The 93281-nt window shown below is 62.6% G+C and carries 55 protein-coding genes, 5 tRNA genes and 1 pseudogene (1 of these 61 only partly in view); 31 read left to right on the top strand and 30 right to left on the bottom strand.

From position 1 onward, the window contains the following. The 5 genes from KVQ74_RS08485 to ccoN all read right to left on the bottom strand — a co-directional run. Positions 1-423, bottom strand: a 423-nt coding sequence (locus KVQ74_RS08485) for a cbb3-type cytochrome c oxidase subunit I (RefSeq protein WP_217830630.1), incomplete at its 3' end; no start/stop codon positions are given. A 481-nt stretch (positions 424-904) separates the two neighbouring features. Further along, on the bottom strand, positions 905-1858 hold the full coding sequence (gene ccoP / locus KVQ74_RS08480; RefSeq protein WP_217830629.1) for a cytochrome-c oxidase, cbb3-type subunit III: 954 nt from the start codon (positions 1856-1858) through the stop codon (positions 905-907). After that, positions 1855-2052 (bottom strand): cbb3-type cytochrome oxidase subunit 3, encoded by a 198-nt coding sequence (locus tag KVQ74_RS08475; protein WP_217830628.1) that lies wholly within the window; start codon positions 2050-2052, stop codon positions 1855-1857. The genes ccoP and KVQ74_RS08475 overlap by 4 nt, the downstream gene beginning before the upstream one ends. Before the next feature lie 3 nt (positions 2053-2055). Then, the gene (gene ccoO, locus KVQ74_RS08470; RefSeq protein ID WP_008082031.1) at positions 2056-2664 is read right to left on the bottom strand and encodes a cytochrome-c oxidase, cbb3-type subunit II; all 609 of its coding nucleotides are present in this window, start codon (positions 2662-2664) and stop codon (positions 2056-2058) included. A gap of 10 nt (positions 2665-2674) precedes the next feature. After that, a complete protein-coding gene (ccoN, locus tag KVQ74_RS08465) occupies positions 2675-4105 on the bottom strand; it encodes a cytochrome-c oxidase, cbb3-type subunit I (protein ID WP_217830627.1) in 1431 nt (476 codons plus the stop codon). 95 nt (positions 4106-4200) lie between these two features. Between ccoN and KVQ74_RS08460 the strand changes: the two genes are divergently transcribed. Next, positions 4201-4878: an alpha/beta family hydrolase gene (locus KVQ74_RS08460; protein ID WP_217830626.1), complete on the top strand. Its 678-nt coding sequence runs from the start codon at positions 4201-4203 to the stop codon at positions 4876-4878. A 941-nt stretch (positions 4879-5819) separates the two neighbouring features. Then, a complete protein-coding gene (locus KVQ74_RS08455) occupies positions 5820-6179 on the top strand; it encodes a DUF6124 family protein (protein ID WP_217830625.1) in 360 nt (119 codons plus the stop codon). 574 nt (positions 6180-6753) lie between these two features. On the opposite strand, the gene KVQ74_RS08450 is transcribed toward KVQ74_RS08455, so the two are convergent. The 3 genes from KVQ74_RS08450 to inhA form a co-directional block, all read right to left on the bottom strand. Beyond that, complete coding sequence (locus tag KVQ74_RS08450) at positions 6754-8319, bottom strand: methyl-accepting chemotaxis protein (RefSeq protein ID WP_217830624.1); 1566 nt, start codon at positions 8317-8319, stop codon at positions 6754-6756. A gap of 102 nt (positions 8320-8421) precedes the next feature. Next, positions 8422-9213, bottom strand: a complete 792-nt coding sequence (locus KVQ74_RS08445; protein WP_217830623.1) for a CPBP family intramembrane glutamic endopeptidase — start codon at positions 9211-9213, stop codon at positions 8422-8424. Positions 9214-9334: 121 nt separating this feature from the next. Next, positions 9335-10021, bottom strand: a complete 687-nt coding sequence (inhA, locus tag KVQ74_RS08440) for an isonitrile hydratase (protein WP_217830622.1) — start codon at positions 10019-10021, stop codon at positions 9335-9337. 88 nt (positions 10022-10109) lie between these two features. Between inhA and KVQ74_RS08435 the strand changes: the two genes are divergently transcribed. Then, positions 10110-11093: a GlxA family transcriptional regulator gene (locus tag KVQ74_RS08435; protein ID WP_217830621.1), complete on the top strand. Its 984-nt coding sequence runs from the start codon at positions 10110-10112 to the stop codon at positions 11091-11093. A gap of 18 nt (positions 11094-11111) precedes the next feature. Here KVQ74_RS08435 and KVQ74_RS08430 read toward each other — a convergent pair whose 3' ends face one another. From KVQ74_RS08430 to KVQ74_RS08415, 4 genes are all read right to left on the bottom strand, one after another. After that, positions 11112-11738, bottom strand: coding sequence for a hypothetical protein (locus tag KVQ74_RS08430; protein WP_217830620.1), 627 nt, complete (start codon positions 11736-11738; stop codon positions 11112-11114). Positions 11739-11843: 105 nt separating this feature from the next. Next, positions 11844-12233, bottom strand: coding sequence for a hypothetical protein (locus KVQ74_RS08425; protein ID WP_217830619.1), 390 nt, complete (start codon positions 12231-12233; stop codon positions 11844-11846). Positions 12234-12541: 308 nt separating this feature from the next. Continuing rightward, positions 12542-14368, bottom strand: coding sequence for a glycoside hydrolase family 15 protein (locus KVQ74_RS08420; protein ID WP_217830618.1), 1827 nt, complete (start codon positions 14366-14368; stop codon positions 12542-12544). Then, positions 14361-15161 (bottom strand): glucose 1-dehydrogenase, encoded by an 801-nt coding sequence (locus tag KVQ74_RS08415; protein ID WP_217830617.1) that lies wholly within the window; start codon positions 15159-15161, stop codon positions 14361-14363. The genes KVQ74_RS08420 and KVQ74_RS08415 overlap by 8 nt, the downstream gene beginning before the upstream one ends. 171 nt (positions 15162-15332) lie before the next feature. On the opposite strand from KVQ74_RS08415, the gene KVQ74_RS08410 reads away from it, so the two are divergent. Then, complete coding sequence (locus KVQ74_RS08410; protein WP_217830616.1) at positions 15333-16505, top strand: MFS transporter; 1173 nt, start codon at positions 15333-15335, stop codon at positions 16503-16505. A gap of 27 nt (positions 16506-16532) precedes the next feature. On the opposite strand, the gene KVQ74_RS08405 is transcribed toward KVQ74_RS08410, so the two are convergent. Continuing rightward, on the bottom strand, positions 16533-17669 hold the full coding sequence (locus KVQ74_RS08405) for a cupin-like domain-containing protein (protein WP_217830615.1): 1137 nt from the start codon (positions 17667-17669) through the stop codon (positions 16533-16535). 130 nt (positions 17670-17799) lie between these two features. On the opposite strand from KVQ74_RS08405, the gene KVQ74_RS08400 reads away from it, so the two are divergent. The 4 genes from KVQ74_RS08400 to KVQ74_RS08385 all read left to right on the top strand — a co-directional run bounded on the left by KVQ74_RS08400 (position 17800) and on the right by KVQ74_RS08385 (position 47226). Next, a complete protein-coding gene (locus tag KVQ74_RS08400) occupies positions 17800-18537 on the top strand; it encodes a thioesterase II family protein (RefSeq protein WP_217830614.1) in 738 nt (245 codons plus the stop codon). A 187-nt stretch (positions 18538-18724) separates the two neighbouring features. Beyond that, the gene (locus KVQ74_RS08395; protein WP_217830613.1) at positions 18725-31141 is read left to right on the top strand and encodes a non-ribosomal peptide synthetase; all 12417 of its coding nucleotides are present in this window, start codon (positions 18725-18727) and stop codon (positions 31139-31141) included. Further along, entirely contained in the window at positions 31141-46200 is a 15060-nt protein-coding gene (locus tag KVQ74_RS29450; protein WP_217830612.1) for a non-ribosomal peptide synthase/polyketide synthase, read from the top strand. The genes KVQ74_RS08395 and KVQ74_RS29450 overlap by 1 nt, the downstream gene beginning before the upstream one ends. A 66-nt stretch (positions 46201-46266) precedes the next feature. Continuing rightward, complete coding sequence (locus KVQ74_RS08385; RefSeq protein ID WP_217830611.1) at positions 46267-47226, top strand: alpha/beta hydrolase; 960 nt, start codon at positions 46267-46269, stop codon at positions 47224-47226. A gap of 154 nt (positions 47227-47380) precedes the next feature. Here KVQ74_RS08385 and KVQ74_RS08380 read toward each other — a convergent pair whose 3' ends face one another. From KVQ74_RS08380 to pvdM, 5 genes are all read right to left on the bottom strand, one after another. Further along, positions 47381-49843 carry a TonB-dependent siderophore receptor gene (locus KVQ74_RS08380; RefSeq protein WP_217830610.1) on the bottom strand — a complete coding sequence of 821 codons (2463 nt, stop codon included), beginning with the start codon at positions 49841-49843 and terminating at the stop codon, positions 47381-47383. Between the two features lie 116 nt (positions 49844-49959). Next, on the bottom strand, positions 49960-51609 hold the full coding sequence (locus tag KVQ74_RS08375; protein WP_217830609.1) for a cyclic peptide export ABC transporter: 1650 nt from the start codon (positions 51607-51609) through the stop codon (positions 49960-49962). Positions 51610-51754: 145 nt separating this feature from the next. Then, positions 51755-52663 (bottom strand): dihydropyoverdine dehydrogenase, encoded by a 909-nt coding sequence (pvdO, locus tag KVQ74_RS08370; RefSeq protein WP_217830608.1) that lies wholly within the window; start codon positions 52661-52663, stop codon positions 51755-51757. A gap of 39 nt (positions 52664-52702) precedes the next feature. Then, complete coding sequence (pvdN, locus tag KVQ74_RS08365) at positions 52703-53983, bottom strand: pyoverdine-tailoring periplasmic protein PvdN (protein WP_217830607.1); 1281 nt, start codon at positions 53981-53983, stop codon at positions 52703-52705. Beyond that, positions 53980-55350 carry a pyoverdine-tailoring dipeptidase-like protein PvdM gene (gene pvdM / locus KVQ74_RS08360; protein WP_217830606.1) on the bottom strand — a complete coding sequence of 457 codons (1371 nt, stop codon included), beginning with the start codon at positions 55348-55350 and terminating at the stop codon, positions 53980-53982. Before pvdM ends, pvdN begins: the two co-directional genes overlap by 4 nt. Before the next feature lie 184 nt (positions 55351-55534). On the opposite strand from pvdM, the gene pvdP reads away from it, so the two are divergent. Then, positions 55535-57154 carry a pyoverdine maturation tyrosinase PvdP gene (gene pvdP / locus KVQ74_RS08355; RefSeq protein ID WP_217830605.1) on the top strand — a complete coding sequence of 540 codons (1620 nt, stop codon included), beginning with the start codon at positions 55535-55537 and terminating at the stop codon, positions 57152-57154. A 122-nt stretch (positions 57155-57276) separates the two neighbouring features. On the opposite strand, the gene KVQ74_RS08350 is transcribed toward pvdP, so the two are convergent. The 3 genes from KVQ74_RS08350 to KVQ74_RS08340 are packed head-to-tail and all read right to left on the bottom strand — an operon-like array spanning position 57277 to position 61825. Then, positions 57277-58671 (bottom strand): efflux transporter outer membrane subunit, encoded by a 1395-nt coding sequence (locus KVQ74_RS08350; RefSeq protein WP_217830604.1) that lies wholly within the window; start codon positions 58669-58671, stop codon positions 57277-57279. A 7-nt stretch (positions 58672-58678) separates the two neighbouring features. Continuing rightward, positions 58679-60652, bottom strand: a complete 1974-nt coding sequence (locus KVQ74_RS08345) for a MacB family efflux pump subunit (RefSeq protein WP_217830603.1) — start codon at positions 60650-60652, stop codon at positions 58679-58681. Beyond that, on the bottom strand, positions 60653-61825 hold the full coding sequence (locus tag KVQ74_RS08340; protein ID WP_217830602.1) for an efflux RND transporter periplasmic adaptor subunit: 1173 nt from the start codon (positions 61823-61825) through the stop codon (positions 60653-60655). Between the two features lie 321 nt (positions 61826-62146). On the opposite strand from KVQ74_RS08340, the gene KVQ74_RS08335 reads away from it, so the two are divergent. From KVQ74_RS08335 to KVQ74_RS08305, 7 genes and pseudogenes are all read left to right on the top strand, one after another. Further along, entirely contained in the window at positions 62147-62629 is a 483-nt protein-coding gene (locus KVQ74_RS08335) for a sigma-70 family RNA polymerase sigma factor (RefSeq protein ID WP_279309419.1), read from the top strand. 134 nt (positions 62630-62763) lie between these two features. Next, a complete protein-coding gene (locus KVQ74_RS08330; protein WP_217830601.1) occupies positions 62764-64101 on the top strand; it encodes a lysine N(6)-hydroxylase/L-ornithine N(5)-oxygenase family protein in 1338 nt (445 codons plus the stop codon). 588 nt (positions 64102-64689) lie between these two features. Further along, a complete protein-coding gene (mgtA, locus tag KVQ74_RS08325) occupies positions 64690-67389 on the top strand; it encodes a magnesium-translocating P-type ATPase (RefSeq protein ID WP_217830600.1) in 2700 nt (899 codons plus the stop codon). A gap of 82 nt (positions 67390-67471) precedes the next feature. Then, positions 67472-68188 carry an MgtC/SapB family protein gene (locus tag KVQ74_RS08320; RefSeq protein ID WP_217830599.1) on the top strand — a complete coding sequence of 239 codons (717 nt, stop codon included), beginning with the start codon at positions 67472-67474 and terminating at the stop codon, positions 68186-68188. A 124-nt stretch (positions 68189-68312) separates the two neighbouring features. Then, a complete protein-coding gene (locus KVQ74_RS08315) occupies positions 68313-68732 on the top strand; it encodes a chemotaxis protein CheY (protein ID WP_217830598.1) in 420 nt (139 codons plus the stop codon). Between the two features lie 130 nt (positions 68733-68862). Continuing rightward, positions 68863-69489, top strand: a complete 627-nt coding sequence (locus tag KVQ74_RS08310; RefSeq protein ID WP_217830597.1) for a response regulator transcription factor — start codon at positions 68863-68865, stop codon at positions 69487-69489. Between the two features lie 45 nt (positions 69490-69534). Next, positions 69535-72710, top strand: a pseudogene (locus KVQ74_RS08305) (ATP-binding protein). Positions 72711-72714: 4 nt separating this feature from the next. On the opposite strand, the gene dkgB reads toward KVQ74_RS08305, so the two are convergent. Continuing rightward, on the bottom strand, positions 72715-73518 hold the full coding sequence (gene dkgB / locus KVQ74_RS08300; RefSeq protein ID WP_217830596.1) for a 2,5-didehydrogluconate reductase DkgB: 804 nt from the start codon (positions 73516-73518) through the stop codon (positions 72715-72717). A 230-nt stretch (positions 73519-73748) separates the two neighbouring features. Between dkgB and KVQ74_RS08295 the strand changes: the two genes are divergently transcribed. Both KVQ74_RS08295 and KVQ74_RS08290 read left to right on the top strand, forming a co-directional pair. Beyond that, entirely contained in the window at positions 73749-74615 is an 867-nt protein-coding gene (locus KVQ74_RS08295) for a pirin family protein (protein WP_217830595.1), read from the top strand. Between the two features lie 138 nt (positions 74616-74753). Next, on the top strand, positions 74754-76196 hold the full coding sequence (locus KVQ74_RS08290; protein ID WP_217830594.1) for a mechanosensitive ion channel family protein: 1443 nt from the start codon (positions 74754-74756) through the stop codon (positions 76194-76196). A gap of 5 nt (positions 76197-76201) precedes the next feature. Here KVQ74_RS08290 and KVQ74_RS08285 read toward each other — a convergent pair whose 3' ends face one another. Beyond that, positions 76202-76789 (bottom strand): GNAT family N-acetyltransferase, encoded by a 588-nt coding sequence (locus tag KVQ74_RS08285; protein ID WP_217830593.1) that lies wholly within the window; start codon positions 76787-76789, stop codon positions 76202-76204. 122 nt (positions 76790-76911) lie between these two features. On the opposite strand from KVQ74_RS08285, the gene xth reads away from it, so the two are divergent. Together xth and KVQ74_RS08275 are read left to right on the top strand one after the other, a co-directional pair. Continuing rightward, the gene (gene xth / locus KVQ74_RS08280) at positions 76912-77706 is read left to right on the top strand and encodes an exodeoxyribonuclease III (protein ID WP_217830592.1); all 795 of its coding nucleotides are present in this window, start codon (positions 76912-76914) and stop codon (positions 77704-77706) included. Positions 77707-77805: 99 nt separating this feature from the next. Continuing rightward, the gene (locus tag KVQ74_RS08275) at positions 77806-78633 is read left to right on the top strand and encodes an arylamine N-acetyltransferase family protein (RefSeq protein ID WP_217830591.1); all 828 of its coding nucleotides are present in this window, start codon (positions 77806-77808) and stop codon (positions 78631-78633) included. A gap of 3 nt (positions 78634-78636) precedes the next feature. On the opposite strand, the gene KVQ74_RS08270 is transcribed toward KVQ74_RS08275, so the two are convergent. Further along, on the bottom strand, positions 78637-78972 hold the full coding sequence (locus KVQ74_RS08270) for a BrnA antitoxin family protein (RefSeq protein WP_217830590.1): 336 nt from the start codon (positions 78970-78972) through the stop codon (positions 78637-78639). Positions 78973-78975: 3 nt separating this feature from the next. Beyond that, a complete protein-coding gene (locus tag KVQ74_RS08265; RefSeq protein WP_217830589.1) occupies positions 78976-79260 on the bottom strand; it encodes a BrnT family toxin in 285 nt (94 codons plus the stop codon). A 256-nt stretch (positions 79261-79516) separates the two neighbouring features. Between KVQ74_RS08265 and KVQ74_RS08260 the strand changes: the two genes are divergently transcribed. Further along, on the top strand, positions 79517-81037 hold the full coding sequence (locus KVQ74_RS08260) for a nucleobase:cation symporter-2 family protein (protein ID WP_217830588.1): 1521 nt from the start codon (positions 79517-79519) through the stop codon (positions 81035-81037). A 120-nt stretch (positions 81038-81157) separates the two neighbouring features. Here KVQ74_RS08260 and KVQ74_RS08255 read toward each other — a convergent pair. From KVQ74_RS08255 to KVQ74_RS08245, 3 genes are all read right to left on the bottom strand, one after another. Further along, positions 81158-81233: transfer RNA gene (locus tag KVQ74_RS08255), tRNA-Asn, on the bottom strand. Between the two features lie 70 nt (positions 81234-81303). After that, positions 81304-81504, bottom strand: coding sequence for a hypothetical protein (locus KVQ74_RS08250; protein ID WP_217830587.1), 201 nt, complete (start codon positions 81502-81504; stop codon positions 81304-81306). A gap of 108 nt (positions 81505-81612) precedes the next feature. Further along, positions 81613-82809 carry an amino acid aminotransferase gene (locus tag KVQ74_RS08245; RefSeq protein ID WP_217830586.1) on the bottom strand — a complete coding sequence of 399 codons (1197 nt, stop codon included), beginning with the start codon at positions 82807-82809 and terminating at the stop codon, positions 81613-81615. A gap of 338 nt (positions 82810-83147) precedes the next feature. Here KVQ74_RS08245 and uvrB point away from each other — a divergent pair, with 338 nt between their 5' ends. After that, positions 83148-85163 (top strand): excinuclease ABC subunit UvrB, encoded by a 2016-nt coding sequence (gene uvrB, locus KVQ74_RS08240; protein WP_217830585.1) that lies wholly within the window; start codon positions 83148-83150, stop codon positions 85161-85163. A 59-nt stretch (positions 85164-85222) separates the two neighbouring features. Here the strand turns inward: uvrB and KVQ74_RS08235 are convergent, their stop codons facing one another. Both KVQ74_RS08235 and KVQ74_RS08230 read right to left on the bottom strand, forming a co-directional pair. After that, the gene (locus tag KVQ74_RS08235) at positions 85223-86713 is read right to left on the bottom strand and encodes an MDR family MFS transporter (protein ID WP_217830631.1); all 1491 of its coding nucleotides are present in this window, start codon (positions 86711-86713) and stop codon (positions 85223-85225) included. A gap of 49 nt (positions 86714-86762) precedes the next feature. Beyond that, positions 86763-87812, bottom strand: coding sequence for an HlyD family secretion protein (locus tag KVQ74_RS08230; RefSeq protein ID WP_217830584.1), 1050 nt, complete (start codon positions 87810-87812; stop codon positions 86763-86765). A gap of 230 nt (positions 87813-88042) precedes the next feature. Between KVQ74_RS08230 and gltX the strand changes: the two genes are divergently transcribed. From gltX to KVQ74_RS08185, 9 genes are all read left to right on the top strand, one after another. After that, positions 88043-89524, top strand: a complete 1482-nt coding sequence (gltX, locus tag KVQ74_RS08225; protein WP_217830583.1) for a glutamate--tRNA ligase — start codon at positions 88043-88045, stop codon at positions 89522-89524. Positions 89525-89727: 203 nt separating this feature from the next. Further along, a tRNA-Ala gene (locus KVQ74_RS08220) sits at positions 89728-89803 on the top strand. A 79-nt stretch (positions 89804-89882) separates the two neighbouring features. Then, positions 89883-89958: transfer RNA gene (locus KVQ74_RS08215), tRNA-Glu, on the top strand. A 53-nt stretch (positions 89959-90011) separates the two neighbouring features. Further along, a tRNA-Ala gene (locus KVQ74_RS08210) sits at positions 90012-90087 on the top strand. Positions 90088-90164: 77 nt separating this feature from the next. Beyond that, positions 90165-90240 (top strand) — tRNA-Glu (locus KVQ74_RS08205). 181 nt (positions 90241-90421) lie between these two features. After that, entirely contained in the window at positions 90422-90961 is a 540-nt protein-coding gene (locus KVQ74_RS08200) for a TetR/AcrR family transcriptional regulator (RefSeq protein ID WP_217830582.1), read from the top strand. A gap of 30 nt (positions 90962-90991) precedes the next feature. Then, on the top strand, positions 90992-91825 hold the full coding sequence (locus tag KVQ74_RS08195; RefSeq protein ID WP_217830581.1) for an alpha/beta fold hydrolase: 834 nt from the start codon (positions 90992-90994) through the stop codon (positions 91823-91825). 47 nt (positions 91826-91872) lie between these two features. Continuing rightward, positions 91873-92322: an acyl-CoA thioesterase gene (locus KVQ74_RS08190; protein ID WP_217830580.1), complete on the top strand. Its 450-nt coding sequence runs from the start codon at positions 91873-91875 to the stop codon at positions 92320-92322. Between the two features lie 84 nt (positions 92323-92406). Further along, positions 92407-93281 carry the 5' portion of a tRNA dihydrouridine synthase gene (locus tag KVQ74_RS08185; protein ID WP_217830579.1) on the top strand. 85 nt of this gene lie beyond the right edge of the window, so the window shows 875 of its 960 coding nt (coding positions 1-875); the start codon lies at positions 92407-92409; its stop codon lies beyond the right edge, outside the window.

Genomic DNA, 93281 nt, shown 5'->3' with positions numbered 1-93281 from the left:
GGTGACCCAGACAATGGCCAGCAGAATGGCGAGTGGCCATTCCAGTTCCGCGTATTCCTTGGTGGTGGTGTAACCCAGCGGCAAGGTAATGATCGCGCCGACGATCACCGCTTGCCATCCCCAGAAGGTGAAGGCCGCGAGGCTGTCGGAAATCAGTCGCGTCTGGCAGGTTCGCTGCACGACATAGTAGGAAGTGGCAAACAGTGCACATCCACCGAAGGCAAAAATCACCAGGTTTGTGTGCAACGGGCGCAGGCGTCCAAAGCTCGTCCACGGCAGGCCGAAATTCAACTCCGGCCAGACCAGTTGCGAGGCGATGAAGACACCGAGCCCCATGCCAAGGATCCCCCAGACCACCGTCATGATGGCGAACTGGCGGACTACCTTATAGTTATAAGCAGTCGGACTGATTGCTGTGCTCATTCTAAGGTTCCACGGTTTGGGTGTTTTATTAGGATTAAAATCGGCCGCAAGTATGGAGAAAGCAGGGGGTCATTGCAACGCGCCATGACCTGGGTCAATGCGTTCCAGCGCTGATTCTGCGGCCTTTCCATGCGCCGCGTAAGGACAAAATCGGCCTCGAAAAAAATCGTTCGGCGGATGAAAAAAATGCAGGGTCCGGATCGCATGCAACCGGGTGGGCGGGAAAGGCGAGATCGGAGACGGACGGTCATTTGCGCGACAGCCGGTATCTACCGGCGCTTGCAGCCTGATCGGTCAGCCGATTCGTCGATCACGGTGCCCGGGGTCGACCTGGAACCGGCACATGCCAGTCCGCATCGGGCAAGCGTAGACCCGAATCCGGGGATACGAAAGGCAGGTTGCAGAGGGGGTGCGACAATGCGTCGCAAAGGGGAAGGGGACTGCCGCATTCGATCGAATGCGGCAGGGAAACGCGGGAGGGTTACTCTTTCTGGCCTTCGGCTTGCAGATTTTCTGTATTCAATCCGTGCGACAGGCTGTATACATAAGCCGCCAGCAATTGCACTTTATCGTTGCCGAGCAGTTCGCTCTGTGCTGGCATGTGACCCTGACGACCATGGCGGATGGTCTGTTCGAGTTGGGTCAGGCTGGTGCCGTAGATGAAACCGGCCGGATGCGTCAGATTCGGCGCACCCATGGCTTCAGTGCCTTGGCCGTTTGCCCCATGACAGGCTACGCAGGTGGTGCTGAACGCTTGCTGTCCGGCCTGCACATCGGCCTTACTGTCAGCCGGCAACGGCAACCCGGCCAGTTCGTGACGCACATAGGCCGCCACGTTCTTCACCCCGGCTTCGCCCAACACTTCACCCCAGGCTGGCATGGCCGCCATCCGGCCACCCATGATGGTGGTCTTGATGGTCTCGGCACTGCCGCCCCAGCGCCAGTCCTTGTCGGCCAGGTTCGGGAAGCCGAAGGCACCCTTGGCGTCCGAGCCGTGGCACACCGAGCAGTTGGAGGCGAACAAGCGGCCACCCATTTTCAGCGCCTGCGGATCCTTCGCCACTTCTTCCACCGGCATGGCGGCGAATTTGGCGAAGATCGGCCCGAATTTGGCGTCGGCCTTGCTCATCTCCTTTTCCCACTCGTGGACGCCGGTCCAGCCGTCCTCGTAGCCGGGCAGGATGCCTTTCCAGTTTCCGAGGCCCGGATACAGGATCAGGTAGCCCACGGAAAACACCAGCGTGCCGGCGAACAGCATGAACCACCACTGCGGCAGCGGGTTGTCGTACTCCTCGATGCCGTCGAAGCTGTGGCCCATGGTCTGGTCGACGCTGCCCTTGGTTTCGCCCCGGCGGGTGCCGATCAGCAGCCAGGTCAGGCCGATCAGGCTGCCGATGGTCAGTACGCAGATCCACGTACTCCAGAAGGTGGTCATGGCCGGGTACTCCTTGGTTCAGGTGCTAGGGTTGTGTCGGGTTGTGGTTCGTCGGCGAACGGCAGCAGGCGCGCTTCGGCGAATTCCGGCGTGCGCTTGCGGTTGAACACCCAGAGGGTCAGGCCGACGAAGGCCACGAACACCACGACCGTGCCGAGGCCGCGAATCAGCCCCGCGCTCATTTCAAAGACCATGGCTCACCTCTTGCTCTTGATCGCAGTGCCGAGCACTTGCAGGTAGGAGACCAGGGCGTCCATCTCGGTCTTGCCCTTGAGGCTGGCCACGGCGCCGCTGATGTCGTCGTCGGTGTACGGCACGCCGAGGGTGCGCATGACCTTGAGCTTGGTTTCGGTGTGGCTGCTGTCGACCGCTTGCGTGACCAGCCACGGGTAGGCCGGCATCTTCGATTCCGGGACGACGTTGCGCGGGTTGTACAAGTGCGCGCGGTGCCAGTCATCGGAGTAACGCGCGCCAACCCGGGCCAGGTCCGGACCGGTACGCTTGGAGCCCCACAGGAACGGGTGGTCCCAGACGCTTTCACCGGCCACCGAGTAGTGCCCGTAGCGTTCGGTTTCGGCACGGAACGGCCGGATCATCTGCGAGTGGCAACCGACGCAGCCTTCGCGGATGTAGATGTCGCGGCCTTCGAGTTGCAGCGCGGTGTAGGGCTTCATGCCTTCCACCGGCTTGTTGGTCACGTCCTGGAAGAACAGCGGGACGATCTGGGTCAGGCCGCCGATGCTCACGGCGAACACCATCAGCAGCATCAGCAGGCCGACGTTCTTTTCAATCGTTTCGTGTTTCATGGCGAACTCCTCAGGCCATCTGCGCGGCAGCAACGACATCAGCAGGCTGCGAGGCCCGCACGGTGCGCCAGGTGTTGTAAGCCATCAGCAACATGCCGCTGAGGAAGATCGCCCCGCCAATCAACCGCACGATGAAGCCTGGGTGGCTGGCCACCAGGGTTTCGACGAAGGAGTAGGTCAGCGTGCCGTCTTCGTTCACCGCACGCCACATCAGACCCTGGGCGATGCCGTTGACCCACATCGAGGCGATGTAGAGCACGGTGCCGATGGTGGCGAGCCAGAAGTGCGCAGAAGTGTTGATCAGGCCGATGCTGTGCATCTGCTCGCGGCCGAAGACTTTCGGGATCATGTGGTACAGCGCGCCGATGGAAATCATCGCCACCCACCCGAGGGCGCCGGCGTGGACGTGGCCGATGGTCCAGTCGGTGTAGTGGGAGAGGGCGTTGACGGTCTTGATCGCCATCATCGGGCCTTCGAAGGTCGACATGCCGTAGAACGCCAGCGACACCACGAGGAAGCGCAGGATCGGGTCGCTGCGCAACTTATGCCAGGCGCCCGAGAGCGTCATCATGCCGTTGATCATCCCGCCCCAACTTGGCGCCAGCAGGATCAGCGACATCACCATGCCCAGCGACTGCGCCCAGTCCGGCAGCGCGGTGTAGTGCAGGTGGTGAGGGCCGGCCCAGATGTACAGGGTGATCAGTGCCCAGAAGTGGACGATCGACAGGCGATAGGAATACACCGGACGCTCGGCCTGTTTCGGCACGAAGTAGTACATCATCCCGAGGAAACCGGCAGTGAGGAAAAAGCCTACGGCGTTGTGGCCGTACCACCATTGCACCATTGCGTCGGTCGCGCCGGCGTACAGCGAGTAGGACTTGGTGAAACTCACCGGCAACTCAAGGTTGTTGACGATGTGCAGAATCGCCACGGTGATGATGAACCCGCCGAAGAACCAGTTGCCCACATAGATGTGCTTGGTCTTGCGCTGCATGATCGTGCCGAAGAACACGATGGCGTAGGCGACCCAGACGATGGTGATCAGGATGTCGATCGGCCATTCCAGCTCGGCGTATTCCTTGGAGCTGGTGTAACCCAGCGGCAGGCTGATGGCCGCCAGGAGGATCACCAGTTGCCAGCCCCAGAAGCAGAACGCGGCGATTTTTGGCGCGAACAATTGCGTCTGGCAGGTGCGCTGCACCGAGTAGAACGAACTGGCGAACAGCGCGCAGCCGCCGAACGCGAAGATCACCGCGTTGGTGTGCAGCGGGCGCAGGCGGCCGAAACTGGTCCAGGGCAAGTTGAAGTTGAGTTCGGGCCAGACCAATTGGGCCGCGAGAAAAACCCCGAGCCCCATGCCGACGATGCCCCACACCACCGTCATAATGGCGAATTGGCGGACCACCTTGTAGTTGTAGGCGGTACTGATAGAAGTGTTCATGGTTCCCCATCCACGGTTCAGCCGAAGCGAGCGCGCCCGCTAAAAGCAGCGCGCCCTTCGCCTGGAGTTATAGGCAGACTAAAAGCGAGGCAAGCATGGACAAACAGCACAAGGCCAGTATTGACGGGGATCAATGGGCGCAGTGCGTGCGGGATCATGGGTGGCTTTGGGATGCGGCTGTCGGGGAGGCTTCGGCGACCCTCATCCTCGCCCATGGTGCGGGTGCGCCGATGGACAGCGAGTGGATGACGGATGTGGCTGGGCGCCTTGCCGGGCTTGGCGTCAATGTGTTGCGGTTTGAGTTTCCGTACATGGCGCAGCGGCGGGTTGATGGCGGCAAGCGCCCGCCGAATCCTGCGCCGAAGTTGCTGGAATGCTGGCGTGAGGTGTATGGCTTGGTGCGACTTCATGTCGCTGGGCCACTGGCGATTGGCGGCAAGTCGATGGGTGGGCGGATGGCGAGTTTGCTGGCGGATGAGCTTGGTGCTGATGCGTTGGTTTGCCTGGGTTATCCGTTTTATGCGGTTGGGAAACCGGAGAAGCCTCGGGTCGAACATCTGGCTGCTTTGAGGACGCGGGCGCTGATTGTGCAGGGTGAGCGGGATGCGCTTGGCAATCGGGAGGCGGTTGAGGGGTATTCGTTATCGCCGGGGATTGAGGTGTTTTGGTTGGGGGCGGGGGATCATGATTTGAAGCCGCTCAAGGTTTCCGGGTTTACGCATGAGCAGCATTTGGCTTCGGCGGCGGAGAAGGTTGCCGGGTTTCTTCGGTGAGGCTTTTTTGGGGGGCATATCCGTTGCTGCGGTAACGGCTACTTAGGGTTTCGCCCTTACGGCGACTCACTTTTTTGACAAACGCCTCAAAAAAGTAAGCAAAAAAACGCTTACGGCTCCTGCGTTCGGCCCGCTCGCTGGGGCTCGGGGTTCCTTCGCTCCGGGATTCATCCGGGAGGCATCGCCTACGGTTTGCTTCGCTGCACCTCCTCTCGATGTGTTTGGCTTCGCCAAACGGTCGCTGCGCTCCCACCCCCGGACGAATCCCTCCACTCAGCCTTCCGACGTCGCCCGAAGATCAAAAGCGGTACTCGAGCTAACGCTCATCGTGTTGAGTGGTTTGGCGAACGGTTTGCTTTCAGTGTCGAGCTTACCCCTCTCCCCAAGGAGAGGGAGCCGAATGGGTAGCTTTCAAGCGTGAGTTCAACTCGGTATCCCACGTCGGCGTACTTCTCCCAAACACCTCGGTCAGTTCCCTCTCCCACGGGGAGAGGGCTAGGGTGAGGGGGAAGATTTCACTGACACGCCACAAAAACTGAAAGCTCTTCCAGCCCAGCATTTTCAGCGCATAAACACCAATGCGTGACGATGTTTAAAGCACACAAACCGTTACGCCATAAGGGCTACAACACCTTGCGTCGTTGCCTACGGCTACGCCAGAATCCGCCGGCTTACGCGGCTTGGAGAGGGCTATATCGTTTCCCTGTCACTGAAAAACAGTGATCGGGTTTGGTAGCCCGCTTTCTTGACAGCTGTGTGGCGTCACCTTATGCAGTCTCATTTTTTGGGCTGCGCTTTATATGGTGGCCATGCGTGGGGCTCCCTCGGGGGCGCCGGGGGTTTCTCTGTCTTGACCGGTCTACCAACCCACGTATGGCCGCCACCCTTCGTTTGGTAGCGAAAGTGTCGGCTCTTCAATTTTTTCAAGATGGAGAGTCCTTATGTTCAAAATCACGCCAAACCCACCAGAAACCGATCCAGTCCCCCACGACCCCGCGCTTGAGTCTCAAAAGACAAAAGACGCCGTTGACCGCGCACTCGACTTTTACTTGGGCCCGGAAGCTCCGAAGTGCTTCCCACCCAAGACCCGCCCCATTTACATGGTCGATCCCACGCTGGATGACGAAACGCTGCTGGTCGAAGCCTGTGAATCCCTGTCATCAGCCAACGCCATGGCCGGCAATATCGCCAACTCGGTGAACGGCCCGGAGCGCAAACCGCTGCTGGCGCTGCAACAGTTAATCATGCTGAACGAGCTGTTGGTGAATCGACTGCTGGACAGGCTGCGTTTGCCGCAGTAATCGCCAGCTCTGACGTTGTACGTTTCAGCGGGGTAATAAAAAGCCCGGACGCTTTCACGTTCCGGGCTTTCAAAATCACGAGATTGATGCTCCTCAATAATCGGGAAGCAGCCGGCCAGTGATCACAAATTTATCGAACGCTTTCTGTCCATCACGGGCCGCTCGCTGCACATCAAGGAATGTCAGTTCACCTCGGACCTCCTTTCTCACAGGTTTGTCGGTCCTGACCATCGGATCCTGCGTAGGTGATGTATTCATGTTGGCTAGCCCGTGTGAATAAGTTTGAACGACAAAGTAGAGACGGACTTCATCGCGTGCCAGTCAGTCGGGTCTGATTCAGTTGTAGGCACTATCCGCGCTTTTCGAATGAGATTTTCGCCGGCAGGCTGGGCCTCTTCGCGGGCAAGCCCGCTCCCACAATGATGGTGGTGTTGCGAGGTTTTGTGGTCAATGCGAAACGACTGTGGGAGTGGGCTTGCCCACGAAGAGGGCGGTTCTGGCCACATCAATTTCAGACAGGCAATAAAAAACCCGGAAGCTCTCGCAATCCGGGTTTTTTGTTTTGCCAATCCAATCAGCGGTTAAACCGCTCCACCAACGAATACTGCGTATTGGCCGTCTTGGTCAGCTCTTCACTCAGCAACGCCGAGTTATGCGCCTGTTCCGAGGTCTGGTCCGCCAGTTCCGAGATGTTGCTGATGTTGCGGCTGATTTCTTCAGCCACCGCACTTTGCTCTTCGGTCGCAGCGGCGATCTGGGTGGTCATGTCGGTGATGTTGGCCACCGCTTCGCTGATCCCCACCAGGGCCTGATCCGCTTCCAGAACTCGTGACACACCTTCTTCGGCCTGGCGATGCCCGGCTTCCATGGTCTGTACGGCGCTGGTGGCGGTTTGCTGCAGCTTGGCGATCAGGGCGTGGATTTGCCCGGTCGATTCGCTGGTGCGTTGTGCCAGTTGGCGGACTTCGTCGGCCACCACGGCAAAGCCGCGGCCCATCTCGCCGGCACGCGCTGCTTCAATCGCAGCGTTGAGGGCCAGCAGGTTGGTCTGGTCGGCGATGCCTTTGATCACGTCGACCACGCCGCCGATTTCGTCGCTGTCCCGGGCCAGTTGGGTGACGGTCAGGCCGGTTTCACCCACGACTACCGACAGGCGCTGGATGGCTTCGCGGGTTTCTCCGGCGATGTCGCGGCCGCGACCGGTCAGGCGATTGGCTTCCTGGGTGGCGTCGGCGGTGCGCTGCACGTGGCTGGCGACTTCCTGGGTGGTGGCGGCCATCTGGTTGACGGCGGTGGCGACCTGTTCGGTTTCCACGCGCTGGCGTTCCAGGCCGCTGGAGCTGTTGTGCGCCAGGGCATCGGACTGCTTGGCCTGATCGGTCAGGTGCTCGGCGGTGTCCTGCAGACGGGTCAGGCAGGTTTTCAGACGCGCTTCCTGGCTGAGAATCGACATCTCCAGTCGTGCCTGCGCGCCACGGCTGTCGGTGTACATCTGCGCGATCAGCGGGTCGGACGTGGTCTGCTCGGCCAGACGCAGCAGGCGCTTGAGCCCGCGTTGCTGCCATTGCAGGCCCATCAGGCCCAGCGGCACCGAAAGACCGGCGGCGAGGGCGAAGCCCCACTGCGAGTTCAGGGTCGCGCCGATCATGAAGCTCAGTTGACTGACCAGAATGAACGGCAGCCAGTCCTGCAGCACCGGCAGCCATTTGTCTGCTTTTGGAATCGCCGACTTGCCCTGGTTGATGCGTTGATAGAGCGCTTCGGCACGGCGGATCTGTTCGGCGGTGGGTTTGACCCGCACCGACTCGTAACCGACCACCTGACTGCCTTCGAACACCGGTGTCACATAGGCGTTGACCCAATAATGGTCACCGGTCTTGCAGCGGTTCTTGACAATGCCCATCCATGGCAAGCCTTGTTTCAGTGTGCCCCACATGTGCGAAAACACCGCCGCCGGGACGTCGGGATGACGGACCAGGTTGTGCGGCGCACGGATCAGTTCCTCACGCGAAAACCCGCTGATCTCGACGAAAGCGTCGTTGCAGTAGGTGATCACGCCTTTGGCGTCGGTTGTGGAAATCAACCGCTGTTGAGCCGGGAATGTCCGTTCGCGTTGTGTAATGGGCTGGTTATTACGCATGGTTTTTCAATCCGCAAGGCTTTGAAAGGTTGTCGGCGGTCGCAGGAAATTATTGAAGTTTTTTTTCAGTAATAAGTACGGCGTCGCAAAACGGGTCTTGCTTCAGCCAGCAAGCATCGGATAGGTGAACAGGCCGAAATGCAGCAGGTTCAGGCCAAAATGCGTGGCGATCGCCGCGCCGAGCCCGCCGAAACGATAGGCCAGACCATAGCCGACGCCTGCCAGGCTCGCCAGCAGTACCCATTGCCAGCCCGCGCCCAGATGCACCAGGCCGAACAGCAGGGAGGCCAGCAGCAGCGCCAGGTTGTCGCCGTAAGGCAAGTGTTTGAAGCTACGGCTCAAGCCGCCCTGTATATAGCCGCGAAACAGCGCCTCCTCGACCAGCGTCACCAGCAACAGATTGTTCAGCACCCATAGCCACGCCTGATCCGGCCATTTTGGTGCCCAGGCAATCATGCCCAGCAACACAGCGCCGCCCAGCGCCAGAATCACGCTCAACGTCAGTGCCAGCGCGGTGGCGTACACCGTCAGGCGCAACGAGCGGCGTGCGACGATCCACGGGCACACCAGCAGCAGCCAGAAGCCGATCAGCGGCTTGTCCAGGTTCAGGTACATCGAAAACGGCACGGCGTTGTCGGTGAAACGCTGCGGTTCGATGGCCCGCCCGTTATAGAAGCCGGGCAGCCAATGCATGGCCAGCGCGAGGGCCAGCACGACGAACAGGCCGTGACCGAGAAAACGCGCCACGGGCAACTTCTGCTGGCGCACGGCAAAACCCGCGAACAGCAGCAAGGCCACGGAAATCAGTGCCAGCCAACCGAGCTGACCGAAGCTCAGCGCCAGTCCGTAACCGAGGCTGAGAAGGGCGAGGTAGAGCCATGGCAAAGCCGTCATGGAAAGTCCTTGAGCACAATTTGTGGGAGGGCTTTCTACACGGCTGGACGCGTGGGGACAAGTGAAGGTGACGGGGAAAACCGGGACGGCTCACAAATCCCGGTTTCTGTTCGGCGAGGGTTCAGCGCAGATTGAGTTTCGCCGCCGCACGCTCAGTGATCTCGGTCCGCAACTTCAGCGAAGGCGCAGCCTTGAGTCGGGCTTGTTCGATGATCCGGCCCGGCGCGGTGTCTGGGCTGCCGGCATCGAACGGTGGCGCCGGGGCGTATTCCAGTTGCAGTTGCACCAGTTGTGCGGTGTCGGCGTCGAACAGTTCCGTCGCCAGGGTCAGGGCAAAATCGATCCCCGCCGTGATGCCGCCGCCGGTAAACAGATTGCCGTCACGCACGACCCGATCCTTGACCGGGATCGCGCCGAGGGTCGCCAGCAAATCGTGGTAGGCCCAGTGCGTGGTCGCGCGCTTGCCCTGCAACAGCCCAGCCGCGCCGAGCACCAGCGAACCGGTACACACCGACGTCACGTATTTTGCCTGCTCGGCCTGGGATTTGATGAACGCCAGGGTCTGCGCGTCTTCCATCAGCGCCCCGACACCCGCGCCGCCGGGAATGCAGATCACATCCAGGGCCGGACAATCCTCGAAGCTGGTGGTCGGTTTCAGCAGCAGACCGGTGCTGGCGGTGACCGGCACCAGGTCCTTCCAGATCAGATGCGTCTGCACACCCGGCAGCGAGGCCAACACCTCGTATGGGCCGGTGAGGTCGAGTTGCTGCACCTGAGGAAACAACAGAAAACCGATCTGCAACGTCATGGCTTTACTCCGTCAAAAGGGGTGGACGGCTTCACTGTAGGCGCGTAGGTTTTGGCGCATACGCCAATAAGCCCACGAATTACGCCAAATGCCGAAAATCATCCACGTACTCGCGTTCGCCAATGTGCAATTGCTCGACGTTACCGGGCCGTTGCAGGTATTCGCCTCGGCCAACGACATTGCCCGCCAGCAGGGTTTGCCTGCGCCTTACGCGCCAGCGGTGATCGCCAGCGGTGGCGGGGCGGTGAATTCGTCCGCCGGATTGGCGATGTTGGCCGGGCCGCTGCCGGAGCAGCCCAGCGATACCCTGATCATCGCCGGTGGCTGGGGCGTCTATGCCGCTGCTGAAGACGCCGAGTTGGTGAGTTGGGTGCGTGAACACGCGAACGGCTGCCGGCGTGTGGCCTCGGTCTGCACTGGCGCGTTTCTGCTGGCGGCCAGTGGTTGGCTCGACGGTCGCCGGGTCGTCACTCACTGGACTCGTTGCGAGCAACTGGCGCAGAAACACCCGCGCTTGCAGGTCGAGCCGAACCCGATCTTCATCAACGACGGCCCGGTGTGGACCTCGGCAGGCGTCACCGCCGGCATCGATCTGGCGCTGGCCATGGTCGAAGACGACCTCGGTCGCGACATGGCCCTGGACGTTGCCCGGCAACTGGTGGTGTTCCTCAAGCGCCCCGGCGGGCAATCGCAGTTCAGCGTGACCCTGTCCCTGCAAAAACAAGGTAACCGTTTCGACGACCTGCACGCCTGGATCGCGGAAAACCTGACCTGCGACCTGGGCATCCCGACCCTCGCCGAGCAGGCCGGTATGAGCGAGCGCAGCTTCGTGCGTCACTACCGCGCCGACACCGGCCAGACCCCGGCCCGGGCCATCGAACTGATCCGCGTCGAAACCGCCCGCCGTCTGCTCAGCGATACCGGTCTGCCGATCAAACGGGTCGCGGCCAATTGCGGATTTGGCAGCGAAGAGACGTTAAGACGCAGCTTCCTGCGGGCCATGGGGGTGACGCCGCAGGCTTATCGGGAGCGGTTTTCGGTTAGTGCAGCAACAGATCCAGCAATGCCTTGAGGGTTTGTTGCATGGTCATTAAATGGGTTTGAGAAGGGCGTGATGTTTCAGAATGGTTCCATACAACTTGATCGGGTCATTAAGGATTCCGTAGACGTATAGAGCGAGGCTGATCGCCATGCACAGCGCCAGTAAACAAGGAGCAAATTGGTTAATAAAAGAGGCAGGGGTGATGGTGGGCTTCATGACGTGCCGAAGGACGAACCCCATTATTATGAGGAGAATCGAAAGTACGATCAGGAGGATGGTGTACCCCGAGAACGCGACCCTTTGTAGGGCGGAGCTGAACGTACCGAGTAAAGTGAACCCCAGTACTATCGTAAAAAAAGCGGTCCCACCGGTAAGGAACGTCAAGTTTTTCGAAACCTGATTGATGGTGTCTACGGAACCTTTATCCCACACGTAGATGGTGAGCATGCAAGACCACACGATAAAGAACGGCAAGGTACTGGCAAGCAACTTGTCGCGTACCATGCCATTGATATCGATAAGGTCTGCTACAAGCTTATTGGTATTGACGAGCTCGGCAATCCATTGATAAGCGTCGGATACGATAAAGGGCCCAATCAAAAAGTAGCCGACGACACCGCCTGCGATAGAACACATCCATAAAACCCAAAGCCGGTACTTTTTGTAGATATCCATTACGACATGGACATTTGCCGATAAGTTGTTCAATTCGATTCTCGATTTTAGGAGGGTACGGGTAGGTGAGTTTGCTACTGAGGAAACCGTCTGGTTTATGAGGTTTTAAGCCTCGGCTTCCGCCACCTGATTGAAATACTTCGCCCGATCCGGCGTAAACGTCACCACCATCTTCGTCCGTGAGCAGGTCATGACCCGCTCGGAACCCAGATCAATATCCAGATCCTCCCCACGCAACCCCTGCCACTGCGCAAGGTATTTCAGCGAGCCGTATTTTTCATTCTTCTTCAGGCTGCGGCTCACGCCACCTTTCCAGCCGAGTACCGGCAGTTCATCGGCACTGCAGCGTTGGGCGAGGTCGGGGAAGCGGGCGGCGCGCTGGCGGCCGATCTCCCAGCATTTGATGAGGCCCTTGTCGGCGGCTTCCCACAGTTCGTCGCGGGTCAGGCCGGTGCGCAGTGGGGTGTCGATCTGACGGTGGATGCGTTGGCTCATTCTGGTTCCTTGAATCGGGTTTTATTGGACAGCTCCGCTGTGCCCGTTGCGGTGGATGGTAGGGGGGGATGTAACAGCTGGCAACAAGGTATTTCGGCGTGTAAGTGCGAGTTGTGAGCCAAGCGTTACACGGGGTCTGGCAGGTTGTTGTAGGCCTCGCCATCAACAAGTTGTATCGAAGGTAATCGATTGTGTGGGCCAGCCCTTTAATCGCAAGGGGCGAGAGTGTTTACCGTTCGTAGGTTGCCATCCTACAAACGGCGGTTGGGGTGGGGATCTTTCTTACAGGCTCTGGCGAAGAATGATGACTACGGCTGCCAGTAATTCTTCTCCCCACTCAACTTGCGATCCAGAAAACTCGCCGCACTGATCAGCGCCAGGTGCGTCAGCGCTTGCGGCGTGTTGCCCAGATGTCGGCCATGACTGTCGAACTCTTCGGCATACAGCCCCAGCGGGTTGGCATAGCGCAGCAGTTGTTCGAACTCCAGGTGGGCCTTGTCCAGTTGACCGGCGCGGGCCAGGCATTCGACGTACCAGAACGAACACGCGGCGAAGGCGCCTTCGGTGCCGCTCAGTCCGTCGATGCCGGTGTCGTCGTTGCGGTAGCGGTAGACCATGCCGTCGCGCACCAGGTGTTTTTCGATGGCTTGCAGGGTCGAGAGCCAGCGCGGGTCCTTGGCGCTGACGAAACGCACCAGCGGCATCAGCAGCATCGAACCGTCGAGAGCGGTGCCGCCCTGGTATTGCACGAAATGCCCGCGTTCCTCGTCCCAGAAGTTGTCCCAGATGTCGGCGTAGATCGCCTGGCGTGTCTGGTCCCAACGGGCGAACGGGGCGGGCAGCGAGCGCTTCGAGGCCAGGCGGATTGCCCGGTCCAGCGCCACCCAGCACATCAGCCGCGAGTGCAGGAAGTCATGTTGCTCACCGCGCATTTCCCAGATGCCGACATCCTGGGTCTGCCACGTCTCACAGACTTGATTGACGACTTCCCCGACATGGCGCCAGCCCTCGTGGGAAATCGCGTCGCCGTATTTGTTGACCAGATACACCGCGTCCATCAGTTCGCCGAAGATGTCGAGCTGGATCTGGTCATAGGCGCCATTGCCGATCCGTACCGGTTGTGCGCCGCCGTGGCCGGACAGGTGCGTCAGCTCGACCTCCGGCAGTTCCTGACGTCCGTCGACGGCATACAGGATGTTCAATTTCATCGGTTTGCCGGTGCAGTCGCTGACCCGCCCGCGCAACCAGCGCATGTAATCGTTGGCTTCGTTGACGAAACCCAGGCGCATGAAGGCGTAGACGGTGAACGAGGCATCGCGGATCCAGGTGTAGCGGTAGTCCCAGTTGCGCTCGCCGCCGACGGTTTCCGGCAGACCGAACGTGGCGGCGGCGAGGATCGCACCATGCTGACGCGAGGTCAGCAGCTTCAGGGCGAGGGCCGAACGATGAACCATTTCCCGCCAGCGTCCGCGATAGATCGATTGACCGATCCAGTCGCGCCAGAACTTCAGGGTGCGCTCCAGGCACAAGTCCCCGGCGCCTTCGGCAAAGCGCGGATCGTCGCTGGCGCCGAGCATGAATGCCGCCGTTTCATCCTGCTTGAGCGTAAAACTCGCGACCGCTGCGTGCGCGTCAATCCGCAACGGCTGATCCGACGCCAGCCGCAACGATGGCTGGCCGCTGGCGCTGAAGGTCACGTCCTGCTTGTCCATCTGCGCGTGGGTGGTGGCGCGGGCGTAGTCGTGGCGCACCGCGCAACGCATATTGAATGTCGCCTCACCGCTGACCACCCGCACCCGGCGCATCAACAGCGGCAAGGCATCGTCGTTGTCGCCGATCGGCAGCAGGTCGGTGATTTCCACCACCGCGCGTTCGCTGAGCCAGCGGGTTTGCAGGACGTTGGTGTCGGGCAGGTAGATCTGCTCGCGCCGGGCATCGGGCAGGTCCGGTGCGAGCTGGAAAATCCCGGCATCGGGCGTGTCCAGCAGCGAACAGAAGATCGACGGGCTGTCGAATTCCGGCCAGCAGAAAAAGTCCACGCTGCCCTTGTCGTTGACCAGCGCCGCACTGCGCAGGTCGCCGATGATGCCGTGGGCGTCGATCGGACTTTGTCGTTCGGAAGGATGCTCAGCCATTGCCACGAAACTCCGGATAAAGACTCATGCCGCCGTCGATGAACAGGGTGGTGCCGACGATGTAATCGGCCAGATCGGAGGCGAGAAACACCACCGCGTTGGCCACGTCCTCGACATCGCCGATGCGGCCGTAGGGAATCAGTTTGAGCAGCTCCTGCCCGGCCTGGCCCTCGGTGGCCTGGGTGTTGATTGCCGTGCGAATCGCCCCCGGCGCAATGCCGTTGATGCGAATCCGCTGCGGGCTGACTTCCTGGGCCAGGCTCTGCATCAACAGGTCGACGCCGCCCTTGGACGCCGCGTAGTTCACATGCCCGGCCCAGGGAATGCGCTGGTGCACCGAACTCATGTGAATGATCTTGCCGGCCGCCCGGGATACGCCTTCGCGGATGCCCTGGCGGTTGAAAATCCGCAACGCGGCACGGGCACAGAGGAACTGGCCGGTGAGGTTGACGCCGATCACCGTGTTCCATTCGTCCAGGGTCATGTCGACGGCGGGCGCATCTTTTTGCAGGCCGGAATTGGCGACGAGAATGTCCAGCGAACCGAAGGCATCGAGGGTCTGCCGGAACAGCCGTTCGACGTCATCCTCCTTTGACACATCGGCGCCAATCGCCAGTGCCTGGCCGCCGTCGGCAATGATCTGCCGGGCCAGCGCTTCGGCGGGTTCGGCCTGACGGTTGTAGTTGATGACCACGGTAGCGCCGGCAGCGGCCAGGGCTTTGGCGCTGGCGTGACCGATGCCGGAACTGGCGCCGGTGATCAGCGCGACCTGGCGGGCGAGGGAGATTTGCATGCGGTGCAGCACCTTGCGGTCGAGGGCTTACTTAGCTGACTGACGGTCGAAGCCGAGAGTTCATCCGCGATCATGAAAAGATCGCCGCCTTCACACTCCACCAACAATTGCACGCTTCCCGGCCCGTCGGGCTTTGTGGCAACTTGGCGGCCCCTGATGAGGCTGTATCCGATGGCAAACCCCTACCGCGAATTGTTCAACGCTCCCGGCGCCCGTGCCTTTGTGCTGGCCGGGATGATTGCGCGCATGCCGATTTCCATGACCGGCATCGGCGTGATCACCATGCTCTCGCAGTTGAAGGGCGGTTATGCGCTGGCGGGGGCGATTGCGGCGACGTTTGCGCTGGCCTCGGCGTTCTGTGCGCCGCAGGTGTCACGGCTGGTGGATCGGTATGGCCAAGGGCGGGTTTTACCGGTGGCGGCGTTGCTCGGCGGCGGGGCATTGTTGATGTTGCTGCTCTGCACCCGGTTGCAGGCGCCGAACTGGACGCTGTTTGTCTTCGCGGCCTTGGCCGGTTGCCTGCCGAGCATGTCGGCGATGGTGCGGGCGCGCTGGACCGAGATCTATCGTGGCCAGCCGCAATTGCAGACCGCCTATGCGCTGGAATCGGTGCTCGACGAAGTCTGTTTCATTGTCGGCCCGCCGTTGTCGGTCGGGTTGTCCGTGGCGGTGTTTCCCGAGGCCGGACCGCTGGCCGCGCTGGTGATGCTGGCGATTGGCGTGACCGCATTCGTTGCCCAGCGCAGCACCGAGCCGCCGGTGCATCCGCACGAATCCCATCATCAAGGTTCGATCATTCGCTCGACGGACGTGCAATGGCTGCTGGCGCTGATGCTCGCCATGGGCGTAATCGTTGGCGTGGTGGATGTGGTCAGCGTCGCGTTCGCCCAACAGCAAGGGCAACCGGCAGCGGCCAGTATCGTGTTGTCGGTGTACGCCATCGGCTCGTGTCTGGCGGGCATCGCGTTTGGCGCAATGCGCTCGAAACTGCCGCTGCCGCGACTGTTCATGTATGGCGGCATGGCGACGGCGGTGACCACGTTGCCGCTGCTGCTGGCGAGCAATATTTTCGGCTTGTCGGTGGCGGTGTTCGTGGCCGGGCTGTTCTTCTCGCCGACCCTGATTGTCGCCATGGCACTGGTCGAGCGCATCGTGCCGCCGGCCAAACTCACCGAAGGTCTGACCTGGTTGGTGACCGGTCTGAGTATCGGCGTGGCGATCGGTGCTGCCGGCTCAGGCGCGCTGGTGGATGCCTTTGGCGCGCGCAGCGGATTCTGGCTGGCGATAGCGGCGGGGGCTGTGGTACTCGGCTCCGCCGTGCAGAGCTATCGCCATTTGAAATGAAGCGCCCTCAGGTAAAGCAAACCGGGGTTACCAGCCCCGGCCCGAGTTGACCCAGAAATTCACTGACAGTGAGGTGGACACCGATTCCACCTGATGGAACCAGCCCTCCGGCAGAAACAGCAAATCCCCGGCCTCCAGGGTCACGCGCATGAACGTCACGTCGCGGGCCTTGGGGAAGCGCTGGTAGTCCGGCGCATCGGGGTTGAAGTCGCAGCCGTCCAGGCCTCCGTCGGGCGCGGTGGACCAGGTGCCCAGCGCTTCGCGGTGATGGGGGGCGGCGAGGGTGAATTTTTTCTGGCCCCAGACCTGGGCGAACAGGTTGTCGGTGTCGTCGCGGTGCAGCGGAGTGAGGGTGCCCTTTGGGCCGATCCAGATCCGTGGCGGGATGAACAGCGAGGTATCGAAGTAGGCCGGGTACTTGATTTGCTCCATCAATTGCGCCGGCAGAATGTTGTTGCCCATGTACGCCGGTGGCTCACCGTCGGCACCCTTGACCGCCGGGCTGTCCAGCGAAGCGATGAAATCGGCCATCGAGGTCGAGCGGAAATCCCGTTCGGTGGAGAAGGTCTTCTTCACGTAATCGCCGTGGCGGGTGATGCCTTGCAGTTCGGCGAAATGCACCAGCGATTCTTCGCGGCTGAGGTTGAACAGTGGCCAGTCGTGCAGGGCATTGCTGATCACCACGGGAACGCCGTGGGGCAGGTAGCGGCTCTTGAATTCAGTCACCGACAGCTCGCTGCGCGGACGGCGCTCGACGCTGACCTGGGTCGGCAGGCTGGCGGTGAGTTTTTCGCTGAAGCGCGCCGGGGTCGGGTAGCGCTTGTTCATGTCGACCTTTTCCACCGCTGCACCGCCACCATGCCGGGCGTGGTCGATGATCTGGGGCAGCAGCGTTGCCAGCCCCATGTTGCCGCCGATCTTCAGGCGACCGCTGGCGAACAGTTCCTCGACGTTGGCCATGCCGCCCATGATCCCGAGGAAGTCCTTCTCCGCGACTTCGATGGTCACGTCGGGACTGGCATGCCGCCCGGCTTCGGTGCGGCTGCTGGCCTTGACCTCGGACCAGTACGCCTGCTGCGGACCAAAGACGAATTGGAAAACGCCTTCGATGCCGACGGCACCGGCATTGGCGAACAGTTTGCCCAGGATGGTCTGCAGATCCACGGTGAGTCCTCGTTATTGATTTTTGGCCTGAACAGTTAACGAGGCTCTGACGCGGAAATTTACCGGCCGCCGACTAATTTGCCGGGGCGTTGATCCGTACCCTGTGCAGAGACATTTTTTCGAGGGAAGCGTGGTGACCAAGTTGACCCTGCTGTGCCTGCCGTATTCCGGCGCCAGTGCCATGGTCTACAGCCGCTGGCGGCCCAAGCTGCCGCAGTGGCTGCAACTGCAACCGGTGGAGTTGCCGGGACGCGGTGCGCGGTTCGACGAGCCGCTGCACACCGACATGCGCGTGCTGGCGATGCAACTGGCGAAAGAATTGCGCCCGACGCTCAAGACGCCTTACGCGCTGTTCGGTCATAGCCTGGGCGCGCTGATGGCCTGCGAAATCGCTCACGCGTTGCGCGCGCTGGGTTGTCCGGAGCCGGTGGCTCTGTTCGCCTCGGGCACCGCCGCGCCGACGATGCGCGCCGACTATGACCGGGGTTTTGCCGACCCGAAGACTGATGCCGAGCTGATCGAGCAACTGCGCACGCTCAACGGCACCAGTGAGGAAGTGCTCGCCAATGAAGAGTTGATGAGCCTGACCCTGCCGATCCTGCGCGCCGATTTTCTCCTGTGCGGCAAGTTCCAGCCGTTGCAGCGGCCGTTGCTCAATTGCCCGGTACACGTGCTCGGCGGCAAGGCCGACAAGGCCACCACCGAACAGTTGATTGGCTGGAGCAAGGAAACCACCGGCAGTTTCTCGGTGGACATGCTCGCGGGTGGGCACTTCTTCATCCATGAGCACGAGGCCAGGGTGCTGAAGGTGATCAAGGATCAACTGGAAACTCATCACCGGCGCCACGCCATGGCCGCGACAGCCTGACCCGCTGTAGAAAGTCCTGTGGGAGCGGCCTTGCCCGCTCCCGCAATCGGGTTTTCCAGTGCCTGAAAAATCGCTCTTCAGGTCCTTTCTGATAGTTCTTCTCAATCGCTAATTTTTCCGGTCTGCATTCGTTTTATAGGGATGACGCGCCTTTGTGCTGCCTGCCTACTGATCCGGATGCCTAGAAATGAATGCAGAAGACTCCTTGAAACTCGCTCGCCGGTTTATCGGACTGCCCCTGGAAAAACGCCAGATGTTCCTGGCCGCCCTGGCTAAAGAAGGCGTGGATTTTTCCCGGTTTCCGATTCCGGCCGGGGTCGAGGCCGAGGATCGGCAGGCGCTGTCCTACGCTCAGCAGCGCATGTGGTTTCTCTGGCATCTGGACCCGCAAAGCGGCGCCTACAACCTGCCGGCGGCCGTGCGCCTGACCGGTCGCCTGAATCAGCAGGCACTGGAGCAGGCGTTCGCCAGCCTGATCGAACGTCACGAAACCCTGCGCACTGTTTTCCAGCAGCAGGCCGACGACAGCCTGCTGCAAGTGCCGCTGCAACAACCACTGGACATCCAGCGCGTCGACCTCAGCGCATTGCCGGCCGCCGAACGCGAAAGCCGTGTCGCGGCGGCAGCCCAGGAGCAGTCCTTGCTGCCGTTCGATCTGGCCAACGGCCCGCTGCTGCGGGTGGTCCTGCTGCAACTGGCCGAGCAGGAACACGTGCTGCTGCTGACCCTGCACCACATCGTTTCCGATGGCTGGTCGATGAACGTACTGATCGACGAGTTCTGCCGCTTCTACGATGCCCACGATCAGGGGCTCGCCGCCGAACTGCCGCCATTGCCGGTGCAATACAGCGACTACGCGCTGTGGCAGCGGCGCTGGCTGGAAGCGGGTGAGCAGCAGCGGCAGCTCGATTACTGGCTGGCGCAAATGGGTGACGAGCATCCGGTGCTGGAGCTGCCGCTGGATCGTCCGCGCCCGGTGCTGCCGAGCAATCAGGGCCAGCGTCTGGAAAGCGTGGTGGACGCGGCGCTGGTCGAGCAGTTGCGGGGCATCGCCCGTCAGCACGGCGTGACCCTGTTCATGCTGTTGCTGGGCACCTTCAATATTCTGCTGCACCGCTACACCGGCCAGACCGACTTGCGTGTCGGCGTGCCGATCGCCAACCGCAACCGCCGGGAAATCGAAGGGCTGATCGGTTTCTTCGTCAACACCCAGGTGCTGCGTGTGCAACTGGACGGCCAGACGCCGATCGCCGATCTGCTGCGTGACCTCAAGGAAACCGCCCTCGGCGCCCAGGCTCATCAGGACCTGCCATTCGAGCGTCTGGTCGAAGCGCTGAAACTGGAGCGCAGCCTGAGTTACAACCCGCTGTTCCAGGTGATGTACAACCACCAGCCGGAAGTCGCCGACGTCACCACGCTCAAGGTTGGCAGCGGTCTGGAGCTGGGTGTCATCGAGTGGGAAAGCCGCAGCACCCAGTTCGATTTGAGCCTGGACACTTACGAGAAGGGCGGGCAACTGCACGCCGCGTTCACCTACGCCAGCGACCTGTTCGACGCCGCGACCATCGAGCGCATGGCGCGGCACTGGACGCAGTTGCTGCACAGCCTGGTCAATGACCCGCAGCAGCGCGTCGGCGAAATCGCCTTGCTGGATGCGCCACAGCTTGCGCAACTGACTCAGACCTGGGGACGACACGACGCCACCTGGCCGAGCGAGCGCCCGGTGCATGAGCTGTTCGAAGCTCAAACCGAGCAGACGCCGAACGCCGTCGCGCTGATTTTCGACGGCCAGCAACTGACCTACGCCCAGCTCAATGCGCGGGCCAATCGTCTGGCGCGCACCTTGCTGGCCGAGGGCGTCGGCCCGGAAGTGCTGGTGGGCGTTGCCGTCGACCGGGGGCTGGAGCTGATCGTCGCGATTCTCGCCGTGCTCAAGGCTGGCGGCGCCTATGTGCCGCTGGACCCGCAATACCCGCGTGATCGCCTGCTGTGCATGATTGAAGACAGCGGCAGTCGTCTGTTGCTGACCCAGAGTCATTTGCTCGAACGCCTGCCGGTGCCGCAGAACGTGCGCAGCCTGTGCCTGGATCAGGCCGAGGTCTGGGCGCACGCCGACGAAAGCAATCCGCAATGCCAGATGTGGGCCGATAACCTGGCTTACGTAATGTTCACCTCCGGTTCCACCGGGCGTCCGAAAGGCGTCGGCATCAGTCACGGCGCGCTGAGCAAGCACGCGTTCGCCTCGCAGCATTACTACGGGCTGACCGCCGCCGATTGTGCGTTGCAGTTCGCCACGTTCAACTTCGATGCCTTCGGCGAGCAACTGTTCGGCCCGCTGACTTGCGGCGCCTCGGTGGTGCTGCGTGGCAATGAGGTGTGGGACAGCGAAACCCTGTACCGCCATATCGTCGAGCAGGGCATTACGGTCATGGACTTGACCACCGCCTACTGGAACATGATCGCCAAGGAATTCGCCGCCGCGGGCCCGCGTGATTACGCCGCATTGCGTCAGGTACACAGCGGTGGTGAAGCGATGCCGCCGGAAGGCGTGCAGGCCTGGCGTCAGGCCGGGCTCGAACAGGTCAAACTGCTCAACACCTACGGCCCGACCGAAGCCACGGTCACCGCCACCACCCTCGATTGCAGTGACTACGTGTTCGGTCGCCAGCCGTTGCCGCTGACGCTGCCAATCGGCCAGCCGCTGCCGGGTCGTCACACCTATCTGCTGGACGCCGATGGTCAGCCAACGCCGATTGGCGTGGTCGGTGAATTGCTGATCGGCGGCGAGCTGCTGGCGCGGGGTTACTTCCAGCGCGCTGACCTGACCGCCGAACGCTTCATCCCCGATCCGTTTTCCACCACCGGCGCGCGCCTCTACCGCACCGGCGACCTGGCGCGCTACAACGCCCTCGGCCAGATCGAATACGTCGGCCGGGTCGACCATCAAGTGAAGATCCGTGGTTTCCGCATCGAGCTGGGCGAAGTCGAAGCGCGCCTGCTGGAACTGAACGACGTCCGCGAAGCCGTGGTGCTGGCAGTGCAGGGCGGCAGCAGCCTGCAACTGGTGGCTTACGTGGTGCCGAACAATGCCGCGCTGGTCGCAGCGTCGGCTGACGAACAAGGCGCGGCGCGTGAAGCAATCAAGGCGCAGCTCAAGGACAGCCTGCCGGATTACATGGTGCCGACGCAGTTGCTGTTCCTCGCCGAACTGCCGCTGAGCCCCAACGGCAAACTGGATCGCAAGGCCTTGCCGGCCCCGGACGCCAGCCAGATGCAGCAGGCGTTCGTTGCGCCACGCAGTGAGCTGGAGCAGAAAATCGCTGCGATCTGGCAGGACGTGCTCAAGCTCGAACAGGTCGGTCTGACCGACAACTTCTTCGAGTTGGGCGGCGACTCGATCATCTCGATCCAGGTGGTCAGCCGTTCGCGTCAGGCCGGGATTCATTTCAGCCCGCGTGACCTGTTCCAGCACCAGACCGTGCAAGGTCTGGCCGGCGTGGCGCAGCAGGGCACCGGCGGTGTGAGCATCGATCAGGGACCGGTCAGCGGTGAGTTGCCGTTGCTGCCGATCCAGCAAATCTTCTTCGAAGACGCCATTCCCCAGCGTCACCACTGGAACCAGGCGGTGCTGCTGCGCAGCCATCAAACCCTGAACGCCGAGGCGCTGTTGCAAGCGCTGAACGGCTTGATTGCGCATCACGACAGTCTGCGTTCACGCTTCGTTGAAGGCACCGAGGGCTGGCGTGCCGAAGTCGCGCCAATTGCGCACGATCCGGAACTGTTGTGGACCGCCGACAAGCTGGCCGACAGCGAACTGCAAGCGCTGTACGCCAAGGCCCAGCAAAGCCTGAACCTGCAAACCGGCCCGCTGTTGCGCGCGGTATTGGCGAGCGTTGCCGATGGCAGTCAGCGGCTGTTGCTGGCGGTGCATCACCTGGTGGTGGACGGTGTGTCCTGGCGGATTCTGCTGGAAGACCTGCAACTGGCTTATCAACAGGCGCTGCAAGGCGCGGGCATCAAATTGCCGGCGAAAACCAGTGCCTACAAGGCCTGGGGCGAGCATCTGCAAGCCTATGCCGCGACGGATGCGCTGCGCGCCGAGCTGACGTTCTGGCAGCAGCAACTCGATGGCGCGGCGCTGGAATTGCCGTGCGACAACCCGCAGGGCAGCCGGCAAAGTCGTCACGCCCAGGTGCTGCACAGCCGTCTCGACAAGACCTTCACTCAGCAACTGTTGCAACAGGCACCGGCGGCCTATCGCACCCAGGTCAACGACCTGCTGCTGACCGCACTGGCGCGGGTGATCTGCCGCTGGACCGGCCACGCCGACACCTTGATTCAACTGGAAGGTCACGGTCGCGAAGACCTGTTCGACGACATCGATCTGACCCGCACCGTTGGCTGGTTCACCAGCCTGTTCCCGGTGCGTCTGACCCCGGTGCAATCGGTGGCGGCGACCCTCAAACAGGTCAAGGAACAACTGCGGGCGATTCCGAACAAGGGCATCGGTTTCGGCGTGCTGCGCCATCTCGCTGACGCGGCGACCCGGGACAGCCTCAAGGCGCTGCCGATGCCGCGCATCACCTTCAACTACCTCGGCCAGTTCGACGGCAGTTTCGCTGCCGAGGACGGTGCGCTGTTCAGTCCGGCCGGCGAAAGCGCCGGCCTGGAACAGAGCCTGGATGCGCCGCTGGACAACTGGCTGGGTGTCGAAGGTCAGGTCTACGACGGTGAACTGGATCTGCGCTGGACCTTCAGCCGCGAGCAGTTCAACGAGGCGACCATCGCCCGTCTGGCCGAAGAGTACGAACGTGAGCTCCAGGGCCTGATCAACCACTGCTGCCTGGCGGAATCGATGGGCGTCACGCCGTCGGACTTCCCGTTGGCGCGCATCGCTCAGGCGCAACTGGACGCGATCCCGGTGCCGGCCGCCGGCATCGAAGACATCTATCCGCTGTCGCCGATGCAGCAGGGCATGTTGTTCCACACCCTGTACGAACAAGGCACCGGCACTTACATCAACCAGTTGTGCGTCGACGTCGACGGCCTCGATCCCGAGCGCTTCCGCGCGGCGTGGCAAGCGACCATGGACGCCCACGACATCCTGCGCAGCGGCTTCATCTGGCAGGGTGAATTGCAGGAACAACTGCAAATCATCCACCGTCGCCTGGAGCTGCCGTACACGCTGCTCGACTGGCGCGAGCGCAACGACATCGCTCAGGCCCTGAAGGCGTTCACCGCTGCCGATCTGGCTGAGGGCTTCGATCTGACCCAGGCCGGGCTGCTGCGGGTGACGCTGATCCGCCTCGCCGACAAGCGTCATCACCTGATCTTCACCAACCACCACATCCTGATGGACGGCTGGAGCAGTGCGCAGATGCTCGGCGAAGTCCTGCAGCGTTATGCCGGGCAACAGCCGCCGCGTCCGCTGAGTCGCTACGCCGATTACATTCAGTGGCTGCAACGTCAGGACGCCGCCGTCAGCGAAGCGTTCTGGCTGCAACAATTGGCGGACTTCCACGAGCCGACCGTGCTGGCGCAAGCCGCTGCCGGCGGTGGCGAGGTGCGCGTCGAAAGCGGGCACGCCCTCAAGCACTACGACCTCGATGCACCGCGTACCCGTCGTTTGAACGAGTTCGCCCGTGAGCAGAAAGTCACCGTCAACACCCTGGTGCAGGCCGCGTGGCTGCTGCTGTTGCAGCGTTACACCGGCAGCGCTTGCGTGGCGTTCGGCACCACCGTGGCCGGGCGTCCGGCGGAGCTGGTGGGCATCGAGCAGCAAGTCGGCCTGTTCATCAACACCTTGCCGGTGATCGCCGGCAGCCGTCCGGATCAGACCGTCGCCGCGTGGCTGGCCGCCGTGCAGGCGCAGAACCTCAGCCTGCGTGAGTTCGAGCACACGCCGCTGGCGAACATCCAGCGCTGGGCCGGGCAGGGCGGCGAGTCGCTGTTCGACACGTTGCTGGTGTTCGAGAACTTCCCGATTTCCGAAGCGCTGCAACACGGCACCGCCGAGGGCGTGGTGTTCGGTGAGGTCGCCAACCAGGATCAGACCCACTACCCGCTGACTCTCGGCGTGACGCTGGGTGACACCCTGGCGCTGCACATGAGTTTCGATCAGGCGCATTTCAGCCTTGCCACGGTCGAGCGCCTGAGCGCGCAGTTGCTGCACCTGCTGGAGCAGTTCGCCGCATCCGCCGAGCGTCGCCTGGGTGAAATCGCCCTGGCCAGCGCTGAGGAACATACGCGACAACAGGCGCAAAACCATCCACAGGCTTACGCCACCGACATCGCCGTGCATCAGCGCTACGCTCGCCTGGCGGCGCAGCAACCGGAGCGCACGGCGGTGATCTTCGATGGCAAGCATTACAGCTACGGTGAACTCGACGCCCGCGCCAACCGTCTGGCCCATGAACTGGTGGCCCGTGGTGTTGGCGCGGAAGTGCGGGTCGGCGTGGCGATGCCGCGCAGCGAAGGCCTGATCGTCGCGCTGCTGGCGGTGCTCAAGGCCGGCGGTGCTTATGTGCCGCTGGATACCAGCTACCCGCGCGAGCGTCTGGCGTACCTGATGCAGGACTCCGGTCTGGCGCTGTTGCTGACCGATTCGCGGGTCTGCGGGCAACTACCGATCGACGCTGGCCTGACCGTGCTGGAGCTCGATCACCTCGACCTCAGCGGCCATCCGTCGCAGGCACCGGTGGTGACGCTGGACCCGGACAATCTGGCGTACGTGATCTACACCTCCGGTTCCACCGGCAATCCGAAAGGCGTCAGCGTCACCCACGGGCCGCTGGCGATGCATTGCCAGGCCATCGGCGAGCGCTACGAAATGCGCGTCGACGATTGCGAATTCCACTTCATGTCGTTCGCCTTCGACGGCGCCCATGAGCGCTGGCTCACCAGCCTGACCCACGGCGGCTCGCTGCTGATCCGCGACGACAGCCTGTGGACCCCGGAGCAGACCTACAACGCCATGCTTGAACATGGCGTGACCGTGGTCGCGTTCCCGCCGGTGTACCTGCAACAACTGGCCGAACACGCTGAGCGCGTGGGCAATCCGCCAAAGGTGCGCATCTACTGCTTCGGCGGTGATGCGGTGCCGAACGCCAGTTTCGAGCGAGTGAAACGGGCGTTGAATCCCGAGTACATCATCAACGGCTACGGCCCGACCGAAACCGTGGTCACCCCGCTGATCTGGAAGGCCGGGCGTGACGTGCCGTGCGGCGCGGCCTATGCACCGATCGGCAGCCGCATCGGTGATCGCAGCGCTTTCGTTCTCGACACCGATCTGAACCTGTTGCCCCAAGGCATGGCCGGTGAGCTGTACCTCGGTGGCAGCGGCGTGGCCCGTGGTTACCTGAACCGCGCGGCGCTGACTGCCGAGCGTTTTATTGCCGATCCGTTCAGCCGCAGCGGTGGCGTGCTGTATCGCACCGGCGACCTGGTGCGCCAGCGTGCCGACGGCACTTTCGATTACCTGGAGCGCATCGACAACCAGGTGAAGATCCGTGGTTTCCGTATCGAGCTGGGCGAAATCGAAGCCAGCCTGCAAGCCCTCGACGGCGTGCGCGAAGCGGTGGTCGTCGCCCAGGAAAGCGCCGGCAGCAAACGCCTGGTGGCGTATGTGGTCGGCGACTCGCAACAGGCCGATTTCGCCGAACAACTGCGCGAGCAACTCAAGGCGACGCTGCCGGCGCACATGGTCCCGGCCTACGTGCTGACCCTGGAGCGCATGCCGCTGACGCCGAACGGCAAGCTGGATCGCAAGAACCTGCCCAAGCCTGATGTCAGTCAGTTGCAGCAAAGCTACGTGGCGCCACAAACCGCGCTGGAACAGCAACTGGCGACGATCTGGCAGGACGTGCTGAAGCTTGAGCGCGTGGGTCTGAGCGACAACTTCTTCGAGCTGGGCGGCGATTCGATCATCTCGATTCAAGTGGTCAGCCGCGCTCGTCAGCACGGTTTGCGCTTCACCCCCAAAGACCTGTTCCAGCACCAGACCATCCAGGCGCTGACCAAGGTGGTGCAGACCGGCGCGCCGCTGCAGTTGATCGATCAGCAGCCGGTGACGGGCGAAACCGCGCTGTTGCCGATCCATCAATGGTTCTTCGCCCAGTCGATTCCTGATCGTCATCACTGGAACCAGTCGGTGATGCTCAAGACCCATCAGCCGCTCGATCCACAAGTGCTGGAGCAGGCGCTGGATGCATTGATTGCTCATCACGACAGCCTGCGTCTGGCGTTCGTCGAGCAGGCGCAAGGCTGGTCGGCGCAGTACCGTGACGTCGCCGCGCAAGCGGGCGAGGTGGTGCTGTGGCAAGCCGAGGTCGCCGACCTCGCCGCGCTGGAGGCGTTGGGCAACAAGGCCCAGCGCAGCCTGCAACTGAGCGGCGGCTCGCTGATCCGTGCCGTGCTGGCGAACCTCGCCGATGGCAGTCAGCGGCTGTTGCTGGTGGTCCATCACCTGGTGGTCGATGGCGTGTCGTGGCGTATTCTGTTCGAAGACCTGCAAAGCGCTTACCGGCAGATTCAGGCCGGCGCGGCACTGCAATTGCCGGCCAAAACCAGTGCGGTCAAGGCCTGGACCGAAGCCCTGCAGAACTACGCCGCCAGTGCGCCTTTGCAAGCCGAGCTGGGTTTCTGGCAGCAACAATTGCACGGCGCGTCCAACGTGTTGCCGTGCGACAACCCGCAGGGCGGCCAGCAGCATTGCCAGGCCCAGGCGATCCGCACGCCGCTGGACAAGGCCCTGACCCGTCAACTGTTGCAGGAAGCACCGGCGGCCTATCGCACTCAGGTCAATGACCTGCTGCTGACCGCGCTGGCGCGGGTGATGGTGCGCTGGACCGGTGACGACAGCGTTCTGGTGCAACTCGAAGGCCATGGTCGCGAAGACCTCTTCGACAGCGTCGACCTGACCCGCACCGTGGGCTGGTTCACCAGCCTGTTCCCGGCAAAACTGACCCCGGCCGCCGACCTCGCTGACTCGCTGAAACAGATCAAGGAGCAACTGCGGGCGATTCCAGACAAAGGCATCGGCTTCGGTGCGCTCGCGCATCTGGGCGATGATTCGGCGCGGGCCGCGCTGCAAGCACTGCCGCAACCGCGCCTGACCTTCAACTACCTCGGTCAGTTCGACGGCAGTTTCGCTGGCGAGGCGGATGCCTTGTTTGCGCCGACCAGTGAATCCGGCGGCGAAGAGGTCAACCTGCAAGGCCCGTTGGGCAGCCCGCTGGCCCTCGACGGCAAGGTGTTCAACGGCGAACTCGATCTGAGCTGGACCTTCAGTCGCGAGATGTTCGACCCGGCGACCATTCAGCGTCTGGCCGACGATTACCTGCAAGAGCTGACCGCCCTGATCGTCCATTGCTGTGACAGTGCCCACCGTGGCGTGACCCCGTCGGACTTCCCGCTGGCGAAGCTGACCCAGGCCCAGCTCGATGTGCTGGCGCCGCAACCGCAACTCATCGACGACATCTACCCGCTGTCGCCGATGCAGCAAGGCATGCTGTTTCACACCCTGCTCGAACACGGCAACGGCGACTACATCAACCAGATGCGCCTCGACGTGGATGGCGTCGATCCGCAACGCTTCCGCGCGGCGTGGCAAGCGGTGGTGGATGCCCATGACATCCTGCGCAGCGGTTTCGTCTGGCAGGGCGATCTGGAGCAACCGGTGCAAGTGGTGCAGCGTCAGCTCGACGTGCCGTTCCGCGTGCTTGACTGGAGCGAGCGCAGCGACCTCGATGCCGCCCTGCAAACCCTCGCCGACGAAGAGCGCGCGCAGGGCCAGGACCTGACCCGTGCGCCGTTGCTGCGTCTGGTGCTGGTGCGCACGGGTGCCGAGCGGCATCACCTGATCTACACCAACCACCACATCCTGATGGACGGCTGGAGCAGCGCGCAGTTGCTCGGCGAAGTGTTGCAACACTACCGCGGCGAAGCGGTGCCGCGTCCGGCCGGCCGTTATCGCGATTACATCGCCTGGCTGCAAGGTCAGGACGCGGCGGTCGCCGAAGCATTCTGGCTGGCGGCGTTGAGTGACCTGCAAGAGCCGACCCGTCTGGCCGATGCCATCGCACGACCGGGCGTTGCGCTGCCGAGTGTCGGTTATGGCGATCACTTCCAGGTGCTGGACAGCGGTCTGACGCAACGTCTGGGCGAGTTCGCCCGCGCCTCGAAAGTCACGGTCAACACCTTGGTGCAAGCCGCGTGGCTGCTGCTGTTGCAGCGTTATACCGGCAAGGACTGCGTGGCGTTCGGCGCCACCGTCGCCGGGCGTCCGGCGGATCTGCCGGGGGCGGAGCAGCAGATCGGGTTGTTCATCAACACCTTGCCGGTGATCGCCGCGCCGCGTGCGCAGCAGAGTCTGGCCAGTTGGCTGCAAGGCGTGCAGGCGCAGAACCTGGCGCTGCGCGAGTTCGAACACACGCCGCTGGCGGACATCCAGCGCTGGGCCGGGCAGGGCGGTGACGCGCTGTTCGACAGCCTGATGGTGTTCGAGAACTACCCGATTGCCGAGGCGCTGGAACAAGGCGCGCCACAAGGCCTGCGATTCGGCCCGGTGGTCAATCACGAGCAGACCAACTATCCGTTGACCCTGCTGGTGCATCTGGGCGCCGAGCTGTCGGTGCATTTCAGCTACCAGCGCGACAGTTTCGCCGACGCCAGCGTCGCGCAACTGGGCGCGCACTTGCAGCGTCTGCTGGAGCAGATGTGCGACGCGGGTGAGCGCTCGCTCAGCGAATTGAGCCTGATCGAAACGGATCGCTCGTCGGTCGATAGCGCTTTCGTCACCGAGCTGTGCATCCATCAGAGCATCGCCCGTCAGGTCGCCGCGACCCCGGAGGCGCTGGCCGTGACCTTCGCGGACAAACAACTGAGCTATGCCGCTCTGGATGCCCGGGCCAATCGTCTGGCGCACCAGTTGATTGCTCTCGGTGTCGGCCCGGAAGTGCGGGTGGGCGTGGCGATGCCGCGTTCCGAGCAACTGCTCATCGCTTTGCTGGCGGTGCTCAAGGCCGGTGGTGCCTACGTGCCGCTGGACCCGGATTACCCGGCCGACCGCGTCGCCTACATGCTCGAAGACAGTCGCGCGCGGGTGTTGCTGACCGAGCAGGCCGTCGCCGCGACCCTGACGGTTCCGGCCGACACTCAAGTGTTGCTGATGGATCAGGTTGCGCTGGACGCTTATCCGCTGGACGCGCCACACACGGCGGTGACCCCGGACAACCTCGCCTACGTGATCTACACCTCCGGTTCCACCGGCAAACCGAAAGGCGTGGCGATTGCTCATCGCAACGTCATGGCGCTGATCGACTGGTCGGCGCGGGTCTACAGCCGTGCTGACATTCAAGGCGTGCTGGCATCGACTTCGGTGTGCTTCGACCTGTCGGTGTGGGAGCTGTTCGTCACCCTCGCCAACGGCGGCTCGCTGGTCATCGCCCGCAACGCCCTGGAACTGCCGCAATTGCCGGCGCGGGATCAGGTGCGCCTGATCAATACCGTGCCGTCGGCGATTGCCGCGCTGCAACGGGCCGGACAGATTCCGCCGAGCGTGCGGATCATCAACCTGGCGGGCGAACCGCTCAAGCAAGGCCTGGTGGAGGCGTTGTACCAACAGTCGAGCGTCGAGCACGTCTACGACCTGTACGGCCCGTCGGAAGACACCACGTACTCGACCTGGACTCGCCGCCGCGCCGGTGGCCAGGCACGCATCGGCCGGGCGCTCGAACACAGTGCCAGCCACTTGCTGGACGCCGATCTGCAAGCGGTGCCCCAGGGCGTTGCGGCCGAGCTATACCTGTCCGGCGCCGGGGTCACCCGTGGCTACCTCGGACGGGCGGCGATGACCGCCGAGAAGTTCGTGCCGAACCCGTTCGCCGGCAACGGCGAGCGGCTGTACCGCACCGGCGACCTGATCCGTCAGCGCGAGGACGGTGAGCTGGAGTACATGGGGCGGATCGACCATCAGGTGAAGATCCGGGGGTTCCGTATCGAACTGGGCGAAATCGAAGCGCGGCTGCTGGCGCAACCAGCGGTCAGCGAAGCGGCGGTGCTGGCGGTCGAGGCCGAGGGCGGAGCACAACTGGTGGCCTATGTGGTCGCCCCGCAACTGAACCTGTTTGACGGTGAGGCGCAGCGCCAACTGCGCGACGGACTAAAGACTGGCCTCAAGTCTTCGTTACCTGACTACATGATTCCCGCGCACCTGTTGTTCCTCGAGCAGTTGCCCCTGACTCCCAACGGCAAGCTCGACCGCAAGGCGCTGCCGGCGGTGGATGCCAGCCAGATGCAGGCCGCGTACGTCGCGCCGCAGAGTGAGCTTGAGCAGCAGGTCGCGGCGATCTGGCAACAGGTGCTTACCGTGGAACAGGTCGGTCTGAATGATCACTTCTTCGAATTGGGCGGGCACTCGTTGCTGGCGGTCAATGTCGTGTCGCGCATGGCGCTTGAGCTGGGCCTGACACTGACGCCGCAACTGTTATTCCAGCACCCCGTCCTGGGCGATTTCGTCGCTCATCTCGATACGCAGGGCGGGGCAATCAATGACCAGAAACTGAACAAGCTGGAAGCCCTGCTTGACGATATGGAGGAAGTCTGATGGACACGAGTGTTGCTTTGAGGATTGCCAAGCGCTTTATCACTCTGCCGCTGGACAAACGTAAGCTCTACCTGGAAAAGATGCTCGAAGAGGGCGTTTCGCCGGCCAACCTGCCGATTCCAGAGACTCGCTCCGGATTCGAGGCGATCCCGCTGTCCTACGCCCAGGAACGCCAGTTGTTCCTGTGGCAGATGGACCCGCACAGCACCGCGTACCACATCCCCAGCGCCCTGCGCCTGAAGGGCCGGCTGGATGTCGCGGCGCTGGAGCGCAGCTTCACCGCTCTGGTTGAGCGGCACGAAAGCCTGCGCACCACCTTCGTCGAGCAGGACGAGAAAACCTGCCAGCTGATTCATCCGCAGATGCCGTTGAGCATCGCGGTCGAGTCGCTGGCGCCGGGTCTGGATGACGCCGCCGTGGAGGCCGCGATCAAGGCTTTCGTGGAGGGCGAAACCGCGCGGCCGTTCAACCTGCAACAAGGCCCGCTGCTGCGCGTGTCGCTGCTCAAGGTGGCGGACGATGATCACGTCCTGGCGCTGATCCAGCACCACATCATTTCCGATGGCTGGTCGATGCAGGTGCTGGTGAGCGAGCTGATCAAGCACTACGCCGCTGACACCAGCGGTCAGACCCTGAGCCTGCCGCCGCTGGAGGTGCAATACGCCGACTACGCGATCTGGCAGCGGCACTGGCTGGAAGCCGGCGAGCGCGAGCGACAACTGGCTTACTGGACCAAGACCCTGGGCGGTGAGCAACCGGTGCTGGAGTTGCCGATCGACCACCCGCGTCCGGCGGTGCAGAGTTTCCGTGGCGCGCGTCTGGATCTGGAGCTGCCAGGCGCATTGGCCGAAGGCCTCAAGCAACTGGCCCAGCGTGAAGGCGCCAGTCTGTTCATGGTGCTGCTGGCCTCGTTCCAGGCGTTGTTGCATCGCTACAGCGGTCAGCCGCAGATCCGCGTCGGCGTGCCGACGGCCAACCGCAACCGGGTGGAAACCGAGGGCCTGATCGGCTTCTTCGTCAACACCCAGGTGCTCAGTGCCGAGGTTCACGGGCAACTGCCGTTCAACCAGTTGCTGGCCCAGGTCAAGCAGTCGGCGATGGCTGCCCAGGCGCATCAGGATCTGCCGTTCGAGCAACTGATCGAAGCCCTGCAACCGGAGCGCAGCCTGAGCCACAGTCCGGTGTTCCAGGTGATGTACAACCACCAGGCGGTCAACGACCAGACCCAGCGTCAGAGCCAGGTGCAATTGCCGCAACTGAGCGTCGAGGACATCGTCTGGGAAGGCCGTACCGCGCAATTCGATCTGACCCTCGGCACTTACGAATCCAGTGATGGCGTGGCGGCGGAACTGACCTACGCCACCGACCTGTTCAAGGCGGAAACCATCGAGCGTCTGGCGCGCCACTGGCTGAACCTGCTGCACGGTCTGGTGGCCGCGCCGACCCAGCGTATCGGCGAATTGCCGCTGCTGGAAAACACCGAACATCAAGTGTTGTTGCAGGACTGGCGCCGGGTGGTCGATCACGCCGCCCCAGCGCCGTGCGTGCAGCAACGCATTGCCCTGCAAGCCGCCCGGACCCCGGACGCCATCGCACTGATCGTCGCTGACGAGGTGCTGACTTACGCCGCCCTGGACACCCGCGCCAACCAGCTCGCGCACAAACTGATCGAGCAGGGCGTCGGCCCGGATCGGCTGGTCGGCATCGCCGTCGAGCGCAGCGTGGAAATGATCGTCGGCCTGCTGGCGATCCTCAAGGCCGGCGGCGCCTACGTGCCGCTGGACCCGGCCTATCCGGAAGATCGCCTGGCCTACATGATCGAGGACAGCGGCATCGAACTGCTGCTGACCCAGGCGCATTTGCAGGCACAACTGCCGATCCCGGCGCGCCTCGCCACGCTGTTGCTGGATCAGCCGCACGACTGGCTGGCGGCGTACCCGACCAGCGCCCCGGACGTGGCGCTGAGCGGCGAACACCTGGCCTATACGATTTACACCTCCGGCTCCACCGGCAAGCCGAAAGGTGTGATGGTGCGTCACGCGGCGCTGAGCAACTTTGTCGCGAGCATGGTCGAGCAACCGGGTATCGCCGCTGCCGATCGCATGCTGTCGCTGACGACGTTCTCGTTCGACATTTTCGGCCTGGAAATCTACGGCCCGCTGCTGGCCGGCGCTGCCGTGGTGCTGACCGGCAAGGACGTGCATCAGGACCCGCAAGCGGTGCTCGAACTGATCGCCCGCCATGCCGTGAGCATGTTGCAAGCCACACCGTCGACCTGGCGCATGCTGCTCGACAATGAGCACGCGGCGATCCTCGACGGTCGCACCTTCCTCTGCGGCGGTGAAGCGCTGCCCCAGGAGCTGGCGCAACGCATGCTGGCGCGTTCGCCAAAGGTCTGGAACCTCTATGGCCCGACCGAAACCACCATCTGGTCGGCGCTGCATCCGTTGAGCGTGGACAACAGCCGGCCGTTCCTCGGCAAACCGATCGACAACACTGCGCTGTACATCCTTGGCAGTGACCTGGAACTCAATCCGCTCGGTGCGCCGGGCGAATTGCTGATCGGTGGCGATGGCCTGGCCCGTGGTTACTTCCAGCGTCCGTCGCTGACCGCCGAGCGCTTCGTGCCGGACCCGTTCTCGACAACCGGCGAGCGCCTGTACCGCACCGGCGACCTGACTCGTTACCGCGCCGAAGGCGTAATCGAGTACATCGGGCGGATCGACCATCAGGTGAAAATTCGCGGTTTCCGCATCGAGTTGGGGGAAATCGAAGCACGCCTGTTGGCGCTCGACAGCGTGCGCGAAACCGTGGTCGTCGCCCAGGACGGCCCGACCGGTCCGCAACTGGTGGGCTATGTGGTGCCGACCAATGACGCAACGCTCGAAGCCGAATTGCGCGCCGCGCTCAAGGCCAGCCTCAAGGCCGAGCTGCCGGAATACATGGTGCCGGCGCACCTGCTGTTCCTCGCGCAACTGCCGCTGACGCCGAACGGCAAAGTCGATCGCAAGGCCTTGCCGGCACCCGACGCCAGCCAGTTGCAGTCCACTTACATCGCACCGCAGACCGCCACCCAGCACACCGTCGCCGAAATCTGGCAAGCGGTGCTGAAACTGGAACGGGTCGGCCTGAGCGACAACTTCTTTGAACTCGGCGGCCACTCGCTGCTGGTGACCCAAGTGGTCTCGCGAGTACGTCAGGCGCTGAACGTGCAGGTGCCGCTGCGCACCCTGTTCGAACACAGTACCTTGGCGGATTTCGTCGCTGCCCTCGGCGTCGAGCAGGCCCATCGCGAGCCGCCGATCGTTGCCTTGCCGCGTCTGCAACCGCTGGCGCTGTCCTACGCTCAGGAACGCCAGTGGTTCCTCTGGCAACTGGAGCCGACCAGCACCGCTTATCACGTACCGGCCGCTCTGCGTCTGCGCGGCGAGCTGGATCTGCCGGCCTTGCAGCGCAGCTTCAATGCGCTGATCGCCCGTCACGAATCCCTGCGTACCTGCTTCGTCGAAGACCAGGGCCAGACCCTGCAAGTGATCCAGGCCGAAATGACGCTGGAACTGGCGGTTGAAACGGTCGATGGCGCGCTGGACGAGTCCGCGCTGCAAGCACGGGTTGCCGCTGAAACCCTGCACCTGTTCGATCTGCAACATGGCCCGCTGCTGCGGGTGAAATTGCTGCGTCTGGCGACCGATGACCACGCGCTGGTCATCACCCTGCATCACATCGTTTCCGATGGCTGGTCGATGGGGATCATGGTCGATGAACTGGTGGCGCTGTATGCCGCGTTCAGTCAGGGCCAGCGCGTCGATTTGCCGGCGCTGCCGGTGCAATACGCCGACTACGCGGTGTGGCAACGCCAATGGATGGAGGCCGGTGAGCGCGAGCGTCAACTGAGCTACTGGACCGCGCAACTGGGCGATGGCGACCAGCCGTTGCTCGAGCTGCCGACCGACCGTCCGCGTCCGCCGGAGCAAAGCTACCGTGGCGCGCGTCAAGACATCCCGCTGAGCGCGGAACTCGCCGCTGACCTCAAGCAGGTTGCACAGCGCGAAGGCGTGACGCTGTTCGCGCTGTTGCTGGCCTCGTTCCAGACCCTGTTGCATCGCTACAGCGGCCAGACCGACATTCGCGTCGGCGTACCGGTCGCCAACCGCAACCGGGTCGAGACGGAAGGCCTGATCGGCTTCTTCGTCAACACCCAGGTGCTGAAAGCCGAGTTCGACAGCCAGCAGACGTTCCGCAGCCTGTTGCAGCAAGTGCAGAACAGCGTGCTCGGCGCCCAGGCCCATCAGGATCTGCCGTTCGAGCAACTGGTCGACGCCTTGCAGCCGGAGCGCAGCCTGAGCCACAGCCCGCTGTTCCAGGTGCTGCACAACCACCAGAGCCAGGCCCGTCAGAGCCGTGGCGCAACACGTCTGCCGCTGATCGAGATCGAAGGCCTGAGCTGGGTTTCGCACACCGCGCAGTTCGACCTGGCCCTCGATACCTTCGAGTCGGCGGACAACGTCTGGGCCGAGCTGACCTACGCCACCGATCTGTTCGACGCCGCCACCATGGAGCGTCTGGCGCAGCACTGGACGAACCTGCTGCACGGCATCGTCGCCGACAGCGGGCAGCGCATCGCCGAACTGCCGTTGCACGACGCTGCCGAGCGTCAGGCCACCTTGTTGCAGTGGAACCCGGCCGTGGCCGATTTCCCGAGCGACGCGTGCCTGCATCAATTGATCGAAGCGCAGGCCGCGCGTGCACCTCAGGCGGTGGCCGTGACCTATGGCGAACAGACCCTGAGCTACTTTGAGCTCAACAGCCGCGCCAACCAGTTGGCTCACCAACTGATCGCCAACGGTGTCGGCCCGGACGTGCGCGTCGGCCTCGCGGTTGAGCGCAGCCTGGAAATGCTCGTCGGCCTGCTCGCCATTCTCAAGGCTGGCGGCGCCTACGTGCCGCTCGATCCGACCTACCCGCAAGATCGCCTGGCCTACATGATCGGCGACAGCGGCATCAGCCTGCTGCTGACCCAGAGCCATTTGCTCGGGCGTCTGCCGGTGCCGGAGTCGGTGCGCAGCCTGATGCTCGATCAGGACGGCGACGGCCTCGAAGGCTACAGCGACAGCAACCCGCAGGTGAGCATGAGCCCGGACAACCTGGCTTACGTGATCTACACCTCGGGCTCCACCGGTCAGCCGAAAGGCACTTTGCTCGCCCATCACAACGTATTGCGGCTGTTCAAGGCCACCGACGCCTGGTTCGATTTCGGCCCGCAGGATGTCTGGAGCCTGTTCCATTCCTATGCGTTCGACTTCTCGGTCTGGGAGATTTTTGGCGCGCTGCTGTACGGCGGCAAACTGGTGGTGGTGCCCTACGAGGTCAGCCGCTCGCCGGAAGACTTCTACGCCTTGCTCTGCCGTGAAGGCATCACCGTGCTGAACCAGACGCCGTCGGCGTTCAAGCAACTGATGCAAGTGGCGTGCGCCGCGGAACACGCGGCGGCGCAACCGGCCCTGCGTTACGTGGTGTTCGGTGGTGAGGCACTGGAGGTCAAGAGCCTGCGTCCGTGGTTCGAGCGCTTCGGCGACCGCGCGCCACAGCTGATCAACATGTACGGCATTACCGAAACCACGGTCCACGTGACCTACCGGCCGCTGTCGATGGCCGATCTGCAACGTGAGGCAAGCAGCCCGATCGGCGAGCCGATTCCGGACCTGTCGTGGTATCTGCTCGACGGTGACCTGAACCCGGTCGCCAAGGGTTGCATCGGTGAGTTGTACGTCGGCCGCGCCGGTCTGGCCCGGGGTTATCTGAACCGTCCCGACCTGACCACGTTGCGCTTCATTCCCGACCCGTTCGCCGCCGATGGCGGTCGTCTGTACCGCACCGGTGACCTGGCGCGCTACCGCGCCGATGGCGTGATCGAGTACATCGGGCGGATCGACCATCAGGTGAAGATTCGCGGTTTCCGCATCGAGCTCGGCGAGATCGAAGCGCAACTGCTGGAGCTGCCGACCGTGCGTCAGGCTGTGGTGCTGGCACAGCCGGGCCTCAGCGGCCAGCAATTGGTGGCGTATCTGGTGCCGGCCGAGGCCGCGTTGCTCGACGCCCCTGCCGCGCAGCAAACCGAATGGCGTGACGGCGTGCGTGCCGCGCTCAAGGAAAACCTACCGGATCACATGATCCCGGCGCACCTGTTGCTGCTCACGCAACTGCCGCTGACCGCCAACGGCAAGCTCAACCGCAACGCCTTGCCGTCGCCGGACGCGAGTCAGGCACAACAGGCTTATCAGGCCCCGCAAAGCGATCTGGAACAGCGTCTGGCGGCGATCTGGCAAGACGTCCTGAAGCTGCCGCAAGTGGGCCTCAACGACAACTTCTTCGAGTTGGGCGGCGATTCGATCATCTCCATCCAGGTGGTCAGCCGCGCCCGTCAGGCCGGCATCCGCCTGAACCCCAAAGACCTGTTCCAGCACCAGACCGTGCAACGTCTGGCGCTGGTGGCGCAGATCGGCGAGGACGAGTCGGGCATCGACCAGCAAGCGGTGAGCGGCGCGGCGTTGCTGCTGCCGATCCAGCAGCAGTTCTTCGACGATGAAATCCCTGAGCGGCACCACTGGAACCAGTCGGTATTGCTCCAGCCACGCCAGCCGCTGGACGCTGAAAAAGTCGAGCAGGCGCTGCGGGCGCTGGTGGTTCATCACGACGCCCTGCGCCTGAGTTTCAGCCAGAACGGCAATGTCTGGCAGGCCGAGCACCGCACTGTCGAGGATCTGCCGCAAGCCTTGCTCTGGCAGGAAGACGTGGCCGATGCCGCCGCCCTCGAAGCCCTCGGCAATCGCGCCCAGCGCAGCCTCGACCTGCAAAACGGCCCGTTGCTGCGCGCGGTGCTGGCCAATATGGCCGACGGCAGCCAGCGTCTGTTGCTGGTGATCCATCACCTGGCGGTGGACGGCGTGTCGTGGCGGATTCTCCTGGAAGACCTGCAAACCGCTTATCAACAGGCGGTCAACGGTCAGCCGCTGAACCTGCCGGCCAAGACCAGCGCCTTCAAGGACTGGAGCGAGCACTTGCAGCGTTACGCCAACGGCCCGGCGTTGCAGGCTGAGCTGGCGTATTGGCAGGCCTGCCTGAGCGATGTCAGCACCGATCTGCCGTGCAAGCGTGTCGGCGCTGGCCAACAGAATCGTCTGGCGCAAACCGTTTCCACGCGTCTCGACGCAGAGCTGACCCGACAACTGCTGCAAGAAGCCCCGGCGGCGTATCGCACCCAGGTCAACGACCTGCTGCTGACCGCGCTGGCGCGGGTGATCGGGCGCTGGAGCGGCCAGTCGTCGACGCTGATTCAGCTCGAAGGCCACGGCCGCGAAGAGCTGTTCGACGGCGTCGACCTGACCCGCACCGTCGGTTGGTTCACCAGCCTGTTCCCGGTACGCCTGACCCCGGCCGCAGGGGCGGGCGATTCGATCAAGCAGATCAAGGAACAACTGCGCTCGATTCCGAACAAGGGCATTGGCTTCGGCGCGCTGCGTCACCTGGGCGATGCCCAGGCGCAAAGCAGCCTGCGTGCCTTGCCGAGCCCGCGCATCACCTTCAACTACCTCGGCCAGTTCGACGGCAGTTTCGAAGCCGACGACGGCGCGTTGTTTACGCCAGCACCGGACAATGCCGGTCTGGAACAAAGCCCGGATGCGCCGCTGGGCAACTGGCTGACCCTCAACGGTCAGGTCTACGGCGGCGAGTTGAGCGTCGGCTGGACTTTCAGCAGTGAGCGTTTCGACAGCGCCACGATTGAAGCGCTGGCCGAGGATTACGCCGAGGAACTCGCGGCGCTGATCGGCCACTGCCTGACGCCGGGCGTCGAAGGCCTGACCCCGTCGGACTTCCCGCTGGCCGGCCTGACTCAGGCGCAACTCGACAGCCTGCCGATGGCGGCGGCGCAGATTGCCGATGTCTATCCGCTGTCGGCGATGCAGCAGGGCATGCTGTTCCACAGCCTCTATGAGCAAGCGAGCGGCGATTACATCAACCAGGTTCGTCTCGACGTCGAAGGCCTCGATCCGCAGCGCTTCCAGCAGGCGTGGCAGGCAGCGGTGGATAACCACGATATCCTGCGCACCAGTTTCGTCTGGCAAGGCCAGGTGGCGCGGCCGGTGCAAGTGGTCCACAAGCAGTTGGAGATGCCGTTCAGCGTGCTCGACTGGCGTGAGCGCAGCAACGCGCAAGCGGCGCTCGACGCATTGGCCGCCGAGCAGCAGGCGCAAGGTTTCGATCTGAGCCACGGGCCACTGTTGCGCATGGTCGTGGTGCGTCTCGACGACCAGCGTTGCCACTTGATCTACACCAACCATCACATTCTGATGGATGGCTGGAGCAACTCGCAGTTGCTCGGCGAAGTCCTCCAGCGTTATGCCGGGGAAACCCTGCCGGCGCTGGCCGGGCGTTATCGCGATTACATCGAATGGCTGCAACGCCAGGACAGCAAGGTCAGCGAACACTACTGGACCGCGCAACTGGCCAACCTGCAAGAGCCAACGCGCCTGGCCCAGGCGATTCAGGCCCAACGCAGCGATGAGTCCCGCGACGGTCATGGCGAGCGCTATTGCTTCATCGACGCCGAGCAGACCCGACGCCTGGGCGAGTTCGCCCGTCAGCAGAAAGTCACCCTCAACACCTTGCTCCAGGCCGCCTGGCTGTTGCTGTTGCAGCGCCTGACCGGTCAAGAAAGCGTGGCATTCGGCGCCACGGTGGCAGGGCGTCCGACCGATCTCAAAGGCGTCGAGCAACAGATCGGCCTGTTCATCAACACCTTGCCGGTGATCGCCAGCCCGCGTTCGGAACACAGCGTCGGTCAGTGGTTGCAGAGCGTGCAGGCGCAGAACATTGCCCTGCGTGAACACGAACACACGCCGTTGTTCGACATCCAGCGCTGGGCCGGGCAGAGCGGCGAAGCGCTGTTCGACAACATCCTGGTATTCGAGAACTACCCGGTGTCCCAGGCCCTGGAAGAGGGCGCGCCGCAGGAATTGCGCTTCGGCGAGGTCAACAACCACGAGCAGACCAACTACCCGCTGACCCTGGCGGTGAACGTCAGCGACGAGTTGTCGCTGCACTTCAGCTATCAGCGTGGGCAGTTCACCGATTCGGTGATCGAGCAGTTGAACGCGCAACTGAACAACCTGTTGCAGCAAATCGTGCAGTCGGGCGAAGCCACCCTCGGTTCGCTGGACTTGCTGGACACCGCCGACCGCCAGTTGATGGTCGAGCAGTGGAACGCCACCGGTATCGATTACCCGCTGGAGCAGGGCGTCCACAGCCTGATCGAGGCCCAGGCCTTGCGCACCCCGGACGCTCCGGCGCTGGTGTTCGCCGGTCAGACCCTGAGCTACGCGCAACTCAATGCACGCGCCAACCAGTTGGCCCATGGCTTGATTGCCCGTCAGGTCGGCCCGGATGTGCTGGTGGGGATCGCGGTCGAACGCAGTCTGGAAATGGTCATCGGCCTGCTGGCGATCCTCAAGGCCGGCGGCGCCTACGTGCCACTGGACCCGGAATACCCGCGCGATCGTCTGAGCTACATGATCGCCGACAGCGGCATCGACCAGTTGCTGACCCAGCCGCACCTGCTGGACAGCCTGCCGATTCCCGAGGGCGTGCAGACCTTGTGCCTGGAGTCGTCCGGTGCTGATTTCGCTGGCTTGCCGACACACAATCCGTCAGTCGAGTACGACGCCGGCAACCTTGCCTATGTGATCTACACCTCCGGTTCCACCGGCATGCCGAAAGGCGCGGGCAACGCCCATCGTGCCCTGACCAACCGCCTGATGTGGATGCAGCAGGCCTACGGTCTGGATGCCGGCGACACGGTGTTGCAGAAGACGCCGTTCAGCTTCGACGTGTCGGTGTGGGAGTTCTTCTGGCCGCTGATGACCGGGGCGCGACTGGTGGTCGCGGCACCGGGCGATCATCGCGATCCGGCGAAACTGATTGCGCTGATCAACGCCGAGCGCGTCACCACGCTGCACTTCGTGCCGTCGATGTTGCAGGCCTTCCTGCAAGACGCCAACGTATCGAGCTGCACCGGCCTGACCCGCATCGTCTGCAGCGGTGAAGCACTGCCGGTGGATGCCCAGGTGCAAGTGTTCGCCAAACTGCCGCAGGCCGGTCTGTTCAATCTGTACGGCCCGACCGAAGCGGCCATCGACGTGACCCACTGGACCTGCCGTGACGAAGGTCGTGATGGCGTGCCGATCGGCCAGCCGATTGCCAACCTCTCGACCTTCATCCTCGACAGCGGCCTCAATCCGCTGCCGGTGGGCGTGGCCGGCGAGCTGTACCTCGGTGGCGTCGGTCTGGCCCGTGGTTACCATCGCCGTCCGGGGCTGAGCGCCGAGCGTTTCGTCGCCAGCCCGTTCGGTGCCGGCGAGCGCCTGTACCGCACCGGCGACCTGGCGCGCTATCGCGCTGACGGCGTGATCGAGTACGTCGGACGCATCGACCATCAGGTCAAGCTGCGTGGCCTGCGCATCGAGCTGGGCGAAATCGAAGCACGCCTAATGGAGCACGCCACCGTCCGTGAAGCAGTGGTGGTGGCCCGCGACGTATTGGGCAGCCAGCAACTGGTGGCTTACCTGGTGCCGAGCGATCCGGCGACTCTGGAGGCGTCCGAGTCGCTGCGCAATGAGCTGCACGACAGTCTCTCGACCTGGCTGGGCGCGAGCCTGCCCGACTACATGGTGCCGGCGCACCGGATGTGGCTGGCGCAGATGCCGCTCAGCCCCAACGGCAAGCTTGATCGCAAGCGTCTGCCGGCCCTGGAATTCGCGACTTCGCAGCAATATGTCGAACCGGCCAACGCCACCGAGCAGACGCTGGTGGATATCTGGAAAGAGGTGCTGGGCCTCGAGCGGATCAGCACCACCGACAGCTTCTTCGCCTTGGGTGGCGACTCGATCATCTCGATTCAGGTGGTCAGCCGCGCCCGTCATCAGGGCATCGAGCTGAGTCCGAAAGACCTGTTCCAGCAACCGACCATCCAGCAACTGGCCCTGCGTGCCCAGGCCATCGAAGGCACCCAGGCACCGGTGGCGGCATTGATCGACATGCCGCTGCACGGCCTGAGCGAAGCGCAAATCGCCGAGCTGCCATTGCCGGAAGGGCAACTGGACGGCTTGTACCGCTTGTCGCCGATGCAGCAGGGCATGTTGTTCCTCGGCCTGAACTCGCCGGAAGCCGACCTGTACATCAACCAGGTGAGCATTCCGGTGCAGGGCCTGGAGCCGCTGCGCTTCAAGGCGGCGTGGGAGGCGGTGAGCCGTCGCCACGACATCCTGCGCACTGGCTTCCTCTGGCAGGACATGGCCGAGCCGCTGCAATTCGTGCTTGCCGATCCGCAACTGCCGATCAGCCTGCTTGACTGGCGCGCGCAGGATCATTCCGAGCAAGCCTTGCAGGCATTGGCCGATGGCGAGCGAGCCAAGGGCTTTGACCTGGATCGTCCGCCGCTGCAACGCCTGACGCTGGTGCGTGTGGGCGAGGACAGCTATCAACTGATCTGGACCTATCACCACATCCTGATCGACGGTTGGAGCAGTTCGCAGTTGATCGGTGAAGTGCTCAGCCAGTATTCCGGCCAGCCACTCGCCGAGGCGGTGCCGTACCGTCGCTACATCAACTGGCTGCAACAGCAGGATGCCAACGCCAGTGAAGGTTTCTGGCGTCAGCATCTGAGCCTGCTCGACGAGCCGACTTACCTGGCCGACGCGGTGGCCCGCACGGGCGAAGGGCGCGGTCATGAAGCGCTGTACAGCCGTCTGGGCGAGTCGCGCACCGAACAGCTCAAGGCGTTCGCGCAGTCCCAGCAGATCACCCTCAACACCCTGGTGCAGGGCGCGTGGCTGATGTTGCTCAGCCGCTACAGCGGCCAGCGCAGCGTGGCGTTCGGCGCCACCGTGGCCGGGCGTCCGGCGAGCCTGCCGGCGTCGGAATCGATCCTCGGCCTGTTCATCAACACCTTGCCGGTGATCAAGGACGTGCCGGCCGAACAACCGGTCGGCCAGTGGCTGCGTGACCTGCAAGACTTCAACCTGGAGATGCGCGAGCGTGAGTACACGCCGCTGACCGACGTGCAGCGCTGGGCCGGACGCGCCGGGCAGTCGCTGTTCGACAGCATCATTGTGTTCGAGAACCACCCGATCGATCAGGCGCTGCGCGAGTGGCGCGACGATTCGCTGAAGTTCGGCGAGAGCAACAGCGCCGGCCTGACCAACTTCCCGATGGACCTGATGGTCACGCTCGAAGAGGGGCTGGTGATCGAGTACATGTTCCTGCGCGAGCACTTCGACCGGGCGACCGTGGAAGGCATTCGCAGCAACATGGAAGGGCTGCTGCAAGCGCTTGCGCAGGACGCCGCTCAACCGCTGGGGCGCATCGGCCTGCCGACCGCGCAGGTGGAGGATTCCAGCGTGGTCGCGGTGCAATCGCCAGCGCCGATGGTGCATCAGCGCATTGCCCAATGGGCCGCCCAGGCCAGCGAGCAAACCGCGCTGATCTTCAATGGCGAGGCGTTCAGCTACGGGCAGATCGACGCCCGGGCCAATCGCCTGGCCCATGCGCTGATCGCCGAAGGCGTCGGCCCGGAAGTGCGGGTCGGCGTGGCACTGCCGCGCAGCGAAAACATGATCGTCGCGCTGTTGGCGGTACTCAAGGCCGGCGGTGCCTATGTGCCGCTGGACGCGACCTATCCGCGTGAGCGCTTGAGCTACCTCATGCACGATTCCGGTATCGCCTTGTTGCTCAGTGATTCGAGCCTTCGCCAGGTGCTGCCGGCGCAGGACAATCTGCATGTGCTGGAGCTGGATCAACTGGATCTGCGCGCCCAGCCGGACAGCGCACCGGATGTCGCGGTGCAGCCGGGCAACCTTGCGTATGTCATCTACACCTCCGGTTCCACCGGTCAGCCCAAAGGCGTCGGCGTGGCTCACGGGCCGCTGGCGATGCACTGCCAGGCGATCGGTCAGCGTTACGAAATGAGCGCGGCCGACTGCGAATTGCACTTCATGTCGTTCGCCTTCGACGGCGCCCATGAGCGCTGGCTGACCACGCTGACCCACGGCGCACGCCTGTTGATCCGCGACGACAGTCTGTGGACCGCCGAGCAGACCTATCAGGCCATGCACGAACAGGGCGTGACCGTGGCCGCGTTCCCGCCGGTTTACTTGCAGCAACTGGCCGAGCACGCCGAACAGCACGGCAACCCGCCGCCGGTGCGGATCTACTGCTTCGGCGGTGACGCGGTGCCGGTCGCGAGTTTCGAGCTGGCCAAACGCGCGCTCAAGCCGCACTACATCATCAACGGCTATGGCCCGACCGAAACCGTGGTCACACCGCTGATCTGGAAGGCCGGTGCCGACGATCAATGCGGCGCGGCCTATGCGCCGATCGGCAGCGTGGTCGGCGAGCGCAGCGGTTACGTGCTCGACAGCGACCTCAACCGCTTGCCGGTGGGGATTGCCGGTGAACTGTATCTGGGTGGCGCGCTGGCCCGTGGTTACCTGGGACGCGCCGGCGGCACCGCCGAGCGCTTTGTGGCGAACCCGTTCAGCAACGACGGCAGTCGCCTGTACCGTACCGGCGACCTGGTGCGCCAGCGCGCCGACGGCACCGTCGACTACCTGGGACGGATCGACCATCAAGTGAAGATCCGTGGTTTCCGTATCGAGCTGGGTGAAGTCGAAGCGCGCCTCAAGCAACAACCGGGCGTGCGCGATGCGGCGGTTGTCGCCCGCGAAGGCGTCAGCGGCAAGCAACTGCTGGGCTACGTGCTGGCCAGCGCCGACGCCGTGACGGACGGTTTGTGCGAACGCCTGCGCGAGCAACTCAAGGCCAGCCTGCCGGACTACATGGTGCCTGCGCACTTGATGTTGCTTGAGCGCATGCCGCTGACCCCGAACGGCAAACTCGACCGCAAGGCCTTGCCGGATCCGGGCGCCGAACAGCGTCAGGATTACGTGGCGCCGCGCACCGATCTGGAAAAAGCCGTGGCGAAAATCTGGCAGGACGTGTTGAAGATCGAGCGCGTCGGCCTCACCGACAACTTCTTCGAGCTGGGCGGTGATTCGATCCTCAGTCTGCAAGTGGTGGCCCGCAGCCGTGTGCTCAAGGCTCAGGGGCTGAGTCTGAAACTGCGCGACCTGATGCAGAAACCGAGCATTGCCGAACTGGTCGCCAGCGTGCAGGGCAGCGCTGAGAAGTCTTCCGGACTGCTGGCGATGAACGCCGAGGTCAAGGGCCGGGCGCCGCTGTTCTGCATCCATGCCGGCTTCGGTACGGTGTTCGACTACGAGCCGTTGGCCCGTCGTTTGAGCGGGCGGCGCCAGGTATTGGCGATCCAGTCGCGGATGTTGCTCGACCCGGCTTTCAGCGATACCTCGCTGGAAAGCATGGCGAGCGATTACGTGGCGCAGATCCGCGAGCAACAGCCGCAGGGGCCGTATCACCTGCTGGGCTGGTCGCTGGGCGGTACGCTGGCGATGTTGATGGCCGCGCAACTGGAACAGGCCGGTCAGCAGGTGAAATTCGTCGGTCTGGTGGACAGTTTCGTGGCGTCGGCCGCGATCAACGCCGGGGCGGTGGATGACTGGCAAGCGGACCTGCGCGACTTCCTGCGGGTGACCCTGCCGGAGGCCGCTGCGCACGTGACCATCGAGGGCGAGGAAACCGCGCAGAACCTGCGCGCCGTGTTCAACGCCGCGATGAGCGCCGAGCGTGGGGCTTCGACCTACGTTGCCCTGGGGGCCGATGAACTGGCCCATGTGTTCAGCGTGGCACGCCGGCTCAAGCAACTGTCGCTGCAACTCGACCGTTGCCCGCCGCTGGCGGTCGAGCCGATCTGCTGGTGGACCCTGGGCCGTGAAGAGGAGGCTGTCGAACTGGCGGCGCAACTCGAACAGCCGGGCATGGGGGGCGAATGGCTCGATTGCGGGCACTTTCAGATCCCGCGAGATGAAACTTTCCTGTCCGAGGCTGAAGAAATGCTCGGCGAGATCGTTGAATCAGTAGTCATGTCCTGAAACCTGTTCTGTAACCAGAAACACCATTCGGGCGCCTGAGGCGCCCGAATGGTTTGGAGAAATTGAATGTCGTTGAATCCTGATATCGCCGCATTTCTGCAACTGGTCGGCAACGGCCGGGCCAGCGGTAAACGCGTGGGCATGCATGAGCTGAGCCCGGAACAGGCGCGGGAGCAGTTCGATCAGTCGTCGCTGCTGATGGACGCCGGTGGTGAAGAGCTGGAGGTGGTCGAAGAGTTGCAACTGCCGGTGCGCGACGGCTCGTTGCTCAACGCGCGGATTTATAGCAATCACGCTTTGCAGGCCGGCGCCGGGCGTCCGGCGTTGGTGTATTTCCATGGCGGCGGCTACGTGGTCGGCAGCCTCGATTCCCACGACTCGTTATGTCGTGCCCTGGCCTCGATGGCCGACTGCGTGGTGCTGTCGGTGGCGTATCGCCTGGCGCCGGAGTTCCGTTTCCCGACGGCGGCGGACGACGCACAGGACGCCTGGGACTGGCTGGTCGCCAGCGCGGCGGATCTGGGTATCGACGCCGCACGCCTGGCGATTGCCGGTGACAGCGTCGGCGGCAGCCTGGCAACGGTGCTGGCCGCGCAACTGGTGAATGCGCCAGTGCGGCCGCGCTTGCAGGTGCTGATTTATCCGGTCACCGATGCCAGCCGCAGCACGCCGTCGATCGAGCGTTTTGCCGAGGGGTATCTGCTGGAGAAAGAATCGCTGAACTGGTTCTACAACCACTACCAGCGCGAGGCGGGCGATCGTCTCGATCCGCGCTTCTCGCCGTTGCTGGCCGAGGTTTCGGCCGATGTGGCGCCGGTGCTGCTGGTGCTGGCCGAGTGCGACCCGCTGCACGACGAGGGCGTGGCGTATGCCCGGCATTTGCAGGCAGCGGGGGTGGCGGTGGAGCTGAACGTCTATGAAGGCATGACTCACGACTTCATGCGCATGGGCGCGATCGTCGATGAAGCCGAAGAAGCGCAGCAGCACATTGCCGAGCGATTGGTGGAGGTGTTTGCGGCGGGGTGACGGGGTTGTCGAGGGAACGGGAGAGGCCGCTGATCGCGGCCTTTTTTATTGGGCGCGGGTGTTGAGTGCCGTGGTGTCGGATCAGGCACCACCCGCCATCGCGGAAAAAGCAAAACGCCGGCAGAAGCCGGCGTTTTGTCTGACGCTGAGCGTGTTACCAGTTGTAGGTCACGTCGGCGGTCATGGTCCGGCCTTCGCCGTAGTAGCAGTCCAGGGTGCTGTTGCAGCTGGCGACGTATTTCTCGTCGGTGAGGTTTTCCAGGTTCATCTTCACTTTCACGCCTTTGACGTGCAGCGGCGATTTCTCCAGGTCGTAGGAGACCATGGCGTCATACACGGTGTAGGACGGGATCTGGAACGAATCTTCCTCGTAGTCCGAGCCGTAGCTGCTGCGCACGTAGCGTGCGCCCAGGCCCATGCCCAGACCGGCCAGCGAGGTGGAGATGTCGAAGTCGTAGTTGATCCACGCCGAAGCGGTCAGCGGCGGGCTCATGGCCAGGGTGCGACCCTCGCGACCGTCGTTGACGCTGCGCCATTTGATCTGGTTACGCGACACCGCCGCCAGCACACGCAGGTTCTGGGTGACGTTGACCTTGCCTTCCAGCTCCACGCCGCGCGAACGCACCGAACCGCTCTGGTTGCTGAAACCCGGGTTGGTAAGGTCGTTGGTGAGCATGTTGCTCTGGTCGATCTGATACGCCGACAGCTGGATGAAGCCGTCGATGGATTTCGGCTCGTACTTGATACCGACTTCGTACTGCTTGCCCTCGGTCGGCTCGAACGGACGGCCGTTGGTGTCGGCGCCGGTCTGCGGCAGGAACGATTCGGCGTAGCTCACGTACGGCGTCATGCCGTTTTCGAACTCGTAGCCGAAGCCCGCGCGGCCGGTGAACTTCTCGTCCTTGATGCTCGAGTGGTTGCCGCCCAGAGGTTCCTTGTTGATGGTCTCGGCGAAGTCATAACGACCGCCCAGGGTCAGGAACCACTGGTCCCAGCGCATCTGGTCCTGGGTGTACAGGCCGGTCTGCTTGACCGTGTTATCCCACTTGTAAGGCTGGCGGAAGTTGAATTCGCTGCCATACACCGGGTTGTACAGGTCGATGGCCGGACCGGTGCGGTCATAGCGGCCGAGGAACTTGGAGTTGAAGTGGTAGTAGTCCACGCCCAGCAGCAGGGTGTGGTCCAGCTCGCCGGTCTTGAACTTGGCCTGGGCAATGTTATCGATGCCGTAGACCGAGTTGTGCTGCGCCCAGTCCACACCGAAGCGGGTCTGGTAGCTGCCGTCGTCGATGCCGGTGTTCGGGTTCGGCTCGAACGAGTAGCCGTGCAGCGGCGCGACGTAACGGTCGTTGACGTCGGCGTAGCGCGCGTTCTGCTTGAGGGTCCAGACGTCGTTGAGTTCGTGGGCGATCTCGTAGCCGACCACGAACTGTTCGCGGTCGTACTTGTTCACGCCCGGCTCGCCTATGAACAGGCTGCGGCTGATGCGGCCGGAAGCGCTGCGGTGAACCGTGCCGTCAGCCGGCAGACCCTGGGCTTCCGGGGTGTCGCGGTCTTTCTGGTACTGGCCGTAGACGGTGATGCTGGTGCGGTCGTTCGGCAGCCAGGTCAGGCTGGGTGCGAGCATCATGCGGTTCTGGTCGGCGTAGTCGATCTGCGAGTTGCTGTCGCTGACCACACCGGTCAGGCGATAGAGAAACTCGCCTTGGTCGTCGAGCGGGCCGCCGAGGTCGAAGGCGCCGTATTTGCGGTCATAGCTGCCGCCGCCGATGATGACTTCGTGCAGTGGCGTGGCGGTCGGACGCTTGCCGACCATGTTGACGATACCGCCAGGCTGGTTCTGGCCGTACAGCACCGACGCCGGGCCTTTGAGCACTTCGATGCGCTCCAGGCTGTACGGGTCGATCTGCAGCGAACCGCCGGTGCTGCCGCCGCCGTAAGGCAGGTGCAGGCCGTCGAGGTACAGCGGGGTCGGCGAGAAGCCGCGCGAGGTGGGTTCGTCGAAGATCTTCACCCGGTCGGAGAAGCCGCCGCCGGTCATGCCGGCGGTGTAGCGCAGGGCTTCGGTGACCGATTGCGAACCGCGCATCTTGATTTCGTCTTGAGTGACGACGTTGATGGTCTGCGGGATTTCCTTCAGCGCGGTGTCGGTTTTCGAACCGGTGGCACTGCGCTTGGCGACGATCCCGTCAACCGGACCCCATGCCGATTCCTGGGTCGCCGAAATATTGGTCGGCGCCAGGTCGAGCGCGGCGCCGCTGGCGGAGCGCGAACGCAGGGTGACGTTGTTGCCCTGGACGCTGTAGGCGATGTCGGTGCCTTGCAGCAACTGCGCGATGGCGGCAGTCGGTTCCAGGTTGCCACTGACGGCGCTGCTGCGCAGACCGCTGACGTCATCGGTGCTGTACAGCACTTGCAGGTTGGTCTGGCGGCCGAATTCCTGCAAGGCGCTCCCCAGCGACTGGGCAGGAATATTGATCGCCACGGCCGCCGCCTGCGCCTGACCGATCATCGGCAGGGTGAGGGCCATGGCGCAAAGAGCGGGAAGGGTGGTGCGAAGGGAACGGCGGATCAGCAGAGCCTTGGCGAGCGGGTGGAGTCCGTGCGGTGCGGGCATTGTTCTTCTACTCTTCAAAGTGTTGACTGAGAACTATTTCTATTAACTGTAAGTAAGACGTTGAGCCTTCCGAAAACCGGAAAGACTCAACGCACTTTTTTACGAATTTTTCACAATCAGGCGGGTTGCAGCTCGGTGACCACTTTGCCGGCGTTCATGCGCACCAGTTGGTCGGCAACATCGAAGTAACGATCGTCGTGGGAAATGACGATGATGGTTTTGCCCAGACGCTTCAGGTCCGGCAGCAGCTCGGTGTAGAAGATCCGCCGGAACGTCGGGTCCTGGTCCGCTGCCCATTCGTCGAACACCAGCACCGGACGCTCTTCCAGCCATGCATTGATCAACGCCAGACGCTTGCGCTGGCCGGTGGACAGATCGGTGGTGGTGAACGTGCCGTCGCGCACGCTGACCTTGTGCGCGATTTCCAGTCGCTCCAGGTATTTGTTGGCATCATCGGGGATGTGCGTGTCGCCCTGTACCACGTCGTCGAACAGGTAATAGTCGGCGAAGATCGTGGTGAACAACTGGCGATAGTCATCGCGGTTGGCGGCGTCGACCAGTTGCTCGTTGAGGCGGATTTCACCCTGTTGCGGCGCGTACAGGCCCAGCAGCAGTTTGATCAGGGTGGTCTTGCCGCAGCCGTTTTCGCCGACGATGAAGATGATGTCGCCCTGTTCGATCTTCAGGTTCACCGGCCCCAGGCGAAACGGCACGGCGCCTTCGACGGTCGGGAAGCTGTAGGAAACGTTGGACAGTTCCAGGCTCTGTACCGGGGTTTTCCGGTTGCCTTGATCGTTGAGCAGCAGGTGCGGCTCGGGCGAGGAAAATTGCTCGGAAAGGTCGGCGATGCGGCGGAAGGCGATTTGCGCGCGGCTGACGATTGGCAGCGTACCGATGATGTGTTCCAGCGGGCCCTTCATGTACAGCAGCACCAGCACGAAACCGCTCATCACGGTTTTGTCGGCGCTCGGCCATAACGATTGCAAGCCCAGGGCCAGGCCGATCACCACGAAAAACAGCATCGAGCCAAGGGTTTTGGCGACGACGAAGATGTTCACCGAGCGCACCTGAGTCTCACAGATTCTGTCGGCGGTGCCTTCGATGCCAGACGCAAACATCCGATGCCGGCGCGGGCGGTGGATGCGCAGTTCCTTGGCGCCTTCGGCAACGGCGTTGTAGTGCTTTTGCAGTTCATCCTCGTAGTCACGCGCTTTGAGAAAACCCTGCATGCCGCGCCCTCGGGCGATGTACTGAATGACCGTGCCGATCAGAATCGCCACCGCCATCATCAGGAACATCGGCCACGACAGCACCGCCAGATAGCCCATGCAGCCAAGGGTCACTGTCATGGAGATGGCCAGTGGCGCAAAGGCGAAAGCAAAGTCACTGATGGTGTCGACGTCATGGGTCAGCACCGGGATCAGCCGATGACTGCGATAGCGTTCGATCTGTTCGATGGGCGCCGACAGGACTTTCTCGCCCAGCTCTTTGCGCAGCTTGGCGATGATGTGCTGGCCGACGTAGTTGGTGCCGATGTCGGAGAAGATCGAACTGGCGAGGGCCAGCAGGCACAGGCCGGCGAACGCGGCGACCACGGTGCTGGTCAGGTCGCCTTCGGCGTGCAGCGCGTTGTTGATCGTCGCCAGCAACGCCGTGACGCTCAGACCGCCGACCATGCCGAGCAGGATCGAACCGGAGACGATCAGCCGAAAAGGTTTGAGCAGGGCGAACAATTCATTGATCACCCCGCGTGTTGGTTTGCTCATGGAGGTTCCCTGCTTGAAAGAGCGGTGAAGCCCGGCATCGGTCGCGGGCTTCGCCTGGGTGACGTAGAGGGCGGTGGCGCGTCGCAACGGATCGCGCCCTCTGTAAAACGACTGGCGGGGTGGTTAATTTAACCGCGCGCGGGGCTTACAGATCGCGGGCAACCCGGAAGCCGATCCAGTCACCGCGATCGCCGGGCACCAGCGCATTGCGGTTGCCGGAGCGCGAGAACACCGGCGCTTCCCCCCAGTCGTTGCCGCGAATGCGCTTGAATTCGCACTTGCCGGTCAGCCACGCACTGCCGTCGCTGGGGGCGCCTTCGTAGTTTTCGTTGTAGCAGTCGGCCGTCCATTCATAGATGTTGCCGTGCATGTCGTACACACCAAAGGCGTTGGGCGGGAAGCTGCCCGCCGGTGCGGTGAAGTTGTAGCCGTCGGCGGCGCCGTAAGTGTTGGCGTGCTTGGCGATGCTGTATTCCTTGCCCTCGTCGAACGGGAAAGGGAACGGTCCGGTGGTGCCGCCACGGGCTGCGTACTCGCGCAGGGATTCACTCACCAGGCGATATGGCTTGCCGGTTTTTTTCGACAGCCACGCCACGTAGGCGTTGGCTTCGGCGAAGTCCATGCACACCGCCGGATGCCGGTCGGTGTACTGCTTGCGCGGGTCGCTGCCGGCGTAGTCCGGAATTCCGGCCTTGCATGCGCGGCCCGGACGGTCATCGCCGTCGGGCATCTGGTAGCCGGTGTCCTTGAGGTAGGCGAACCACTCACCCTTGAGCACCTGGAAGCGGCTGATCGCCAGCGGTTTGGCGAAGGTCACCGGATGCATCGGGCCTTCGTCCGGCTCGCGGCCGACTTCGTCTTCCGGAGTACCCATGGTGAAGGTGCCGGTGGGCAGCACGACCATTTCCGGGCAGTCCTTGCAGTCCTTGAACACCTTGCCCGGTGCTGGCGGGGTGGCCGCTTGTGCGGCGCTCGGCAGCAGGCTGGCGGCGAGGGCGGCGAGCATCAGTGCCGGTAGGGTTTTCAAGGCAAAACGAGGCAATTCACTGTTCATTTCGAGTCTCGTTAAAAGGAAAAAGGCAATCGCCGGGGCTCACAGCGCCTGATCGAGCACCGCCAGCAAGCGGTCGATCTGCGCTTCATCGTTGAGCAGTCCCGGCGCGGTGCGGATTACGGGGCCGACGTCGCGGTGTACCGCATCGGCCACCACCTTGTTGGCCATCAGGTGCGCGGCAACTTTGTCGCTGTCCTTGCCCTTGACCCGGAAGAAGGTGAAACCGGCGGAAAACTCCGGGCTCAGTGGCGTGACCATTTCGATCTGTGGACGTTGTTGCAGGTGTTTTTTCAGGTAGCTGTTGAGCTCGTGAATCCGCGCCTGTACGTCGGCCTTGCCCAGTTGCAGGTGCAACTTGAAGGCTTCGGTCAGCGCCCAGCGGTGCTCGAAGGCGTGATAACCGCCGGGGGTCATGGTGGTCGAGAAATGCTCGGCCTCGGAGAAGGTCGGGATGATCGGCGTGACGTATTTCAGCTCGGGTGTGCGGCTGACCACGATCCCGGTGCCGCGCGGGCCGAACAGCCATTTGTGGGTGCCGGCGATGAAGAAGTCGCAGTTCATCGCCGGAAAGCTCACGTCCTCGACGCCGAAACCGTGTACACCGTCCACCACATAAATGATCCGGTCAGCCTCGCTGCGGCCACGGTTGTGCTTGTCGACGATGGCGCCGATGTCGGCCAGAGGCAGCTTCACGCCGCTGCCCGAATGCACCCAGCACATGCCCAGCACCCGGGTTTGCGGGCGAATGCTGCGGTCGATGTTGGCCAGCAGTTCATCCTTGCTGATTTTTTGCGGGTCGTTGAACAGACGGATCTTGCGCACCTGGGTGCCATCGCGCTGGGTGCGCAGTTCGAGGATGGTGTGGGTCGCGTAATGCTCGTGTTCGGTGGTGAGGATTTCCTGATCGGCGCGCACCTGGACGCCGCCGTAGATCATCGCCAGACCTTCGGTGGTGCTGCCGGTCAGGGCGATCTGCCGGGCGTCGGCCTGCACGTATTTGCCGGCCCAGACGCGCACCTCTTCTTCGCGTTTTTCAGTGACGCCCAGGTCCCAATCCATCGCCAGCCCGGGGTTCTTGTCGAGGGCCGCGCGGTGCATCGCAATCGCCTCGCGCACCGGTTTGGGGTGGGTGGTGACCAGGAAGTTGGAGAAATGCAGGTAGGCCGGATCCTGATCGAACAGCTGCTGCAATTGCGCCCACTTGTTACGCGGCAACGGCGCGGCGGATGCAGCGCTGGCGACGTTCGGCAGGCTGGCGCCCAGCGGCAATGCAGCGGCGAGGATCCCCGCCTGTTTCAGAAAGTCGCGACGGTTGCTCATGGCTTGGCGGTATCCCGGTTAGAGGCCAGCGCCGGTTTCGCGGATTTTTCCACCTGATCCCAGACCCGCAGGAAGTTGCCGCCCCAGAGCTTGGCGATGTCTGCTTCGGAGTAGCCGCGCGACAGCAGTTCGGCGGTGACGTTACGGATCTCGCCGACGTTCTCCCAGCCTTTGACGCCGCCGCCCTCGTTGAAGTCCGAGCTGATGCCGACATGGTCGATACCGATCTTGCGCACCGTGTAATCGATGGCGTCGCCCAGGTCCTTGAGGCTGGCCTTCGGTTCCTCTTCGAGGATCGCGTAGAGCTGGCCGGCGTATTCGCCGAACTTCTGCTCCGACCAGGCGGAGATGATCGGGTCGCCCGGCATCAACGCCACGGCGAGGTTCGGCAGTGGCGGCAGGTCGTAGCGTTTGCGCAGTTCGTTGAGCTTGTCCTGGGTGCCTTGGGTCAGCGGCCGCAGGTATTGCGAGAAGCCGACGATCTGCACCACGCCGCCGCTGTTCTTGATCAGCTGCATTTCCTTGTCGGAAAGGTTGCGCGGGATATCGACCATGGCCCGTGGCGCCGAGTGCGAGGCCACCAGCGGCGTGCGGCTCAGTTGCGCGACCTGCTCGAGGGCCTTGGTCGACATCTGCGACACATCGATGATTACGCCCAGATCGTTCAGGCGCTTGACCGCTTGCTTGCCGATGTCCGAGAGGCCGTCGAGGGCGTCCGGCGAATCATTGAAGAACGGCAGCGGACGTGACGAGTCGGCCCAGTCGTTGTTGCCGATGTAGCTGAAGCCGAACATGCGCATGCCGCGAGCGGTCCACAGGTCCAGTTGGTTCAGGTCATGACCCAGCGGGTAGGCGTTGAGCATGCTGATGAAAATCGCGAACTTGCCTTCACCGTGCAGGCGGCGGAAATCGTTGGCGGTGTAGGCGATGCCGACCTGATTGGGGAAGTCGCGAACCATGCCGGAGATGATCTTGTAGCGGACTTCCTGCTGGTTGCGTGCCTCGTCGACGAAACCGGCGGTGGGCTTGTGCGGGGCGTTGGCGCCGTTCCAGATTTCCGGCCAGCCGAAGATCGTCAGCGCCGCGCCCGACAGCCGTCCGCGATTGGCCTTGACCAGGTCGAACTGGTCGCTGCCGTCCTTGTCGATCTCGTTGCCGGTGGTGCCGAAGTTCTGGGTGATGGTGATGTGGCTGTCGAACGACAGCATGTGTTCGTGCAGCTCTTCGGCCTGTTGCATGACTTTGAGCGGGTAGCCGGGATTGTCCTTGAACCAGATATCCCAGACTGCGAAACCGACACCGGCGCTGATCGCCAGGGCCAGTGGCAGGCCGATGAAAAGAGCCTTTTTCGAACGTGGTTTTGTCATTGCCATCTCAGTCAGGTTCGCCGTCGAGGTGCAGGCGCAGAGGCCTTTGCTATCTGGGAAGAACGAGTGATTGGCGAGGAAATTTAGGCCGCGCCCGATTGCCACGGAAAATCGCTAAATTTGCCCCGGCAACAAACGTTCTAGCTTGGATAAAGCCTGCTCCAGGGCTGACACAGGTAGGGCAATGAGGATTTCTCGACGATGGTTCATGGCAGGCCTGGCGCTGACCGGCGCTGCCGTACCTGCAGCGTATTTCGGGCATCGCGAATGGACGAAGCCCGACCCGACGATCACCCCCGGTGAGGCGTCGTTCGACGTCGCCGACGTGGCCGGGCAGCACCTGGCGAACGCGTTGCGTGGCGTCTGGAAGATTCGCTTCGTGGGCCGCGACGCCGGCCTCGACGGGCTGCCGGCCCAGGGGCTGGAAGTGTTCATCGACATCGGCCAGAAAGGCCGGGGCGTGTGCGGCTTTCTCGACACGCCGGAGCGTTTGCGCTCTGACGAAACACCTCGTTACCGAATTCTCGGCGATCTGGCCGGGGCCGAGGCTTCGAAGCTCAGTTGGCGGCTGCTCGGTGCCGGCGGCAGCGTCGACTATGAACTGAACATGATCCTCGATGAGGTCTGGGCCGATTTCGGCAACGCCGGCAGCGGTACGCTCAGCGGCACCGTGCAGCGTCTGGATCGCTCGCTGGCGTTGCCGGCGCAGGATCACCGTTTCATCGCGGTCAAATGCCTGTTCCCGGAAGCGCGCCAGCGTACCCCGCTGAACTCGATGTTGCTGGCGTGGCTGGTTTCGCCTGAGCATCGCCTGTTTCACCAGGTCTGGCATGCGACCCGGGACAAATGGCACACCTTGTCCGAAGACAAGCGCAACGCCTTGCGCGGCCTCGGCTGGCAGCCCGGCCCGCGCGATCAGGAACGTGACGCCCGGGGTGCGCGCAAGGATCGCAACGGTTCGGGCATCGACTTCTTTTTCATGCACCGGCACATGCTCGGCACGGCGCGCTCGATGCAGGATCTGCCGTCCTGGGAATTCTTCCCGTTGCCGCAACCGGAACTGGTGCGCGACCGCGCGGGGTTCGCCCGTTACTTCGACAACCACGACGGTACGTCGCTGCCGCCGACCTGGCTGGCCGAGGGCGATGACGAATACACCCAGTGGGTCAGCGACATCAAGACCGCCGAAACCTATCAGAGCAACTTCGAAGTCTGGGAATCGCAGTATCGCGATCCGCAGTATCTGTCGAAGCTGACCCTGGGCCAGTTCGGCTCGGAAGTGGAGCTGGGTCTGCACGACTGGCTGCACATGCGCTGGGCCTCAGTGCCGCGCGATCCGTCCAACGGCCAACCGGTGCCGCTGGCCCGTGACCTGGACGACTTCGCCGCGCGCTGGTTCGCACCGGAAAACGACTTCCTCGGCGACCCATTCTCTTCTCATGTGAACCCGGTGTTCTGGCATTTCCACGGCTGGATCGACGATCGCGTGGAAGACTGGTTCCGCGCCCACGAGCGTTTCCATCCGGGCCAGGTCACGCGCCTTGAGGTCAACGGCGTAAAGTGGTTTGCGCCGGGGCGTTGGGTCGAGGTGGCGGATCCGTGGCTGGGGCCGACCACTCATGGCTGCAGCACCACGCCGGGATTGCAGATCGGCAAGTCAGTGGAGATGGACCCGGAAACCATGAAACTGGCGCTGCGCATCACCTTCGGCGAGGACGAGAAAAAGCTCGCAGCGCTGTTCCGCCGGGTGCCACAGCGGCCCTGGTATGCGCGCAATCTGAAGGCCAAACAGAGCCCGGCCTGATACCGGGTTATCGTTGATTCGCGAGCAAGCCCGCTCCCACAAAAGATTGCATTCCACATGGAGGGACGCGGTCTATTGTGGGAGCGGGCTTGCTCGCGAATGCGGACAGCGGGTCGCGGCGATTACAGCGCCTGCCACCCACCGCCAAGCGCCTTGTACAGGGCCACGCTCGCCTGCAACCGCGACAAGCGCAATTGCACGTTGAGATCCTGCGCTGAGTACAGCGTGCGCTGGGTTTCCAGCACCGTCAGCAAGTCCGCCGCGCCGGCCTGATAACGGCTTTGGGCGATGTCGAAAGCGGTCTGCGCCTGACGCAATTCTTCGCTCTGCCACTGCCGTTGCGCGTCGAGTCCGCGAATGCCATTGAGGGCTTTTTCGACGTCGGCGAAACCGTTGATGATCGCGCCGCGATAGGTTTCCAGCAGTTCTTCCTGACGGGCCGTGGCCTTGTCGCGCTCGGCACCCAGGCGCCCGTTGTTGAAGATCGGCGCGACCAGCCCGGCGGTGAGGTTGTAGAACGGGCTGCGCAGCATGTCGTCGAACTGATTGGCGCCAGAGCCGAGCTGAGCGGTCAGGGTCACGCTGGGCAGCATCGCGGCGCGGGCGACTTTGACGTCAGCCTCGGCCGCCGCCAGTTGGGCTTCGGCGCGGGCGATGTCCGGGCGGTGGTTGAGCAGGTCGCTGGGGACGCCGGCGGCGATGGTCGGCCACTGCAGGCGATCGAACGGTTCGGCGCTGGCCGCCAGTTCCTGCACCGGGCGGCCGAGCAGGGCGGCGAGGCTGATCAAGGCGTCCTGCGCCTGTTGTTGCACCAGCGGCAACTGCCGTTGCTGCGCGGCCACCAGGCTTTTTTGCTGGGCCAGTTCCAGCGCGGTGGCCGAGCCTGAGTCGAAACGGGTCTGCACCAATGTCAGCACGTTTTGCGCGTTGGCCAGGTTCAGTTCGGCGATGCGGCTCTGCTCGCGCAGCGACAGGGCTTGCGCATAGGTATTGGCGACGCTGCTGAGCAGGGTCAGCTCCACGGTCGCGCGGTCGAATTCGCTGGCTTGCAGGGCGAACTGAGCGCTGTCGCGGGAAGCGCGTTTGCCGCCCCAGAAATCGATTTCGTAGCTGGCGCTCAGGTTGGCGTCGAAATAATCCACAGCCTTGTTGCTGCTGTCGGCGTCGAGTTGGCTATAGCCGTTGCCGCGCAACAGTTTCTGCCGATTGGCATTGGCCCCGCCCTTGACCTCCGGCAGTTGCGAACCGCCGGCAATCACCGTGCCGGCCTGGGCCTGACGCACTCGGGCCATGGCCGCGGCGAGGTCGAAACTGCCGACCCTGGCCTGTTCGATCAGGCGATCAAGCTCAGGGCTGCCGAACTGTTTCCACCATTGCGGGTCGATGCGGGCCACGCTGGCGCCGTGGGGCGATTGCCAGGTGGCGGGCGGTTGCAGGCCGCTGTCGGGACGCTGAACGGGACTGCCGCAGGCGCTGAGCAACAGGCACACGGTCAACAAACTGAGGCGCGGTTTCATAGATCGATCATTCACTGGTAAGGGCCGTGACCGGGTCGAGCCGGGCAGCTTTGCGGGCCGGCATGAAGCCGAAGACAACACCGGTGACGAGGGCGCAGCCAAAGGCTCCGAGCACCGCCATCAAGGAAAACGCAACGGCTACTTCGCTGAGAATCAGCACGCCGCCGACGATCAGCGCCAGGGCGATCCCGGCGATCCCGCCGACCACCGAGAGCATCACCGCTTCGGTGAGGAACTGACGCAGGATGTCGCGTTGACGGGCACCGGTGGCCATGCGGATACCGATCTCGCGGGTGCGCTCGCGCACGGTCATGAGCATGATGTTCATCACGCCGATGCCGCCCACCAGCAGCGAAATCGCCGCAATCGAACCGAGCATCAGCGACAGGGTGTTTTGCGTGCGTGCCTCGGCCTGGATCATCGCCGCGTTGTTGGTCAGCTCGAAATCCTTCTTGCCGTTGTGCAGGCGCAGCATCAGTTGCTCGATGGCGTGCTCGGCTTCCTTGACCTTGCGCGCGTCGGCGGCGGCGATGGCTACGTATTCCGGATTGCGCGTGCCGAACAGACGCACGCTGGCGGCGGAGTAGGGCACGGCGATGCGGTTGTCGCTGTCGGAGTCGCCGGAGCTGGCGCCTTTTTCCGCAAGCACTCCGACCACCTGGAACGGTACGTTTTCGATCAGCACGTATTGGCCGATAGGGTTGGGCACGTCCTTGAGCAGTTTGGTGCGCACCTTGTGGCCGATCACCGCGACGGCGGCGGCGTTCTGTTCGTCGGCCTCGGTGAAGTAACTGCCTTGCACCACGGGCCAGTTGAAAATGCTCGGGAAATTGGTGTCGTTGCCGCCGACGTAGCTCAGGTGATCGAGGTTGCCGAAACGCACGCCGGCCTCGGCGCCGTTGACCGGCATGATGCGTTTGACCTGCGGCAGGCTGGCGAGCGCCGCCACGTCATCGAGGGTGACGATGCCCGGCGGCGTGCGCGGGTTGGGGGCCGAGCCACTGAGGTAAATGATGTTCGAGCCGAAGGCGCCCATCTGCGCCATGACCTGACGCTTGCTGCCTTCGCCGACGGCGAGCATGACCACCACCGAGGCCACGCCGATGATGATGCCGAGCAGGGTCAGGGCGGTGCGGAAGCGGTTGATCCACATCACTCGCCACGCCGCGTGCAGGGCGTCCACCAGCTCGCCTTTCCAGGCGCCGGTGGCTTGCGCGCCGTCGGTCAGGCGCTTGCGCAGATCCACCGCTTGCAGGGCGCCGGGGTTGGCGCTGGTCTGGGCCTCGGGATTGTCCCGGGCGCTGTCGCTGATGATCAGGCCGTCGCGGATCTCGATGATGCGTTTGGCCCGCGCCGCCACTTCGCGGTCGTGGGTGATCAGGATCACCACATGCCCCTGGCTCGCCAGTTCGTCGAGCAGCGCCATGACTTCCTTGCCGCTGTGGCTGTCGAGGGCGCCGGTGGGTTCGTCGGCGAGGATGATGTGGCCGCCGTTCATCAGCGCCCGGGCAATCGATACCCGTTGCTGCTGACCGCCGGACAGTTGATGCGGGCGGTTGCCGGTACGTGAGGCCAGGCCGAGGCGCTCGAGCAGGGCGGCGGCGCGGGCGTGGCGTTCGGCGGCGGGCGTGCCGGCGTAGATGGCCGGCATTTCGACGTTTTCCTGGGCCGAGCCGGACGGGATCAGGTGATAGCCCTGGAACACGAACCCGAACGCTTCGCGGCGCAGCCAGGCCAGTTCGTCACTGTCGAGGCCGGCGACGTTTTCGCCGGCAAAGCGGTATTCGCCGGACGTTGGCCGGTCGAGGCAGCCGAGAATGTTCATCAGCGTCGATTTGCCGGAGCCGGACGCGCCGACAATCGCCACGAACTCCCCGGCGTGAATCGACAGGTCGATGCCGCGCAGCACATGCACTTGCGGCGCATCGCCACCGCCGTAGGATTTGCGGATGTCGTGCAGGTCGATCAGGGGCGTTTGCATTTAGCCTCCGCTGCCGTCGGCCGGGCCGATCAACAGGTGATCGCCTTCGCTCAGGCCCTCGACAATCTGCACCTTCAGGCGGTCGCTGATGCCGGTCTGCACTTCGCGTGACTGGATGTCGCCATTGGCGGCGATCACCTGCGCGGTCTGGCGATCCGCCACGGCGGTGCCTTGCAGGGCGGCGACCGGAGCGGTGAGCACGTTTTTCGCCTGGTTGGCGACGAAGAACACCTGGGTGGTCATCTCGGCCATCAGTGCGTTGTCGGCGTTGTCGACATCCAGCAGCACGGTGTACAGCACCACGCGGGCGCTGCCGCTTTTGCTCGAACTGGCGGGGCTGCCGCCGCCCTGGCTGGTCTGATCCAGCGGCTTGGGCGGCACTGGCAGGATCTGCCGCACGGTGCTGCTCCAGCGCCGGTTGCCGCCGCTGAGGGTGGTGAAGTAAGCGGTCATGCCCGGTTTGACGTGGCCGATGTCGGCTTCGGAAACCTCGGCCCACACGGTCATCGGCGACAGTTTGGCGATACGCAGGATCAGCGGGGTTTGCTGCTGGGCGTTGAGGGTCTGGCCTTCGCGGGCATCGAGAGCGACCACGGTGCCGGCCATCGGTGCATAAATGCGGGTGTAGCCGAGTTCCGCCTGATCGCTGCGCAGGCTGGCTTCGGCCTGGCGGATCTGTGCGCGGAACATGTCGATGCGCGCTTGCGTCGCCTTGAGTTCGGCGCGGGCGGTCTGCACGTCTTCTTCGCGGGTAGCGCCACCGGCGGCCAGGTTTTGCTGGCGCTGATACTTCTGTTTCGCGAGCTCGTGCTGGGCCTGCTGTTCCTGCAATTGCGCCTTGAGATTCTCGATGGAAAACTGCCCGGCATCGAGTTTGGCCTTCTGCGTGGACGGGTCTATTTCCACCAGCAACTGGCCTTCCTTGACCACGTCGCCGACCTCGACATGGATCTTGCGAATCTGCCCGGAGGCCTGGGCGCCGACGTCCACGTAGCGTCGTGGTTGCAGGGTGCCCAGGGCAGTGACGCTGCTTTCGATGTCGCCGCGACTCACCTGCACGGTGGCGAACTTGTCCCGGCCGGGGGGCATGACTTGCCAGGCGGCAACAGCAATGACAGGGATCACGCAAAGGGAGGCGAGCAGGGCGCGTCGGGCGGGGCGGGGACGTTTCATGCAGGGTTCCGGCCAGTGGAAATCGGCCCGTCATTCAGCGGTGCGTGCAGGGATCGGGCAGCGTTGAACGCTGTCGCGGGGGGCGACAGACACGGGGAGCTGTCCTGTAAACGATGAACATAGAAGGGAATTTAAGCCGGGACACACGATGTTACAGGTATAGAGCAGCACTATTTGTCGGGCAACGACAAACACCACTTTAAATCTATATGAGAATTACTATAAATTACGCACCTCAAGTTGCCACTATCTTGCTACTGCCCAACAGGCGGCCGGATATCAGGCTCAAGGACAGAAACCGCACCCATGCGGCCGGGAGTCATGTTGGAAAACTACTATCGCGAGCTGGTGTGCTTCCTGAACGCCAAGCTCGGCAACCGTCAGGTTGCCGAAGATGTGGTGCATGACGCTTATCTGCGTGTGCTGGAGCGCTCCAGCGAAACGCCGATCGAGCAACCCCGCGCGTTTCTGTATCGCACCGCCTTGAACCTGGTGATCGACGACCATCGGCGCAACGCCCTGCGTCAGTCCGAATCCCTGGAAGTGCTCGACAATGAAGAGCGCTATTTCACCCCGTCACCCCACAGCACCCTCGATCACGGTCAGCGCCTGGACATGCTCCAGCGTGCCCTGGCCGAACTGTCGCCGCTGTGCCGCGACAGTTTTCTGCTGCGCAAGATCGAAGGCCTGTCACACCCGGAGATCGCCGCGCAACTGGGGATTTCCAAGGCGCTGGTGGAAAAGCACATCGTCAATGCGATGAAGCATTGCCGTGTGCGTATCAAACAATGGGATGCCCATTGAGCCGTCATCGTTAAATTTTATTTCACTGTCCTCGTTCCTACTCAACAGACGACCTGCTGTCCTGCTTCAGGGCCGGCCGGTCACCCAAGCTCTTCCTCCGCGCTGCTCGGGGGTTCATCCAGAGGACACTGGAAATGACACAGGCAATTGCATCGCCCATCGTTCACGACCTGATCGGCGTCGGTTTCGGCCCTTCGAACCTGGCCCTGGCCATCGCGCTGCAAGAGCGCGGCCCGAGCCAGGGCGAACTGGATGTGCTGTTCCTCGACAAGCAGGCCAACTACAGCTGGCACGGCAACACCCTGTCGACCCAGAGCGAGCTGCAGATTTCCTTCCTCAAGGATCTGGTGACCCTGCGTAACCCGACCAGCCCGTACTCGTTCGTCAACTACCTCAAGCAACACGGTCGTCTGGTGGACTTCATCAACCTCGGCACCTTCTACCCGTGCCGCATGGAGTACAACGACTACCTGCGCTGGGTCGCCGGGCAGTTCACCGAGCAGAGCCGTTACGGCGAAGAAGTGCTGACCATCGAGCCGGTGCTGCACAACCATCAGGTTGAAGCGCTGCGGGTGATTTCCCGTGGCAGCGATGGCCAGCAATTCGTCCGTACTGCCCGTTCGGTGGTGGTCAGCGCCGGCGGCACGCCGCGTATTCCAGAAGCGTTCAAGGCGCTCAAGGACGATGGCCGGGTGTTCCACCACTCGCAGTACCTGGCCGAGATGGCCAAGCAGCCTTGCGTCAACAACCAGCCCATGAGCATCGCGATCATCGGTGGCGGCCAGAGCGCGGCGGAAGCGTTCATCGACCTGAACGATTCGTTCCCGTCGGTGCAGGTCGACATGATCCTGCGCGGTTCGGCGCTGAAACCGGCGGACGACAGCCCGTTCGTCAACGAAGTGTTCTCGCCGGAATTCACCGACCTGATCTTCCAGCAGAACAGCAGCGAGCGTGAGCGTCTGGTCAACGAGTACCACAACACCAACTACTCGGTGGTGGACATCGATCTGATCGAGCGCATCTACGGCATTTTCTATCGCCAGAAGGTTTCCGGCGTGGCCCGTCATGCGTTCCGCACCCTGACCACCGTCGAGAAAGCCACGGCCACCGAACGCGGCATCGAGCTGGCGATCCGCAACACCGCCACCGGCGAAGTCAGCGTGCGTTACTACGACGCCGTGGTGCTGGCCACCGGTTACGAGCGTCAGACTCACCGCAAACTGCTGGCGCCGCTGGAAGAGTACCTGGGCGACTTCGAAGTCGACCGCAACTACAAACTGATCACCGACGAGCGCTGCAAGGCCGGTCTGTACATGCAGGGCTTCTGCCAGGCCAGCCACGGTCTGAGCGATACGCTGCTGTCGATCCTGCCGATCCGCGCCGATGAAATCGCCGGTTCGCTGTACGAGCATGTCAAACCGCGCGGGCACAGCCGTTCGGTGGCGGACCTGCTGCTGGCGACGGCCAGCTAAACATTCGTCGCCTGATACATCGCTTTCGCAAGCAAGCTCGCTCCCACAGGGACTCTGGTGAACACGAAATTTATGTTCAGCAGAGCCCCATTGCGGGAGCGAGCCTGCTTGCGAAGGAGCCATTAAACGCCGCGAAAAATCCCGAACCTGAACCCTTCCTGAAGAACCCCGACATTCCCCGTCACACTTCCTTTTGCGGGTTTACTCTCCTGATACCGGGGCGTAAGCTTCGCGCGTTTTCATCAATAGCGGAGACCCACAGTGGGTACTTGTTCGAGTGACAGTTGTCGGCCGGTCTCGGTAACCGGCAGATTCTCGGCAAGATAACGCGCATTCCTTTGTGCCGTTGTCTCGCCGAACAGCGAGCAGCGGCATCCCGATCATGGTCAATGACGACCCTGTCCCGACGTCCTTCTCATCGACACTGAAACACAGCGTGATTTCGACTTCATCGTCGTGATCGCAGCCTGTCGACACGCCTGTCTTTTCTGACCGGCGCGCCAGGCCCTGGCCTGCCGGATGCTCCGGTGGCGCGGGCGTGGACGTACCTGCTTGACGGTTTCCCGGCTGACCAGAGGGGTAGCAGCCATGAAACTTACGCTCAAGGAATTTTTCGCAGGCTTCCTGCGCACCCGGCACATCGCCCGGCACTTTCGCCGGCTGGCGTTGCTGGAAAGCATCAGCGACACCACGGTCAGCCGTGAAGTGCCGCCATCACTGGCCAACACTCTGGTCGACGCCGCCCATTGCGACAGCGGCGTGCTGCTGTCCAGTCTCGGCACGCATTCGGACGGCCTGAGCGACAGCGAAGTCGAAGCCCTGCGTGCGCAATACGGCTTCAACGAAGTCGAGCACGAGCAGCCGCTGCCGTGGTGGACCCACCTGTGGCACTGCTACAAGAACCCGTTCAACCTGCTGCTGACCCTGCTGGCGGTGATCTCCTGGCTGACCGAAGACCTCAAGGCCGCCGTGGTGATTTTCTCGATGGTGGTGCTCTCGACCCTGCTGCGGTTCTGGCAGGAAAGCAAATCCAACCAGGCCGCCGACGCGCTCAAGGCGATGGTCAGCAACACCGCCACTGTGATGCGCCGGGACGTACCGCGTGCCGAACTGCCGATCAAGCAACTGGTGCCGGGCGACCTGATCGTGCTTTCGGCCGGTGACATGATTCCCGCCGATTGCCGGGTACTCAGCGCCAAGGACCTGTTCGTCAGCCAGGCCGCGATGACCGGCGAATCGATGCCGGTGGAAAAATTCCCTCGTCAACTGGATCGCGACACGCGCAACCCGCTGGAGCTGGAAAACATCCTGTTCATGGGCACCAACGTGGTCTCGGGCACCGCCGTCGCGGTGATTCTTACCACCGGCAACAGCACCTATTTTGGTGCGCTGGCACAGCGGGTCGGTGCGACCGATCGCGCGGTGACTTCGTTCCAGCAAGGTGTGAACAAAGTCAGCTGGTTGTTGATTCGCTTCATGTTCGTCATGGCGCCGCTGGTGTTGTTCATCAACGGATTCACCAAAGGGGACTGGACCGAGGCGCTGCTGTTCGCACTGTCGATTGCCGTGGGCCTGACCCCGGAAATGCTGCCGATGATCGTCACCTCGACCCTGGCCAAAGGCGCGGTGTTCCTGTCGCGCAAGAAAGTCATCGTCAAACGCCTCGATGCGATCCAGAACTTCGGCGCCATGGACGTGCTCTGCACCGACAAGACCGGCACCCTGACTCAGGACAAGATCTTCCTGGCGCGCAACGTCGACGTCTGGGGTGAAGACTCCGACGACGTGCTGGAAATGGCTTACCTGAACAGCTACTACCAGACCGGCCTGAAAAACCTGCTCGACGTGGCGGTGCTGGAGCACGTGGAAATCCATCGTGAATTGAAGGTCGGCACGGCGTTTCGCAAGGTCGACGAGATTCCGTTCGACTTCAACCGTCGGCGCATGTCGGTGGTGGTCGAAGGCAGCGGCCAGCCCCATCAATTGATCTGCAAAGGCGCGGTGGAAGAAGTACTGGCGGTGTGCAGCCGGGTCCGTCATGGCGAAGTCGATGAAGCCTTGAGCGATGAATTGCTGGCGCGGATCCGTCAGGTCACCGCAGCCTTCAACGCTGAAGGCTTGCGTGTGGTGGCGGTGGCGGCGCGGTCGATGCCCGAGGGCCGCGACACCTACAGCCTGGCCGATGAGCAGGAACTGACACTGATCGGCTATGTGGCGTTTCTCGATCCGCCGAAAGAAAGCACCGCGCCAGCGCTCAAGGCCCTGGCCGAGCATGGCGTGGCGGTGAAAGTGCTGACCGGCGACAACGAACTGGTGACCGCGAAGATCTGCCGCGAAGTCGGCCTCGCACAACAAGGCCTGCTGCTGGGCAACGACGTCGAGCGCATGAGCGATGCGGAACTGGCCGTGGCGGTGGAAACCACCAACGTGTTCGCCAAACTGACGCCGTCGCACAAGGAGCGCATCGTGCGGGTGCTCAAGGGCAACGGGCATGTGGTCGGGTTCATGGGCGACGGCATCAACGACGCACCGGCGCTGCGCACTGCCGACATCGGTATTTCGGTGGACAGCGCGGTGGACATCGCCAAGGAAGCGGCGGACATCATCCTGCTGGAAAAGAGCCTGATGGTGCTGGAGGAGGGCGTGCTCGAAGGGCGGCGCACCTTCGCCAACATGCTCAAGTACATCAAGATGACCGCCAGTTCCAACTTCGGCAACGTGTTCTCGGTGCTGGTCGCCAGTGCGTTTATTCCGTTCCTGCCGATGCTGCCGATGCATCTGCTGGTGCAGAACCTGCTGTATGACATCTCGCAGATCGCGATTCCGTTCGACAACGTCGACGACGAGATGCTCAAGCAGCCACAACGCTGGCAGCCAGGGGATGTCGGCCGGTTCATGCTGTTTTTCGGGCCGATCAGCTCGATCTTCGACATCACCACGTTCGCTCTGATGTGGTACGTGTTCGACGCCAACACCCCGGATCACCAGACCCTGTTCCAGTCCGGCTGGTTCGTGGTCGGGCTGCTGACCCAGACGCTGATCGTGCACATGATCCGCACGCCGAAGATCCCGTTCCTGCAGAGCCGTGCAGCCATGCCGCTGCTGGTGATGACCGGAATCATCATGGCGATCGGCATCTTCCTGCCGATGGGGCCGCTGGCGCACTACTTCAAACTGCAGGCGCTGCCGTCGCTGTACTTCGTGTTCCTGCCGGTGATCCTGCTGGCGTACATGGCGCTGACCCAGGCGGTGAAGGGGTTCTACATCCGCCGGTTCGGCTGGCAATAAAACCGCAGCACATTGCTGTTTCCCTGTGGGGGCGGGCAGGCCCGCTCCCACAACCGGAGGGGTATTTTTCAAGGAGTTGATCATGCAAGCCATCAACAACCTCAACCTGACCTCGCTGCTCGACACTCTGGTCAGCCTCAGCGCGGCGTTCATTCTCGGCGGTCTGATCGGCTTCGAGCGCCAGTACCGACAACGCACGGCGGGGCTGCGCACCAATGTGCTGGTGGCGGTCGGCGCGGCGATTTTCGTCGACATGGCCAACCGGCTCGGCGGCGCCGAAGGCGCGGTGCGAGTGGTCGCCTACGTGGTGTCCGGCATCGGCTTTCTCGGCGCCGGGGTCATCATGCGCGAAGAGGGCAACGTGCGCGGCCTCAACACCGCCGCGACGCTCTGGACGTCGGCGGCGGTCGGTGCCTGCGCCGGTGCCGACCTGCTGGCCGAAGCCGTGCTCGGCACGTTGTTCGTGCTTGCCGCGAATACCTTGCTGCGACCGATCGTCAACAATATCAACCGCCAGCCGCTGGATGTGGTTTCGGCGGAGGTCACCAACATCGTCTACGTGATCGCCCGGCGTTCACAGCAGAAAGCCGTGCTGGCCTTGCTTGAGGCCGAACTGGAACGCAGCAACTACCCGGCCAGCGATGTCGATGTGCATGCCTTCGGCGCCGAAGAAGTGGAGATCGAAGCGACGCTGGCGACCACGTCGGTGGACGGTGATGAGCTGGATGCACTGGTGGCGCGAATCTCCACGTCGGCGCTGGTGGTGCAGGCGTTCTGGAGTCCGAGTACGACGGAGTAAAACGTAGTGGGGTGACGTACTTGATCCTGATAGGCGGCCCGATTTTTCGGAATTGTCCTACAGAGCCTGCGGCATCGCTTGGGTAGTCTTGCTGCACTCGGCAAGCCCCCAACGGACAGCGACGATGATCAACAAAACTCTGCGGATTCTTATCGCCGATCCGCAGCATTTTCACCGAATGAAGATCGAACGGATGTTCAATCGCCTCGACTACTACCGCATCGCGCCGGTGCAGAGTCTTGATGAGTTGCTGATGCTGATCGATTACAGCTGCGAGCCGTTCGACGGGGTGGTGGTCAACGCCGATCTGGCGGCGAACAGGCTGAATCTGCATGAATTTCTGCTCGATAGCCTGCACGTCCGTCACGCCCTGATCTACAACGATCCTGTTTGCGGGCCTCTCCAGGACAACGTGCACGCTAGCCGCGCGGCGTTGCCATCGGTGTGTGCGATCGAGCGGTTGATGGCGGCGGTCGAGCATTCGGCCAGCTCCGGCGCCTGTGCGCCGTTATCGCAATGGCGGACCCAAGCACAATTCGGTTGATTGCGCACCTGTCAGATCTGACAGGTGTTTTGCCTCGTTTTCCGTGTAACAGTCGTGGCGCAGCCACTGTCGCGTCCCGCTCAAGCCCGAGCGGTGGCGTCCTCGTCATGTATTCGCCTCGGGAGTGGTCATGGAAATTGCAATGATCGTCGAAGATCATCCGGTGGTCGCCATCACCCTCCAGGGGGTTCTGAAAACACACGGTTACAAGCAAGTCCATATGGTGTCGAGCAGTGTCGACGTGGTGCCGATGATCCGCCAGCATGCGCCGGCGCTGGTTGTGCTCGACCTGGAGCTGGGCGCAAACAGCGGGCTGGATTCGCTGGAGCGTATCCGGGCCATCGGGTTGAGTTGCAAGGTGGTGGTGTTCACTTCCAAGGATCCCGCGCATTACCTCGCGCGGTGCCGACGGGCCGGGGCGATGGCCTACGTCACCAAGTCCGCCGATCTGCAGCAACTGCAGAACGCGATCAAGGCCGTTCGCGCCGGTTACACCTATTTCCCCGAATCGAGTGAGCCCCACGCGGGAAAATACGCCGTGCAAAGTAACGAGCAGCAGTTGATCGATCAGCTCTCCGATCGGGAATTGCACATCCTGGTGCAGTTGGCTCAAGGCAAGGCCAATAAGGACATTGCCGAAGAGATGCACCTGAGTCACAAAACCATCAGCACCTACAAAACCCGCTTGATGATCAAGCTGGGTATCGGTTCGTTGGTGCTGTTGCGAGAACTGGCCAAGCGCAACCAGTTGATCTGAGGGCCGTGCATGAGTCTGCCAGGGCTGCTTTTCTCGTTGCTGCTGATGCTCGCCAGTGTTGGGATGCCGGCGGCCGGGTCGGTGCAGAGGCTGGAGGTGATGACCCGCGCTCCGCTGGAGAATGTGCAGATTCGTCTCGACGAGCAGGATCGCCAGTGGTTGAGCGCCCATCCCCGACTGCGCGTCGGCGTCTCGGGGCCTGACTATCCACCGTTCGAATTGACCCGCAACCAGCATGAGCTGGAAGGCCTCACCGCCGAATACGCCGAGGCGCTGGCGCAGGTATTGACGGTCGGGATCGAGGTCTGGCGCTACCCGGATCGCGAGAGCGCCATGGCCGCGCTCAAGACCGGCAATCTGGATCTGCTCGGCACCTCGAACAACTTCGAGATTGCCGATCCCGAGCTGATTCTGTCCCGGGCCTACGCCGAGGATCAGCCGATGTGGTGACCCGGCTCAACGAAGCGTTGCCCCCGGACCTGACAGGCAAACACATCGCCATGGTCGAGGATTACCTGCCGGCGGCAACCGTGCAGAAGGCGTATCCCGGCGCGATCTGGGTCCGTTACCCGTCAATCCTCGATGCCCTCGGCGCCGTGGCGTTCGGCGCGAATGACCTGTACCTCGGCGACTTCATCAGCGCCAGCTACCTGATCAACACCCATTTTCGCAACGATCTGCAACTGGCCGGGCCTTCCGGACTGGACGCCAATCCGTTCGCCTTTGCCCTGGCTCGCGGCAATGAGCGCCTGAAACGCCTGGTCGACAAGGCGCTGCTGGCGATTCCGATGCAGCAGCGGCTGTCCATGGAGCTGCGCTGGAGCGCCGGTCGCGCCGACATCCTCGGGCAATCGCAAGTCAGCCTGAGCGCCAGCGAGCAAGCGTGGCTGGAGCGGCATCCGGTGGTGCGAGTGGGGGCCATCGATGACTTTGCGCCGCTGACCTTCCATGACGCCGATGGCCAGTTCAGTGGCCTGACCGCGCAACTGCTCAACCTGATCAGCCAGCGCAGCGGGCTGCGCTTCGAGGTGGTGCGCGGGCAATCCCTGGATCGTCAGATCGAGCAGCTCAAGGCCGGGGCACTCGATGTGCTGCCGGTGCTGACGCCGAGCAGCGCGCGCGAACTCGAAATGCGGTTCACCCGGACCTACCTCAATACCCCGTTCGTGCTGGTCACCGATTCGAAAGCGCAGGCGCCGCGCAGCCTGGACGACATGGCGGGCAAGCGGCTGGCGCTCTATCGCGGCAACGGGTTGCGCGATTATCTGTTGCAGCAGGTGCCGCACATCCAGTTGGTCGAAGTGCCGAGTCCGGCGGACGGCACGGAGCGGGTACTCAAGGGCCAGGCGGACGCAACCTTGAGTTCACTGATGGTGGCGCGTTATCTGATCGACCGGCATTACCGCGATCGCCTGCGCATCGTCAGTACCGTGGGCGATCAACCGGCGCGGGTGGCGATGGCGACGTCGCTGGATGCGCCGCAACTGCATTCGATCCTGAACAAGGCGTTGTTGAGCATCGCCCCGCAGGAAATGGATGATCTGGTATCGCGCTGGAGCCAGCAGTTGATCGTCAACGACAGCTATTGGCAGCGTCATCGCCGGCAAATCCTTCAGGGCTTTGCCAGTGCCGCGGGGTTGTTGTTGCTGGCGCTGGGCTGGATCGCTTTTCAACGCCGGCAGATCCGTCAGCGCCAGCAATGGATGCGCAAATTGCAGGAGGCCAAGGAGGTGGCCGACGAGGCCAATCGCGCCAAGTCGACATTCCTGGCGACCATGAGCCATGAAATCCGCACACCGATGAACGCCTTGCTCGGCATGCTCGAACTGGCCCTCAAACGTGCCGGGGAAGGAGTGACCGATCGCCAGGCCATTGAGGTGGCGTCCTCGGCCGGTCAGCAATTGCTGGGGTTGATCGGTGACATTCTCGACATCGCGCGGATCGAGTCGGGGCATCTGTCCCTCGCGCCCGAACGGGTCAATCTGCGGGAACTGGTGGCGTCGGTGGGGCGGGTGTTCGAGGGCCTGGCGCGGCACAAACTGCTGTTGTGGTACGTCGAGCTGGATGCCCGCAGCGACGTCGATGTACTGCTCGATCCGACGCGGTTCAAGCAGGTTCTGTCGAATCTGCTGAGCAACGCCATCAAGTTCACCGCCGAGGGTGAAGTGAGCCTGCTGTTGCGGGTGACGGCGCTGAAGGCCGGGCACATCGGTGTCACGATCACGGTTCAGGACAGCGGCATCGGCATCAGCGCCGAAGACCGTCAGCGGTTGTTCAGCCCGTTCGTCCAGGTCGGCGACCACTCACAGACCGTGCGCAGCGGTTCCGGTCTGGGCCTGGCGATCAGCCGGACGTTGTGGGAAATGATGGGCGGGCATCTGGCGCTGGACAGCGAGCCGGGATGTGGAACTCAAGTGGTCATGGGCATCGAACTGCCAGTGCTGGCCGCACTGGAACATGATGCCGAACCGGTTCTTGAGCCGATTGCTTCGGCCCGGACGCTGAACGTGCTGGTGGTGGACGATCACCCGGTGAACCGTTTGCTGATGTGCCGCCAGTTGCACGAACTCGGCCACCTCACCGTCGAGGAGGGCGATGGTGACGAGGCGCTGGCGCTGTGGCGCGAGGGCTCGTTCGATGTGCTGATCACGGACAGCAACATGCCGCGCCGCAACGGTTATCAACTGGCGCAAGCGGTGCGCGAGCAAGAGGCGGCGACGGGGCGGGTGCGCTGCCTGATGCTCGGCTTTACCGCCAATGCCCAGGCTGAAGAAAGGAGTCGTTGCCTGGCGGCGGGCATGGATGGCTGCCTGTTCAAACCGATCCGCCTGGAGGATCTGCGTCAGGCCTTGAACGGCATCGCGCACCACAGCGCAAACGAGCCAAAGCCGCCGTTGGCCGATCTCGATCTTCGGGGACTGGAGCAACTGGCAACCGCTGACCCGGAACTGATTCCGCGTTTGCTGGAGGAGGTGCTGAGCAACTTGCACCGCGACCTGCAACGACTGGATGCATTCAATCAGCAACAGGATCGGACAGGGTTGGGCGAACTGGCCCATCACGTCATGGGCGGTGCGCAGATGATCGGCGCGGCGCGGGTGGTGGCTGCCTGCCGGGAACTTGAAGTGGCGTGCCGTGGCGCCGAGGGCGGAGCGCTGGCGACAGCGGCAGCGAGGCTGCGCGTGGCCATGTCCGACCTCGCGCAGCAGTTGCAGGGCTAGACGATCAGTCCCACGCCGGCGCAATGCCTTTCGGGCTGGTCAGGCGATGGCCGCGCTCGAGGGTGGCGATCAGCGCCATGTCGGCATCGCTCAGGGTCAGGGCCGTGGCGCCGAGGTTGCTTTGCAGGTTGGCGCGCCGGGTCGACGACGGGATCACCGCGTAGCCCGATTGCATGGCCCACGCCAGCGTGACTTGCGCCGGGGTTGCTTGCAGACGCTGGGCGATTTGCTCGATCAGCGTATCCTTCAGTACTTCGCCGTAAGCCAGGGTCATGTACGAGGTGATCTGGATGCCATGACGCTGGGCGAACTCGACGACCTTGCGGTTTTGCAGGTATGGGTGCAGCTCGATCTGATTGGTGGCGATGTTCTCGGCGCCAACGGCGGCAATCGCCTGCTTCATCAGATCTATGGTGAAGTTGGAAATGCCGATCTGCCGGGTCAGGCCCAGGCGTTTGGCTTCCAGCAGGGCGCCCATGAATTCTGCCACCGGCACTTGATCTTCCGGCGATGGCCAGTGGATCAGGGTCAGGTCGAGATAGTCGGTGCGCAGTTTTTGCAGGCTTTCCTTGAGGCTCTCAATCAACTGGTCCCCGGCGAAGTTGGCGATCCAGATCTTGCTGGTGATGAACAACTCTTCGCGGGCAATGCCGCTGGCCGCAATGGCCTGGCCGACTTCGGCTTCGTTTTCGTAGATCTGTGCGGTGTCGATGACCCGGTAGCCGAGTTCGAGGGCGGTGCTCACCGAATCGATGACCACCTGGCCTTGCAGGCGAAACGTACCAAGACCGAAAGCGGGAACAGACATGCGTGACTCCAGGATTGCAGTGGGAATGGGCAGCAGTATCGGCATCTGTTTCCGTGAGAAAAACCGCTGGTTGGGCAAAGCACTGTTGAGTGCAAGTCACGAATCGGGTGGGCGCGAGTGGCAGGTGATCGTTCTACTGGTGAGACGATTAAGCCGGTTTCAGTGGTCTAGTGTCGAATAGGTTGCGGATTTAATATCAATTCATGTCCAAACCCATTCCAGGAGCCCGCATGAAAAACATCCTTGGCATTTACACCAGCCCTCGCGGCCATTGGGTCGGCGATGGTTTTCCGGTGCGCACACTGTTTTCCTACGATTCGATGGGCAAGCACATCAGCCCGTTCCTGCTGCTCGATCATGCCGGGCCTGCGCAGTTCACGCCGACCACCGAGCGACGGGGCGTGGGCCAGCATCCGCATCGCGGCTTCGAAACCGTGACGATTGTCTACGAAGGCGAAGTGCAGCACCGCGACTCCACCGGCAGTGGCGGCACCATCGGTCCGGGTGACGTGCAGTGGATGACGGCGGCGTCCGGGATCCTGCATGAGGAATTCCACTCCGATGATTTCGCCCGGACTGGCGGCAATCTGGAAATGGTCCAGTTGTGGGTCAACCTGCCGGCCAGGGACAAAATGGCCGCGCCCGGTTACCAGACCCTTCTCGATCGCGACATCCCGAGCATCGCGCTCAAGGGTGGCGCCGGTCGCCTGCGTTTGATCGCCGGTGAGTTCGACGGCCGCAAAGGCCCGTCCCGGACGTTCACACCGATCGATGTGTGGGATCTGCGCCTCAATGCTGGCAAGTTGCTGACCCTGGATCTGCACGAAGGCCGCAACACCGCGCTGGTGGTGTTGAAAGGGACGGTGCAGGTCAATGGTTCGGAGTCGGTGCAGGTGGGCCAACTGGTGCTGTTCGAACGCACCGGCCGTCAATTGACCCTTGAAGCCAGTGAGGACGCGATGGTCTTGTTGCTCAGCGGCGAGCCGATTGATGAGCCGATCGTCGGGCATGGCCCGTTCGTGATGAACACCGAGCAGGAAATCCACCAGGCTTTCGCGGACTTTCAGTCCGGTCGCTTCGGTCGCATGCCCGTCTGATAGCGTCACGCCCACTCCCTTGTGAGAGTGGGCTTTTCGGATCTTTTCGAGAGCCCCTTCATCTCCTGAAATCAATTGCTCCTACACTGAGCCAATCTGTGCGATCTTCTCGCGATTGGCCTCTGTCGGAGTCGTTTGATGTTGTCCTTTCTCACCGAACATCCGCTGATTTGCGCGATGATCCTGATCCTCGTCGATCTCGTTCTGTGGCGTCTGATCAGCGCTCAGGGCAGCAAATGGAAGCACCTGGTGCGGGTGGTGATCTTCATCCTGTTCAGCGTTTTGCTGTTCAACGAGGGTCTCAACCCGATGGAGGCGCCACCGTGGGCTGACAACGTGCCGCTGCACCTGGCGGCGACCGGGCTGCAGATCGGCTGGTGGCTGTTCGGCGCGCGCACCCTGACGGTGCTGATCGGCGCGGTGATGATGCAGCGGGTCGGGCATACCGGGCGGCTGTTGCAGGACCTGCTCGGTGCGGTGATCTTCCTGATCGCGATCATCGCGGCGCTGGCCTATGTGCTGGAACTGCCGGTCAAAGGCGTGCTGGCGACGTCCGGGGCGTTGGCGATTATCGTGGGTCTGGCGCTGCAGAGCACGCTGAGCGACGTGTTTTCCGGGATCGTGCTGAACACCACCAAGCCCTATCAGCTGGATGACTGGATCTCCATCGATGGCACCGAAGGCCGGGTGACCGATATCGACTGGCGCGCCACGCGCCTGCAAACCAGTCAGGGCAGCATGGCGGTCATTCCCAACTCGCTGGCGGCCAAGGCCAAGATCATCAACTTCAGCCGGCCGAGCAATATGTTTGGCGTCGCCATCAGCGTGCAGGTCAGTCCGCATACGCGGCCAAATTCGGTAATCGATGCGCTGGAGCGAGCGATGCAAGGCTGCCGCCAGTTACTCGACCACCCGGCGCCCAGTGTCGCACTGAAAAACTCCAGCAGTGCCGGCGCGGAATATGAAATCAGCGGATTCGTCGCCTCGATGGGCGAAAAGCGTGTGGTGCGCAATCAACTGTTCGATCTGGCTTACCGGCATTTGCAGGCGTCCGGGGTCAACCTGCTGTCGAGCGATGAACCCGGCGCCTCGAGCAACCTTTCGCGACCACGAGCACTGCTGGACAGCTCGCCGATTTTCTCCACCCTGCGTCAGGAAGAGAAGGAAACCTTCAGCCAGAACATGACCCTGCAAACCTTCCGCGCCGGCCAGCTCATCCTGGCGGGCGGGGAGGTCAGCGATCATTTGTTCATCATTGAGTCCGGGGTGATCTCGGTGACATTGAAGGTCCACGGCAAACCGCTGGAGTCCGGGCGCATGGGGCCGGGTGAAGTGATCGGCGAGGCCGGGATTCTTTCGGATTCCTCAGTGCCCGCCGATTTCACGGCCAAGACCTTCTGTGCCCTGTACCGCATCGAGAAGTCCTACCTCAAGCCGTGCCTGGATGCTCGTCACGACATCAATGATGCGATGAAGGCGTTGCTCGACTTCCGCTTGCAAAAGGCTCAGTCCCTGACCCAGGAAGCGCCGGTGGTCGTGGCGAAAAAAGGCTTTTTGCACTGGCTGCGTCATCGCGCCTAGGGCGTTCAGCGTCGCGGGTAGCCCGCGAGTTTGCGCTCTAGCTCAAGCCGCACCTGCGGCCATTCGTCATCGATGATGCTGAAGCGCACGGAATTGCGCTTGCGGCCGTCTGGCATGATCCGCTCATGCCGGACGATGCCTTCCTGTTGTGCGCCGAGACGCAGGATGGCGTTGCGCGATTTCTGGTTGTTTTCGTCGGTGGTGAATTGCACGCGCACGCAGTCGAGCACGTCGAACGCATGGCGCAGCATCAGGTACTTGGCTTCGGTGTTGACGAAGGTTTTCTGCCAGCGCGCGGAGATCCAGCTGCTACCGATTTCCAGCTTGCGGTTGAGTGGGTCGATCTTCCAGAAGCGGGTCGAACCGATCACTTCGCCAGTGTCTTTCAACACGATGACAAACGGCATCACCGTACCCGCCTCGCGGCCGTCCAGGGCCTTTTTCAAATAGCTGTCGAGGGTGGTCGCGGAGGGCACCACGGTGACCGTGAGCTTCCACAGTTCACCATCGGAGGCCGCGTCGAGCAGGGCGCTGGCGTCAGCATATTGCAGGGGACGCAGGAGGATGCCCTGGCCTTCCAGTGTGGTTTGCATGGGATGTGGCTCTCGGCAATTCAGGCGAGGACTCATTACGCCGTAACGGGCGGATCCAATGCAACCCGCGCCGCCACCGCAAGGTCAGATTTTTTACATCCCACGGGCAGGAGCCTTCGACGATGAAAAACCTGCGAATCGCCACCTTCAACGTCAACGGCTTGCGCGCCCGTCTGCCGAACCTGCTGGAATGGCTCGGGCGCGAGCAACCGGACATTGCCTGTCTGCAAGAACTCAAGTCGGTGGATAGCGCCTTTCCTGTCGCCGAGCTGGAAGCGGCCGGCTACGGTGCCCTCTGGCACGGCCAGGCGTCGTGGAACGGCGTGGCGATTCTGGCGCGTGATGCGCAACCGCTGGAAAGTCGCCGGGGGTTGCCGGGTGATCCCGACGACACCCACAGTCGCTATCTGGAAGCGGCGGTGCATGGGGTTCTGGTCGGCTGTCTGTATCTGCCCAACGGCAACCCGCAACCGGGGCCGAAGTTCGATTACAAACTGGCCTGGTTCGAGCGTCTGATCACCTACGCCAGGGATCTGCAAGGCAGTGACCATCCGGTGGTGCTGGCCGGCGATTACAACGTGGTGCCGACCGATCTGGACATCTACAACACCCGCTCCTGGCTCAAGGACGCGCTGCTGCAACCGCAAAGTCGCGCATGTTATCAGCGCTTGCTGGATCAGGGCTGGACGGATGCGTTGCGGCATCTGTACCCGCAAGACCGGCTCTACACGTTCTGGGACTATTTCCGTCAGCATTGGCAGAAAAATTCCGGGCTGCGGATCGACCATCTGTTGCTCAATCCGGCGCTGAGTCCGTATCTGCATGAGGCGGGCGTGGATGCCTGGGTACGCAATGAACCGCACGCCAGCGACCATGCGCCGACGTGGATTCGCATCGGCTCGCGCAAGAAACGTTAGGACGATTGGCGAAATCAATTGTCGATCCGGGCGGCGGATCCCGTATACATGGCGATCATCGGCGGAGTGATCCGCGGCCCCATGGATAAGGACCGAGCAATGAGCGAGCCACGCCTGACGAATCTGCACCTGTACCTGCAACGCCTGGGATTCGACGCACCACCCGCGCCGACCCTCGACACCCTGCGCCGGTTGCAGTTGCGCCACACCGGCGTCTTTCCCTTCGAGAACCTGTCGACCATCAGCGGTGAAGCGGTGCTGATCGACTTGCCGTCCGTGGAGCAGAAAGTCCTGCACGGTGGGCGAGGGGGCTACTGCTATGAACTCAACAACCTGTTTCTGGCGTTGCTCCTGGAACTGGGTTTCGAGGCACGGGGAATCAGCGGTCGGGTGGTCATGAACCAGCCCGAGGGCAGCTGGACGGCCCGCACCCATCGGTTGACCCTGGTGAACATCGACGGCGTGCGCTACATCACCGACGTCGGCTTCGGCGGCATGGTGCCGACCGCGCCGCTGCTGCTCGATACCGACGCCGAGCAGTCAACCCCACATGAACCCTATCGCATCGAGGTGCAACCGGACGGCTACATGCTGCGGGCCAGGGTCGCGGGGGAATGGCGGCCGATGTACCTGTTCGATCTGCAGCGCCAGGAAGACATCGACTACACCCTTGGCAACTGGTACGTCTCGACCCACGCGGACTCAACGTTTACCCAGCGTTTGATGGTCGCGCGTACCGGCGACGGCTGGCGGCGCACGTTGAACAATGGCAGTTTCGCGATCCACCGCATGGGCGCCGAGCGCGAGCGGCGTGAGGTGACGGATGTCGACGAGTTGATCCAGTTGCTCGAGTGTGAGTTCGATTTGCGTGTGCCAAACCGGCCACAAGCCCGACCGGCGCTTGCCCGGCTGATCCAGCCTGCCTGAAGCCTAGGGCTTCACATCCGGCTCCAGCACCCGCCGGATTTCATTGATCGCCGCCGACAGTTTTTTCTCAAGGCTCTTGAGGTCGGTGGCGGTGATGCCTTTCTTGAATTGCCCCAAATGAGTGCTCTGATCAGCCTGCTCGGCCAGGTCGCCGGTGTCGAGCAGGGCATGGCGCAGGGTGTTGTTGATGACCGTCTGGTAACCATATCCCTCGCTTTCGGCCACGGTACGGGCCGCCTCGATGACGGCGTCGTCGAGCATGATGGTGATGCGGGTCTTGCCTTTGGCGGGGGCAACGGCTCCGCGTCTGGCGTCGGTGAAATCAAACTCGTCCTTCATGAATCATGCCTCCAGATAGTACTGGCGCCGCTCGCTGGGGGTAGCGGCGCGCGCGGAAATGATGCGTACGACATTGGGATCCCGATAACTGTAGGCAACCACCAGCAAGCGACCCTTGGCATCAAGGCCGAGGGTGATCCAGCGTTGTTCGTCGTGATCGTTGTCCTCGAGGGTGAGGGCACGTTCGTCATGAAACACCGGTTCTGTCTCGGCGAGGCTGATGCCTTTGTGCTTGAGCTTGTTGGCCGCGTTTTTGCTTCTGTCGTATTGAATGTTGAATGACTTCATTATGCATATTTTATATGTATGTAAAAGAAGGACGACTTGACCGCTGGTCGCTATGAGCACTTCAGCCTAGTGGGATATGCGGCAGTGGCCGGCAGGGATGTGTTGCCGGATTTGTGGGGCTGGAAGGGCCGGGATAGAAAGCTTGAGTGGCTACCTATCCATTATGTGACTGACAAGTTGTATACAACTCTATAGACATTTGTCACGACTGTTGAATACAGTGTGCGCATAACAAAAACCAGGGAATCCCCCAACCATGAAAACGCCCCATGTTTCACACCAACGGCCCGAGGACGAAAACCTCGGGGTCGGCGCGAATATGGCTTACGGCCTGCAACATGTTCTGACCATGTATGGCGGTATCGTCGCGGTGCCGCTGATCATCGGCCAGGCCGCCGGCTTGTCGCCGGCGGACATCGGTCTGTTGATTGCTGCTTCATTGTTTGCGGGGGGACTGGCCACGTTGCTGCAAACCCTGGGTCTACCGTTTTTCGGCTGTCAGTTGCCGCTGGTACAGGGCGTTTCGTTTTCCGGCGTCGCGACCATGGTGGCGATTGTCAGCAGTGGCGGGGAGGGCGGCTTCCAGTCGGTGCTGGGCGCGGTGATTGCCGCGTCGCTGATCGGCTTGCTGATCACCCCGGTGTTCTCGCGGATCACCAAGTTCTTCCCGCCGCTGGTGACCGGCATTGTGATCACCACCATCGGCCTGACGCTGATGCCGGTGGCCGCGCGCTGGGCGATGGGCGGCAACAGCCACGCTCCCGACTTCGGCAGCATGCAGAACATCGGTCTGGCAGCGGTCACGCTGGTGCTGGTGCTGCTGTTGAGCAAGGTCGGCAGCGCGACCATCTCGCGCCTGTCGATTCTGCTGGCGATGGTGATCGGCACCGTGCTGGCGGTGTTCCTCGGCATGGCGGACTTCTCCAGCGTCACCCAAGGCCCGATGTTCGGCTTCCCGACACCGTTCCATTTCGGTACGCCGACCTTCCACTTCGCCGCGATCCTGTCGATGTGCATCGTGGTCATGGTGACCCTGGTGGAAACCTCGGCGGACATTCTGGCGGTCGGTGAAATCATCGACACCAAGGTCGACTCCAAGCGCCTGGGCAACGGCCTGCGGGCGGACATGCTGTCGAGCATGATCGCGCCGATCTTCGGTTCCTTCACCCAGAGTGCCTTTGCCCAGAACGTCGGGCTGGTGGCGGTGACCGGGATCAAGAGCCGCTATGTGGTGGCGACCGGCGGCCTGTTCCTGGTGATCCTCGGCCTGCTGCCCTTCATGGGCCGGGTGATCGCGGCGGTGCCGACTTCGGTACTCGGCGGCGCCGGTATCGTGCTGTTCGGCACCGTGGCGGCGAGCGGTATTCGCACCTTGTCCAAGGTCGACTACCGCAACAACGTCAACCTGATCATCGTTGCCACCTCCATCGGTTTCGGCATGATTCCGATTGCGGCGCCGAATTTCTACGATCACTTCCCGAGCTGGTTCGCGACCATTTTCCATTCGGGCATCAGTTCCTCGGCGATCATGGCGATCCTGCTGAACCTGGCGTTCAACCATTTCACTGCCGGCAACTCGGACCAGCAATCGGTCTTCGCGGCGGCGGAGGAACGGACCCTGCGTTATCGGGATCTGGCGGCGCTGCGTGAGGGCGATTACTTCAGCGACGGTAAACTGCATGACTGCGACGGTAATGAAGTGCCGGTGATCGAAGTGGATTCCGAGCATGAACATGGCGCGCCGAGAGCGCATGCGAAAAGCAGCGAGCATGTCTGATCGCGGCATGGAATGAAAAAAGGCCGGTCTGCAAACAGACCGGCCTTTTTTGTTGGGCGCCCGGTTTTCGATCGCCCACAAAAAAGCCCCTGAATCTTTCGATTCAGGGGCTTTGCTATTTGGCTCCACAACCTGGACTCGAACCAGGGACCCAGTGATTAACAGTCACTTGCTCTACCAACTGAGCTATTGCGGAATTGGTGCGTATCTTACTGATTTGAAACGACTAGTCAAGCATTGCCGGGAAACTTTTTGCAGGCAACGCTTCAGCCACCGAACGTGAATGTGCCCATCAGCAGTTTGGCGTAGAGCGCGGTGGCGGCCAGTTGCACCAGCCACAGGGCGAGGCCGCCGAGAAATACCCCGGCCGCGACTTGCAGCACCAGGCTCTTTTCGCGTTTGCCCGAGGTGCGGGGTGAATAATAGTCCAGCTCATCGCGGTCGGCGCGCAGGTCATCGTTTTTCATGGGGTTCTCACCATTTCTTGGGCTGACGCATTGGTGCATGCATGCAGTCTAGAGGACAAATAAAAACGGGAAGCCCGAAGGCTTCCCGCTTTTCATCACAGCGGCGGATCAGATGACCTGAACGATCGCATCCGTGACCACTTTGATGTTGCTCTGGTTCAGTGCGGCGACGCAGATGCGGCCGGTGTCCAGGGCGTAGATGCCGAACTCGTTGCGCAGGCGGTGAACCTGTTCAACGGTCAGGCCGGAGTAGGAGAACATGCCGCGCTGACGACCGACGAAGCTGAAGTCACGCTGCGGGGCTTTTTGCGCCAGCAGATCGACCATTTGTTCGCGCATGCCGCGAATCCGCAGACGCATTTCCGCCAGCTCCGCTTCCCATTGCGCGCGCAGTTCCGGGCTGTTCAGCACAGCGGCGACGATGCTTGCACCGTGGGTCGGCGGGTTGGAGTAGTTGGTGCGGATCACGCGTTTGACTTGCGACAGAACGCGGGCGCTTTCTTCTTTCGACTCGCTGATGATCGACAGCGCACCGACGCGTTCGCCGTACAGCGAGAACGATTTGGAGAACGAGCTGGAAACAAAGAAGGTCAGGCCCGACTCGGCGAACAGACGCACGGCAGCGGCGTCTTCGGCGATGCCGTCACCGAAGCCCTGGTAGGCCATGTCGAGGAACGGCACATGACCTTTGGCGCGCACGGCTTCCAGAACGTTTTTCCAGTCGCTCGGGCTCAGGTCGACACCGGTCGGGTTGTGGCAGCAGGCGTGCAGCACAACGATCGAGCCGTTCGGCAGGGCGTTGAGGTCTTCGAGCAGGCCGGCACGGTTCACATCGTGGGTGGCGGCGTCGTAGTAGCGATAGTTCTGCACCGGGAAACCGGCGGTTTCGAACAGCGCTCGGTGGTTTTCCCAGCTCGGGTCGCTGATCGCCACAACGGCGTTCGGCAGCAATTGCTTGAGGAAGTCTGCACCGATCTTCAGTGCGCCGGTCCCGCCGACCGCCTGAGTGGTGACGACACGACCGGCAGCCAGCAGCGGCGAATCATTGCCGAACAGCAGCTTCTGCACCGCCTGGTCGTAGGCGGCGATGCCGTCGATCGGCAGGTAGCCACGGGAAGCGTGCTGAGCGGCACGAATGGTTTCGGCCTCGATCACGGCGCGCAGGAGTGGAATTCGCCCCTCTTCGTTGCAGTAGACACCTACACCCAGGTTGACCTTGTCGGTACGGGTATCGGCGTTGAATGCTTCGTTGAGGCCCAGGATTGGATCGCGGGGTGCCATTTCGACAGCGGAGAACAGGCTCATTTTTGCGGCGGCTCTGAATGGAGTATGGAGGGACGTGTCGCGCTCCAGCCGAATGCACTAGAGCGGTGCACAAACGGGGAGCTAGTATAGAGGCCATCTGCGACGCATGGCGACAGGCGAATCGGCTTTTACGGTAAGTTTTTCCGATTATTTCTCGACCGTTAGTCGATTGAATATGTCAGAGACTTTACCGGATGTAGGACGTTTGCCTTGAAAGAGCAGGCAATCGGCTCCACATTCAGCACAATCCTGATTTTTCCTCGGGCGACATCGCTCGTTATCGGTCTTTTCCGTGGCCTGCCGGTTGACCCGGAGCGTTGCGACCCCCAGAGGTATTTATGTCCGAATTTCAGCTCGTCACCCGCTTCGATCCCGCCGGCGATCAGCCGGAAGCCATTCGCCAGATGGTCGAAGGCATTGAAGCCGGTCTGGCGCACCAGACGCTGCTCGGCGTGACCGGTTCGGGCAAGACGTTCAGCATTGCCAACGTGATCGCCCAGGTGCAGCGGCCGACGCTGGTGCTGGCGCCGAACAAGACTCTGGCGGCGCAGTTGTACGGCGAATTCAAGTCGTTCTTCCCGAACAACGCCGTCGAATACTTCGTGTCCTACTACGACTACTATCAGCCCGAAGCCTATGTGCCATCGTCCGACACCTTCATCGAGAAGGATGCGTCGATCAACGACCACATCGAGCAGATGCGTCTGTCCGCGACCAAGGCGTTGCTCGAGCGCAAGGACGCAATCATCGTCACCACGGTGTCGTGCATCTACGGCCTGGGCAGTCCGGAAACCTATCTGAAGATGGTGTTGCACGTCGATCGCGGCGACAAACTCGATCAGCGCGCGCTGGTGCGGCGCCTCGCCGACCTGCAATACACCCGCAACGACATGGATTTCGCCCGTGCCACCTTCCGGGTGCGCGGTGATGTGATCGACATCTACCCGGCCGAATCCGACCTCGAAGCCATCCGCATCGAGCTGTTCGATGACGAGGTGGAGAGCATTTCCGCGTTCGACCCGCTGACCGGCGAGGTCATCCGCAAACTGCCGCGTTTCACGTTCTATCCGAAGAGTCACTATGTGACACCCCGGGAAACCCTGCTCGATGCCATCGAAGGGATCAAGGTCGAGTTGCAGGAGCGCCTGGAATACCTGCGCAACAGCAACAAACTGGTCGAGGCCCAGCGTCTGGAGCAGCGCACCCGTTTCGACCTGGAGATGATCCTCGAGCTCGGCTACTGCAACGGCATCGAAAACTACTCGCGCTACCTTTCGGGACGCCCGGCGGGCGCGGCGCCACCGACGCTCTACGATTACCTGCCGGCCGACGCCTTGCTGGTGATCGACGAATCCCACGTCAGCGTCCCGCAAGTCGGCGCAATGTATAAGGGCGACCGCTCGCGCAAAGAAACGCTGGTGGAGTACGGCTTCCGTCTGCCATCGGCGCTGGACAACCGGCCCATGCGTTTCGACGAGTGGGAGGGGGTCAGCCCGCAGACGATTTTCGTCTCGGCAACGCCGGGTAACTACGAAGCCGAACACGCCGGACGGGTGATCGAGCAAGTGGTGCGCCCGACCGGACTGGTCGACCCGCAGGTCGAGGTGCGCCCGGCGCTGACCCAGGTCGACGATCTGCTTTCGGAAATCAACAAGCGGGTGGCGGTCGAGGAGCGGGTCCTGGTCACCACGCTGACCAAGCGCATGGCCGAAGACCTCACCGATTACCTGGCCGACCATGGCGTGCGCGTGCGTTATCTGCACTCGGACATCGACACCGTGGAGCGGGTCGAGATCATCCGCGACCTGCGCCTGGGCACTTTCGATGTGCTGGTCGGGATCAACCTGCTGCGTGAGGGCCTGGACATGCCCGAGGTGTCGCTGGTGGCGATTCTCGACGCGGACAAGGAAGGTTTCCTGCGTTCCGAGCGCTCGCTGATCCAGACCATCGGCCGTGCGGCGCGGAACCTCAATGGCCGGGCGATTCTGTATGCCGACAACATGACCGGCTCGATGGAACGGGCGATCGGCGAGACCGAGCGTCGCCGCGAGAAGCAGATCGCTTTCAACGAAGCCAACGGCATCGTCCCCAAGGGTGTGGTCAAGGACGTTACCGACATCATGGAAGGCGCCACCGTGCCTGGCTCGCGCAGCAAGAAGCGCAAAGGCATGGCCAAGGCTGCCGAGGAAAACGCCAAATACGAAGCCGAATTGCGCTCGCCCAGCGAGATCACCAAACGGATTCGCGCCCTGGAAGAGAAGATGTACCAGTTGGCGCGGGATCTGGAGTTCGAAGCGGCGGCGCAGATGCGCGACGAGATTGCCAAACTTCGCGAGCGGTTGTTGAACGTTTGATCTTCAGCGCCTGAGCGGGCCTCTTCGCGGGTAAATCTGCGAAGAGGCCGCAATCTCGGTCAGTGCGCTTCCCCGGCCTTCAATCCCGCCGGCAGCTTCTTGGTCAGCAACACCGCCAGCATGCTGACCCCCAGCGCAATCCCGACAAAATGAAACGCATCGTTGTAGGCCATGATCAGCGCCTGCTGATGCACGATCTCGCTGAGTTTGCCCAGCGCCGCGTTCTCGCTGCCAAAGCGGTCTGCCATTGACGCCAGTCGCTCGGCCACTTGCGGATTGGTCGGCACCACCGCCTCGCGCAGATAATCGAAGTAGGTCTTGGTTCGCGCATCCAGCAAGGTCGCGAGCAGGGCGATGCCGATGGCGCCGCCGAGGTTGCGCAAAATGTTGAACAGGCTCGACGCCGAACCCGCGTCCTGCGGCAGGATGTAAGCGGTGGCGATCAGCGAAATGGTCACCATGATCAAGGGCTGACCCAAGGCGCGGATGATCTGGATCTGGTTGAACTGCGGCCCGGCGAAATCCGGGTTGAGCACCCCCGAAGAAAAACTCGCCAGCCCGAACAGGCCGAAACCGATAGTGCATAGCCATTTCGGCGAGACGAATTTCATCAGTTTCGGCACCAGCGGAATCAGGAACAACTGCGGCACGCCCATCCACATGATCACTTCGCCGATTTGCAGGGCGTTGTAGTTCTGGATCTGCGCCAGATAAAGCGGCAGCAGGTAGATCGAGCCGTACAGCCCGACGCCCATGCCGAGGCTGGAAATGCTCGACAGGCCGAAATTGCGATTGCGCAGGATGCCCAGATTGATCAGCGGATTGGGCTTGGAAAACTGCACGATCACGAAGGTGATCAGGCTCAGCAGCGCGATGCTGCCCAGCGTCACGATCAGGTTGGATTCGAGCCAGTCCTTGCGGTGGCCCTCCTCAAGAAATACCTGCAAGCATCCGAGGCCGACGCCCAGAGTGAGAATGCCGGTGTAGTCGGTGCTTTTCAGCAGTTCCCAATGCGCTTCTTTCTTCTCCAGGCCATACATCAGCCCGGCGATCATGATCAGGCCCGGTGGGATGTTGATATAGAAGATGTATTCCCAGCCCCAGTTTTCCGTGAGCCAGCCGCCCAGCGTGGGGCCGATGGAGGGGGCGAAGGTGGCGGTCATGGCAAACATCGCCATGCCTTTGGCGCGGTGGTGTTCGGGGAGTTTGATCAGCGTCAGGGTGAACGCCAGCGGGATCAGCGCGCCGCCGGTGAAACCCTGCATGGCGCGGAACACGATCATGCTCTCCAGGCTCCAGGCCATCGAACACAGCAGCGAGGAAATCAAAAAGCCCAGCGACACCCACACCGCCAGCCGTCGCGCCGACAGCAACTGCACCAGCCACGCGGTCAGCGGAATCATGATGATTTCCGCCACCAGGTAGGAGGTGGAAATCCACGAGCCTTCCTCCAGCGTGGCCGACAACGCGCCCTGAATATCCTTGAGCGAGGAGTTGGTGATCTGAATGTCGAGCACTGCCATGAATGCGCCGAGCATCACGCTCATCACCGCGATCCAGTCCCGCCGCGTCGGTTCGCCGACCGGGCGGATCAGCGCATCACCGGCCATTGTCTGGGGCGTCTTTGATATTCACGGTGGCGGTGACCGACATGCCCGGACGAATCTTGCCGTGCAGCGGGTTGTCAGCCTTGAACGTCAGTTTTACCGGAATCCGTTGTACGACTTTGGTGAAGTTGCCGGTGGCATTGTCTGGCGGCAGCAGGCTGAACTGCGCCCCGGAGGCGGCGAACAGACTGTCGACCCGAGCTTCGATCGGGGTGTCGCCATAGGCGTCGAACACCAGTTCGGCCTTTTGCCCTGGCTGCATGCGGCCGATCTGGGTTTCCTTGAAGTTGGCCTGCACCCAGATGTCTTCGTCCGGAACGATCGACAGCAGGTACGCGCCGGCCTGCACCACCTGACCATTGCGCGCCGCGCGCTGGCCGATCAGGCCGCTGATCGGCGCGTGGATTTCGCTGCGGGTCAGGTTCAGTCGGGCTTGCGCGAGGTCGGCGCGGGCGTTGGCGATCTGTGCGTCGAGGCGTTTGATTTCGGCGGTCAGGGCGTTGACCTGTTGGCGCTGGCTCTGCGCGTCAGCCTGAGCCTTGGCGACTTGTGAGCGGGCAATATGGGCGTCGGCGGAGAGGGTGGTCACGCGCTCCTCGGACACATAGCCGGGCTTGCGCAGGGTCTGGGCGCGGGACAGGTCGATCTGCGAGCGACCGAGGGTCGCTTGCGTGGTCGCCACTTGCGCATCGCTGGCGGCGATCAGGCTGGCTTGCTGGGTCAGTTTGCTTTGCGCCTGCTGGCGCTCGGCCTCGCGGGTGGCGAGGGCGGCATTGGCGCGATCTACCGCCAGGCTGAAGTCATTGCCTTCGAGACGCACCAGCAACTGGCCCTTTTCGACGTGCTGGTTGTCCTGCACCAGCACTTCATCGATCCGCGCGCTCAACTGGCTCGACACGCGGGTGATTTCACCCTGGACATAGGCATTGTCGGTGCTTTCATAAAAGCGCCCCTTGAAAAACCAATGCGCGAAAAAGCCTCCGGCAATCAGCAGGACGAGCAGCAGGAAAATGGACAGGCGACGCTTGAGTTGGGCAGGCATGGGCAAACTGTAGTCGAGGAATTGTAAGGAAAGTTATCAGGCGGGGAATCTGGCATACAGCCGACAAGCGGTAAATGCCATGCGCTGATATTCGGCCATTCACCACGGCCAACGGGCGTTACAGACGCAAACTTGGCTTAAATGCCCTGTCCGCTGGAGCGGGGCGGGTGTCGCCTGTTACCATTCGCCGCTTGATTGTTCTTTGCTTTTCATTCTTTTCGAGACATGCCATGACCACCGTCCGCACTCGCATCGCGCCATCGCCTACCGGGGATCCCCACGTAGGTACCGCTTACATCGCATTGTTCAACTACTGCTTTGCCAAGCAGCATGGCGGTGAGTTCATCCTGCGGATCGAAGACACCGACCAGTTGCGTTCGACCCGCGAGTCCGAACAGCAGATCTTCGACGCCCTGCGCTGGCTCGGCATCGACTGGAGCGAAGGCCCGGACGTCGGCGGCCCGCACGGTCCGTACCGGCAGAGCGAGCGCGGCGATATCTACCAGAAGTATTGCCAGCAACTGGTCGACCTGGGCCACGCCTTCCCGTGCTTCTGCACCGCTGAAGAACTGGACCAGATGCGCGCCGAGCAAATGGCTCGCGGCGAAACCCCGCGTTACGACGGTCGTGCGCTGCTGCTGTCCAAGGAAGAAGTCGCGCGCCGTCTGGCCGCTGGCGAGCCGCATGTGATCCGCATGAAAGTGCCGAGCGAGGGCGTCTGCGTGGTGCCGGACATGCTGCGTGGCGATGTCGAGATCCCATGGGATCGCATGGACATGCAAGTGCTGATGAAGACCGACGGCCTGCCGACGTACTTCCTGGCCAACGTGGTCGACGACCACCTGATGGGCATTACCCATGTGCTGCGTGGCGAAGAATGGCTGCCGTCGGCGCCGAAACTGATCTTGCTCTACGAGTACTTCGGTTGGGAAAAACCGACCCTGTGCTACATGCCGCTGCTGCGTAACCCGGACAAGAGCAAGCTGTCCAAGCGCAAGAACCCGACCTCGGTGACGTTCTACGAGCGCATGGGTTTCATGCCGGAAGCCATGCTCAACTACCTGGGCCGCATGGGCTGGTCGATGCCGGACGAGCGCGAGAAGTTCTCGCTGCAGGAAATGGTCGACAACTTCGACCTCAGCCGCGTGTCCCTGGGCGGGCCGATTTTCGATATCGAGAAACTGTCGTGGCTCAACGGCCAGTGGCTGCGTGACCTGCCGGTGGAAGAATTCGCCGCGCGGGTACAGAAGTGGGCGTTCAACGCCGAATACATGATGAAGATCGCACCGCACGTTCAGGGTCGCGTCGAAACGTTCAGCCAGGTTGCACCGCTGGCCGGGTTCTTCTTCGCCGGGGGTGTGAACCCGGATGCCAAGCTGTTCGAGTCGAAGAAACTCTCCGGCGACCAGGTTCGGCAATTGATGCAGTTGATCCTGTGGAAACTGGAAAGCCTGCGGCAGTGGGAGAAGGACACCATCACCGCGACGATTCAGGCGGTGGTCGAATCCCTGGAGCTGAAACTGCGTGATGCGATGCCGTTGATGTTCGCGGCGATCACCGGCCAGGCGAGTTCCGTTTCGGTGCTCGATGCGATGGAAATCCTCGGCCCGGATCTGACCCGTTTCCGTCTGCGCCAGGCGATTGACCTGCTGGGCGGCGTGTCGAAGAAAGAAAACAAAGAGTGGGAAAAGCTGTTGGGCAGTATCGCCTGATTGCGTCTGACTCTGCAGTAAGCACCGAAGGGCAGGATCTTTTGATCCTGCCCTTCGGCGTTTTCCCCCCGGATTTTCGGGGGGAGGGCGGTAAGTGATTGTTATGCCGACAAAAAATTTTAAATTTTTTGAAAAATAAGTTTGACAGGCTTTCGATACGCCCTTAAGATTCGCCCCGTCCTCAGCGATGACATCAACGATGAGGGGCTATAGCTCAGCTGGGAGAGCGCTTGCATGGCATGCAAGAGGTCGACGGTTCGATCCCGTCTAGCTCCACCAATTTACACTTCGAAGCCTGGCCACACCGGCTTCGAAGCGATCAACACTCAGCGTTGGTCAGTTGTATAGAAGGGTTTGCGTCCCCTTCGTCTAGTGGCCTAGGACACCGCCCTTTCACGGCGGTAACAGGGGTTCGAGTCCCCTAGGGGACGCCAGTTTTACAGAAGCGATGTTACAAGATGTCGCTCCGCCGCGAGGCGAAAAATCCGGGGCTATAGCTCAGCTGGGAGAGCGCTTGCATGGCATGCAAGAGGTCGACGGTTCGATCCCGTCTAGCTCCACCAATTTACACTTCAAGACCTGGCCACACCGGCCTTGAAGCGATCAGCACTCAGCACTGATCAGTTGTAGAAGGGTTTGCGTCCCCTTCGTCTAGTGGCCTAGGACACCGCCCTTTCACGGCGGTAACAGGGGTTCGAGTCCCCTAGGGGACGCCACGATTACCCGCACTGCGGGATTTTTAAGGGTCATTCAATTATTGAATGGCCCTTTTGTTTGTCTGGCGTTTGGCCAAATCTCCTTTTTCCTTACACTGTGCTTCAGACCAACGGTCAAATTCATGACTTGCAGAATATTATTATGAGAATAATATTCTAATCGTAATATTTGGAGGCGACGATGAACGACAAGAAAGCTCAAACCCGTGAACGCATCCTCAAGGCTGCCAGCGCCGCACTGATTCAGCGTGGCCCGGCCGAGCCGAGCGTGGGCGAAGTGATGGGCGCAGCCGGCCTGACCGTCGGTGGCTTCTACGCACACTTCGAAAGCAAGGACGCGATGATGCTTGAGGCGTTCACGCAATTGCTGAGTCGGCGTCGCGACCTGATTGACGACATGGACACCGAGTTGACCGGCGAAGAACGTCGCGCACTGGTCGCCGCGTTCTACCTGTCGCGCAAGCATCGTGACTCCAGCGATGCGGCATGTCCGATCCCGGCCTCCATCGGCGAACTTGGACGGTTGCCGGAAACGTTCCGTATCGCGCTGAACGAGCACGTGGAGCTGATGACCGCACAGTTGGCTGCAAGCCCCGAAGACATCGATAAAGCGTTGGCCGACATGGCCTTGATGGTAGGTGGCCTGGCGCTCGCGAGGGCGTTGGGGCCGGGTGATTTGTCCGATCGATTGCTGCGCGCCGCCAAGTCGGCGGTGCGTTGAGCTGAAGGCGACAGGCCTGAGGAGAGTGCGATGGGTACGTTGAAGTGGGTTCGCGGCGTTAATGGCACCTTGGGCTGGTTTGCACCGAAACTGGTGGCGAGCAAGATGCGTCTGGCGTTCATGACGCCGCGCGAGCTGCCTCCGAGGGACTGGGAGTTGCCGCTGCTGGCAAAGTCCGAACGAATCACCCTGCGCTTCGGCCTTTCGGCATTGCGCTGGGGACAAGGCCCGACCGTGCTGCTGATGCACGGATGGGAAGGGCGCCCAACCCAGTTCGCCGCGTTGATCAGCGCCCTGGTCGAGGCCGGCTACACTGTCGTCGCGCTCGATGGTCCGGCCCACGGTCGTTCGCCGGGGCGTGAGGCCAACGTCGTGTTGTTCGCCCGGGCCATGCTCGAAGCCGCCGCCGAATTGCCGCCGCTGCAAGCGGTCATCGGTCACTCCATGGGCGGCGCCAGCGCCATGCTTGCGGTGCAATTGGGGTTGCGCACTGAAACCCTGGTGAGCATCGCCGCGCCGGCGCGCATTCTCGGGGTGCTGCGTGGCTTTGCCCGCTACGTCGGGATGCCGCCGAGGGCGCGTTCCGCGTTCATTCGTCAGGTCGAGAACGATGTCGGCATGCGCGCCGCGACCCTTGATGTCGCGCATTATCAACTGGATATGCCGGGCCTGATCGTGCATGCCGAGGACGATAAATTCGTTTCGGTCAAAGAATCCCAACTGATCCACGAAGCCTGGTTCGACAGTCGCCTCCTGCGCCTGGCGGACGGTGGTCATCAGCGTGTGCTGGCCGATCCCCGGGTCATTGATGGCGTGTTATCGCTGTTGGCCGGGCGCAGTTTGCAGGCGCGGCAATCGGCCTGAGCTTCCGTTACACTGCCCCGGTTGAATTATCTGACCGGGAGTGGGGCATGAGCTGGGATCGGGCAACACCGTTTACCATTGATCTGCAAGTAGGCGCCGAGGACATCGACGGGCTGGGGCACGCGAACAATGCGGTTTACGTGACCTGGCTCGAACGCTGCGCCTGGCGCCATTCACAGCGGCTGGGCCTGGATCTGGTCGAGTACCGGCGTCTGGATCGGGCGATGGCGGTGGTGCGTCATGAAATCGATTACCTGGCGGCCGCCTACGAAGGCGACGAGCTGCAATTGGCGACCTGGATCGTCGATTGGGATCAGCGCCTGAAAATGACCCGGCATTTCCAATTGATCCGTCCCGGCGACAACACCACGTTGCTGCGCGCGCAAACCACGTTTGTCTGCATCGAACTGTCCACCGGCAAGCCCAAGCGCATGCCGGCCGAGTTCATCGAAGGCTATGGCCCGGCGATTCAAACGCAGGAATGCCTGCAAAGCTGACCGCCGGGGTTCAGTGAAGCCTGCAGAATCCCTCAATAATCCAGTAAACTGCCGCACGTTTTTTCCTTGAGTAGTGTTTTCCCCATGCAAATTGCTCTGGCGCCCATGGAGGGGTTGGTCGACGACATCCTTCGTGACGTGCTGACCCGGGTTGGCGGCATCGATTGGTGCGTCACCGAATTCATTCGAGTCAACGATCAGCTGCTCACTCCGGCGTACTTCCACAAGTTCGGCCCGGAGCTGCTCAACGGTGCCCGCACCGCGTCCGGCGTGCCGCTGCGTGTGCAACTGCTCGGATCGGATCCGGTCTGTCTGGCGGAAAACGCGGCGCTGGCCTGTGAGCTGGGTTCCGAGGTCATCGACCTTAACTTCGGTTGCCCGGCCAAGACCGTCAACAAGTCCCGCGGCGGGGCGGTGCTGCTCAAGGAGCCGGAACTGCTCAACCAGATCGTCGAGCATGTCCGGCGTGCCGTGCCAGCGCATATCCCGGTGACCGCCAAGATGCGTCTGGGGTTCGACAGCCCGGACGGGTCGCTGGTTTGCGCCACGGCCCTGGCCGAAGGGGGCGCCGAGCACATCGTCGTTCACGCCCGCACCAAGGTCGATGGCTACAAGCCACCGGCCCATTGGGAGTGGATTCCGCGCGTGCAGGACGTGGTCAAGGTGCCGGTGTTTGCCAACGGCGATATCTGGAGTGTCGAAGACTGGCGCCGCTGCCGCGAAATCAGCGGTGTGGAAGACATCATGCTCGGGCGCGGTCTGGTTTCGCGACCGGATCTGGCCCGGCAGATTGCCGCCGCGCGAGCCGGGGAAGAGGTGGTCGAGATGACCTGGGCCGAGCTGCTGCCGCTGATCCAGGACTTCTGGTTGCAGGCCAAGGCGCAGATGACTGCGCGTCAATCGCCGGGTCGCCTGAAGCAATGGCTGGCGATGCTGACCCGCAATTATCCGGAAGCCAC

The organism is Pseudomonas botevensis, from assembly GCF_019145475.1.
In the GTDB taxonomy this organism is placed as follows: Bacteria; Pseudomonadota; Gammaproteobacteria; order Pseudomonadales; family Pseudomonadaceae; genus Aquipseudomonas; species Aquipseudomonas botevensis.
Note: the sequence above shows the minus strand (reverse complement) of the source record. Positions and strands in the feature narration are given on the sequence as shown.

What these genes read in the sequence shown, in the direction of transcription:
- ccoP (WP_217830629.1), bottom strand. Translation starts at nt 1,858, where the DNA reads ATGACCACCTTCTGGAGTACGTGGATCTGCGTACTGACCATCGGCAGC.
- KVQ74_RS08475 (WP_217830628.1), bottom strand. Translation starts at nt 2,052, where the DNA reads ATGGTCTTTGAAATGAGCGCGGGGCTGATTCGCGGCCTCGGCACGGTC.
- ccoO (WP_008082031.1), bottom strand. Translation starts at nt 2,664, where the DNA reads ATGAAACACGAAACGATTGAAAAGAACGTCGGCCTGCTGATGCTGCTG.
- ccoN (WP_217830627.1), bottom strand. Translation starts at nt 4,105, where the DNA reads ATGAACACTTCTATCAGTACCGCCTACAACTACAAGGTGGTCCGCCAA.
- KVQ74_RS08460 (WP_217830626.1), top strand. Translation starts at nt 4,201, where the DNA reads ATGGACAAACAGCACAAGGCCAGTATTGACGGGGATCAATGGGCGCAG.
- KVQ74_RS08455 (WP_217830625.1), top strand. Translation starts at nt 5,820, where the DNA reads ATGTTCAAAATCACGCCAAACCCACCAGAAACCGATCCAGTCCCCCAC.
- KVQ74_RS08450 (WP_217830624.1), bottom strand. Translation starts at nt 8,319, where the DNA reads ATGCGTAATAACCAGCCCATTACACAACGCGAACGGACATTCCCGGCT.
- KVQ74_RS08445 (WP_217830623.1), bottom strand. Translation starts at nt 9,213, where the DNA reads ATGACGGCTTTGCCATGGCTCTACCTCGCCCTTCTCAGCCTCGGTTAC.
- inhA (WP_217830622.1), bottom strand. Translation starts at nt 10,021, where the DNA reads ATGACGTTGCAGATCGGTTTTCTGTTGTTTCCTCAGGTGCAGCAACTC.
- KVQ74_RS08435 (WP_217830621.1), top strand. Translation starts at nt 10,110, where the DNA reads ATGCCGAAAATCATCCACGTACTCGCGTTCGCCAATGTGCAATTGCTC.
- KVQ74_RS08430 (WP_217830620.1), bottom strand. Translation starts at nt 11,738, where the DNA reads ATGGATATCTACAAAAAGTACCGGCTTTGGGTTTTATGGATGTGTTCT.
- KVQ74_RS08425 (WP_217830619.1), bottom strand. Translation starts at nt 12,233, where the DNA reads ATGAGCCAACGCATCCACCGTCAGATCGACACCCCACTGCGCACCGGC.
- KVQ74_RS08420 (WP_217830618.1), bottom strand. Translation starts at nt 14,368, where the DNA reads ATGGCTGAGCATCCTTCCGAACGACAAAGTCCGATCGACGCCCACGGC.
- KVQ74_RS08415 (WP_217830617.1), bottom strand. Translation starts at nt 15,161, where the DNA reads ATGCAAATCTCCCTCGCCCGCCAGGTCGCGCTGATCACCGGCGCCAGT.
- KVQ74_RS08410 (WP_217830616.1), top strand. Translation starts at nt 15,333, where the DNA reads ATGGCAAACCCCTACCGCGAATTGTTCAACGCTCCCGGCGCCCGTGCC.
- KVQ74_RS08395 (WP_217830613.1), top strand. Translation starts at nt 18,725, where the DNA reads ATGAATGCAGAAGACTCCTTGAAACTCGCTCGCCGGTTTATCGGACTG.
- KVQ74_RS29450 (WP_217830612.1), top strand. Translation starts at nt 31,141, where the DNA reads ATGGACACGAGTGTTGCTTTGAGGATTGCCAAGCGCTTTATCACTCTG.
- KVQ74_RS08385 (WP_217830611.1), top strand. Translation starts at nt 46,267, where the DNA reads ATGTCGTTGAATCCTGATATCGCCGCATTTCTGCAACTGGTCGGCAAC.
- KVQ74_RS08380 (WP_217830610.1), bottom strand. Translation starts at nt 49,843, where the DNA reads ATGCCCGCACCGCACGGACTCCACCCGCTCGCCAAGGCTCTGCTGATC.
- KVQ74_RS08375 (WP_217830609.1), bottom strand. Translation starts at nt 51,609, where the DNA reads ATGAGCAAACCAACACGCGGGGTGATCAATGAATTGTTCGCCCTGCTC.
- pvdO (WP_217830608.1), bottom strand. Translation starts at nt 52,663, where the DNA reads ATGAACAGTGAATTGCCTCGTTTTGCCTTGAAAACCCTACCGGCACTG.
- pvdN (WP_217830607.1), bottom strand. Translation starts at nt 53,983, where the DNA reads ATGAGCAACCGTCGCGACTTTCTGAAACAGGCGGGGATCCTCGCCGCT.
- pvdM (WP_217830606.1), bottom strand. Translation starts at nt 55,350, where the DNA reads ATGACAAAACCACGTTCGAAAAAGGCTCTTTTCATCGGCCTGCCACTG.
- pvdP (WP_217830605.1), top strand. Translation starts at nt 55,535, where the DNA reads ATGAGGATTTCTCGACGATGGTTCATGGCAGGCCTGGCGCTGACCGGC.
- KVQ74_RS08350 (WP_217830604.1), bottom strand. Translation starts at nt 58,671, where the DNA reads ATGAAACCGCGCCTCAGTTTGTTGACCGTGTGCCTGTTGCTCAGCGCC.
- KVQ74_RS08345 (WP_217830603.1), bottom strand. Translation starts at nt 60,652, where the DNA reads ATGCAAACGCCCCTGATCGACCTGCACGACATCCGCAAATCCTACGGC.
- KVQ74_RS08340 (WP_217830602.1), bottom strand. Translation starts at nt 61,825, where the DNA reads ATGAAACGTCCCCGCCCCGCCCGACGCGCCCTGCTCGCCTCCCTTTGC.
- KVQ74_RS08335 (WP_279309419.1), top strand. Translation starts at nt 62,147, where the DNA reads ATGTTGGAAAACTACTATCGCGAGCTGGTGTGCTTCCTGAACGCCAAG.
- KVQ74_RS08330 (WP_217830601.1), top strand. Translation starts at nt 62,764, where the DNA reads ATGACACAGGCAATTGCATCGCCCATCGTTCACGACCTGATCGGCGTC.
- mgtA (WP_217830600.1), top strand. Translation starts at nt 64,690, where the DNA reads ATGAAACTTACGCTCAAGGAATTTTTCGCAGGCTTCCTGCGCACCCGG.
- KVQ74_RS08320 (WP_217830599.1), top strand. Translation starts at nt 67,472, where the DNA reads ATGCAAGCCATCAACAACCTCAACCTGACCTCGCTGCTCGACACTCTG.
- KVQ74_RS08315 (WP_217830598.1), top strand. Translation starts at nt 68,313, where the DNA reads ATGATCAACAAAACTCTGCGGATTCTTATCGCCGATCCGCAGCATTTT.
- KVQ74_RS08310 (WP_217830597.1), top strand. Translation starts at nt 68,863, where the DNA reads ATGGAAATTGCAATGATCGTCGAAGATCATCCGGTGGTCGCCATCACC.
- dkgB (WP_217830596.1), bottom strand. Translation starts at nt 73,518, where the DNA reads ATGTCTGTTCCCGCTTTCGGTCTTGGTACGTTTCGCCTGCAAGGCCAG.
- KVQ74_RS08295 (WP_217830595.1), top strand. Translation starts at nt 73,749, where the DNA reads ATGAAAAACATCCTTGGCATTTACACCAGCCCTCGCGGCCATTGGGTC.
- KVQ74_RS08290 (WP_217830594.1), top strand. Translation starts at nt 74,754, where the DNA reads ATGTTGTCCTTTCTCACCGAACATCCGCTGATTTGCGCGATGATCCTG.
- KVQ74_RS08285 (WP_217830593.1), bottom strand. Translation starts at nt 76,789, where the DNA reads ATGCAAACCACACTGGAAGGCCAGGGCATCCTCCTGCGTCCCCTGCAA.
- xth (WP_217830592.1), top strand. Translation starts at nt 76,912, where the DNA reads ATGAAAAACCTGCGAATCGCCACCTTCAACGTCAACGGCTTGCGCGCC.
- KVQ74_RS08275 (WP_217830591.1), top strand. Translation starts at nt 77,806, where the DNA reads ATGAGCGAGCCACGCCTGACGAATCTGCACCTGTACCTGCAACGCCTG.
- KVQ74_RS08270 (WP_217830590.1), bottom strand. Translation starts at nt 78,972, where the DNA reads ATGAAGGACGAGTTTGATTTCACCGACGCCAGACGCGGAGCCGTTGCC.
- KVQ74_RS08265 (WP_217830589.1), bottom strand. Translation starts at nt 79,260, where the DNA reads ATGAAGTCATTCAACATTCAATACGACAGAAGCAAAAACGCGGCCAAC.
- KVQ74_RS08260 (WP_217830588.1), top strand. Translation starts at nt 79,517, where the DNA reads ATGAAAACGCCCCATGTTTCACACCAACGGCCCGAGGACGAAAACCTC.
- KVQ74_RS08250 (WP_217830587.1), bottom strand. Translation starts at nt 81,504, where the DNA reads ATGAAAAACGATGACCTGCGCGCCGACCGCGATGAGCTGGACTATTAT.
- KVQ74_RS08245 (WP_217830586.1), bottom strand. Translation starts at nt 82,809, where the DNA reads ATGAGCCTGTTCTCCGCTGTCGAAATGGCACCCCGCGATCCAATCCTG.
- uvrB (WP_217830585.1), top strand. Translation starts at nt 83,148, where the DNA reads ATGTCCGAATTTCAGCTCGTCACCCGCTTCGATCCCGCCGGCGATCAG.
- KVQ74_RS08230 (WP_217830584.1), bottom strand. Translation starts at nt 87,812, where the DNA reads ATGCCTGCCCAACTCAAGCGTCGCCTGTCCATTTTCCTGCTGCTCGTC.
- gltX (WP_217830583.1), top strand. Translation starts at nt 88,043, where the DNA reads ATGACCACCGTCCGCACTCGCATCGCGCCATCGCCTACCGGGGATCCC.
- KVQ74_RS08200 (WP_217830582.1), top strand. Translation starts at nt 90,422, where the DNA reads ATGAACGACAAGAAAGCTCAAACCCGTGAACGCATCCTCAAGGCTGCC.
- KVQ74_RS08195 (WP_217830581.1), top strand. Translation starts at nt 90,992, where the DNA reads ATGGGTACGTTGAAGTGGGTTCGCGGCGTTAATGGCACCTTGGGCTGG.
- KVQ74_RS08190 (WP_217830580.1), top strand. Translation starts at nt 91,873, where the DNA reads ATGAGCTGGGATCGGGCAACACCGTTTACCATTGATCTGCAAGTAGGC.